This is a genomic window from Serratia sp. LS-1, assembly GCF_003719595.1.
GTDB lineage: Bacteria > Pseudomonadota > Gammaproteobacteria > Enterobacterales > Enterobacteriaceae > Serratia > Serratia ureilytica.
Genome location: NZ_CP033504.1, coordinates 340,281 through 454,287, shown reverse-complemented (window position 1 = coordinate 454,287; position 114,007 = coordinate 340,281). Strand labels below are relative to the sequence as shown.

The following is a 114,007-nucleotide window of genomic DNA, read 5'->3' as shown; positions in this document are numbered from 1 at the left end:
GCCACCGCGCTGGCGGCGCTGGATATCGTCAAACGGGATTATCAGGAAAAGCTGCAGCGCGCCGGCGTCACCTCTCCCTATCTGCCTGCCGGACAGTAACCGGGGACAGCGCCGCTGTCCCTTTCGCCTCTCATTGCTTATCCGCCGCCGTCTGGCCGCCGTCGTCCGGCGACAGCGTTCTTTTCACTTCCTGCACTTCATTGCCCTGCTGGTTATGCAGATACACCTCCAGCTGGTTGAAGGCGATGTCGATGCCGTTTTCCCGGCACAAGCGGTCGATTGAGCGATTCAGTTCGTCCACCGTGTAGCTGCGATCGCGCAGTTCCCGCACATAGAGCCGCAGTTCGTGATCCAGCGTGCTGGCGCCGAAGTTGAGGAAGAACACCTGCGGTTCGGGATCGGTCATCACCCGCGGGTTGTCGTGCGCCGCCTGCAGCAGCACCTTTTTCACCTTGTCGAGATCGGAGCCGTAGGCCACGCCGACCTTGATCAGCACGCGGGTGATGGTATCGGACAGCGACCAGTTGATCAGACGCTCGGTGACGAACGCCTTGTTCGGAATGATCACCTCTTTGCGATCGAAGTCGGTAATGGTGGTGGCGCGAATGCGGATCTTGCTGACCGAACCGGAGAAGGTGCCGATGGTGATGGTATCGCCGATGCGGATCGGGCGTTCGAACAGAATGATCAGGCCGGAGACGAAGTTGGCGAAGATCTCTTGCAGGCCGAAGCCCAGCCCGACCGTCAGACCGGCGGCCAGCCATTGCAGTTTGTCCCAGGATACGCCGAGCGATCCCAGCGCAACCACGGCACCCACGGCGGTAATCAGGTAAGTGAGCACGGTGGTGATGGCGTAAGACGCCCCCTGCCGCAGTTGCAGCCGCGACAGCACCACCACCTCCAGCAAACCGGGCAAGTTGCGGGTGAGCACGTAGGCGACAATCACTGCGGCGATCGCCACCATCATGTTGCCCAGCGTCACCGCCTGCGACACGCTGCTGCCCGCCACGGTGCTGGTGTAATGCCACAGCGTGATGCTGTCCAGATAAGCGATGACCGTCACCAGATCCGACCAAATGGCGTAGAAGGCGCTGGCGAAGATGGCGAACAGCACCAGGGTGGTCAGGCGCAGCGACTGCTGGTTGATCTGATCGAGCGCCAGCGGCGGCTCTTCCACCACCGGTTCGCCGCCTTCGGCTCCTTCTTTCGCCACGTTTTGCCGCCGCGCCAACGCGCGCCGGTAAGCCAGACGCCGCGCCGCCACGCTCAGGCCGCGCAGCGCGGTCAGGTATACGATATTCCACAGGAAAAACAGATACAGGCTGTCTATCCAGCGGCTGGCCAGCCGCAGCGTGGTATAGAAGTAGCCGGCGAACATCAGCCCCAGCAGGATCAGCGGCGTGGCGGCCAGCGCGGTGACCACCACCAGCCGCACGGCATGCGAGCCTTTTTCACGCCAGCTGTCGCGGCACAGCGGAAACACCAGCACCGTGAGCAGCGCCAGCGTCAACATCACCACGATCTGGCCGATCACGTCTTCCACCAGACGCAGCGGCGCTTTCTCGCCCAATACCGACCAGAAGATCAACGGCTGCAGCGCCAACCCCAGCCGCAGCGTCTGACGGCGGTAATGCGCGCACAGGTTGGCGCCGAAGTTGAAATGCCGCTCGGCGATGCCGCCCGGTTTCAGCATGCGATAGCTGAAGCCGAACACCAGCCACGACAGCGCCAGCTGCTGCGACAATGCCCATATAAAGTCGCTGATGCCGAAATCCGCGCGATACATCCAGAAACCGACGCCGAGGAGTAACGCGGCGCCGGGCAACACTTTCAGCAAGGTCAGCGCGATGGCCTTCGGCGTGTGCAGTTGGCCGTCGCGCTTAAGTTGCCCCACGTCGTTGGCCAGCTTTTGCAAATGGCCGTCGATCAGCCGGTAGCGCCAGCGCAATACCCCGATCGCCAACAGCATCGGGATCAGGAACACCAGCGCATTCAGCCCGCCCTGCACCAGCTTGCCGCCGTCGAATTTGAGATCGAGACCGGCGAGCTGATCGCGCACCGCCTCGGGCATCGCCTTCAGCCACGCCAGATCGACCGGCTTGTTGCTGTTGACCCAGAAAATCTGCTGGGTCAGCGTATCTTGCAGCGAACCGTAAACGCTGGTCAGCTGCTGCTGATTGATCTGCAGGTTGATCGACAGCGACAGCTGGTTGCTGAGCTGCTTGTTCAGCTGATCCAGCAGCTCGCGGCGCATATCGACGATCTCGTTTAACGCGTCGATCACCTCCGGGCCGGCCTTTTCCTTGCTTTCGGCCACCAGCTGGTTGATGTAATCCTCTCCCTTGAACAGATCGTCGCGTTGCTGATTGATATCGAACTGCTCCAGCCGCAAATCGGCGATGCGCGTGTCCATATCCGCCAACAGCGTGCCCTGCGGCAGGCTCTGCTGCTGCTGATACAGGATGCGCGACAGCACCAGGCTGCCCTTCAGCACCTGGATCTGTTCTTTCAGGTTACGCTCCGCCTGCAGCCCGCGGTCGAGCCAGTTTTTGACCCGAATGTTCTGCTGGAACAGGGTGTTGCTCTCTTCGGTGGCGGCGATCAGCCGCTGGCTCAGCTGGCGGTTGACGTCCAGTTGCTTGCTGACCAGTTGATCGTGCTGAATATCGGTGGCGTCTTCCGGGTTCTGCGCCTCTTTGGCGGTCTTTTCAGACAGCGTCAAACGTTTGCTGTTGACGATCTCCTGCAGCAACTGCACCGAGCGATCCAGCGCGTCGATATGCGCCGTGGTGTAATCACGCTGTTTTTGCAGCAGATCCTGCAGCGTGGTATTGGCTTCCAGACTTTTGCGCTGCAGCTCAAGCTGTGCGTTGAGCAACGCCTGCTCGGTGGTCAGCATCACCTGCTGGCTGTTGCGCAGCGAATCTTGCCCCGGCGTCTGGCCGCTGAGCTGGCTGCGGATCTCCTGCAGGCGCTGCGAAGCGGCGTACATGGTGCTTTGTACTCGTTCAGGCTGGGTTTGCAGCGACACCAGTTGGCTGTTGTAAGTAGAGAGGCTCTCCTGCGCGCTTTGCAGCTCGTCGAGCGTTTGATACAGCCGGCTTTCCAGCTGACGCAGCGACAGCGGCAACAGCGCGGCGCGCGCCGCCGCATTGTCTACCGACTGCTTCAGCGCATCCAGTTCGGCGGTCACCTGATTGAGCTTCGCCGGCGCCTGCTGCACCTGCTGTTTAAGCTGTGCGGCGTCTTGCCGGTTGCGCTCGATGGCGTCCAGCAGCTCCAGCGTGCGGGTTAAATCCTGTTGGGACAGCTTTTCGACCGGCGTCAGGGCTTTTTGCTTGTTCAGCGCTTCCAGCTGGCTTTGCACTTCGCTGCGCTGCGGCAAATCGCCGTTCAGCGCCGCCTGCACCGGCGAGCTCAGCGCGCAAATCAGGAAAAGGAGTGTCGCGGCGGCGATGCGCCGCCGGCATGCGCCGACAAACGAGCGCGGCGTCAGAGAGGGCAGAGTCAACCAGCGATGCATGATTTAGCTTCGGATCGGTTAAGAAGCCTGAAGATTATCACGATCGCCGGTGGGCAAAGAACAACAAAAACGTTGCCGATGATGTCCCGTTGTCGCGAAATCAGAAAGTGAGCACTTTCTCCGCCGCCAGCGTCCACTGCGCCAGTTCGACCAGCGTGCCGATCTCCACGCCGTCCGCCAGCGGCAAGCGGCTGACGCCGCGCGCGTCGGCGCAGGTCTTGCACAGCTTGACCGGCACCTGCTGCGCGGTGAGGATCTCCAGCATCTGCTGCAGATGGTATCCTTCGTGCGGCTGCTGTCCTGCCAGCCCGGCCACCACCGCGTCGGACATCAGAAACAGCCGCAGGTCGAGATTGCTTTGCTGCTCTTTCAGCGCGATGGCCAACCGCAGCGCATTGAACAAGGATTCATGGCCATAGGCGGCGCCGTTGGCGATGAGAACAACTGATGACATGAAATCTCTCCTTATAAAGGAAGGCGGTCGACGTCGGGGTTGAGGCGCAAGGTGGGGCAAAACTGCAGCATCTCCAAAAACGCATCGACCAGCGCTTCGGCTTCGGCCCGCAGATCGAAACTTTCCGGCATAAACAGCCAGTTTTCCATCAGGCCGGTGATATAACCGCGCAGGATGATCGCCGCACGGCGGGTATGCAAATCGGCGGGCAATTGCTCGTGGTGAATGCAGTTATACAGCACCGCTTCGATGCGTTCGTAGCCGGCGAGGTACAACACCTTGCGCGAATCCAGCAGCGGCATCATTTCACCGACAAACTCGCATTTGTGGAATATAATCTCCATCAACGCCCGCCTGCGGCCGTCTTCAACCGTAGACGTCAGAATGTAAATCAGAATTTCCCGGATAACCCGCAGTGGATTATCGGGAAACTTTGCCTGATACTCTGTTTCGAGCTGGTCAATTTTCGGCTCGGTAGATTCCCAAACTTCATTAAACAGGTCTACCTTATTTTTGAAGTGCCAGTAAATGGCTCCACGCGTAACCCCGGCAGCGGTGGCAATATCTGTCAGTGACGTTGCAGCAACGCCACGTTCAGAGAACTCTCTCACCGCAGCATCGAGGATTTGCTGTCGGGTTTCTTGCGCCTGCTGTTTGGTTTTTCGTGCCATGGCATTGTTATTTAGGGGGAGTGTGATTTACATACATTCGCGAATGTATGTACCATAGCACGCACATATAATTAACGCAGCAATGGGTTTTAAAGCTTGTGATCCATTGATCATTTTGAAATCGGACACTTGAGGTTTTTCTATGAACAAAAACAGAGGGTTAACGCCTCTGGCGGCCGTTCTGATGCTTTCAGGCAGCTTAGTGCTAACAGGATGTAACGATAAAGAAACCCAACAGCAAGGCGCCCAACAGCAGGCTCCTGAAGTGGGCGTAGTCACTTTGAAGGCCGAGCCTCTCAATATCACTACCGATCTTCCTGGCCGCACCGCTGCGTATCGCATCGCCGAAGTTCGCCCTCAGGTCAGCGGCATCATCCTGAAGCGTAACTTCGTTGAAGGCAGCGATATCAAGGCCGGGACGTCTCTGTACCAAATCGATCCCGCGACCTATCAGGCCAGCTACGACAGCGCGAAAGGCGATTTGGCCAAAGCGCAGGCCAGCGCTTCCATCGCACGCGTGACGGTAAACCGCTACAAGCCATTGCTGGGCACCAGCTACATCAGCAAGCAGGACTATGACAACGCCGTGTCCACGCTGCAGCAAGCGGATGCCGCCGTGGTGGCCGCCAAGGCCGCCGTGGAAACCGCGCGCATCAACCTGGCGTACACCAAGGTGACCTCTCCGATCTCCGGCCGCATCGGCAAATCCGCCGTGACCGAAGGCGCGCTGGTCAGCAACGGCCAGGCAACCGCCCTGTCCACCGTGCAGCAGTTGGATCCGATGTATGTCGACGTCACCCAGTCGAGCACCGACTTCCTGCGCCTGAAACAAGAACTGGCCAGCGGCGCGCTGAAGCAGGAAAACGGCAAGGCCAAAGTGAAACTGATGCTGGAAAACGGCACCGAATACGCGCAGGAAGGCACGCTGGAGTTCTCCGACGTCACCGTCGATGAGACCACCGGCTCCATCACCATTCGCGCCCTGTTCCCTAACCCGAACGATACGCTGTTGCCAGGCATGTTCGTGCGCGCCCGTCTGGACGAAGGCGTACGCAGCGATGCGTTGCTGGTGCCTCAACAGGGCGTCACCCGCAACCCGCGCGGCGACGCGACGGCGTTAGTGGTAGGGGCAGACAACAAAGTTGAGCTGCGCACGCTGAAGGCGGACCAGGCGATTGGCGACAAATGGCTGGTTACCGATGGCCTGAAAGCCGGCGATCGCGTCATCGTCACCGGCCTGATGAAAGTGCATCCGGGCGCGCAGGTAAAAGTGCAGGAAGTTGACACTCAGGCGCAAAAACAGCCGCAGTCTGAAGCGCAGAAGTCATAAAAAGGAGCCTGTAATACATGGCTAAGTTCTTTATAGACCGCCCAATTTTCGCCTGGGTAATCGCCATCATCGTCATGTTGGCGGGGGTGCTTGCAATAATGAAACTGCCAATCGCGCAGTATCCCACTATTGCACCGCCGGCGGTGAGTATTTCCGCCAACTACCCGGGCGCAGATGCCAAAACGGTGCAGGATACCGTCACACAGATTATCGAACAGAACATGAACGGTATCGATAACCTGATGTACATGTCCTCCACCAGTGATTCCTCTGGTAGCGTCACCATTACCCTGACGTTTGAGTCCGGCACCGATCCTGACATCGCGCAGGTTCAGGTCCAGAACAAACTGTCGTTGGCCACCCCGCTGCTGCCGCAAGAAGTTCAGCAGCAGGGCCTGAAAGTAGAAAAATCCAGCAGCAGCTTCCTGATGGTGGCCGGCTTCGTTTCCGACGATCCGAACATGACTCAGGACGATATTGCGGACTACGTGGCGTCCAACATCAAGGACCCGATCAGCCGTTCGTCCGGCGTGGGTGAAGTGCAGCTGTTCGGTGCCCAGTACGCGATGCGCATCTGGCTGGATCCGAACAAGCTGAATAACTACCAGCTGACGACCACGGACGTGACCTCCGCCATCACCGAGCAGAACAACCAGATCGCCGCAGGCCAGCTGGGCGGCCTGCCGCCGGTGCCGGGGCAGCAGTTGAACGCCTCGATCATCGCGCAGACCCGTCTGACTTCGCCGGAAGAGTTCGGCAAGATCCTGCTGAAGGTCAATACCGACGGTTCCCAGGTGCGCCTGCGCGACGTCGCTCACATCGAGCGCGGCGCGGAAAGCTATGCCGTTACCGCGCGTTATAACGGCAAGCCTGCCGCCGGCCTGGGTATCAAACTGGCGACCGGCGCCAACGCCTTGAACACCGCTAAAGGTGTGAAAGACGAGCTGGCCAAGATGGCGCCCTTCTTCCCGCAAGGGATGAAAGTGGTTTATCCGTACGACACCACCCCATTCGTTAAGATCTCCATCAACGAAGTGGTGAAAACGCTGATCGAAGCCATCATCCTGGTATTCCTGGTGATGTATCTGTTCCTGCAGAACTTCCGCGCGACGCTGATCCCAACCATCGCGGTGCCGGTGGTGTTGCTGGGGACCTTTGCGATACTCGCGGCGTTCGGCTTCTCGATAAACACCCTGACGATGTTCGGCATGGTGTTGGCGATCGGCCTGCTGGTGGATGACGCCATCGTGGTGGTGGAAAACGTCGAGCGCGTCATGTCCGAAGAGGGGCTGCCGCCGAAAGAAGCTACCCGTAAATCGATGGGCCAGATCCAGGGCGCGCTGGTGGGTATCGCCATGGTGCTGTCGGCAGTATTCGTGCCGATGGCGTTCTTCGGCGGTTCAACCGGTGCCATCTATCGTCAGTTCTCGATCACCATCGTGTCCGCGATGGCGCTGTCGGTGCTGGTGGCCTTGATCCTGACGCCGGCGCTGTGCGCCACCCTGCTCAAACCGATCCCGAAAGGCGATCACGGGGTTAAAACGGGCTTCTTCGGCTGGTTTAACCGCATGTTCGAGAAGAGCACGCATCACTATACCGACAGCGTGGGCAACATCCTGCGCAGCACCGGCCGCTACCTGATCATCTACCTGCTGATCGTAGTTGGCATGGGCCTGCTGTTCCTGCGCCTGCCCTCTTCGTTCCTGCCGGACGAAGATCAGGGCATCCTGTTGACCATGGTGCAGTTGCCTGCCGGCGCCACCGAATCCCGCACCAACAAGGTGTTGGAAGAAGTCTCCGACTACTTCCTGAACAAGGAAAAGGACAACGTGGTTTCGGTGTTTACCGTCGCGGGCTTCGGCTTCAACGGTAACGGCCAGAACAACGGCCTGGCATTCGTCAGCCTGAAAGACTGGGGTGAGCGTCCAGGGGCCGGGAACAAGGTGGAAGCGATCGCGGGTCGCGCCATGGGCGCCTTCTCGCAGATTAAAGAAGGCCTGGTGTTCCCGTTCAACCTGCCGGCGATCATCGAACTCGGTACCGCAACCGGCTTCGACTTCGAGCTGATTGACCAGGGCGGCCTGGGGCACGAAAAACTGACCGAAGCGCGTAACCAGCTGTTGGGCATGGTTGCTCAGCATCCGGACGTGCTGGTGGGCGTGCGCCCGAACGGCCTGGAAGATACGCCGCAGTTCAAACTGATCGTCGATCAGGAGAAAGCCAAGGCGCTGGGCGTGAGCATCACCACCATCAACAGCACGCTGAGCACCGCACTGGGCGGTTCGTACGTCAACGACTTCATCGACCGCGGTCGTGTGAAGAAGGTGTATGTACAGGCCGAAGCGCCGTTCCGTATGCTGCCGGAAGACATCAACAAGTGGTACGTGCGCGGTACCAGCGGCCAGATGGTGCCATTCTCCGCCTTCTCTTCGGCGAAATGGGAATACGGCTCACCGCGTCTGGAACGCTATAACGGCTTGCCGTCGATGGAAATTCTGGGCCAGGCTGCACCGGGCAAGAGTACCGGTGAAGCGATGAACCTGATGGAACAGCTGGCGTCCAAACTGCCAAGCGGCATCGGTTACGACTGGACCGGCATGTCCTATCAGGAACGTCTGTCGGGCAACCAAGCGCCGGCGCTGTACGCCATCTCGATTCTGGTGGTGTTCCTGTGTCTGGCGGCGCTGTATGAAAGCTGGTCCGTGCCATTCTCGGTCATGCTGGTATTGCCGCTGGGGGTTATCGGTGCGTTGTTGGCCGCGACGATGCGTGGCATGAATAACGACGTGTACTTCCAGGTGGGGCTGTTGACCACCATCGGTCTATCGGCGAAGAACGCCATCCTGATCGTGGAATTCGCCAAGGATCTGATGGAGAAAGAAGGCAAAGGTCTGATCGAAGCGACGTTGGAAGCGGTGCGTATGCGTCTGCGTCCAATCCTGATGACGTCCCTGGCCTTCATCCTCGGGGTTCTGCCGCTGGTTATCAGCAGCGGCGCAGGCTCCGGCGCACAGAACGCGGTAGGTACCGGCGTAATGGGCGGGATGATCACCGCGACCGTATTGGCGATCTTCTTCGTACCGGTGTTCTTCGTGGTGGTTCGCCGCCGCTTCAGCAAGAAGAACGAAGACCTGGAACACAGCCACCCGGTAGAGCATCACTGATCGTTCAGTGAAGAGATTTCTACCCGATAATCGAAAAGGCCGCGCATGCGGCCTTTTTCTTTTGCTTCAGTTGATTAATGCAAACCGTTCTCATTAATTCACTCGTGTGTGCAATTTACGCTTGATCGTGATGCCCGGTCGGCGCATAATTGTTGTTATAGTATAACATTACACGAGAGAGCCATTATGAAACCCGGCATCCATCCCGATTATCGCACCGTGGTGTTCCACGACGTCAGCGCCAACACCTACTTCAAAGTGGGATCGACCATCAAAACCGATCGCACCATCGAGCTGGACGGCGAAAGCTGGCCGTATGTCACCCTCGACGTCTCTTCCGCTTCGCATCCGTATTACACCGGCAAGCAGAAAGACTATTCCAAAGAAGGCAGCACGGCGCGCTTCCAGCAGCGCTTTGGCCGCTTTATCGGCAATAAGTAACAAGGAACCCCCATGCAGGTATTGAGTTCATTGCGTTCGGCGAAAAATCGCCACCCGGATTGCAAAGTCGTGCGTCGTCGTGGCCGCATCTATGTGATCTGTAAAAGCAATCCGCGATTCAAAGCGGTACAGGGACGTAAGAAAAAGCGTTAACTCCAAAGTGTCATCTGTCGCAAAGCCCCGTTGCTGCTCAACGGGGCTTTTTTTATGGCGAGAAAGTGCCTGCAAGCTGCCCCCGCCGGCAAGCGGGGGCGGAGATTACTTCATGCTGCTCAGCAGCGCGTCGACATTGTGCTTGAACGCCTGCTCATAGGTGGCCGCCGGGCCGCCCACGCGCGAGAGCGCTTCAGGGTACAGCTCGCCGCCCGCCTTGGCGCCGGTGGCGGCGGCAATCTGTTTCACCAGCCGCGGATCGGTCTGGTTTTCGATAAAGTAAGCGTTAACTTTTTCCTGTTTGATTTGCTTGATCAGGACGGCCACATCGCTGGCGCTGGCTTCGGCCTCGGTGGAAAATCCGACCGGCGCAAGGAAGGTGACGCCATACTCTTGCCCAAAGTAACCAAAGGCATCATGGCTGGTGAGCACCTTACGTTTCTGCGGCGGCACAGCGGCGAACTGGGTTTTGGCCCACAGATCCAGCTTTTGCAACTGCTGAATGTATTCGGCGCCGCGCTGGCGAAAATAGTTGGCATCCTCGGGATCGGCGGCGATCAGGGCGTTCATCACGTTAGTGGCGTACTGCACGCCGTTTTTCATGCTGTTCCAGGCGTGGGGATCGGTAATCGGTTTGCCGTCCTCCTCCATTTGGCGGGTGTTGATGCCCTGTGACGCGGTAATCACCTGTCCTTTATAACCCGAAGCGCTGACCAGGCGATCGATCCACCCTTCCAGCCCCAGGCCGCTGACGAACACCACGTCGGCCTGCGCCAACGTCTTGCCGTCCTGCGGTGAAGGCTCGAAGCTGTGCGGATCGCCATCCGGTCCCACCAGCGTGCTGACCTTGACGTGATCGCCCCCTACCTGTTTAACGATATCTCCCAGAATGGAAAAGCTGGCGACGGCGTCGACGGTCTTCGCCATCGCCAATGGGCTGGCCAGCAGAGCAGCGACCGCCAGCGATATAGGTAAACGTTTCATATTTTCTCCTTGCAAATGGCACTTCTCAACGGCGCGCAAAGGCGTAAATGCCTCCACGCGTTCCAAACAGGATCGAGACAAAGAAGATGACGCTGGCGCTGAGCACGATCGCCGGACCGGCAGGCAGCGAAGCGTAGTAGGACCACACCAGCCCAATCAGGCTGGACAGCGCGCCGATGCCCATCGCCACCGCCAGCGTCTGCGGCAGATTGCGCGCCCAGAAGCGTGCGCTGGCGGCGGGCAGCATCATCAGCCCCACCGACATCAGGGTGCCGAGGATCTGGAACCCCGCCACCAGATTGACCACCACCAGCGCCAAAAACAGGCCGTGGATCAGCGCCAACCGGCGCGGCGCGTTAACGCGCAGGAAAGTGACGTCGAAGGACTCGATCACCAACGCGCGGTACAGCGCCGCCAGCGCCAGCAGCGACACCGTGGCGATCGCACCGACCATCAGCATCGCCTGCGCATCCACCGCCAGAATCGAACCGAACAGCACGTGCAGCAGATCCACGCTGGAACCGCGCAGCGAGACCAACGTGACCCCGAGCGCCAGCGACCCCAGATAGAATCCGGCGAAGCTGGCGTCCTCTTTCAGCGGCGTGCGGCGGCTCACCAGGCCGGACAACATCGCCACCGCCAGCCCGGCGATAAAGCCGCCCACGCCCATGGCCACCAGCGACATGCCGGAAATCAGATAACCGATTGCCGCGCCGGGCAACACCGCGTGGGACAACGCATCCCCCACCAGGCTCATGCGGCGCAGCAACAGAAACACCCCCAGCGGGGCGGCGCTGAGCGACAGCGCCAGACACGCCATCAATGCGCGTCGCATAAAACCGAAAGAGAGAAAAGGGTCGATAAGCCCATGCAACAGCATCATGGCGCCACCACCCGCAGGCCCGGCTGCCGTTCGGCGGCGAGATACCGCGGCACCTGTTCCAGCACGCGATCGGCCGCGCCCCAATGACACGCCTGCGGGGTCAGCAACAGCACCTGCGGAAAATGCTCGGCGACCATCGACATGTCATGCAGGACGGCGATCACCGTTCTCCCCTGCTGGTGCAGCTGCGCGATCACCTGCAGCAGGATCTGCGTAGTGGCGCTGTCGATGCCGGTGAAGGGTTCATCCAGCAGGATCAACGGCGCCTGTTGGACCAGCAGGCGCGCAAACAGCACCCGCTGCAGCTGGCCGCCGGAGAGCTCGCCTACCGGACTGTGCGCCAGCGCGCTCATGCCGACGCTCGCCAGCGCCTCATTAACCTGGCTCGCCGCACGCTGGTTCATACCGCCGAACATGCCGCTTTGCGGCCAACATCCCATCGCCACCAGATCGCTCACCGCGATCGGGAATTGCCGATCCAGCTCCGCCTGCTGCGGTAAATAAGCCTTGCGCGGCGGCTTTTCACCGCTAAAGTCCAGGCGACCCGCCACAGGCGGCAACAAACCGGCGAGCGTTTTCAGCAACGTCGATTTCCCTGCCCCGTTGACGCCCACCACCGCGGTTAACGAACCGGCGCTAAACTGCCCGCTCAGCGGCGGGAAAAGCGGCGTGGCGCCATAGCCTATCGCCAGCTGACGTAATGAAATCATGGCAGCGACACCGCCCAAAAAATGCCGAGCCACAGCAGAGTCAACAAAACGATAGCGCCCGCACAGCGCACGGCCGCGGAGGTGGTGAACAACGAGTTCAGTGACGACGCGGCGTCATTTTGCGAAGTGGGAATCAAGGGAATAACCAAAGCAGCAGATTTATAGTTACAATATAACATCACAATAAATGGTATGTCTCAAGCGTTGCCGGACTCATTAATGCAACGGAACGTAACAGCTCGTCGCGCAGCAGGTCCCCCCCTCGCCCCCTTATCAAACTCAGGGATATTCCCGTTCGACGCAAATGTTGGCGGAAGGTAAAAAAACAGCGGTAAATCGAAAAATTTACCGGCGCGAGTGGAAAAGGAGTAAGATGAGCAGATAACATTGTTGTTGGCCGAGATTAATGCTTGTTACCCTTGCCTGTAACCAGGACGTCAACGCACTTTCTGTTAAAAAATTAAAGAAAGTGATTAATGACAATATTGCGGAGTTAGTGCCGGCGCTGACCAGCGGACTCAGTTTTTATTCTGAAAGCGCACGCTATGCCGAAGATTCATTAGAAATACTTGATATAGTGCAACAAGGTGACAGCGATTATTCAATGAGTTATCGCTATAAGTGGGGCATTTTTAATGCTTGCCTGGATATCAACAGCGAAGACACGATCAGCGATAGCGTCCGGTTCCGTGTGGCGCAACGGGGTTTAATCTTCGACATCATTGATAACTCACGCCCATCAACCGCGGATGAATTGTAAGTTTACGTAATAACTGCAGGCCAAACGCGAAAAAATGATTTATATTCATTTTACGGGAAGTTTATTTAACCACCGTTAAGCTGCCTCCGTTCATGATGTAAATCAGCTTGCTCACATAGTGTTATCAACACCGCCATTAAGACTTACGGAGGGGATGATATGGATGAGTATTCGCCTAAGCGACACGACATTGCTCAACTCAAATTCTTGTGCGAAAATTTGTATGATGAAGGTATCGCCACCCTGGGAGACAGCCACCACGGGTGGGTCAACGATCCGACATCCTCCGTCAACCTTCAGCTTAATGAGTTGATCGAACATATCGCTTCGTTTGTGATGAGTTATAAAATTAAATACATGGACGAATCCGATTTGTCGGAGTTAGTCGAGGAATATCTCGACGATACCTATACGCTGTTCAGCAGCTACGGTATCAATGATTCCGACCTGCGCCGCTGGCAAAAAACCAAGGCGAGATTATTCAGAATGTTCTCAGGAGAGGACATCTGTACGACAATGAAAACTTAGGGGATAATTATTCCCGAGCTATTTTACGGTTATTAAACTAAAAGGCCACCATGACTAAAACCGACTATCTGATGCGTTTACGTAAATGCACCACGATTGATACTCTCGAACGTGTTATTGAAAAAAATAAGTACGAGCTTTCCGATGATGAACTGGAGCTGTTTTACTCAGCCGCCGATCATCGTTTGGCGGAGCTGACCATGAACAAGCTGTATGACAAAATCCCCACCTCCGTTTGGAAATATGTCAGATAATCAGCCCCCAACGCGTTGAGCCGATGCTTTTATCGGCTTCAATGTTCAAGTTGAATAGGTCATTTTCCTATTGACAACGAAATGTTAATTACACTCATCTTTGCCGTTAATAATAAATAGCAACAATTCTCGGTTAATGTCCGGGGTATTACGCCTTAACGCTATTCACGCGTGAAGATGCTCGCCTCACATTGCCTGTGTGGTGCAAATCGCGGCGAATATCCCTGAGGCCATCGCTGCCACGCCGCCGCGCCGGGCGGCGTGAACCATCACCGCCAGGCTCAGAGCATACGGCGCAAAATCGCCCGCCGGGCGAAACAGTGATGCTTAATCACCGCCGCGATGTGCAGTACAATCATGGCCGACAGCGCGATGCATGAATAACGGTGCACGGCGAAAAAGAAACGATTAACCTCAAGATTCGCAATCGGACGGGGGAAATCGATCGCGCCGAAAACCGCAAAGCCGTGCTCCAGCATAAGAAAGCCGCTCAGCAACACCACGAAAATCAGCAGGTAGAATATTTCGTGCAGCAGATGCACCAACCCCTTCTCGCGCCCTTGCAGCATATCGCCATAAGGCACTTTAGGCCGGAAAAAACGCCAGATAAAGCGCGCCGCCATCAGCGGTGTCAGCACCAAGGCCAACGACATATTGGTCACGGAGAAAAAGGCGAAGATGCGCGCATCCGTCATAAAATGCAGTGAATAACCCACGATCATGACGTAGATCATCACGGCGGCAATGCCCCAATGCAGTAACCGACTGAAAAGATCGTAACGGGCAGGTTCGTGTGACATAAAGCTCCTTTAAAAGCGGCCATCATTGGCCGCTTGACTATCCGATGCGCACTTACTTTTTCACGACCCAGGCGTCCTGCCAGTTGGATCCCACGCCCGGCTCAAACTGAGTCGCGCCGCTGTTCCACTGCATGCAGTAACCGCTGTAAGGGAAAGGTTTGCACTGATAAACCTTGCCGTCTTTCGGTTGCAGCACCGTGGTGCCGGCGGTGTATTTACTCAGCGCGTTCGGGAAGACGAAGTTGTAGTCGCCATTGCCGCCACCGCCGGTGGATTCAGCTTCCAGATTGAAGTTTTCGATATCCGGCTGAATGCTCTGCCCATTGTCGTTGCTGGCGATCACTTTCAGCATGTGATGGCCCTCGCTGACGTTGTTCAGCGCGACGGTCAGCGGCTGGCTGGCGTCTTCCAGCGTCTCTTTCACGTAGCCTTTTTCCGTCTGGCCGTGATCGTAAACGCGCGCTTCAACGGTCAATTTGCCTTTAACCTCGGCATTGAAGGTCAGCTGAGCTTTACCGTCCTTGATCTTGGTGCTGGACAGGTTGCCGATGCGGATCTCTTCGGTGATAGTCGGCGTTTCTTCCTCATAGGAGATCACCACGCTCTTCATCGTGCTGCCTTGTTTGGCAAAGACCGCATTATTGCCAAACACCGGATTGACGTTGCCTTTACCGTCTTTCACCCCGGCACGCACCGCTTTCTGTTCGGCGTTGATCTTGCTGGCCAGCGCGTGGCTCCAGCGGTTTTTGTCGGTCAGCGCCTCACTGTCAATCGCCAGCTCGGTTTTCATCGTCAGCACTTCACCGTCCGCATCAAAGAAACGGGCGATCACCTTGTCGCCAACCTGCAGGTTTTTGCCGGTGAGAGAGCCTTGCAGCTGCTTGCGCCATTCGGACACGACGCCGTCGTCCTCGAAGTTGACGTCAACCACCTGATAGAAGCTGTTCACCGTGTCATTGATTTCCCACACGCCATAAATCACCTGATAGCCGGTTCTCTCCGGCACCACGCACTGGTGCACTTCGCGATCTTTTGGCGCCTGAGCATGGCCATCGACTTCACAGAACGGCTCTTTTTCGAAAGCCTCGCGCGACAGCGGCTTATTCACGTCCCAGTCTTGTTTGGTGATGTAATAACGCCAGTTATTGGTTTTGTGCTTGGCGGTGTGGTACCAGGTGAACGTCTGCGGTCCCGGTTTCATGGTGTTCAACGCCCAGACGTTGACGCCCTGACGATCCAGCGGCTCGAAACCGCCCACCCCGCCGCTGGCCAGCTGGCCGTCGCGCGGCGTCGCGCCGCCAGGGAAGCCGGAAACCTGCTCGACGCTCTGCGGTTCCCACTGCGCTCGGCCGCAGTCGGTGTTGCTGCCCAGCTTGCACTTGTAGGCGCGGCTCTCGGGCACTTCGATATAACCGTGCGACCAGGCGGCCGAGGAGGCAGTGAGCGCTGCCATCATCAGGGCGATTTTGGATAATTTCATTACGACTCCAGTTAAATTTATTGGATTCCAACTGAGTGAGAAGAAACTCAAAGAGATGCGGCGATACCGCGAGAGGAATAATAAGTAGAAGCCCTGAACGCCCGGCACTTAGAATGCATTAAAATAATAAAACCTAATGCCGTCAGAATATTAAACCGCATGATAAAGGGTTAACATATTCCTGACCTCGTAAAGCGCCGCCATGCGGCGCAAGAAAATACCGACACCGCGCCAATTAATTCCACAGGGAAAATAACGTGACATTGAAAAACATCGCCACGGCGTTCATGGCATGCCTGCTGTTATCCGGCTGTCAGCACGCCGCCAAATCGGCCCCTGACGCCGCCATCCAGCGCGACCAGCTGTCATCGCTGGTCGGCGCCGGCCAGTTTCTGAGAGAACGCTGCAACCGCGCCGATATCCCGGCCAACGGCCCACTCGCGGCGGCGGCGTTGCAGGCGGCGGAGAGAAAAGGCTGGGCGCCGGCGCTTAATCGCACCCAGTTACTTGACGCAGGCAAAAACGTCGCCGCGCAGCTGGAGGCCGACGCTACGCCGTTGCAAGAGAAGTGCAGCGGACTCAACCGAACGCTGGCGCCGTTTTTAGCCCAGCTCCGTTAACCCGCCAGCGGTAGCGCAAGCCACTGGCAGGCTACCGCGCCGGCGCCCGCCACCGCCAAACCCGGGCCAAAAGGCAGGGGCTGCGCCCCATCGCCGCCGCGCCACACCCGCAGCAGCAGCCACAGCAGGCTGCCGGTGGCGGCAAACAGCAGAATCGACGGCAAAACGGCATAGCCGCCCCAGGCGCCGAGCGCCGCCAGCAGTTTAAAATCGCCGTATCCCAGCCCCTCGCGGCCGGTCGCGAGACGAAATCCCCAATACAGCAGCCACAGCGTCAAATACCCCGCCAGCGCGCCGATGACCGCCGTCGGCAAAAATGCCGGGTGCGCCAGGCAATGCCACAACAGCCCGGCCCACAGCAGCGACAGCGTCAGGCAATCCGGCAACAGCTGACGCTCGCTGTCGATCGCCGCCAAGGCCAGCAGCAATGCAGCAAACGCCAACATGAAAAACCAATCCACACCCATGCCGACGCGCCAGGCCAGCGTTATTCCCATTAGCATCAGCAATAACTCCACCAGTGGATAACGGATGGAAATAGGCGTGCGACAATAACGACAGCGACCGCGCAACAGCAGCCAACTTAATAAAGGAATATTATCGAGCGCCGATATTTTCATTGTGCAACACGGGCCGAATGAACGCGGCAAAAAGAGATTAAATCGTTCGGCCTGCGCCATTTCCATTTCGCGCTCAAGCATGACAGGCAGCCGATAAACGACCACATTGATAAAACTGCCGATGCACAGGCTCAACACGGCGCTAAATAGCAGCCAGTGTTCATCGGCTACTGCATTTATTGCGGATAGCATGGTTCTCTGGATCCTCTATTGTCGTCGCGTGGGTGACATCGCCGGTTGCGCCGTTACCCGCAGTTGGCTGATTTGCACCACGCCCGGCGCCTGCCCCGCACGTTCTGCGGCGAGTGAGAGCACGCGGATCCCGTGCTCGCGTTGCAGGGCGGCCAGCCACGGCAACAGGCGTTCAAACGGCACGGGCGGCAGCGTGACCCGCACATCCGCTTCACTTTCCGTCAGTTCGGCGATGGCGATGCGATATGCCAGCGCACTCTGTCGCAGTCGTTCCGGCAGTTGCTCGCGCGCGGCGGCGCTCTGCGGCAAACGCGCCTGCAATTGTTGGATGACGCGCGCCTGCTCTCGCAGCGCCGCCAGCCGTTGTGCGTTTTTTTGCGCCTGCGAAAACTGATACAGGCAGTAGCCGCAGGCCATCAGCATCAACAGGCTTAACAGCACTGCCCGCCGCAGCGCCTTATCGCGCCAACCGATGTTCATCGCTCACCTCTCACCGTCAGGATCGCCTGGTTAGGCGCGCTTCCCTCGCTGAACGTCATGCTGACGCCGCCGTCGTTGACCGGCGCCGGCAGCGGCGCGTCGTTTCTGTTTACCGTCACCACCAAACGATCGTCGGCGGCGTCGAAAGCCAGCGCCTGCAACTGCGGAGGTTCCCAGACAGCAAGCGCCTCGGCCGCGTAGGGCAACAGCCTGAACAGCTGCGGCGCATTCAGGGTGTCTTGCATACGCCGTGCCCACGTTTGCGCCGCCCGTTCGGCGAACGCCGGCGCGGTCTCGCCACTCGGCAGCAGGCGCTGAGTCAGCGCCGTTATCTGGCTTTCGCTCTGTCTGGCCATTAATTGGTGATGCAAGCCCCCAACCAGCAGCGAACCGCTGAGCAACAGCATCGCGCAGGCGGTCTTATCGGGCAGACGGCGCGGCCAGCGCACGCCCGGTTTGAAACGCCCCTGCAACAGCGTGGATGTGCTGTTCCAGGCCTCTTCCGCCAATCGCCACAGCGGATCCTCATCGATACGCGCCGTTTCCCAGCCCGCCGGCACCTCTCCGCCACTGTGCAGACACCAATCCGGCGTCGGCCACGGGACGCTGTCCCCCCAGGCATCGGGCAACTGCATGCCCTGCATGCCCCCCGTTCGGAGCAGCCAGTGTCCGCGCCAGCGCAGTGCGCTGCATTGGTTCGGCAACGGCAACGCCAGCACGTCGGGCAGCAGGGCATCGACGCGAATGCCGCAGGCGTTGAGGCTATCAACCCACCCTTGCATCTGCGCCAGCGCAACGCCGGCGATAGTGAAATCGCGCTGCACCTTGCCCAGCACCGCCCAATGCATCTGCTCGACATCGTTCAACAACCCGGTCTCATGGGAGTACGCCAGCGCCAGCGGCGTCGCCTGCCGGGCCTTGCCCTGGAATGTCGTTTGTCTCAGCACCACATGACGGGCAGGCACCAGCACCACGACCCGGCTGCCCTGCGCCATGGCCGCCAACTCACTACCGCCTTCGGCCAGATCGAGGCGGGCGGCAAAGCGGCAGCGCGTCTCGCCGACGCGGCCCCAGCGCACATCGGCCATCGCATCCTCGTCCAGCGCGATAAGCAGGATGGTGTTCGCCATCGTTTACCCTTCCCCTCTGTCGAACCGACGTCCGCTGACCGTGACGCCTGACGGGCCCGGCTGCAACGCGCTGACCAGCCGATAGCGTCCGTCGTTCAGCCTAAGCTGCAGCTGCGCAATCCAGCGGTTATCGTCGAAAATAAGTCGCTCGCCAAGGCCATCCTCGCCCAGCGCCTGCAGCGCTTTTTCCTGCGACAAAAACGCCAGCGTCTGCCAGCCCTGCGGCGGACGGGCCGCCAGCAGCGCCCGCAGCCGCTCATCGCTCAGCGCGTTCATCAACATCGCCCGCAGCAGCGGCAGCTGAGCGTCGTTCACGGCGTCCGGATTGAGGCGCAGCTCGGCATCCGGCGCCGCACAAAGCAGCGGCGCCAGACGCAGATAAAGCTCGCGGTCGATGCCGGCCAGCTCCCGCAGCTCGCTGACATCCCCCATCAGATATCCTTCGCCATAGGCTCTGGCGACGATCGCATCGGCAATCGCGCCCGCCTGGGCAGCGGCGATCCCCTGATTGTTCAATAGCAGCATGAATATTCGCCTCTCCTTATTGGGGTGGCCCCCCTCGCTATCGCCGACATCCGCCGGGCCGGCGGCGCGGATCAGGGCGTTGAGGTTGAAACAGGCGTCAACGCGGCGCAGACGTATCGCCACTTCCCCCTCTTCGGTGCGCATGCTGAAGGTCACCCCTGATGCCCCCCACGCCTTCCGCTGCTCTCCCGCCTGCTGCAGCCGCTGCCGGGCGTAGCTCTCGCCGCCCAGCAGCAACCATTTCGCCCTCAGTCGATCCTGCTGAGACTGGGTGCGCACCAGCGAACGCTGCCAGTTATCGTTGATATTGACCGCCACGATCGCCATCAGCGACATCATCAACAACACCATCAACAGCGCCATACCGCGTTGTTTATTCATAGTGGCCTCGCAGCGGGCAACGTGACGATGCGCCGGACTTCCCCCAGCGCGGGGGTGTCGATGGCGATTTCCACCGCCTGCGGCAGCAGCCCGCCGGCGCGCCAGGCCGTCAACCATTCGCCCTGCCGGTAAAAACGCAATTGGAACCGCGTCACCTCAGACAGCAGCAGCACGCTGCGCGCCGCCGCCTGCGGGCTGCTCAAATTCGGGTAACTGAGGCGTTCGAGCCGCCCCTGCCGGTAGCGATACGCCACCCGCTCCTGCGTGGCGCGCGGCAATCGGGCCTGGGGGTTCGGCCAGCCGTTTCGGATCAGCAACAGCTGAAAATCGCCGCCTTCCTCTCCCGCCGTCTGCAGCACCGCAAACTCCGGCGCCGCCGGCCAGCGTTTATCGCCGGTCGGCGCGCGCGCCTGCGCCTGCGTCAAATCGCGCTCGACGATCGCCAGCGCCCGTTGCAGCTGGGTCAACTGCGTCGATTTGCGCTGGGTGATTTCGTCGTTTTTCAGCACGCCTCTGAAGACCGTCAATGCGGTGAGCGACAGCATGGCGAACAGGGCGATGGCCAACAGCATTTCCACCAGCGTAAAACCCCGTTGCAAAGCGCGCTTCACAACAACGCCCTGTAGGTGAGCATCTCCACCAGCGCATTGCGATCCTGCGGGTCGCGCCTGACTTCAATCGCGATCGCCCGCATCCCGGCGTCGCTGGTCTCCCGCCCGCGATAGCGCCAGTGCCAGGTTTCACCGGCCATTACCGTGGTGCCCGAATGCCAGGCGAGCGTCGGTGGGCGGGGCTCGAGCTGCAGCAGCGTCAGCTGGTTGTCCGCCACCCACAGCGCCACGGTCTTGGCTTCGATCGCGCTCAGGCTACGCACCTGGCCGCCGGTGCTGTTGATCAGCGCCAGACAGCCGATGGCGAAGATCATCATGGCCACCATCACTTCCAGCAGCGTCATGCCTTGCTGGCGTCTCATTTTCCGCGTCATCGCAACGAATGTCCGTCGTTTCAAATACAAAGTAACCGGGCGCCTGCAATCGCCACAGACACTTGCCCTGGGATAGCTCCACGCTGAACGCCGTGGTTTCGCCCCCCGGATACAGCCACACCTGTGGCAGCGCCGCCTCTGCGGCGAGCGCGACGGTTTGCCCTTCAACGCTCAGCCGCAGCGCGACGCCGTCCGGCAGAGCGTACTGCTCCCGGCTCTCCCGCCCCGCTTCGGCGACGCTGCGCCAACCGCCGTCATCGAACGCCACGCCATACCTCACCCCTTCGCGCTCGGCCCGCTCGGCGAGGGCATTCAGCCAATGGCTCAATCGCTCTCCCTGCTGCGCCAACGGCTTCTCATCCGCCGGAAAACTCAGCATCACCAGGCCGCTGGTCACCCCCAGCAGCAGCAATACCAACATGGTCTCCAGCAGCGTAAAACCGCGTATGCGCCTCATGGCGCGTCGGCCACCCAGTTACCGATGTCATCATCGGTATCGGCGACACCGTCCGGCCCCAGCGTGAACACATCCAGCTTGCCATGGCGCCCCGGGTTGCGCAGACGATACGCTTGCCCCCAGGGGTCTTGCGGCAAGCGGCGGATATAACCGTCTTCGGGATAATTCCTTGGGATCGGTGCCAGCGTCGGCCGGGTCACCAGCGCCGCCAGCCCCTGCTCCGCGCTGGGATAACGGCCGTTATCCAGCTTGTACATATCCAGCGCGTTCTCCAGCGCGACGATATCGCTGGCGGCCTTTTGCCGATCGGCCTTCTCCTTGTTACCCATCAGGCTTGGGATGGTCAGGCTGGCCAACAGCCCCAGAATGACGATCACCACCATGATTTCCAGCAGCGTGAACCCACGCTGCCGGGACCTGCGCATATTGCTGATATGACTCACTTTACTCTCCATTAATGGCATGATTAGCCGACCATATTATTGAGCTGCAATATCGGCTGCAGGATGGCCAGAATGATAAACAGCACCGAACCGGCCATCGCGATCACCAATAAAGGCTCAAACAGCCCCAGCGCCAGCGTGATTTGCCGGCTGAAGGCCTCCTGCTGCATCGCCGCCGCCCGTTCGAGCATCATGTCCAGTTCGCCGCTGCGCTCGCCGGACATGATCATGTGTCGCATCATCGGCGAGAACAGCGCGGTGCCTTCAAGCGACGGCGACAATCCTTCCCCCTCTCGCACCCGCTCCATCGCCGCCAGCAGGCGCTCACGGGCAGCCTCGTTACCCAACACGCCGGCGCTGATGCGCATCGCCTCCAGCAACGGCACGGCGCTGGCGTTCAAAATGCTCAGCGTTTTGGCGTAGCGCGCGGTATTCACCGCCAGCGACAGTTTGCCGACCACCGGCAGCCGCAGGATGAACGCATGCCAGCGTGCGCGCCGCGCCGGATCCCGCAGGCGATAACGGAAAGCGCCAAGTCCCGCCAGCGCCGCCATCAACACCGCCGCCCCCCATTGGCGCAATCCGTCGCTGGCGCCGAGCAGCATCCGGGTCGACAGCGGCAAGGTCTGCTTCATATGCACAAACTGTTCGATCACCTTCGGCACCACCGCCGTCAACAGGATCGCCACCACGCCAATCGCCACCGCCGTCAGCACCATCGGGTACACCAACGCCTGCACGATCTTGTTCTTCATGTGCTGGCGCTGTTCGACATAGTCAGCCAGCCGTTCCAGCACCGGCCCCAGATGGCCGGCAATCTCACCGGCCGCCACCATGGCGCAATAGAGACGGTCAAAAATCTGCGGATACTGCCCCAGCGCCTGCGCCAGCGGGAAACCCTCCAGAATGCGCTGCCTCACCTGAGTCAACGCCGCCTGCAGGCCTTTTTTCTCCGTTTGCCGCGCCACCGCCATCAGCGCCTCTTCCAGCGGCAGCGCGGCAGACAGCAGCGTCGCCAGTTGCCGGGTGAGCAGCGCCAGATCGCCGCTGCTCACGCCGCCCATCCAACGGCCGGCGAGCAGGCCGGCAAGAGCGGATCGCCTGCGCGCCTGCACCGCCAGCACCTGCCACCCCTTCTCACGCAGCCGATCGCGGGCCTGGCGCAGAGAATCCGCCTCCAACACGCCACGCCGGGCGCGCCCCTCACGATCGCAGGCGCGATAATCAAACTTCATCGCCATCCCCTTCGCGCGTCACCCGTAACACTTCTTCCAGGCTGGTCTCTCCGGCGCACATTTTGGCGATCCCATCCTGGCGCAGCGGCTGATAGCGCTCCCCGGCCAGCCTGGCGATGTCCAGCTCACCGTCGCTACGGTGGATTGCCCTGCGCATCGGTTCATCCAGCACCAACAGTTCATGCAAACCGATTCGGCCGCGATAGCCCTGCCCGCCGCAGGCCTCACATCCTATCGGGCGCCAGCAAGTCAGCGCCCGCGTCGACGCCAGCCCCAGTTGGCGCCGCTGCGCGTCAGGCAGCGCATAAGGCTCGCGACAGTGCGGACAAAGCCGGCGCACCAGGCGCTGCGCCAACACGCCGCTCAGCGAGCTGGAAAGCAAAAACGGTTCAACGCCCATGTCCCGCAGCCGGGTCACGGCGCCGATCGCCGTGTTGGTATGCAGGGTCGACAGCACCAGATGTCCGGTCAATGAGGCCTGCACCGCGATCTGCGCCGTTTCACCGTCGCGGATCTCGCCGATCAACACCACATCGGGATCCTGACGCAGCAGCGCGCGCAGCCCGCGCGCGAAGGTCATGTCCACCTTGGGGTTCACCTGCGTCTGCGCGATGCCGGCCAGTTCATACTCGACGGGATCTTCGATCGTCATGATGTTGCGCTGTTCGTCATTGATCTGGTTCAGCAAGGTATAGAGCGTGGTGCTCTTGCCCGAACCGGTCGGGCCGGTGACCAGAATAATGCCGTGCGGCTGGCGGATCAGGCGCAGCAACGCCTGTTGGTGCGCCGCCGCCATGCCCAGGCTGGGCAGTTCGAGCCGCACGCCCTGTTTATCCAACAGGCGCATGACCACGCGTTCGCCGTGGCTGGCCGGCATCACCGACACCCGCACGTCGATCGCCCGCCCGCCAACCTTCAGCGCCATGCGCCCATCCTGCGGCACGCGCTTCTCGGCGATATCCAGCTTCGACATGACCTTGATGCGCGACACCAGCAGCGCCGCCAGCTTGCGCTGCGGCGCCAGAATGCGGCGCAGCGCGCCGTCGATGCGAAAACGGATCACCAGCTCGCTCTCGTAGGTTTCGATGTGAATATCGGAGGCGCGCTCTTTGATCGCCTCACTCAGCAAGGCGTTAATCAGGCGGATAATCGGCGCATCGTCCTGTTCGTCCAACAGGTCTTGCTGCTGCGGCAGCTCTTCCGCCAACGCATAGAAATCCAGTTCGCCACCCAGATCGTCGATCATTTTCTGCGCCTGACCGCTTTCCCGCTGATAGTGCGCCACCAACCGTTGTTCAAAGGCCTCCGTGTCCAGCCGGGCCAGCGTCGGCTCACCGGGCAGGCAGCGGTACGCCTCCATCAACGCGGCGTGGCGGGTCTCGGGATGACAATACAGTTGAATGCCGCTCTGCCCGTCGATGGCCAGCACGCCATGCTGCCGCGCCCAGCCAAAAGGCAGCCGCGGCCCCGCAGAACGGGGCTTCACGGGCGCGCTCCGCGCGAATAAAACGCCTCGATACGCGCGACGGTGGCGAGGAACGCCCGATTGTCGATCGCCTTCTTATCGCCGGCGATCTCGCTGCGCAGTGCGTTATTCAGCTCACGATCGTCCTGCTGCTCGGCGTCGAACTTGCCTAACTTGCGCTGGCTCTGCCGGGAATACCCCTCGGTGCTGCGAATGATGGTCGGGCGGATAAACAGCATCAAATTACGCTTGCTCGCTTTGGTGGCGTTCGAGCGAAACAGCGCCCCCACCAGCGGGATCTTGCCCAGGATCGGCACGCTGCTCTCCAGCTCCGAGTTGGACTTGTCCAGCAGCCCGCCCACCACCACGGTCTCACCGCTGTCCACCAGCACCGTATTGTTGACCGTGCGGATATTGAAGGTCGCCCCCAGCGAATCCGGCGTAGCGCCGGCGCTGTCGGCAACGCTGGAGACCTCCTGCTCGATCTGCATCAGCACGGACTGGCCCTGATTGATCTGCGGTTTGACCTTGAGCTTGATGCCCACCGTTTTGCGCGACACGGTATTGAAGACGTTATCGCTGTTGGTGGTTTGCGAACCGGTGAGGATCGGTACATCCTGGCCGACGCTGAACTCCGCCTCGGCGTTATCGAGCGTAACGATGCTCGGCGTAGCCAGGATATTGTTTTGGTTGTTGCTGGCGATGGCGGACAGCAATACGCCCCAGTTGCCGCTGTAGAAACCGGTCATCAGGCCGTTGGCCTTGCCGAACACATCGCTCATGCCGTTTTCGAACCCCGCCGAGATGCCGGGCGCCTGGCCGGCGAACTGCGTGCCGCCGCCGTATTTGTTGGCCCACTGCACGCCGATGTTCAGCCCCTGACCATCCTGCACTTCGACGATCACCGCTTCGACCAGCACCTGCGCGCGCCGTACATCCAGCTTGGCGACCACCGCCTCCAGATCGCGCATCACGTCCGGCGCGGCGGTGATGATCAGCGCATTGGTCTGCTCATCGGCCTTGATCACCACATTTTTCAACAGCGCCACGTTGGCGGCGGCGCTCTCTTTCTCGTTTTGCAGGCCCGCGCTCACGCCGGTCAGCACCTCGACCAGGCTCTGCGCCTTGGCGTATTTGAGCGGAATGACCTGGGTATTGCCTTGGGTGACACTCTTGTTATCCAACTGCTCAATCAGTTCTTTGGCGTGTTCGCGGGCCCGATCGTCCCCGGCGATCATCACGCTGTTGGTGCGCTCATCCGCCACCAGCCGCAGCGAGCCTGCCCCGGCCATACGCCGTTTGCCCTCTTCGCGAAACAGTTCGTTCACCATCCGCGCGATCTCCGGCGCCGCCGCATGCTTCAGCGCGAAGGTCTCAACCTGATTGCCGTCGTCCTGATCCATCTCCCTGACAAGGTCGAGCAGGCCGTTGACTACCCCGGCTCGGCCGGTGATCAACAGCGCATTGCCCTGCTCGTAATGCGCCACGCTGCCCACGCCGATGCTGTCGTTAAGCTGGCGCAAGATCGGCGAAACGTCTTTGGCCGCGATATTGCGCAGCGGCACCACGCGCATCACCACTTCATCCCCTTCAGCAATCGCCTCGCCGCCGCTTTGCGACAGCGCGGCTCTTTTTCCCTCTTTGGCGGCGATCACCTTCAGGACATTGTTGGGCATGCCGATGACCGTATAGCCGTAGACGTCCAGCACATTGAGAAAGAACTGGTAATATTGCTTCTCGTCGAGCTGTTCGTAGCTGCGCACCGTAACCTTACCTTTCACCGCCGGATCGATAATGATGGTCTTGCTCAGGTTTTTACTGACCGTATTGATAAATTCCTGAATGTCCGTGCCTTTGAAATTGGCGGAGAATTGCTCCGCATGCGCCAGGCCCCCCAGGGCAATCATGACGGCCACCGCCGCTAACGCGCGCCATAAACCGGCGCTCCAGCCTGCGCGGGAACGAAAAATAAAATGCGTCATCACAGTGTTGCCTTATGCTGTAAAACACCCCACGCCGAAGCGGCGCGCCGGCTACTCTTTAAACGTCAGCGCGGCGTAATAACCGTTTTCATCGAGCAGTATTTTGTTTTTTAATATCCGCACGATAACGGCATTGCTGCCGACCAGCCGGTCGCCAACGCCATACCCGGTTTGCTTACCGCCATGTTCCACGATAACCAGGCTTTTTTCGGCGTTATCACTGAACAGCAGACCGGTTATCTTGCCGAGCGTCGCGGCCTCCGGCGCGTTAGCCAGCAGCTCGGCGCCGATCGTCCACTCGCCGACCTTATACCCGCGCGCCTTTTCGCCGCTTTTCGCCGCCTGATAGCGGCCAAACCAGTGTGCGTCGTTAATTTTCTCGATGTCATCTTCCTGGGGAAAGACGCCATGGCGCACTTGCTCACGCCCACTTTCAAGGTGCGGCTCAACGGGTTCGTTATTCACGGTTATCATTCGCCACACCTGAGAAAGCATGAACGTCAAATTAGCCAGGAAGAAAAGTAGAATAAAAAAGTCTATCAACCGCTTGCTCACTGGCCCCCCGGTTATTCAACGGCGCCAACGCTAAGCGGAAATGCCCAACACCATCGCCACGGAAAACAGCAGCGTGATGGCCAGCGCCACTTTATAATTCACGGCGTCCAGCCACGTTCGCCGCTGTTTATTAGCCGCCGGTGCCAAGCATTGCTCCCGCGTATTCGCGCGTTCGCAGGCCTGGAAACTCAGCATCACGCCAAATCGGGGAATGGTTTTGATCACCTCGCCCGGAATACCGTGGCGGGAGAGCAAAGCGCGGCATTGGAATATCATTTGATAATAGTTATTGTCGCTGATGGTCTCATGGTTGCAGAACCAGACTGCGCGTATAATGTCATTTTTCTTATAGATGCCACTCAACAGGCACAGCATGAAACGCCGCTGCAATTCGGTCATTTCGATGAGCACATTCTCTTTTTTAAATAACAGCGTCTTTTCATTGTTGTTTAAGATCACCAACTCATTTTCCAACAGAGTCTCGTTCAGGGCAATGCTATGTATGTCCATCTCTCGCCTATCAGTTTAATGAAGTCCAAAGGCTCCCTGTGCCATTACCTTTGCACGCATGCGGCAGATGCATTTTCAACGCAAATAAGTGATTCGCCGTGTTAAGAGCTGGCTCAATTAATCATGTTAAAAATATTCATGCAACTTATTTATTTAAAATAAACAATATAAAATTAATCTAACAAAACAACACAAACCTAAAGCCATTAAGTCATTTAAAAACATGGTGATAGAAGAATTTATAAAATAAGTGAACCGCCATTAAATTCGATTAGTGATGCGAAAAATAGACAATGACCGATAATAACTCATGTTATTAGTTGTGCGCTAAAAAGACGGCGGAACGCTATAAACGGCAAATAAAATACATCTTTATCGGAGGGGCAATAAAGTAAACGTCAGGATTCAATATTGCATAAGAACATCGGCGAATAGGCATTGCTAAACATCAACGTGTTTTTATCAATGCTGCGAATATGATAAAACGTCGACTCATTGCTGAAAAAGTAGGTATAAATCTCTTCCGGTAAGGTATCACGCGGCGAATAGTTGACCTCGCCGTACTGAAATCGATAAAAACTCCCCTGCGAAACATAGCTGAAGTTAACCCGCCGATTGACGAAGTATTTCTTTTCACCGTCGTTGGCTAACCCCGACAGGACCATCACGCCCTTATCGCCGGACAAAAAGATGTAGTTTATTTTCAGCGACAGCTGAATGTCGTTATGGGCCGCCTGCGCGTCCAGTGAATTGAAATAATTGAACGTGGCGTTCGCTTCACAGGAAAAATCACTGAAGTCATGATAGCTGCGTATCAGGGAATACATCACGCTGCCGGTCAACACGCACAGGCCGACCAGCGTGGCTGACAGAATATTTAACTTTTTTTCCATGCCCGAATGTACTCGCTCTCACAGTTATGCAAAACAGCCGCACTGTCCTTCGTGCATTTGGCGATAAACTGGCGTCCGCTGTCTTCATTGGCATTTTGAGAACGGTTAACCTTGGTAATGACGACCTCGCCGGATCGGCAATGCCGGCCATACAAATCTTTCCTGACCAGAAACTGCAAGTAGCCGTCCTGGTGATTCGCCAAAAAATGGCCGGCATAGTAGATCGGGCAACCGTTCACCGTGCCGACGTAGGACAATACCTGCTTCTTTTCACTGTCGCGATGGTGCTTGTAATAGATGAAGCACAGCGCCAGAAAAGATAAGGGTACGACGATCGATAAACTGCGCAGCAGAATAAAAAAATAGTGATGGGTGTTTTTTGTCGTTGCGGCAGGTGACGCCAACGTCACTGAGGCATCGGCAAGCTGAGGAGGCTCGGGTAAATCAATCCGCAGTCGGTCGACAGGTATTATTCGATTAAGTCTATACCCCTTTTTGGATAGGGTAACGATGAGGCGCTCGTTGAAACCGACAGACGTCAATGCGCGTCGGGTCAGGCTGATATATTGATTTAACGTCGCGGAAGAGGCGCTCAAGCCGTGATCGGTCCAAACCTGCTGCAACAGCGTCTCGCGACTCACCGTCTCATGGCCGTGTTCAAGCAAGCATTTGAATACTCTGGCATTGACGCTGGATAAGAAAACTTCCCGCCCCTTCTTTAAACTTTTCAATGAACCGTTTTCAGTATTAAATGTAATATCTTTATCAATGATATAAATCATGTTTAGCCTGACAGCGCACACGGGTTATTATTTAAACTTATTGAGCCAGTTCGACGACCGCCGCTAAGCGCGGATAGTTTTTTCGCACAGAGAAAAAACAATACTAACGTCATCCCAACAGGTGCGCAACTTTAAGAATTTTCCCCATCTCTCCATCCTTATTTGTCCCACAAATGGCGGTATACGCGTTATTTTTTCGCCGTCATCGGATCTGTTGGCAACAATACATTTCTATCAGGGGGATAAAGGCTAAAACGGTGCAGATGACACGCTTCGCGATCGCGACGTGAAAGTAACGCCTGTTCAGCGTATCGACTTGATGAATAACGGGGAAGAGCGTTTTGCGGGACGCAAATGGGTGGGGACCCTGCCAGCTACATCCCGGCACACACGTCACCTGCTGCGGCTGCTTCCTTCCGGACCTGACCGAGTTCACAAGTTAGTGTTGCGGGAGAACCAACAGGGCCCCCATTGACGGCTTCTGTACTCCGAAGCGGTGGGCATTATCGGCGATGCCCCATCAAATAGCAAGCCAACCCGGGCCAACCGCTGTTTTCTTGCCCACCTGCATTGTGGCACACTCTCCGCCTGGGTTTTGACTCGCGCAGGAACTGCAACATGCAACCAGAAGACGCCTCTTTCAGCCAGCGGGTATTCCATATCGTGGCCGCTATTCCGTACGGCAAAGTCACCACCTACGGTGAAGTCGCCCGTCTGGCCGGTTCGCCGCGCGCCGCGCGTCAGGTCGGCGGCGTGCTGCGGCGTTTGCCGGAAGGCAGCACGCTGCCGTGGCACCGCGTAATCAACCGGCACGGGCAAATCTCGCAACAGGGGGAGGATTTTCAACGGCAACGGCAGGCATTGCTGGCGGAGGGGATTATTTTCGGCCCGCACAGCACGGTCGATTTCGATCGCTACGGCTGGCGCTGGTAAAACAAAACAGCCTTTGGCCGAAGCGCAAAGGCTGTTGATTGGGTCTTGCCGTACCGCAGCAGAATTACTGCATCGCGCTTGGCGCAGCCTGCATCGGCACGCCCTGCACCGGAACCAGCAGCAGATCGGCGCGGGTGCCGTTGCGGTTAACCACTTCCTGGATCGTGTCGGTAATGAACATCAGTCGCCCGTTGACCGTCACCGCCGCGCTCAGAATGATGCGCGCATTCGGTTGGATATCAGACGGGTTGTACGGCAGCGTAAAGTTGAACGGCGCTTGTTGCCCTTCGGTACGTATCGCGCGCTGTGCAATCACTTTGGACGGCGCATCCGCCAGCGAGGCATCAGAGAGGGTGACAGTCAGTACGGCGTCCGGCGGCAGCGCAATGCGCTGACGTATATTAACCGAACCTGTCACCGCCGGCCCCTGAATCTGCGTTTGCGCAGCCGCCGGGTTGCCGGCCGCCGGTGTAGGCACATCAGCACTCTTTTGCGCGCATCCTGCCAGCGTGATCGTCAGTGCTGCGGCACCGCCTACGATTTGCCAGAGTTTCATGGATCGGTCTCCTTTTTTATTATCAACACGTTGGTGGCTTTCACCACCTCACTCATTAAACTTAGCACAAAACACTGATAAATCCACTTTGCCCCGCCTATTAATCACTTAGCCAGCCCAATGCGCTCACTATTAAGAGCATTCTCATCGGCCCTTTAACGCAAGATATTGACGCCGCGCCGTGATATTCCGCACACTGCGCAAAATGATTATTAGAAAGGTAACAATTTTATGAGCCAGGCATTGCAAAACCTCCTCGATCTGTTGGATCTGGAGAAAATCGAAGAAGGGCTGTTCCGCGGCCAAAGCGAAGATCTGGGGCTGCGTCAGGTGTTCGGCGGGCAAGTGGTCGGCCAGGCGCTGTACGCCGCCAAACAGACGGTGCCGGACGAGCGCAGCGTGCACTCGTTCCACAGCTACTTCCTGCGTCCGGGCGACAGCAGCAAGCCGATCGTCTACGACGTAGAAACCCTGCGCGACGGCAACAGCTTCAGCGCCCGTCGCGTCAGCGCCATCCAGCACGGCAAACCTATCTTCTATATGACCGCCTCCTTCCAGAGCCCGGAAGAAGGTTTCGAGCACCAGAACCAGATGCCGGACGTGCCGCCGCCGGAAGGGCTGCTGTCCGAATCAGAGATTGCTCAGAAGCTGGCGCCGATGTTGCCGACCAAAGTACGCGAAAAATTTATCGGTCAGAAGCCGATCGAAATGCGCCCGGTGAAATTCCACAACCCGTTGAAGGGCAGCGTGGAAGAACCGCATCGCTACGTGTGGTTCCGCGCCAACGGCAGCATGCCGGACGATGCGCGCATCCACCAATATCTGCTGGGCTACGCATCGGACTTTAACTTCCTGCCGACGGCGCTGCAGCCGCACGGCGTCGGCTTCCTCGAGCCGGGCATGCAGGTGGCCACCATCGACCATTCGATGTGGTTCCACCGCCCGTTCCGCATGGATGATTGGCTGCTGTACGCGGTGGAAAGCTCCTCCGCCTCCGGCGCACGCGGCTTTGTGCGCGGCCAGATCTACACCCGCGACGGCGTGCTGGTCGCCACCACCGTACAGGAAGGGGTGATTCGCCAACGCGACGCCTGATTTGCGGCATAAAGAAAGGGGCGATGTTTCCATCGCCCCTTTTTGCTTCATCATTATTTTCGTATTTAGCGCACTGCCCTGCTTCGAGTCTTACTGGTTGTAGGCGCTCTCGCCGTGGCTGTTGACGTCCAACCCTTCGCGCTCCTGCTCTTCCGGCACTCTCAGCCCCACCATCGCGCCCGCGATCTTGAAGGCGATAAAGGCGGCGACGCTTGACCACACCAGCGTAATCACGACGCTCAGCAGCTGGATCCACACCTGATGCCCCATCGTCACCCCTTCGGCATAGCCGGTGCCGCCGAGGGAAGAAGCGGTGAACACACCGGTCAGCAGACAGCCGACGATGCCGCACACGCCGTGCACGCCGAACACGTCGCAGGTGTCGTCCACTTTCAGCCATTTCTTCAACGTCACTACGCCCCACAGGCCGGCGACGCCCCCCACCAGGCCGATGATCAACGCGCCGCCCACGCCCACGGTGCCCGCCGCCGGCGTAACGGCAACCAGCCCGGCGATCATGCCGGAGCAGGCGCCCAGCAACGAAGGCTTGCCGCGCAGCACCCACTCGGCAAAGGTCCAGGACAGAATGGCGCCCGCAGTAGCCACCACAGTGTTCAGGAATGCCAAGGCCGCGATGCCGTTAGCCGCGCTGGCGGAACCGGCGTTAAAGCCGAACCAGCCGATATACAAGATGGACGCGCCGGTAAACACCATCGGCAGGTTATGCGGTTTGAACGCCTCTTTACCGAAGCCGGCGCGTTTGCCGAGCAGATAGGCGCCGATCAGCCCGGCGCTGGCGGCGTTGATGTGCACCACGGTGCCGCCGGCGAAGTCCAGCGCGCCGTCGGTGGCCAGATAGCCACCGCCCCACACCATGTGTGCGATCGGCAGGTAAGACAGGGTGAACCACAGGATCGCGAAGATCAGCACCGCCGAGAAGCGAATGCGTTCGGCGAAGCCCCCCACCACCAGCGCCACGGTAATGCAGGCGAAGGAGGCCTGGAAAGCGACGTGGATCATCTGGCTGATGCTGCCGGTGACGCTGTCGATGCCGATGCCTTTCAGCATCGCCGTCTGGAATCCGCCGAACACCGCATTGCCTTCGCTGAACGCCAGGCTGTAGCCATACAGCACCCACAGCACGCAGACCAGCGCGAAGGTGACGGTGACCTGCGTCAGCATCGACAGCACGTTTTTGCCGCGCAGCAGGCCGCCGTAAAACAGCGCGATGCCGGGCAGCGTCATGAACAGCACCAACGCGGTGCAGATCATCATAAAGGCGTTGTCGGCCTTATCGGCGACCGCCGGGGCGGCCAGGGCCAAAGAAGGAACCAGGGTTACCGAACTCAGGCCCAACATGGATAACAGTCTTTTCATTATCAATCATCCCCATCACTTAACTGAGTTCGTGGTTACAGTGCCGATTCGTCGGTTTCGCCGGTGCGAATACGGATCACGCGTTGCAATTCGGCAACGAAAATTTTGCCGTCGCCGATTTTGCCGGTGTAGGCAGCTTTGCTAATGACATCAACCACTTCATCCAACTGATCGTCGGCAATGGCGATATCGATTTTGACCTTGGGCAGGAAGTTGACGTTATATTCGGCGCCGCGATACAGCTCGGCGTGCCCCTTCTGGCGGCCAAAGCCCTTCACTTCGGTTACGGTCAACCCCTGAATGCCCACGGAGGACAAGGCCTCGCGCACGTCCTCCAGCTTGAACGGTTTGATTACCACGGTCACCAGCTTCATATTGCCTCTCCACGAATTAAGCCCAAACTCACCCCGGTACGCCTCATATGTAGCAAGGGCTGTGCCAAATTTTATTTTGCATGGCGATTCAGCGGATTAGCGGGCACGCGGGCGCCGCCGCGGCGCGGCGCAGTACCGATACCTTGAATGGGTTAAATAATGCGCACTGATTTGGTGCGCGTCGCGTCGAAAAAGTGCAGAAAGGGGGCGTAGCCTGGCGGAGTTGCCTGCTTGTGGTGCGTTGGGAAAAATAAGGGCCGCGATCGCGGCCCGTGGGATCAGGCGGGTTGGCTCTCGTCGCGCACCGCTTCCGCCAACTGCTCGCCCGCCAGCTGCAGCTGATACATCTGGTAGTAGCGCCCCTGCTGCGCCAGCAGCTGTTGATGGTTGCCCTGCTCCACCGCCCGGCCGCGATGCAGCACCAGAATGGAATCGGCATCGACGATCGTCGAGAGGCGGTGAGCGATCACCACCAGCGTGGTGTGCTCGCGGATCACGCGCAGCGCCCGCTGGATAGCCTGCTCGGTGCCCGAGTCGATATTGGCGGTCGCCTCATCGAGGATCAGGATCTGCGGCGCCTGCACCAATACCCGCGCCATCGCCAGCAGCTGTTTCTGCCCGACCGACAGGTTATTGCCCTGCTCCCCCAGCCGGGTATGGATACCCTGTGGGAAGCCGCGCACCAGACTCGCCAGCTGCACCGTTTCCAGCGCCCGCCAGACGGCTTCTTCATCGATGTTGCGCCCCAGCGTCACGTTGGCCAGCACCGAATCGGCGATCACCACCGGATCCTGTTGCACCATCGCCACGCCCTGGCGCAGCGTGCGGTGCGACAGGCTGGAGAGCGGACGGCCGTCGAGACGCACTTCCCCTTCGCTGACCGGGTAATAGCCCATCAGCAGGTTAGCCAGCGTGCTCTTGCCGCTGCCGGTATGGCCGACCAGCGCCACGAAGCCGCGTGAGGGCACCGCCAGCGAAATATGCTGCAGCACCTTTTTATCCGCACGGTAGGCGAAGCTCAGATCGGTGATGTCGATGCTGCCGCTGGCCAACGGACGATCGTCTGCGCCGTAGCTTTGCTGGCTGCGATCCATCAGTTCGAAAATACGTTCGCCGGCCACCACCGCCTGCTGCAGGATCGACTGTTGTGACGTCAACTCGATCAGCGGTTCGTTCAAACGCCCCAGGTAGTTGATGAAGGCATAGAGCACGCCGACGCCAATCACGCCTTCGCCGCTGAAGCCGAACAACATCAGCAAACCGCACAGCACCAGCGCCGAAAACAGACTGAGCAGCGGCCGCAGCAGAAAACCGTCGAGCCGCAGCGTCTGCATGCGCGCGAGATAGTGCGATTGGCTGGCGGCGCTCATGCGTTCGCCGAAGCGCACCTGCTGGCGGAATTGCTGGATCACGCCCATGCCGTTGATCACTTCGTTGAAACCGTCGTTGATGTCCGCCAGATAACTGCGCACCCGGCGCACAATCGGCGTGCTGTAATATTGATAGATGCCCATCACCACGAACACCGCCGGGAAGATGCAGATAGCCACTAACGCCATGCGCCAGTCGAGGCTGAACATCGCCACCAGCATGGCGCCGATCAGCGCGGCGCTTTTCAGCACCGTGGAGACCACCATCACGTACAGGTCCTTGATCACTTCGGTGTCGTTGGTGACGCGCGAGATCAATTGCCCGACCGGTTGCGTGTCGAAGGCGCTGAGCGGCTGGCGCAGCGCGGCGTCCATCACGTCGGTACGCAGCCGCTGCACCACGCCTACCGCCGCCTGGTTGAACAGCAGCGCCTGGAAGTAGTGCAGCGCCGCCGCCAGCAGCTCCAGCAGAATGTAGGCCGCCGCCAGCCCGCCGACAATCATCAGCGGCAGTTGCCCTTTGGCGACGTAATTATCGATAAAATAGCTGACCAGGATCGGCCCGGCGACTTCCGCCGCCGCCGCCACCCACAGCATCAGCACCGCCACCCCCAGCGGTTTGCGGTACGGCGAGCCGTAGGCCAGTAGCCGCTTCAGCGTCGGCCACAGCTTTTGCACTTTATTCATCGGCCAACGCCTCCTCGCCGTTTTCCGGCGCTTCGTCCAGCGCCGCTTCCAGCTGCTGATAACGGTACATATCGCGATACCAGCCCGGCTGCGCTGCCAGCGCCGCCGGATCGCCGCGCTGCGCCACGCCGCCGTGCTGCATCACCAGGATTTCGCTGGCCTCGGTCAATGCCGACAGCCGGTGCGCGCTGATGATCACCGTGCGATCTTGCCCCCAGCTGCGCAGGTTGTGCAGGATCTGGTGCTCGGTACGGCCGTCCACCGCCGACAACGCATCGTCGAGGATCAGGATCTCCGCATCCAGCAGCAACGCGCGCGCGATGGAGATGCGCTGTTTCTGGCCGCCCGACAGCATCACGCCGCGTTCGCCCACTTCGGTGTCATAGCCCTGCGGCAGCCGCAGAATGTCCTCATGGACGCTGGCCAGCCGCGCCGCCTGTTCAATCTGCGCCTGCGTCGCCCCCGGCTGGCCCAGCGCGATGTTGTTCGCCACGGTATCGGAGAACAGGAACGGCGTCTGGCTCACCACCGACAGGCGCGAACGCCAGTCGTCGAGCCTGACCTGCGGAAGCGGCAGGCCGTGATAGCAGATCTGCCCTTGGTCGACGTCGAACTGACGCTGGATCAGCGACAGTAATGTCGACTTACCGGCCCCGGTCGGCCCGCACAGCCCCAGCATCTGCCCCGGCTTCAACGTCAGCGCCACGTCATGCAGCGCCGGGTGCGGGTTTTCCGGGTAGTGGAACGCGCGGATATCCACCTCCAGCACGCCGCGCCCGGCCGGCAACGCCTGCGGGCCGTCCTGCACCGCCGGCGCCTCGTCGAGCAGGCTGCGGATACGGCTGTAGGCCGCGCTGCCGCGCTCGACGATGTTGAACATCCAGGCCAGCGCCAGCATCGGCCAGATCATCAGGCCGAGGTACATCACAAAGCTGGTCAGTTGCCCGAGCGTCAGCGAACCGTTCACCACCATCCAGCTGCCGCCGCCGATGGCCAGCAGGTTAGAGGCGCCGATGGCGATATAAATGGTCGGATCGAAGCGCGCATCCACCCGCGCCACGTGCATGTTCTTGGCGCCGGTCTGCGCCGCGACGTCGGCGAAGCGGTTGGATTGGTGATCTTCCAGCCCGAAGGCCTTGATCATGCGGATGCTGGTCATGCTTTCCTGCGCCTGATCGTTGAGGCTGGAAAACGCCGCCTGCGCCGATTTAAAGCGCTGGTGCAGCTGATCGCCGTAATATTTGATGGCGATCGCCATCAGCGGCATCGGGATTAACGCCAACACCGTCAGCTGCCAGCTGATTTGGGTGCTCATCACCACCAGCACCACCAACCCCATCACCAGCGAATCCACCAGCGTCAGCACGCCTTCACCGGCGGCGAACACCACGCGATCCACGTCGTTGGTGGCGCGCGCCATCAGATCGCCGGTGCGGTGGCGCAGGTAGAACGCCGGGTTCTGCCGACTGAGCTGACGGTAAAAGTTTTCGCGCAGCTCGACCGCCAGCTGGTAGGAAGCGCCGAACAGCAGCACCCGCCACACATAGCGCAGCAGGTAAACGACGATCGCGGTGCCGATCATCAGCCCGAGCCAGGCCAACAGCACGCCGGTAGACATCTGTTTTTCGGTGACGCCGTCCACGATGATGCCGACCAGCTTAGGCGGCAGCAATTGCAGGATGGCGATGACGATCAGCAGCACCACCGCCCCGAGGTAGCGGCGCCACTCCCGGCGGAAGTACCAGCCGATTTGAGCAAATAATCTCACGCAGTTTGATTCCAGGGTTTTATGGGATTTGTCTCTTTTTCTGCTTCAGCAGAGCAGGATACCACCGTTGAGCCGCCCGTCCGGTGAACTTTTCACTCCGGCACCGGCAGCGCGGTGGTGTATTTGATTTTTTCCATGGCAAAGCTTGAGGTGACGTCGATAAGGCCCGGCACGCCGTTCACCAGGCGCTTATAAAAGCCGTCGTAGCTTTTCATGTCCGCCACTTCGACCTGCATCAGGTAGTCGTACTCCCCCGCCATGCGGTAGAACGCCAGCACCTCGGGCATCTGGCTAGTCAGCTGCACAAACGCCTGATACCACTCGCTGCTGTGCTGCTGGGTCTTGATCAGTACGAACGCCGTCAGCCCCAGGCCAAGCTTTTCGTTATCCAACAAGGCCACCCGGCCGCGGATATAGCCTTCGTCTTCCAGACGCTTCAGGCGCTTCCAGCACGGCGTAGAGGTCAAATTAACCGCATCGGCCAGCGCCTGCAGCGACTGGGTGCAATCTTGCTGCAGCATGCACAGCAGCTTACGGTCTGTTTTATCTAACATAGCGGCCACCTGGAGAAAAATTTTCTCCCATTAGGCGATTAAACAGGGAAAATGGCAATCCTTTTTTCCTGCCGACAGGCTATGCTACGCCATAAATCAGCCCCCTATTCTGAGGCCAAATCATGACAAACTCTTGGGTAAAATATGCTATCGGTGAAATAGAAGCGGATTTTCAACGCTCCGCCGATACGCACCTGATTCGCCTGAACCTGCCGGCGTTTCCCGGCATCTGCCTGTACCTGAAAGATGAGAGCACCCACCCGACCGGCAGCCTGAAACACCGCCTGGCGCGCTCGCTGTTCCTTTACGGCCTGTGCAACGGCTGGATCACCGAGAACACCACCATCATCGAGGCCTCTTCCGGCAGCACGGCGGTGTCCGAAGCCTACTTCGCGCGGCTGATCGGTCTGCCGTTCATCGCGGTGATGCCGTCCTGCACCGCACGCCGCAAGGTAGAACAGATCGCCTTTTACGGCGGCCGCTGTCACTTCGTCGATCACGCCGCCCAGATCTACGCCGCTTCCGAACAGCTGGCGAAAGAGCTGAACGGCCACTATATGGATCAGTTCACCTACGCCGAGCGCGCCACTGACTGGCGCGGCAACAACAATATCGCCGACAGCATCTTCCGCCAGATGGCGCGCGAACCCTTCCCGGTGCCGAAACACATCGTGATGAGCGCCGGCACCGGCGGCACCTCCGCCACGCTGGGGCGCTATATCCGTTATCAGGGGCACGACACCCGGTTGACGGTGGTCGATCCGGAAAACTCGGTGTTCTATGACTGCTTCCACCACGGTGATCGCACCCTGATCGGCAGCTGCGGCAGCCGTATCGAAGGCATCGGCCGCCCACGCGCCGAGCCGTCGTTCATCCCTTCGGTGGTCGATAACATGTTGCGGGTGCCGGACGCCGCCAGCGTCGCCACCATTCACTGGCTGGAGGCCGTGCTCGGCCGCAAGGTCGGTGCCTCCACCGGTACCAACGTCTGGGGCGCGCTGCAATTGGCGAAGCAGATGCGGGAAAACGGCGAGCAAGGGGCGATCGTCACTCTGCTGTGCGACAGCGGCGAGCGCTACCTCGATACCTATTACAACCCGGAGTGGGTCAGCAACAACATTGGCGATCTGCAACCGTATCTGACGCAGCTGGCGGATTTGTAACGCCGGGCGCAACGTAAAAAAAAGCCGGGTAGTCATACCCGGCCGGCTGTAAGGAGAACCTCATTATTCGGGGGAATAGGTGAGGCAAGGTGAACGCAGCCAATGTTGTAAATAATGAGCCACCGCCTGTTGTTGGCAGTGGCCGATAACCGGCAGCTGCGGCAGCAGGGATTTCAGCTGCGGCAGGGCGTTCCCCATCACCACGCCGTGTCCCACCGCGCCCAGCATCTCTTTGTCGTTCATCGCATCGCCGAACGCCATGCAGTCGGCCATCGTCAATCCCAGGTGACGGCTCAGCCGGTCCAGCGCCGCGCCCTTGTTGCAACCGAGCGGCAGCACCTCCAGGCAATCGTAAGCGGAGAAACACAGATCGGCCTCGCCGCCCAGCTGCGCCCGCAGCTGCACCTGCAATTCCAGCAACTCCTCATGCGGTGCGACAAAGCACACCTTGCTGTTGCCGAAGGCCGGTAAGCGGCGCACGTCAGCCAGTTGGAAACGAAAGCCGCTCAGGTGGTGCGCCTGCAGCATCTCTTCCGGCGCGGGGAACTCGGTCAGCCAACCTTCGTCGCGGAACACGTGCATGCTGGCGCGGGTGCGCCAATGATGATGCAGCACCTCTTCGGCGATCTCCGCCGGCAGATCGGTGGCGTGCAGCTGTTGGCCACGGTTGTCATACACCCGCGTGCCGTTGCCGGTGATCAGATAGCCCTGCAGCCCCAGCTGCGCCATGATCGGTTGCGCATCAAGGTAGTGCCGCCCGGTGGCGAACGTCACCACCATCTCCCGCTCCACCAGCTGGTTCAGCACCGCCAGCGTTTCCGGGCCAACCCGGTGATCCGGCATCAACAGCGTGCCGTCCATATCGAAAGCCGCCAGGCGATACATAAAGACCTCATGAATGTGAACGCGATTACAATCAGTGCAGTATGGGATGGTATTTGCGGAAGTAATAGTGAACAATTTGGGAAAACTGTTCCGGATTTCTGCTCATGCGCCTGGTTCACCGTCTCAGCCAATATCAACGCCTGTATCAACAGCTCGGCAACGCGCCGGTCGCCGTGACCATCGGCGAGCTGGCGGCAATGTTCTACTGCAGCGAACGCCATGCCCGCACGCTGGTGCAGCAGCTGCAGGATCAGGGCTGGCTGAGCTGGCATTCGCAGCCCGGCCGCGGCAAACGCGCCAGCCTGCGCTGCCTGAAAACACCGGATGAGCTGCGCGCGCAGCTGTTGCAGCAGCTGTTGCAACAAGGCAATCATCAGGGGGCGCTGGAGATGGCGCAGCTCGATCCGCAACACCTGCAGGATCTGCTCAACCCGCACCTCGGCGGGCAATGGCAGGCCGGCAGCCCGACGCTGCGCATTCCCTATTACCGTACGCTGGAGGCGCTCGATCCGCTCACGCTGACCGGCCGCGCCGAGCAACATCTGGTGTCGACCCTGCACGCCGGGCTGACGCGCCTGATGACCGGTAACCCGGAGCCGCAGCCCGATCTGGCGCACCACTGGCAGATAAGCGATGGCGGCCTGCGCTGGCGATTCTTTTTGCGTAGCCAGCTGCGCTGGCACAACGGCGAACCGTTGACCGGCCAGCAACTGCTGCAAACGCTGGAAAAACTGCTGGGCCATCCGCGCAGCCAACCCAGCCTGAGCAGCGTCGCGAACGTCAGCCTGCCGCATCCGCTGTGCATTCAGTTCGACCTGCACCTGCCGGACTATTGGCTGGCACACCGGCTGGCGGAGCTGCCTTGTCTGATGACACACCCCGAACTGCCGGCCATCGGCGCCGGCCCATTTAAACTGGCGTTGAATGAACCGCAGTTGGTGAGGCTGGAACAGCATGCCGGTTACCATCTGCAGCATCCGTATCTGGACACCATCGAATACTGGATCACGCCCGATCTGCCCATCACCGGCGCCGACGCCAGCTGCCGGCATCCGGTGCGCATCACCATCGGTCAGCAAGACGATTTGGCGCAGGCCCGGCCGGTGCAGCGCAGCATGAGCCTGGGCTGGTGTTATCTGGCGCTGAACCTGCGCCACGGCGTGCTGAGCGAAGCCCAGGGGCAAAAGCTGCTGATGCTGATCCAGCAGTCCGGCCTGCTCAGCCATCTGCCGATCCCCAACAGCGTGATCACCCCCAGCCATGAAATGCTGCCCGGCTGGCGCATCCCCAGCCAACGGATTGAAGAAGATGTCCCGCTGCCCGCTCGGCTAACATTGCTGTATCGGCCGCCGGTCGAGCTGCAAACGGTGACGGTCGCGCTACAGCGGCTGCTAGCGCAGCACGGCTGCGAGCTGGAAGTGCGTTACTACGCCGGCAAACGCTGGCAAAGCGAGGCGCAGATCGCCCAGGCCGACCTGCTGCTGGCGGACAATCTGATCGGCGAGGCGCCTGAGGCGACGCTGGAGAGCTGGCTGCGGCAGGATTCGCTGTGGCGCGGCATCCTGACGGCAAGCCGCTGGCAGCAGCAGCAGGAGACGTTGCGGGAGATCCAGCAGCTGCAGGCGCAGCCACTGCGCTTCGAACGGCTGCAGGCCTATTATCAACAGCTGATGGCCGCCGCCATCATCACGCCGCTGTTCCACTACCAGTATCAGATCAGCGCGCCGCCGCGTATGCATGGCGTGACGCTGACCGCCCATGGCTGGTTCGATTTTTGCCAGGCGTGGCTGCCGCCGCCGGTGGATGAGGCACCGACCGGAGCCGAACCGCCCTGCGCCTGACGGCCCTTTCTGCTACTATTGTCGCCGCAACGCAATTTTTATCCTGCCGCCCGAATGTGTATCGGGAATGGCCAAAGCCCAAAAAGGTGATTTTATGAAGCGCGCGGTTGTCGTTTTCAGCGGTGGACAAGACTCCACGACCTGCTTGATCCAGGCATTGCAACAGTATGACGAAGTTCACTGCGTCACGTTCGATTACGGCCAGCGCCATCGCGCCGAAATTGAAGTCGCTCAGGAGCTGTCGGAGGCCCTCGGCGCCAAGGCGCACAAGGTGCTGGACGTGACGTTGCTCAATGAGCTGGCCATCAGCAGCCTGACTCGCGACAATATTCCGGTTCCCGCCTACGATCCCAACCAGAAAAACGCGCTGCCGAGCACCTTCGTGCCGGGCCGTAACATCCTGTTCCTGACGCTGGCGGCGATCTACGCCTACCAGGTGGAAGCGGAGGCGGTGATCACCGGCGTGTGTGAAACCGACTTCTCCGGCTACCCGGATTGCCGCGACGAGTTCGTCAAAGCGCTGAACCAGGCGGTGGTGTTGGGCATCGCCCGCGATATCCGCTTCGAAACGCCGTTGATGTGGCTGAACAAGGCCGAAACCTGGGCACTGGCGGACTATTACCAGCAGCTGGATCGGGTGCGTCAGGATACGCTGACCTGCTACAACGGCATCAAGGGTGACGGCTGCGGCGAATGCGCCGCCTGCAACCTGCGCGCCAATGGCCTGACGCAATATCGCGCCAACCAGGCGGAAGTGATGGCGGCGTTGAAACAGAAGGCCAGTCTGGCCTGAGGCAGCGACGGCGGCAGCCGCCGCCGGTGAGCTGACTGCGAATGTTATTTGGGCGTGAGCGCTTCCAAGTGCTCGCGCAATTCCCCTTCAATCGGCAGCGCCCGCTGCGTTTTCAGATCGACGCACACGAAAGTCAGCAGCGCGTCGGCCACCGGCGTCCCCGCCGGATCCTGCGTCACCTTCTGGCTCAGTACCCCGCTTTTGCCGTTGAGCTGCACCATCTGGCTGTCGATGCGCAGTTTATCCCCCAATACCGCCGGGCTGCGGTAATTGATATTGATGTTCACCACGATGAAAGCGATGTTGTTTTCCGTCATCCAGCGGAACCCTGCCTCGTTTTCCAGCCACTCCCAGCGCGCCTCCTCCAGAAACTCCAGATAGCGGGCATTGTTAACGTGCTGGTAGACATCAAGGTGATAACCGCGAACTTTGATAAAGGTTTGCATAGGGAACGATCGCTCCTGCCTGGTGATTACAGAAAGAGGGAGCCGCGTGGGCTCCCTCGCCCGTTTGGTCAACGCGCCAAACTGGTAAGACCTGTAAAATGTAGCAGAGTCGCCATTGCCTCAGCGGCATTTTGCCGCGCAGCCGCGACCGGGATCACATTTTCAGCCGAGTGCGGTTCTTCTCGAACAGCGCCGGTCCGATGCCCGGCACCTCCTGCAGTTGCTCAACCTGGGTGAATGGCCCGTTCTGTTCGCGATAGCGCACAATGCCTTCCGCCTTCTTCAGACCGACACCGCTCAAAGCCGCTGCGAGCTGTTCGGCGGTGGCCTGATTGATGCTGACCGCCGTCTCTTCGGCCGCCTTGGTCATCGCCTGTTGCCCGCCATTGCTCGTCGGGGTTGAGAGCATCGGCGCCGGCGCATCGGCTTTATCCGCCGCGGCGGCCGGCACCGCCAGGCATAACAACAGCGCGGCCAGCGCGGCTTTAACGTGATGACGGTAACCTGATAACGTTTTTTTCTCTGTATGTTGCATGCTGTATCCTCCTTGTGTGTGACAGCACGGCTACCTTGCCGCGGCGGCAGATATTCAGCAATCGGCGGATATCAGATGTGGAAAAGGCCGCGAAAGCGGCCTTTGTTTGTTGCACTGCGTTGCAGAAAAATGCGGCGATTACTGCGGCTGTTGCTCAGCGGCGCCCATTTTAATTTTGGCTTCTTTACGCAGGCTCGCCAGCAGCGAATCGAAGGAAACGCCGGTCGCGCCCTCTTCCATCTTGCCGACGAAGGTTTTCATTTCGTCTTCCGGCAGCGTGCCTGGCTTCACCGCATCGAGTGCGATCAGCACCACGTTGTCCTGGCGATCCTGCGACATGCCGTACACCGGTTTGCCGTCCTGCGGGTGCGGCAGCGCGAACACGCTCTCCACCAGCTGGCTGTCTTCCGGCGCGCGCGCCATCTTCTGCACGGCGCCAAAGCTCAGGCCGGCGGCTTTCATCGCCTCGTCGCCCTTGCCCTGCTTCAGCTCAACCAGCAGCTTCTCACCCTGCAGTTTCGCTTCCTGCACCGCCTTGTTGCGTTTCACCAGATCCGCCACGCGGTCTTTTACCTGGTCGAACGGCTCGATGCCTTCCGGCTTGTGGCCGCTCACGCGCACCACGAAGGCGCGGTCGCCGTCTACGGTGATCACGTCGGAGTTACTGCCCGGCGCGCCGTTCTCGCCGATCAGCGAACCGTCGAAGATCGCCTGCACCACCGGCTTGAAGTTCAGCGCCGCAGGGATATTGTCGCGGGTGAACCAGTCGGTTTGCGCCGCTTTCACGCCCGCCGCTTCTTCAGCCGAGGCCAGGGATTCGTTGTCGCTGGTTGCCGCTTCGCTCACCTTCTGCTGCAGCGCGTAATACGCATCTACCGCTTTCTCCTGCTTCACCTGCTTGGCGATAGCGTCATGCACTTCGCTCAGCGGCTTCAGTTTCTCTGGTTCGATGTCGTTCAAACGCACGATCAGGTAGCCGACGGAAGATTTCACCACGCCGGACAGCTGCCCTTTTTCAGTCAGGTTAGCCTGCTTCAGCTCGTCGGCGGTGGTTTCCGGCTCCAGCCAACCCAGTTCGCCGCCGGTACGGCGTGAAATGATGTCGGTGGATTTTTCTTTCGCCAGCGTGGCGAAATCGGCGCCCTTCTTCAGCTCATCCAGCGCCGCATTGGCTTCCGCCTCGGTTTTCAGCTGGATCACGCTGTAGTTTTTACGCTCCGGCTGGCCGTAGCTGCTCTTGTGCTGGTCGTAGTAAGCGCTGATGTCCTCTTCGCTCACTTTCACCTTATCCTGCATGGACGCGGCGTCCAGCGGGATATAGCTCACCTTCACCTGCTCCGGGGCGATGAAGCTGTTCTTGTTCTGATCGTAATACGCCTTCAGTTCGTCGTCGCCGGCGCTCTGTTTCGCCTGCAGCGCCTTCAGATCGATAGTCGCCAGACGCACGTCGCGCTCCTGCAGCACCAACGCCGCCATGGCTTGCGATTCGGACGGCAGCACGAAGCCGGATTCGCCGAAGGCCTGGATCAGCTGCTGATTGACCAGCTGCTGACGCATCGACTGCGCGAAGTTGTCGGCGGTGTAGCCCATACGGCCGATCAGGTCGAGGTACTTGGCGTTATCGAACTGGCCGTTGGTTTGGAAATAAGGCGCCTTGCGGATGGCGTCCTTGATCTGATCGTCGCTGACCGCCAGGCCCAGCTTCTTGGCGTATTGGTCGAGCAGCATGTTGTCGATCAACTGGGACAACACCTGACGGCGCATCTGCTGCATGTAGCCTTCGTTGCCGGCCAGCGCAGAGAACTGGTCACCCAGCTGCTGCTGCATGCGGCTACGCTCGCTTTGGAAAGCCTGTTCCAGCTGAGCGCGTTCGATCGTCTGACCATTTACTTTCGCAGCATAATCGCCGGAGCCGCCGATCAGGTAGTTACCCACCCCGGTCAGGACGAATGACAGGATGATCAGGGCCAGGATGATTTTGAGCACGACGTGATTGGCAGCCGCGCGTAAATTGTCCATCATAGTGTGACAACACTCCGCTGTGATGTGGATTAACAACCCTTGTGCAGGCGCGTTCCCTGCGACAAAAATAAAAAAAGCGCATCAGTCCGATGCGCCTTGTATCTTACCTTACCAGCACCGCTGCGTCAGGTGATTGTTTATTACAAAACCCTGTTACGCTAAACGGTTAGACGCCAAATCAGTTTACAGCGTCTTTCAGCGCTTTCCCTGCACGGAAGGCCGGCACTTTGGCTGCCGCGATCTTGATTTCTTTACCGGTTTGCGGGTTACGGCCGGTACGAGCCGAACGTTCACGCACGGTGAAGGAACCGAAACCAACCAGAGCCACGTCATCCCCAGCTTTCAGAGAGTCGGTAACGGAAGCGATTACTGCGTCTAAAGCACGTCCAGCTGCCGCTTTGGAAATATCAGCACCTGCGGCAATCTTGTCGATCAGTTGTGACTTATTCACTCTATCATCCCCTCTAGAATTCTATCGTCGCACCGAAAAATCCCTACGGTTGCGACAGCGCAGCTGTTATATCAATCCCATCGAACCTTGGCAAGCCACCGACTGCGTGGCAAAACGTGGGCCGACAGAGATCTAACTTAGCGGTACAAAAAAATACTGGCAAGTCCGAAATGGCTTGCCAGTATAAGTTTTATCAATGGTTTTTGCGATTCGTCACTATTTTGCCGCTACCGGCAGTGCGCCGAAGGCCGGGTTTTGCAACGCAATGTTCAAAACTTCATCGATTCGCTGCACCGGATGAATCTCCAGATCGGCGATGACATTATCCGGGATCTCTTCCAGATCGCGCTTGTTCTCGTAAGGGATCAGCACGGTTTTGATGCCGCCGCGATGCGCCGCCAACAGTTTCTCTTTCAGGCCGCCGATCGGCAACACCTGGCCGCGCAGCGTGATCTCGCCGGTCATCGCCACATCGGCGCGTACCGGGTTGCCGGTCAGGCAGGAGACCAGCGCGGTGCACATCGCGATACCGGCGCTCGGGCCGTCTTTCGGCGTCGCCCCTTCCGGCACGTGCACGTGGATGTCGCGTTTCTCGTAGAAATCGGCGTTGATGCCCAATTTCTCCGCGCGCGCGCGCACCACGGTCAGCGCCGCCTGAATCGATTCCTGCATCACTTCACCCAGAGAGCCGGTGTAAGTCAGCTTGCCTTTGCCCGGCACGCAGGCGGTTTCGATGGTCAGCAGATCGCCGCCCACTTCCGTCCACGCCAACCCGGTGACTTCGCCCACGCGGTTTTCGGTATCCGCACGGCCGTAATCGACGCGCTGCACGCCCAGGTAGTCCTTCAGGTTGTCGCCGTTGATCTCGATGTGCTTGCGCTTCTTATCCATCAGCAGCGTTTTCACCGCTTTACGGCACAGTTTAGAGATTTCACGCTCCAGGCTGCGCACCCCGGCTTCGCGGGTGTAGAAGCGAATGATGCCGATGATGGCGCTGTCGTCGACCGTCAGCTCGCCTTTTTTCAGCGCGTTGCGCTCAAGCTGCTTCGGCAGCAGGTGCTGTTTGGCGATGTTGAGCTTTTCGTCCTCGGTATAACCCGACAGACGGATCACTTCCATACGGTCCAGCAGCGGCGCAGGGATGTTCATCGAGTTGGAGGTGGCGACGAACATCACGTCGGACAGATCGTAATCCACTTCCAGGTAGTGGTCGTTGAACGCCACGTTCTGTTCCGGATCCAGCACCTCCAGCAGAGCGGAAGCCGGATCGCCGCGCATGTCGGAAGACATCTTGTCGATCTCATCCAGCAGGAACAGCGGGTTCTTCACCCCAACCTTGGCCATTTTCTGGATCAGTTTGCCCGGCATCGATCCGATGTAGGTACGGCGGTGACCGCGGATTTCCGCTTCGTCACGCACGCCGCCTAACGCCATGCGCACGTACTGGCGCCCGGTCGCTTTGGCGATCGACTGCCCCAGCGAGGTTTTACCCACGCCCGGCGGCCCAACCAGACACAGGATAGGCCCTTTGATTTTGCTGACGCGGCTCTGCACCGCGAGGTACTCGAGGATGCGATCCTTGACGCGCTCCAGGCCGTAGTGATCGGTATCGAGCACTTCCTGCGCCTTGACCAGGTCTTTTTTCACCTTGCTGCGCGCGTTCCACGGCACCTGAAGCATCCAGTCGATGTAGCCGCGTACCACGGTCGCTTCCGCCGACATCGGCGACATCATCTTCAGCTTTTGCAGTTCCGCTTCGGTTTTCTCGCGCGCCTCTTTCGGCATTTTCGCCGCATCGATCTTGCGCTTCAGCGCTTCGTGCTCGTCCGGCGCGTCGTCCATCTCGCCCAGTTCTTTCTGAATCGCCTTCATCTGCTCATTCAGATAGTACTCGCGCTGGCTCTTCTCCATCTGCTTCTTGACGCGGTTGCGGATGCGTTTCTCAACCTGCAGCAGGTCGATCTCCGACTCCATCATCGCCATCAGGTATTCCAGACGCTCGGTGATGTCGGACATCTCGAGCACCGACTGTTTGTCGCTGAGTTTCAGCGGCATGTGGGCGGCGATGGTGTCCGCCAGGCGCGCGGCGTCGTCGATGCTGTTCAGTGACGTCAGCACCTCCGGCGGGATTTTTTTGTTCAGTTTGATATAGCCTTCAAACTGATTGATCGCGGTGCGCACCAGCACTTCCTGCTCGCGCTCGTCGATAGCCGGCGATTCAAGGTATTCCGCCTGCGCGGCAAAATGCTCACCGCTGTCGGACAGCGTAGTGATGCGTGCGCGCTGCAGCCCCTCGACCAGCACTTTTACCGTGCCGTCCGGCAGCTTCAGCATCTGCAGGATCGACGCTACGGTGCCAACCGAGAACAAGTCGTTAATGCCAGGTTCATCCGTTGAGGCCTCTTTCTGTGCCACCAGCATGATCTTCTTATCGTGATCCATTGCGGCTTCGAGGCACCGAATCGATTTTTCCCGGCCAACAAATAACGGGATCACCATGTGCGGATAAACCACCACGTCGCGCAATGGCAAAACGGGGATTTCAATGCGTTCGGAACGCTCAGGGTTCATAGAGCTCTCTCTTAGTTTAATTTCCGCCAGGTTGAGGGGGAATCTCATGAGACGCAAGCATCTAACGTTTCATAAAATCTGGTTAATGAGTATATGGGGATGAATCTCTTACATTCAACGGCAAGAATGCAGGAAAAAGAAATGGGGGATGAAATCCCCCATTTTGCTGATAACGCGCTGGTTTAACTGGCTAATTATTCGCCAGACGCCTGGGCTTCCGGCTTGCCGTAAATCAGCAGCGGTTTGGATTGACCGGCGATCACCGACTCGTCGATCACCACTTTGTCCACGCTGTCCATCGACGGCAGATCGTACATGGTATCGAGCAGCGCGCCTTCCACGATGGAACGCAGGCCGCGGGCGCCGGTTTTGCGCGCCATGGCTTTCTTGGCGATGGCGTTCAGCGCTTCGTCACGGAACTCCAGCTCCACGCCTTCCAGGTTGAACAGCGCCTGATACTGCTTGGTCAGAGCGTTCTTCGGCTCTTTCAGGATCTGAATCAGCGCGTCTTCGCTCAGCTCGCTCAGGGTCGCCACCACCGGCAGACGGCCGATGAACTCAGGGATCAGACCGAACTTGATCAGGTCTTCCGGTTCGGCCTGCAGCAACAGTTCGCCTTCGGTGGCCTTCTCGGACTCGCCCTTGACGGTCGCGCCGAAGCCGATGCCGGAGCCGGTGTTGACGCGCTGGCCGATCACCTTATCCAGGCCGGCAAATGCGCCGCCGCAGATAAACAGGATCTTGGAGGTATCGACCTGCAGGAACTCCTGCTGCGGATGCTTGCGCCCGCCCTGCGGCGGAACCGCGGCGATGGTGCCTTCAATCAGCTTCAGCAGCGCCTGCTGCACGCCTTCACCCGAAACGTCACGCGTGATAGACGGGTTGTCGGACTTGCGGGAAATCTTATCGATTTCATCGATATAAACGATGCCGCGCTGCGCTTTCTGCACGTCATAGTCACATTTTTGCAACAGCTTCTGGATAATATTTTCCACGTCCTCGCCCACGTAACCGGCTTCGGTCAGCGTGGTGGCGTCGGCCATGGTGAACGGCACGTCCAGGAAGCGCGCCAGCGTTTCCGCCAGCAGAGTCTTGCCGCTACCGGTTGGGCCAATCAGCAAGATGTTGCTCTTGCCCAACTCGATACCGTTGCTGGTATCGCCGTTGCGCAGGCGTTTGTAGTGGTTGTACACCGCAACCGCCAGCACTTTCTTCGCCTGCTCCTGACCGATGACATAGTCATCCAGGTGGTGGCGGATTTCGTGCGGCGTCGGCAGCGCACTGCGCTCACGATGCGGGGCAACTTCTTTAATCTCTTCGCGAATAATGTCGTTACACAGATCGACACATTCATCGCAGATATACACTGACGGCCCGGCAATCAGCTTACGCACTTCATGCTGGCTTTTGCCGCAAAAAGAGCAGTACAGCAGCTTTCCTGAACCGTCTTTGCGCTTATCTGTCATCAGTCAAACCTCTTCTTTAGTCTTGTCCCGCAGGAAAATCACGGCGGCAGTGCGCCCAAACTCATATCGGGAACGCCGGGGGGCTACAACAGAGCGAGCCCCTGCCCACTCTGATTACTATAGTCCATCGGCGCCGCGTGGTTCTAGCTGCGGTGTGTCAGAATGCTGTCAACCAGGCCGTATTCCACGGCTTCTTCCGCGGTCATAAAGCGATCGCGCTCGGTATCGCGCTCGATCTGCTCCAGCGGCTGGCCGGTATGCTCGGCCATCAGTTCATTCATGCGCGCTTTCACCTTGAGGATTTCACGCGCGTGGATTTCGATGTCCGTCGCCTGGCCCTGGTAGCCGCCCAGCGGCTGGTGAATCATCACGCGCGAGTTCGGCAGGCAGAAACGTTTGCCTTTGGCGCCCGCGGTCAGCAGGAAGGAGCCCATCGAGCACGCCTGCCCCATACAGATGGTGCTGACGTCCGGCTTGATGAACTTCATGGTGTCGTAAATCGACATGCCCGCGGTGATCACCCCGCCCGGCGAGTTGATGTAGAGGAAAATGTCTTTTTCCGGGCTTTCCGCTTCGAGGAACAGCATTTGCGCCACGATCAGGTTGGCCATGTGATCTTCCACCTGGCCGGTCAGGAAAATGATGCGCTCTTTCAGCAGGCGGGAATAGATGTCGTAAGAACGCTCCCCGCGTGAAGTCTGCTCTACCACCATCGGCACCAGCGCCATGTTCGGTGCAAATTGATCTCGTTCGCCACTGTATGACATTACCGTCTCCTAATAGAAATTGCCTTGGCGGCCAGGGTGTCACCCTAATACGCCGATTCTACTTGAGAACGGCCATGATGACTATGCTCAAGCATTCGACCCGCGCCACACGTACCCGACGGTTATTTCATCCCGCGCACTTTGGCAAACAGCCCCAGAATTATTCTTTACAGATTGGGGGAGCCCGGCGCGATTTCAAGCCCAGAGGCCGATTTTCTCCGCGCGCCGGAAACGATGCCGTTATTCTGACCGTTATCATGCCAGCCAGTTCCCCAGGCAACAGGGTAAATATAGTGCATATTGCCCCGCTTAACCTGAGATTAATCAGCAACGTGGCAAAAAGAAAAGCCCGCAACCTGAGGTTGCGGGCTTTTTCATCGTGCGCCGGTTCGCCAGGCGAAACCGGGGGCGCCGTTCATCGCGCCCGGCACGCAGGCATTACGCCTGTTGAGTTTGGTTCATCAGCTCGCTGAAGGTAGTGGCTTTTTCAGTCACTTTCGCTTTTGCCAGCAGGGCTTCAACCGCTTGCTCTTCCAGAGCCACGTTGCGCATGTTGTTCATCAGCTCTTTGTTTTTGCTGTAGAACTCAATGACTTCGCTCGGATCTTCGTAGGCGGAGGCCATTTCTTCGATCAGCGTCTTCACGCGGTCTTCGTCAGCTTTCAGATCGTTGGTGCTGATCACTTCGCCCAGCAGCAGGCCAACCACTACGCGGCGTTTGGCTTGCTCTTCGAACAGCTCGCGTGGCAGTTCCAGCGCTTGCTTCTCGTTGCCGCCGAAACGCTGTGCAGCCTGACGACGCAGCACGTCGATTTCGCCGTCGATCAGCGCAGCAGGCACGTCGATTTCGTTCGCGCTCACCAGGCCTTCGATCGCCTGAGACTTGATGCGGTTACGCACGGCGCCTTTCAGCTCGCGCTCCATGTTCTTGCGAACTTCGGTGCGCAGACCGGCAACGGAACCGTCCGCCACGCCGAAACGCTTGATGAACTCTTCGGTCAGTTCAGGCAGCTCGCGCTCTTCAACTTTCTTCAGCACGATAGCGAATTTGGCCGCTTTGCCCTTCAGGTTTTCCGCGTGGTAGTCTTCCGGGAAGTTCACGTCGATGGAGAACTCTTCGCCCGCTTTGTGACCGACCAGACCTTCTTCGAAGCCTGGGATCATGCGGCCCTGGCCCATTGCCAGCACGAAGTCGGACGCTTTGCCGCCTTCGAACTCTTCACCGTCGATAGAACCGGTGAAGTCAACGGTCACGCGATCTTCAGCTTCCGCCGCGCGATCGGTTTCTTTCCAGGTCGCCTGCTGCTTGCGCAGAGTGTCCAGCATCGCGTCGACGTCTTCGTCGTTCACTTCCACTACTGGTTTTTCAACTTCGATGTTTTCCAGGCCTTTCAGCTCAACTTCTGGATACACTTCGAATTCAACGGCGAAAGTGAAGTCTTCACCTTCTTTGTACTCGCCCGGCACGTAGTTTGGTGCGCCGGCCGGATTAATCTTTTCTTTGATGATCGCGTCAACGAAGCTGCGCTGCATCGCTTCGCCCAGCACGTCCTGACGAACAGAGGCGCCGTAACGCTGTTCCACGATGTTCATCGGCACTTTGCCTTTGCGGAAGCCGTCGATACGCACGCTTTTCGCTGCGTTGATCAGCTCTTTCTTCACCGCCTGCTTGATAGTATCAGCCGGTACAGTAATAGAGAGACGGCGCCCAAGGCCTTGAGTGGTTTCTACTGAAACTTGCATCTTGTTACCTCAAAAAAATCACAGTGCTCGGTCAACTCCGTTCCAAGAACCAGGACGGCTACAAATAAGAACCGAGTTCCCTGATGACAGAAGCGTCCCGAAACCATTCCGGAAAAATAAGACGCGACATTATAGCGGCGCATGCATGGCGAGTCGAGGAAAGCTAGGCGGCGCAGGCGCGCTAAAAATCACACTTTTGTCGATTCGATCGCCAAAAGGCCGCCAAAACAGACCGAACGTTGGCCATATTGCGCATCGGCCGTGTCGTCGTCAAAAACAGAAACGGCCCGCAGGCCGTTTCAAAATTCGTCAGTAGTAATACCCTAATTCGAGGGCAAAGTTCCACTGATACCTGAAAATTTCCCCCTCAGGCCAGCGTCCCGGCGCCGCGGCACGGCGGCGAGGCCGGCACGGTATCCTGCAACCCTTCCCACTCTTTGAGCGTATAGGTGTGCAGCGCCAGCGCGTGTACGCCATCGGCCAACTCTTCCGACAATACCCCGTAGATGGAGCGGTGACGCGTCAAAAACCGTTCGCCGACGAAGCGATCGCTGACCAATACCACTTTGAAATGACTTTCTGAACCCGCCGGAACGTTATGACGATAGCTTTCATCAACGACTTCCAGATACGCGGGCTCAAACGCCGCCCTTAACTTTGCTTCTATTTGCTCGCGAATCATAGGATCTCCTTACAACACCGGCAGAGGACCGTGCCCATCTAGTTCAATATTAGCCGGTTTTCCCCCGTTTAGACCATCGCCTGGACAAATTTCTCTTTTCTGCGGTCAGAGGATGAGCGTCATCCCCGCCGCTTGGGGGATTATCCGATTGAGCGGGCCAAAAAAGCGTGTTTTTATCAACGGCAGGTAAAAATTTGTCACTCAGGCGCCTTCCGCGCTTCCACCGCACGGCGGCGATGCTATGATGTCGGCAATTCGTTGTCGGCTATCCCGCTCTGATTATTGCTAAATCCATCGAGAATGAGACAGAAAACATGTTAAAGAAACTTTGTCTTCCTTTGCTGACCGCCCTGCTGCTGGCCGGCTGCGCGACCAGCAGCAACACCCTGAACGTCACGCCGAAAATCGTTCTGCCGCAGCAGGATCCGACCCTGCAGGGCATCACCATCAGCATCAACGGCGCGGATCAGCGCACCGATCAGGCGCTGGCCAAGGTGAACCGCGACGGCCAACTGGTCACGCTGACGCCGTCGCGCGATCTGCGTTTCCTGCTGCAGGAAGTGCTGGAGAAACAAATGGGCGCCCGCGGTTACATGATTGGCGCCGACGGCCCGGTCGCGCTGCAGGTGGTCGTCAATAATCTGTACGCGGACGTATCCGAAGGCAACCTGCGCTACAACATCACCACCAAAGCCGACATCTCGATCATCGCCCAGGCGAAGAACGGCAACAAGCAGGTGAAAAACTACCGCTCGACCTATAACGTGCAGGGCGCCTTCACGGCGACCAACGACAAGATCACCGACGCCGTCAACTCCGTGCTGGGCGACGTGATCGCCGACATGGCGCAGGACACCAGCGTCAACGACTTTATCAAGCAAAACGCGCGCTAATCGGCGCGCCTGGCGCCGCCCGGCGGATCGGGCGGCGCAGACAGGGAACTCATGTCGAAACACTATCTGAACATCTTCACCCAGCGTAACTCCGCCATTCTGCTGCTGCTGGGCTTCGCGTCGGGTCTGCCGCTGGCATTGACCTCCGGCACGCTGCAAGCCTGGATGACCGTCGAAAACATCGATCTGAAAACCATCGGCATCTTCTCGCTGGTGGGTCAGGCCTACGTCTTCAAATTCCTCTGGTCGCCCTTCATGGACCGCTATACCCCGCCGTTCCTCGGGCGGCGGCGCGGTTGGCTGCTGATCAGCCAGCTGCTGCTGGTGGCGGCGATAGTCGCGATGGGCTTTATGCAACCCGCGCAGCACCTGTGGTGGCTGGCGGCGTTGGCGGTGCTGGTGGCGTTCTGCTCCGCCTCGCAAGATATCGTGTTCGACGCCTATAAAACCGACCTGCTGAAAGCCGAAGAACGCGGCGCGGGCGCGGCGATATCGGTGCTGGGTTATCGGCTGGCGATGCTGGTTTCCGGCGGCCTGGCGCTGTGGCTGGCGGATCGCTATTTCGGCTGGCAAGCCACCTACTGGCTGATGGCCGGATTGATGCTGATCGGCGTGGCCGCCACGCTGATGGCGCCGGAGCCGGATGAAAGCATCCCGGCGCCGCGCACCATGGAACAGGCGGTCGTCGCGCCGCTGCGCGATTTCTTCGGCCGCAACAACGCCTGGCTGATCCTGCTGCTGATCGTGATGTACAAAATGGGCGACGCCTTCGCCGGCAGCCTGAGCACCACCTTCCTGATCCGCGGCGTGGGATTCGACGCCGGCGAAGTGGGGCTGGTGAACAAAACCCTCGGGCTGTTCGCCACCATCGTCGGCGCTCTGTTCGGCGGCGTGCTGATGCAGCGTCTCACCCTGTTCCGCGCCCTGATGCTGTTCGGCGTCCTGCAGGCGGTCTCCAATCTCGGCTATTGGATCCTGGCGGTGACCGACAAGAACCTGCTCACCATGGGCAGCGCCATCTTCCTTGAAAACCTGTGCGGCGGCATGGGCACCGCGGCCTTCGTCGCACTGCTGATGACGCTGTGCAACCGTTCGTTCTCCGCCACCCAGTTCGCGCTGCTGTCGGCGCTGTCCGCCGTGGGCCGCGTTTATGTCGGCCCGATCGCCGGCTGGTTCGTCGAAGCCCATGGCTGGCCGCTGTTCTATCTGTTCTCGATCGCCGCCGCGCTGCCGGGCTTGCTGTTGCTCGGCGTCTGCCGCCAGACGCTGGAACACACCCAGCAGCATGGCGACTTTATGCCGCGCACCGCGTTTACCCAGGCTTACCGCTGGGCGCTGCGCCTGCTGACGCTGGGCTGCTCGCTGCTGGGGCTGTGGTTGCTGCTGCTGATCGCCAATGCGCTCGACTGGACGCAGGCGCCGCTGTTGGCCGACCGGCTGCTGCAGATCGGCGCCGCATTGAGCCTGCTCGGCGTCGCGATGGGCAGCATGCTGGATTATCTGGCGCTGCGCCGCGCTCGTTTGGCGTAACCCGACCGGCCGGCGATTTTGCCGGCCGAAAAAAAAGCGATCCGGGGGTGTATTTATTTCGTTAAAAAAAGATAATCAGCGAGAAAATTATTTTTTTATCCGACTGCGGCGCTCGGAAATAAAATTAAATTCACCTTTAAGACACAATTATTTTACATTAAATAAACCTTTTCTGCGTATTTCCCCGCCGCGCATTTCTTCGCCAGATTCATCATACCTTTAGTTTTCCTTAACATACGGACTGCTCGTCACGATTCAGCGTGCCAACGCGTTGTTGTCATTGGTAAATTGTCACGCAGGGTTACATCTGTGACCCCCTTAACAGAAAGTGTCAACAAGCCGCTGACACTCCCTTAAGCATGTTTACAGTACTGCAACCTTCCCGTAAAATGCCCGCACACATGAAACGACAATTGAGCCTTTGTTATTGAGGTCGTTAGATGAGACTTAAGAAATACAATAAAAGTATTGGGATGCTGTCATTAATTGCAGGCACTGTATTGCTCAGTGGCTGCGATATGGTTTTGATGAATCCCAAAGGAGCAATTGGTGTTGAGCAACGGACACTGATTATCACTGCAATCGCGTTGATGTTGATCGTGGTGGTGCCAGTTATCTTCATGGCGTTCGCCTTTGCCTGGAAGTATCGCGCTTCCAACAAAGACGCCAAGTACAGTCCGAACTGGGCCCACTCCAACAAGATCGAAGCGGTCGTCTGGACCATTCCTATCATTATCATCGCCATCCTTGGCACCATTACCTGGAAGACTACCCACGAACTCGATCCGTTCAAGCCGATTGTCACCGACAAGAAGCCGATGACAATCGAAGTGGTGTCGCTCGACTGGAAATGGCTGTTCATCTATCCGGAACAAGGCATTGCGACCGTTAATGAGCTGGCTTTCCCGAAAGATGTTCCAGTCGAATTCAAGATCACCTCTAACTCGGTAATGAACTCGTTCTTTATCCCGCAGTTGGGTGGACAGATTTATGCGATGGCCGGCATGCAGACCAAACTGCACCTGATCGGCAACGAAGCCGGTGCCTACAAGGGCATCTCCAGCAGCTACAGCGGCGCAGGCTTCTCCGGTATGAAATTCACCGCGATCGTTACCCCGACCGAAGGCGACTTCGATCAGTGGGTGGCCAAGGTGAAGGCATCGCCTAAAAACCTGAACACCACCGACGACTTTAACAAACTGGCAGAGCCGAGTGAAAACAACCCGGTCGAGTACTTTGCCGCTGTCAAACCGAATTTGTTCAAAGAAACAATTGCCAAATTCATGGGCGACATGGATATGCACAAGGGCGCTGGCGCGCACGAAGGCATGGACATGAGCCAAGGTATGGACATGGGTGAACATGCTGCTCACGCCGGAGCCGAGGAATAACTGATGTTGGGAAAATTAACACTTGATGCGGTTCCGTACCACGAACCGATCATCATGGTCACCGTAGCCGCAATTATCGTCGGGGGCCTGGCAGTGCTGGCGCTGCTGACCTATTTCGGCAAATGGAAGTGGCTGTGGAGCGAATGGCTGACTTCGGTCGACCATAAAAAAATTGGTATCATGTATATCGTCGTGGCGATGGTCATGCTGCTGCGCGGCTTCGCCGACGCCATCATGATGCGTAGCCAGCAGGCGTTGGCGTCCGCCGGCGAAGCCGGATTCCTGCCGCCGCACCACTACGACCAGATCTTCACCGCGCACGGCGTCATCATGATCTTCTTCATGGCGATGCCTTTCGTGGTCGGCCTGATGAACGTCGTGGTGCCGCTGCAAATCGGCGCGCGCGACGTCGCCTTCCCGTTCCTGAACTCCCTGAGCTTCTGGTTCTTCGTGGTGGGCGTTGTGCTGATCAACATCTCCCTGGGGGTCGGTGAATTCGCTCAGACCGGTTGGCTGGCGTATCCGCCGCTGTCGGGTAAAGAGTACAGTCCTGGCGTCGGGGTCGATTACTGGATCTGGAGTCTGCAGATTTCCGGTCTGGGTACCCTGCTGACCGGCGTGAACTTCTTCGCCACCATTCTGAAGATGCGTGCCCCTGGCATGCCTATGATGAAGATGCCGGTGTTCACCTGGGCGGCGCTGTGTACCAACGTCCTGATCATCGTTTCTTTCCCAATTCTGACCGTCACCATCGCGCTGCTGACCCTGGATCGCTATCTGGGCACCCATTTCTTCACCAATGATATGGGCGGCAACATGATGATGTACATCAACCTGATTTGGGCCTGGGGTCACCCAGAGGTGTACATTCTGGTTCTGCCGGTGTTCGGCGTGTTCTCCGAAGTCACCGCGACCTTCTCCAGAAAACGCCTGTTCGGCTATACCTCACTGGTATGGGCAACTATCGCGATCACCGTTCTGTCGTTCATCGTCTGGCTGCACCACTTCTTCACCATGGGGTCCGGCGCGAACGTTAACGCCTTCTTCGGTATCGCCACCATGATCATTTCCATCCCGACCGGGGTGAAAATCTTCAACTGGCTGTTCACCATGTATCAGGGCCGCATCAAGCTCAACTCCGCAATGCTGTGGACCGTTGGCTTCATCATCACCTTCTCCGTGGGTGGTATGACCGGCGTTCTGCTGGCTGTGCCGGGCGCGAACTTCGTGCTGCACAACAGCCTGTTCCTGATCGCGCACTTCCACAACGTCATCATCGGCGGCGTGGTGTTCGGTTGCTTCGCGGGCCTGACCTACTGGTTCCCGAAATCCTTCGGCTTCACGCTGAACGAAAAATGGGGCATCCGCGCGTTCTGGTTCTGGATCATCGGCTTCTTCACCGCCTTCATGCCGCTGTACGCATTGGGCTTTATGGGCATGACCCGTCGTATCAGCCAGAACATTAACCCTGAGTTCCACCCTCTGCTGCTGGTTGCAGCCGGCGGTGCGGCGCTGATCGCCTGCGGCATCTTGTGCCAGCTGACCCAGATCTTCGTCAGTATCCGTGACCGCGAACAGAACCGCGATCTGACCGGTGACCCATGGGGCGCTCGTACTCTGGAGTGGTCAACGTCTTCTCCACCGCCGTTCTATAACTTTGCCGTAGTGCCGCAGATTCATGACCGTGATGAGTTCTGGGACATGAAAGAAAAAGGCGAAGCCTATAAGAAACCGGCTAAGTACGAACCGATTCATATGCCTAAGAACACCGGCGCCGGCGTTATCATCGCCTTCTTCAGCCTGGTATTCGGTTTCGCAATGATTTGGGAAATCTGGTGGATGGCTCTGGCCGGTTTCATCGGTATGATCGTCGTCTGGATCGGCAAGAGCTTCGATCACGATGTTGACTACTATGTGCAGGTTGATGAAATCGAGCGCATTGAGAACCAACACTACGAACAAATCCGTAAAGCAGGCGTGAACCATGTCAACTGAAACTCTGACCAATCATAACGCAGCCCATGCAGAGCATGGGCACCACGATGCGGGTGAGACCAAGGTCTTCGGATTCTGGATCTACCTGATGAGCGACTGTATTTTGTTTGCGAGCTTGTTCGCGACTTATGCAGTCCTGGTGAACGGGACCGCCGGCGGTCCCTCTGGCAAAGACATCTTCGACCTGAAGTTTGTCTTGGTCGAAACTTTCCTGCTGTTATTCAGCTCCATCACCTACGGCATGGCGATGATCGCCATGAACAAGGGTAAAGTTGGCGGTGTAAACACCTGGCTGTTCCTGACCTTCCTGTTCGGTCTGGGCTTCGTGGCGATGGAAATCTATGAATTCCATCACCTGATCGCCGAAGGCTTCGGTCCGGATCGCAGCGCGTTCCTGTCCAGCTTCTTCGCGCTGGTCGGCACCCACGGTCTGCACGTGACTTCCGGCCTGATTTGGATCATCGTGCTGATGATTCAGGTGAGCAAGTTCGGCCTGACCGCGACCAACAAAACCCGCCTGATGTGCCTGAGCCTGTTCTGGCACTTCCTGGACGTGGTCTGGATCTGCGTATTTACCGTTGTCTACCTGCTGGGGGTTATGTAATGAGCCATTCATCCCATGAAACCTCTCACGGCGGCGCAAGCCACGGCAGCGTGAAGTCATACCTGATCGGCTTTATCCTGTCGATCATCCTGACGGTAATTCCATTTGCGATGGTAATGAACGGCACTGCCTCTCATTCCACCATCCTGGCGGTTGTTGTCGGTATGGCGGTTATCCAGGTGATTGTTCACCTGGTTTACTTCCTGCACATGAACACCTCATCGGAAGAGCGCTGGAACCTGGTGGCATTGCTGTTCACCGCTATGATCATCGGTATCGTTGTTGTAGGTTCACTCTGGATTATGTACAACCTCAACATCAATATGATGGTCGATTAAGAGCTGAGCTGCACGTGATGATTAAGCAATACCTGCAAGTCACTAAACCAGGAATTATTTTCGGCAATTTAATTTCTGTCGTTGGGGGATTCCTGCTCGCTTCCAAAGGGAGCATCGACTATCCCCTGTTTCTCGCCACCCTGGTGGGTGTCTCGTTGGTGGTCGCGTCGGGCTGTGTGTTTAACAACTACATCGACCGCGACATCGACAAGAAGATGGAGAGAACGAAGAATCGGGTGCTGGTAAAAGGCCTGATCGCGCCGAGTGTCACCCTGGTTTATGCGACCGCGTTGGGTATTGTGGGCTTCGCGTTGCTGTATATCGCGGCCAACCCGCTGGCCATGTGGCTGGCGGTGATGGGCTTCGTGGTTTATGTCGGCGTTTATAGCCTGTACATGAAGCGCCACTCGGTCTACGGCACGCTGATCGGCAGCTTGTCGGGCGCCGCGCCGCCGGTTATCGGTTACTGCGCGGTCACCAACGAGTTCGACGCCGGTGCGTTGATCCTGCTGGCTATCTTTAGCCTGTGGCAGATGCCGCATTCTTATGCGATCGCTATCTTCCGCTTTAAAGATTACCAGGCGGCCAACATTCCGGTGCTGCCGGTGGTGAAAGGCATTTCCGTCGCCAAGAACCACATCACGGTCTACATCCTGGCGTTTATGATCGCCACGCTGATGCTGACCCTGGTGGGCTACGCCGGCTACAAATACCTGATCGTCGCTGCGGCGGTGAGCGTATGGTGGCTGGGCATGGCGCTGCGCGGTTACAAAACCGAAAACGACAGCGTCTGGGCGCGTAAACTGTTCGTGTTCTCCATCGTCGCCATCACCTCGCTGAGCGTGATGATGTCGATCGACTTCAGCGCCACGGCGGCGCCTGAAGCGCTGGTGACCTACGTTTGGTAAGCCAAATCATCTGTCAATGGGCCGCGTATGCGGCCCATTTTATTTGTCACGCCGAAAAGCGGCCAAACTGTAATATCTGTTAAACAACATTCGATTTACCCCCCCTGCCCTGCACACTAAAATGACGCAGCTTTACAGAAATCATGCCATCAGGCGCTGTCTCAACGTCTGATGGCATGGTTTTTACCGAGGTTTGACGTGAACGATAATTCAATGACCCCGCAGGAGCGCCGCGCCACCTGGGGATTGGGCACCGTGTTCTCCCTGCGCATGCTCGGCATGTTTATGGTATTGCCGGTGTTGACCACCTACGGCATGGCGCTCAACGGCGCCAGCGAAGCGCTGATCGGCATCGCCATCGGCATTTACGGCCTGGCGCAGGCGGTGTTCCAGATCCCGTTCGGCCTGGTGTCCGATCGCATCGGCCGCAAGCCGCTGATCGTCGGCGGCCTGCTGATCTTTGCCCTCGGCAGCGTGATCGCCGCCGTCACTGACTCTATCTGGGGCGTGATCCTCGGCCGCGCGTTGCAAGGCTCCGGCGCCATCGCCGCCGCGGTAATGGCGCTGCTCTCCGATCTGACCCGCGAGCAGAACCGCACCAAAGCGATGGCGTTTATCGGCGTCAGCTTCGGCATCACCTTCGCCATCGCCATGGTTCTGGGCCCTATCATCACTCACGCCTTGGGCTTGCACGCGCTGTTCTGGATGATCGCCGTGCTGGCGCTGGCCGGCATCGTCATCACCCTGGCAATGGTGCCTTCCGCCGACACCCATCTGCTGAACCGCGAGTCCAGCATCGTGCGCGGCAGCTTCCGCAAAGTGCTGAGCAACTCGCGCCTGTTGAAACTCAACTTCGGCATTATGTGTCTGCACATTCTGCTGATGTCGAGCTTCGTGGCGCTGCCGCTGGCGATGGAAAAAGCCGGGCTGGCGGCCAGCGAACACTGGATCGTCTACTTGGTGACCATGCTGGTGTCGTTCGCCGCCGTGGTGCCGTTCATTATCTATGCCGAGAAATATCGCCGCATGAAGCAGGTGTTTATGGGCTGCGTGGCGGTGCTGTTCTGCGCCGAAGTGCTGCTGTGGCTCTCCGGCGCTCATCTATGGGGCATCATCGCCGGCGTGCAGCTGTTCTTTATGGCCTTCAACGTGATGGAAGCCATCCTGCCTTCGCTGATCAGCAAAGAATCGCCGGCCGGCTACAAGGGCACCGCGATGGGGGTGTACTCCACCAGCCAGTTTATCGGCGTGGCGATCGGCGGCAGCCTCGGCGGCTGGCTGTACGGTTTGCAGGGGGCAGGCTTGGTGTTTATCGCCGGCGCGGTATTGGCCGCCGTCTGGTTCCTGGTCAGCAGCACCATGAAAGAGCCGCCGTATGTCAGCAGCCTGCGCATTACGCTGTCGGAACTGGCGGTGAAGGATTCAGCGCTGGAAAGCCGCCTGAAGGCGCAGCCCGGCGTGGCCGAGGCGATCGTCGTGCCGGAAGAGCGCAGCGCCTACGTCAAGGTGGATACCAAGCAGACCAATCGCGGTCAGTTGGAAGCGCTGGTCAATTCGCTGTAAAAAATCAGGGCCGGCAATGCCGGCCCCGTCGAGATTAATCGCGGAAGTTCTTGAACTGGAACGGCTGGCCCAGATCGCCGCCGCGCACCAGCGCCATCACGCTCTGCAAGTCGTCGCGTGACTTGCCGGTCACCCGCACTTCTTCGCCCTGGATCTGCGCCTGCACCTTCAGCTTGCTGTCTTTGATCAGCTTGACGATTTTCTTCGCCACGCTGGTTTCAATCCCCTGCTTCAGCTTGGCTTCCACGCTGTAGGTTTTACCGCTGTGGGTAAACTCTTCCGGGATCTCCAGCGCGGCGCCGTCGATGCTGCGCTTGCTCAGCTTTTCGCGCAGAATGTCGAGCAGCTGCTGCACCTGAAAATCAGACTCGGTGGCAACCTTGATGCTTTGATTCTTCTCGTTTAGCTCAAAGCTGGCCGGCACGTTGCGAAAATCCCAGCGGGTGCCGAGATCGCGGGTGGCGTTCTCAACGGCGTTACGCACTTCCTGCATATCAATTTCGGAAACGATGTCGAAAGATGGCATACTTCTTCCTCCTGAATGAGTGCCTAATAGCTTAGGCGATTTTGATGCCGAGCATGATAACCGCTTTGCCGCCTCAGACAAAATCTGCTGAACGCACGCAGGGATAGCGCTTCAGGCTGCCATAAAGCCTATAGTTAGATCACGGTAATTGAGCGGTATTCCCGTGTTTCCAAGGAGACTGAATGAAAATAACCATTCTTGGTTGCGGCGCGCTCGGACAACTGTGGCTCTCCCGGCTGTATCAGCAGGGCCACGATGTACAGGGATGGCTAAGAGTGCCGCAGCCTTTTTGCGCCGTGAACGTGATAGAGCCGGAAGGCGTCTCGTTTAATCGCAATTTGCCCACCAACGATCCGGAGCACCTCGCGCAAAGCGAGCTGCTGCTGGTGACGCTGAAAGCCTGGCAGGTATCCAGCGCGGTCAGCGCGCTGTTGCCGAAGCTGAGCCCCCGCTGCGCCATCTTGCTGCTGCACAACGGCATGGGCACTCAGGAAGAGCTGCCGCCGAACGGCCAGCCCATCTTGCAGGGCACCACCACCCACGCCGCGCGCCACGAAGGCAGCACCATTATCCACGTCGCCACCGGCATCACCCACATCGGCCCCACCTCACCGGCCGCCCAGCACCTCAGCCACCTGGCGGAAGTACTGCATCAGGCGCTGCCCGACGTCGCCTGGCACAACAACATCGCCTCGGCCAACTGGCGCAAGCTGGCGGTCAACTGCGTGATCAACCCGCTGACGGCGCTGTACGGCTGCCGCAACGGCGATCTGCAGCGCTACCCGGAGCAGATCGAAGCGCTGTGTCGTGAAGTCGCCAGCGTGATGGTCATGGAGGGTTACCACACCTCCTGCGAAGGCCTGATGCAATACGTGATGGACGTGATCCACAGCACCGCCGACAACGTTTCGTCGATGCTGCAGGATATCCGCAGCCAGCGGCATACCGAGATCGACTACATCACCGGCTACCTGCTGCGCCGCGCGCGCAGCCACGGCCTCACGCTGCCGGAGAATGCGCGGCTGTTTGAATTGATTAAACGAAAGGAAAATGAATATGAGCGTATCGGCGCTGGTCTGCCTGGCACCTGGTAGCGAAGAAACCGAAGCCGTCACCACCATCGATCTGCTGGTGCGGGCGGGCGTTAAAGTCACTACCGCCAGCGTCGCCGGCGACGGCGAGCTGACTATCGTTTGTTCGCGCGGCGTCAAGCTGCTGGCCGACGCGCCGCTGGTGGCGATCGTCGATGAGCCTTTCGACGCCATCGTGCTGCCCGGCGGCCTGCAGGGGGCGGAATGCTTCCGCGACAGTCCGCTGCTGGTGGAAAAAGTGCGGCAGATGCATCTGCAGGGCCACATCGTTGCCGCCATCTGCGCGGCCCCGGCGCTGGTGTTGCAGCACCACGATCTGTTCCCGATCGGCAACATGACCGGTTTCCCAGGTTTGAAAGATCGGATACCGGCGGATAAATGGATGGAGCGCCGCGTGGTGTACGACGCGCGCGTCAACCTGCTCACCAGCCAGGGGCCGGGCACCGCGATGGAGTTTGCACTGAAGCTGATAGACCTGCTGCTCGGCAAGGCCAAAGCGGCGGAGATCGCCGCGCAGCTGGTGCTGATCCCTGGGATGTACGATTTCCGCGACTGAGCGGCTTGCCGATAAAAAAAGGGCTGAACACCGGTTCAGCCCCTCTCATTTACGCCGCTGCCCGCGTTACGGGCGATAAACCTTCACGTTGCTGAAGCCCTGCTCCAGCAGGTACAGCGCCTGCAGGCGGCTCATTACGCCGCGCTCGCAGTACAGCAGATAGGTTTTGCTCTGATCCAGATCGCCGAACTGGGTGCTCAGCTTGTAGAACGGCAGCGCTTTCACTTCAACCTGTTCCAGCTGCAACGGCTTCTCTTCCTGCTCGTCGTTGGAACGGATATCCAGGATCACCTCGTCGGCGCCGAAGGCCGCGACGGTTTCCACTTCGGTCACCTGCTCCTGCGCCTGCTCGGCGATGGAGCGAATATCGACGTTCTTCGCCTCGCTCACCACCCGATCGAGAATGCTGAAATCGAAGTGGCTTTCTTCCTCTTCAATCTTGGCCTTGACGGCTTTTACCGTCGGGCTCTTCGAAATCACGCCGCAGTATTCCGGCATGGTTTTGGCGAAGTCTTCGGTGCCGATTTCACGCGCCAGTTTGATGATGTGCTCTTTATCGTGCGAGATCAGCGGACGCAGGATCAGCGTATCGGACGCATTGTCGATCAAGCGCAGGTTGGTCAGCGTCTGGCTGGACACCTGCCCCAGCGCTTCACCGGTTACCAGCGCCTGCACGCCGTAGCGTTCGGCCACTTGCGAAGCGGCGCGCACCATCATGCGCTTGAGCACCACGCCCATCTGGCCGTCGTCGACTTTCTCCAGGATCTCGCCCACCACCGGCTCGAAGTCGATAGCGACGAAGCGCACCTTGTGCGAGCTGGCGAAACGGTTCCACAGGTAGTGCGCCACCTGCTTCACGCCAATCTCATGCGCGGCGCCGCCCAGGTTAAAGAAGCAGAAGTGCACGCGGCAGCCGCGACGCATCAGCATATAGCTGGACACGCCCGAGTCGAAACCGCCGGAAATCAGCGACATCACGTCTTCCTGAGTGCCGACCGGGTAACCGCCGATGCCTTCGAGGCGGCGTTTAACCAGCATCAGCTTGTCGTCTTCGATCTCAAGGTTTACCGTGACCTGCGGGCGGGTCAGGTTAACGCGCGCGCTGTCGATATGCTGGTTCAGACCGCCGCCGACGTAGCGCTCCACGTCCTGCGAGTTGAACGCCTGCTTGCCGCGGCGCTTGACGCGCACGCAGAAGGTTTTGCCTTCCAGCTGAGCGCGGTAGGCTTCCAGCGTCTGCTCGAAGATGTGGTGGATATCGGTATAAGCGCGATCTTCCACTTCCAGAATATGGTGGATGCCGGGAATCCGCGTCAGCGCGTCGGCGATGACCGGCCGCTGGTTTTCATCTTTGGCGCGAACTTCGATATGATCCCAGTGACGGACGACCGCCAGCGTTTCATCATACTGCTTCAGGACGTTGCGAATATTGGTCGAGAGAATCTTGATAAAGCGCAAGCGCACAGATTGGCTCTTGATGGTGATTTCCGGGAACAATTTAATGATAAACTTCATGGCGGTCTTTGTTGTCAGATAAGAATTACGGCGCGGAGTATATCACCATATCGCCGTGCTCTGCGCACAAAACCACACATGAGCGCCATGATTTGCTAATCAAGATCCGCTAGGATAGGCTCTGGCGCCACGGTTCACATGATGACGTAAAAAGAAAATTATGCCGAAAAAACCAGCACAATCAGCCAGTACAGAGCAAACAGCCAGCTTTGAAAGCGCCCTCGGCGAGCTGGAAAGCATCGTGACGCGTCTGGAGTCGGGCGAACTGCCGCTGGAAGACGCGCTGAACGAATTCGAACGCGGCGTGCAGCTGGCGCGTCAAGGCCAGCAGAAACTGCAACAGGCGGAACAGCGTGTGCAGATCCTCCTTAACGACAGCGCCGACGACGCGGCGTTGGCGCCTTTCACACCGGATACCGAGTAACCGACATGTCTGAGATCGTCCCATCGGCCGCTTTTGCCGATCAACTGCAGATTTTCCGCCGGCGCGCCGATCGCGCGCTGCTGGATTTCATCGCCCCGCTGCCGTTCAACGACGGCAACATGGTGGCGGCGATGCGTCATGGCGCCTTACTGGGCGGCAAGCGCCTGCGCCCGTTCCTGGTGTACACCACCGGCCAGATGTTCGGCGTATCGCTGACCAACCTGGACGCGCCGGCGGCGGCGGTGGAATGCATTCACGCCTACTCGCTGATCCACGACGATCTGCCGGCGATGGACGACGACGATCTGCGCCGCGGCCAGCCGACCTGCCACATTAAATTCGGCGAAGCCAACGCGATCCTGGCCGGCGATGCGCTGCAAACGCTGGCGTTTTCGATCCTGGCCGATGCCGAAATGCCCGACGTGGCGCTGCGCGATCGGCTGGCGATGGTCTCCGAACTGGCGGCAGCCAGCGGCGTCGCCGGCATGTGCGGCGGCCAATCGCTGGATCTGGAGGCCGAAGGCAAGCGTGTCGATCTGCAGGCGCTGGAGCAGATCCACCGCCACAAAACCGGTGCGTTGATCCGTGCCGCGGTGCGTCTGGGCGCGCTGAGCGCCGGCGAAGCAGGACGAGCGGCGCTGCCGCAGTTGGATCGTTACGCCGCTGCGGTCGGCCTGGCGTTCCAGGTGCAGGATGACATTTTGGACGTTGTCGGCGAGACTGAAAAGATCGGCAAGCGCCAGGGAGCGGACCAACAACACGGAAAGAGTACCTACCCGGCGTTACTCGGGCTTGACAGCGCGAAAGCAAAAGCGTGGGATCTCTATCAGGAAGCATTAGCTGCATTAGACACTTTGGCAGCGCAATCTTATAACACAGCGCCATTGCGAGCGTTAGCCAGCTTCATTATTGAACGCGACAATTAACGTGTGACGTTAACTCCTCTGATATGAGTATCGAATGAGTCTTGATATAGCCAAATACCCAACCCTGGCGCTAGCGGAAAACCCCGAGGAACTCCGCTCACTGCCCAAAGAGAGCTTGCCGAAGCTGTGCGATGAGCTGCGGCAATATCTGCTGAACAGCGTCAGTCGCTCCAGCGGCCACTTTGCCTCCGGGCTGGGTACCGTCGAACTGACGGTGGCGTTGCATTTCGTCTACAACACGCCGTTCGATCATCTGGTGTGGGACGTCGGCCACCAGGCCTACCCGCACAAAATCCTGACCGGCCGCCGCGACCGGATCGCCACTATCCGGCAAAAGAACGGGTTGCACCCCTTCCCGTGGCGCGCCGAAAGCGAATACGACGTGCTGTCGGTCGGCCATTCGTCAACCTCGATCAGCGCCGGCCTCGGTATGGCGGTGGCGGCAGAGCGTGAAGGCAAAGGCCGCCGCACGGTGTGCGTGATCGGCGATGGCGCCATCACCGCCGGCATGGCGTTCGAAGCGATGAACCACGCCGGCGACATCAATCCGGACATGCTGGTGGTGCTGAACGACAACGAGATGTCGATCTCGGAAAACGTCGGCGCGCTGAACAACCATCTGGCACAGCTGCTGTCCGGCAAGCTTTACTCCACCCTGCGCGAAGGCGGCAAAAAAGTGCTGGCCGGCGTGCCGCCGATCAAGGAGCTGGTGAAACGCACCGAAGAGCACCTGAAAGGCATGGTGGTGCCGGGTACGCTGTTCGAAGAGCTGGGCTTCAACTACATCGGCCCGGTAGACGGGCACGACGTACAAGGCCTGGTCGCCACGTTGAAAAACATGCGCGATCTGAAAGGCCCGCAGCTGTTGCACATCATGACCAAGAAAGGCCGCGGTTACGCGCCGGCGGAGAAGGATCCGATCAGCTTCCACGCGGTGCCGAAGTTCGATCCCGCCAGCGGCACGCTGCCGAAAAGCGCCGGCGGTCTGCCGACCTATTCGAAAATCTTCGGCGACTGGCTGTGTGAAACCGCCGCCAAAGACAGCTCACTGATGGCGATCACGCCGGCGATGCGCGAAGGTTCCGGCATGGTGCAGTTCTCGCGCGACTATCCGCAGCAATATTTCGATGTGGCGATCGCCGAGCAGCACGCGGTCACCTTCGCCGCCGGGCTGGCGATCGGCGGCTACAAGCCGGTGGTGGCGATCTATTCCACCTTCCTGCAACGCGCCTACGATCAGCTGATCCATGACGTGGCGATCCAAAACCTGCCGGTGATGTTCGCCATCGATCGCGGCGGCATCGTCGGCGCCGACGGCCAGACCCACCAGGGGGCGTTCGATCTGTCGTTCATGCGCTGCATCCCGACCATGGTGATCATGACGCCGAGCGACGAAAATGAATGCCGCCAGATGCTGTATACCGGCTATCACTACAACGACGGCCCGAGCGCCGTGCGCTATCCGCGCGGCACCGGCACCGGCGCTGCGCTGGAGCCGCTCAGCCTGCTGCCGATCGGCAAAGGCGTGGTGCGCCGCCAGGGGGAAAAGATCGCCATTCTCAACTTCGGCACCCTGCTGCCGGAGGCCGCTGCGGCGGCGGAAGCGCTCAACGCCACGCTGGTCGACATGCGCTTCGTCAAACCGCTGGACGAGCAGCTGGTGCTCGAACTGGCCGCCAGCCATGAAACGCTGGTCACGCTGGAAGAGAACGCCATCATGGGCGGCGCCGGCAGCGGCGTCAACGAACTGCTGATGGCCAAACGCCGTCCGGTGCCGGTGCTGAACCTCGGCCTGCCGGACAGCTTCGTCTCACAGGGCACCCAGGAAGAACTGCGCGCCGATCTGGGACTGGACGCCGCCGGCATTCAGCGCCAAATCGAAACCTGGCTGGCGCAGTAATTCGCCACTCGCGCCTGATAAAACGCCTCCGCCTTCGGGGGCGTTTTCATTTCCGCCCTCCGGGATCCGCGCTACAGTTACTGTCTGAGCTGTGAATGGGAGGCAAGCATGAAATATCTCAAACTGGGCAACACCGATCTGAACGTCTCGCGCATCTGCCTGGGTTGCATGACCTACGGCGAACCGAGCCGCGGCAATCACGCCTGGACGCTGCCGGAAGAAAGCAGCCGCCCACTGTTGAAACAGGCGCTGGAAGCCGGCATCAACTTTTTCGACACCGCCAACAGCTATTCCGACGGCAGCAGCGAGGAGATCCTCGGCCGGGCGCTGCGCGACTATGCACGCCGCGAGGAGGTGGTGATCGCCACCAAGGTTTATTTCCCGCTGAGCAACCTGGAGCGCGGTTTGTCGCGCGCCAAGATCATGCAGTCCATCGACGACAGCCTGCGCCGTCTCGGCACCGACTATGTCGATTTGCTGCAAATCCATCGCTGGGATTACGAAACGCCACTGGAAGAGACGCTGGAAGCGCTGCACGACGTGGTGAAAGCCGGTAAGGCGCGTTACATCGGCGCCTCTTCCATGTACGCCTGGCAGTTCGCCAAGGCGCTGTATACCGCCGATCTGCACGGCTGGACGCGCTTCGTCAGCATGCAGGATCAATACAACCTGATCCAGCGCGAAGAAGAGCGTGAGATGCACCCGCTGTGCGCCGCCGAAGGCATCGCCGTACTGCCGTGGAGCCCGCTGGCGCGCGGCCGCCTGACCCGCCCCTGGGGCGAAACCACCGCCCGCCTGGTCTCGGACCAGTTCGGCAAGAGTCTGTACGATGAAACCGAAGGCATCGACGCCATTATCGCCGAGCGCGTCGCCAGCCTGGCGGAGGAACGCGGCGTGCCACGCGCGCAGATCGCGCTGGCCTGGCTGCTGAACAAGCCGGCGGTCAGCGCGCCGATCGTTGGCGCGTCACGCAGCGAGCAGTTGGACGACGCCATTGCCGCGGTCGATTTGAGTTTGTCGCCGCAAGAGGTGGCGGAGTTGGAAACGGCTTACGTGCCGCATCGGGTGACGGGATTTGAATAAGAAAAGCGGGCGCGAAGAACCGCGCCCGGCTGTCAGAACAGCCCGATCGGCCAGTGGTGCCCAATCAGGTAGATGATGCCCGCAGACAGCACGCCGGCGATGATATCGTCGACCATGATGCCCATGCCGCCATGCACGTTGCGGTCAAACCAGCGGATCGGCCACGGCTTCCACATATCCAGAATGCGGAAGATGACGAAACCGGCGGCGACCCAGCGCCAATCGTTGACCGGCAGCGCCATCAGCGTGATCCACATGCCGACGAACTCATCCCAGACGATGCTGCCGTGATCGTGCACCTTCATGTCTTTTGCCGTGCGGTGGCAAATATAGACGCCGATGCAAATGCTGAACATCACCGTCAGCGAGTAGAGCTGCCACGGCAGTTGGATCAGCAGCAGCCAGAACGGGATCGCCGCCAGCGATCCCATGGTGCCCGGCATCACCGGTGACAAACCGCTGCCGAAACCGGTGGCCAGCAGGTGCCACGGATTGCTCATCCGCAGCCGACGCTTGGCTTCATCCATGGGTGCCCGGCTCCGCGTTGAAATGATCGAACCCGGCCCAGTCCAGCACCACCGCCTCGTCGTTGCGGTAATAGCGAATGCCTTCAGACAGCGGGCCAATCTGGCCGATACAGGTGTAATCGGCCCCGAGGTGGCTCAGCGCCACGTCCAGCGCGCCGCGGTTGATCTCCGGCACCGTGAAGCACAGCTCGTAGTCTTCGCCGCCCGCCAGCGCCCAACGCAGCGCCTGTTCGGCATCGGCATGGCTGCTCAGCGCCTGCGACATCGGCAGCTCGTCCAGCACGATGCGCGCGCCGCAGTCGCTGGCCTTCAGGATGTGCTTCAGATCGGAAATCAGGCCGTCGGAAAGATCGATTGCCGAGCTGGCCAGATCGCGCAGCGCCTGCCCCTGCAGCACCCGCGGCTGCGGACGCAGATGGCGAGCGACCAGATAATCGCGCGCCGCGCTATCCGTCACCGCCAGGCGATCCTGCAGGATCGCCAAACCGGCGGCGCTGTCGCCCAGCGTGCCGGTCACATAGATCCAGTCGCCGATGCGCGCACCGCTGCGGGTCAACGCCCGGCCGGCCGGGATCAGCCCCTGAATGGTCAAGGTCATGCTCAGCGGGCCGCGCGTGGTATCGCCGCCGATCAGCTGCATGCCGTAATAATTGAGTTGATCGAACAGGCTGTCGCTGAACGCCTTCAGCCAGGGTTCGTTCACCTCCGGCAGCGTCAGGGCCAACGAGAGCCACGCCGGATCGGCGCCCATCGCCGCCAGATCGCTCAGATTGACCGCCAGCGCTTTATACCCGAGATCGGCCGGATCGATGTCCGGCAGGAAGTGAATGCCCGCGACCAACGTATCGGTACTGACGGCCACCAGCTGTTTTTCCGGCACTGCCAGCAGTGCGCAGTCATCTCCAATGCCCAACTGTACATCCCGGCGCACGCGCTTAAACCGGTCAAAATAGCGGGCAATGAGGTCAAATTCGCCGCATGCCATATCGATATTCCACTAGAAGAAATTAAGGCCGGGAATGCCGGCCTTAATGTTTTTACTTTTTCTTGCGAAGGGTTGGCGCCACTTTATCCAGCACCCCGTTCACAAACTTGTGGCTGTCTTCCGCGCCGAAGGTTTTCGCCAGCTCGATCGCTTCGTTGATCGCCACCTTGTAAGGGACATCCTCGCGCATTTTCAGTTCAAACAGCGCGACGCGCAGCACCGCGCGTTCCACCTGGCCCAGCTCTTCGAGCTGACGCGACAGGTAAGGTGCCATCAGCTCGTCCAGCATACCTGCATTCACTGCCGCGCCGGACAGCAACTCGCGAAAATAGGCGACGTCAACATCTTTGACATCCTGCTCCGTCAGGAACTGGTGTTCAACATCGGCAAGGTCGTTTTTAGACAACTGCCAAGAGTAAAGCGCTTGAACAGCGCACTCACGAGCGCGGCGACGAGCAGCAGGTTTCACGGAATTCCCCTTAACTAAATTCAGGCTTTAATAGCTTTGATAACATTAATCATTTCAAGTGCGGTCAACGCGGCTTCAGCGCCCTTGTTGCCCGCTTTGGTGCCGGCGCGTTCGATCGCTTGTTCGATGCTTTCGGTAGTCAGCACGCCAAAGGCAACCGGGATTTCGGCATTCATCGCAACGTTGCCGATGCCGGAGCTGGCTTCGCCCGCCACATATTCGAAGTGCGCGGTGCCCCCACGGATAACGGTGCCCAGCGCGATAACCGCGTCGTATTTGCCGGTTTTGGCCAATACGCTCGCCGTCAGCGGCAGCTCGTAAGCGCCCGGGACCCAGACAACGGTGATGTTGTCGTCAGCAACCTGACCAATGCGTTTCAGCGCGTCGATGGCGCCTTCCAGCAGGCTGTCGTTGATGAAATTGTTAAAACGTGCAATTGCGATCGCCACACGGGCATTTGGAGTAGCAACAACACCTTCGATAACTTTCATGGGCTTTCCTTAAAAATGGGTTCAATACCCCGCAGGGGGGCGGATTCTATCATATTCTTTCATCGCCTGCGCGGCGCTTTTGTAAAACCGGCGCGCGGGCGCGAGATTCAGTGTTTCGCCCGCAGGCGCAAACGCAGATCGGGGCCAACCTGGCGCACGTCGCTAAAGACGAATTCCGGTGCGTCGGCCAGACGCTCAAGGCCCGGCAAATGACACAGGCCGCGGCCATTATCGCCCAACAGTTTTGGCGCGATGTACAAAATGAGCTCATCCACCAGGCCGGCCTGCAGCAGCGCGCCGGCCAGCGTCGCCCCCGCCTCCACCCAGATTGAATTCACCTGGCGCTTGGCCAACAGCATCATCATCACCACCAGATCGACGCCGCCGCCGTGCGCCGGGCAGATAAACTGCTCAACGTCTTGCGGCCAGGCCTGTTCATCCGCCTGCAGCCGCGCCAGCCAGGTAGCGCCCGGTTGCTGCACCACGCGATGCTGTGGGGTGATGCGATTTTGGCTGTCGAGCAGGATGCGCAGCGGCTGGCGCAGATTTTCGCGCGGATAGAGGCGCTGCGTCTCGGCATCCAGCTCATCCCATCGCACGGTCAGCGACGGATCGTCCGCCAGCACGGTGGCGCTGGTGCTGAGAATGGCGGCGCTCTGCGCGCGCAGGCGCTGCACGTCCTGACGCGCTTCGGGTGACGTGATCCACTGGCTTTCGCCGGAGGCCATCGCCGTGCGGCCGTCCAGCGACGCGCCCAGCTTCAGTTGCACATAGGGAAAACCGGTGCGCATGCGTTTGAGGAAGCCCAGGTTGACCGCTTCGGCCTCGGCCAGCATCAGGCCATGACGTACTTCGACGCCGGCTTGCTGCAGCTTGTACAAGCCGCGCCCCGCCACCTGAGGATTGGGATCTTGCATCGCCGCGACCACCCGTGTCACGCCAGCGGCCACCAGCGCATCGGCGCAGGGAGGCGTGCGGCCGTGATGGCTGCACGGCTCGAGCGTCACATAGGCGGTGGCGCCGCGCGCCTTGTCGCCCGCCATGCGCAGCGCGTGCACTTCCGCATGCGGCTCGCCGGCGCGCAGATGATAGCCTTCACCGACAATTTCGCCGTCGCGCACGATAACGCAGCCGACGTTCGGATTGGGCGCGGTGGTGAAACGCCCCAGCCGCGCCAGTTCGAAGGCGCGCGCCATGTAAAATTCGTCGTGATGCATGAAAGATCCTTTAGTCTTGCAGGCGGGCAATCTCTTCGCCGAACTCGCGCACGTCTTCGAAGCTGCGGTACACCGACGCAAAGCGAATATAGGCGACCTTATCCAGCTTCTTCAGCGCGTCCATCACCAGATTGCCCACCAGTTTGGTCGGCACTTCGCGTTCGCCGGTGGCGCGCAGTTGGGATTTGATATGGTTAAGGGCGTTTTCCACGTCGTCCGAGCTGACCGGGCGCTTTTCCAGCGCTTTCAGCATGCCGCGGCGCAGTTTGTCTTCGTTGAACGGCTCGCGCACCTCATCGCTTTTAATCACTCGCGGCATCACCAGCTCGGCCACCTCGAAGGTGGTGAAGCGTTCATTGCACACCAGACACTGGCGGCGGCGGCGCACTTGCGAACCGTCCCCCACCAGGCGGGAATCAATGACTTTGGTATCAACGGCGGCGCAGAAAGGGCAATGCATAACACGTCCTGATAAACGTTTTTTATAGATAAATGCAGTTTAACCCGAAGTGAAGCCACAACAAAGGGCGTCGGCCATTTGTTGCGATAAGCGGCGGGCAGGCGGCGCCGATATGACTTTCACCGCCATGCGGGCTAAGCTTGATAGCAGGAGATTCAGCATAGGAAATCGCCGTCATGACAACCCGTTATCCCAAAATCGCCCTGCTCGCCGCCGCCGTGTTGCTCACTGGCTGCGCGCACAACGCCGCCGTGCCTCAGCTGCGCCATCAGGTCGCCGCACTGAACCAAAAAGTGAGCGTATTGACCGATCAGGCCACCGCGCTGGAGCGGCAAAACCAGCTCAATCAGCACTCCGACAACGGCGTCTACCTGCTGCCGGCGGCGCGGAGCGCCGCCCGTTTGCAGAGCGGCATCGGCGAACTGAGCGTTTCGCTGAGCCACATCAAGAGCGAAGCCAACGGTGCCCAGGCGCAGCTGCATGTGCGCATCCTCTCACAGGCCACGCTGCCGCCGTTTAAAGCGGTGGTGGAATGGGGCCAACTGGACGCGGCCACCGGCCGGCCGCTGACCGCCGAGGCGCTGTCGCAACCGATCGCCAGCGCCGACTCGCTGCTGCCGAAACCTGGGCAGGACTTCGAGCTGCGCTTCAGCGGCCTGACGCCGGAACAGCTGGGCTATATCCGTCTGCACAGCCTGGTAGCCACCGCCCAGCCGGCGGTGGTGCAGCAACACTGAAATCCGAGGCAAAAAAAAGGAGCGCCGATAGGCGCTCCTTCTCATTTCGCTGAATACTGCGGCGGTTAAGGCAGAATCGAAGGCTGATCCGCGCCCTCTTTTTCCACTTTTTGCTGCAGCATGTGTTCGCGTTTCATCCCCAGCTTCAACGCCAGCGCGGACGCGACGTAGATAGAGGAAACGGTACCGATCGACACGCCGATCAGCATCGCCAGCGAGAAGCCTTGCAGCATCGCGCCACCGAAGATGTACAGCATCAGCACCACCATCAGGGTGGTCCCGGAAGTCATCAGCGTACGGCTCAGCGTCTGGGTCAACGACACGTTCATGATCTCGTAAGGCGTGCCGCGGCGGATCTTGCGGAAGTTCTCACGAATACGGTCGGAGACCACGATGCTGTCGTTCAGCGAGTAACCGATAACCGACATCAGGGACGCGACGATGGTCAGGTCAATCTCGATGTGGAACAGCGACAGCACGCCCAGCGTGATGATCACGTCGTGCGCCAGCGCGATAACCGCCCCCAGCGCCAGGCGCCATTCGAAGCGGAAGCCGACGTAGATCAGGATACAGATCAACGCCACCAGCAGCGCCATGCCGCCGGTTTGCGCCAGCTCGCTGCCCACGCTCGGGCCGACGAACTCAATGCGCTTCACGGTGGCGTTTTTATCCACCGAGTCGTTGATCACGCCGATCACCTTATTGCCCAGTTCCTGGCCTGCGGTGCCGGTCGCCGGTGGCATGCGCACCATCACGTCGCGGCTGCTGCCGAAGTTCTGGATAATCGGATCCTGGAACCCGGCCTTCTCCAGCGTATCGCGCATCAGGTCGAGGTTAGCCGGCTTCTCCAGGTTGATTTCAATCACCGTACCGCCGGTGAAATCCAGACCCCAGTTAAAGCCGCGCACCGACATGGTGGCGATCGACGCGACCAACAGCACCAACGAGATGCCGAAAGCCACGTAGTCCCAGCGCATAAAGTCGTAGACTTTACGGCCGTAGTTGAGTTGCTCAACAGTATAATCCTGTGCCACAACGCACTCCTCAGATAGACAGCTTGTTAATGCGTTTGCCGCCGTAAAGCAGGTTGACGATGGCACGGGTACCGACAATCGCGGTGAACATGGACGTCGCCACACCGATAGCGGTGGTGATCGCAAAGCCCTTGATCGAACCGGTGCCGACTGCGTACAGGATGACCGCGGTGATCAGGGTGGTGATGTTGGCGTCGACGATACTGGAGAACGCGCCTTTATAGCCCTCATGGATCGCCTGCTGAACGGATCGGCCGTTCTTCAGCTCTTCCTTGATACGTTCGTTAATCAGTACGTTGGCGTCGACCGCCACCGCCAGCGTCAACACGATCCCGGCAATGCCCGGCATGGTCAGCGTCGCCCCCGGCAACAGGGACATCACGCCGACGATCAACACCAGGTTAGCGACCAGCGCCGTGGTGGCGATCACGCCGAACTTACGGTACCAGACCACCATGAAGACGATGGACGCCACCAGGCCCCACAGACAGGCTTCCAGACCTTGGGTGATGTTCTGCTGACCCAAGGTTGGACCGATGGTGCGCTCTTCAACGATCTGAATCGGCGCAATCAGCGCACCCGCACGCAGCAGCAGCGAAAGCTGACGCGCTTCGTTCGGGTTGCCGATGCCGGTGATGCGGAAGCTGTTGCCCAGACGCGACTGAATGTTCGCCACGTTGATCACTTCTTCCTGTTTCACCAGCACCGCACGGCCGTTGGCGTCTTTCTTGCCGCTGTCCTTGTACTCCACGAACAGGGTCGCCATCGGTTTGCCGATGTTGTCCTTGGTGAAGTTGGACATCGACGTGCCGCCGGCGCTGTCCAGCGAGATGTTAACCTGCGGCTGGTTGTATTCGTCGGTGCTCGAGGTGGAGTCGGTGATGTGGTCACCGGTCAGGATCACGCGCTTGTACAACACGATCGGCTGGCCGTCGCGGGTGTATTTCACCTCGGAATCGCCCGGCACGCGGCCGTTGGCCGCCGCGGTGGCGTCCGCATTGGTGTTCACCAGACGGAATTCCAGCGTCGCGGTGGCGCCCAGAATTTCTTTGGCGCGCGCGGTGTCCTGAATGCCCGGCAACTCAACCACGATGCGGTCGGATCCCTGGCGCTGCACCAGCGGTTCGGCGACGCCGAGCTGGTTGACGCGGTTACGCAGGATAGTGATGTTCTGCTGTACGGCGTATTCGCGCGCTTCGCTCAGACGGGCGTCCGTCAGGCTGGCTTTCATGGTGTTGGCGCCATTGGCGGACAGCACCAGATCGCGCTGACGCGGGCCGATATAGCTGATGGCCTGGTCACGGGCCACATCGTCGCGGAAGCGAACTTCCACGCCGTTGTTGTCCAGCTTGCGGATAGACGCGTAAGGAATGCCCTTCTCGCGCAGCTCGCTGCGCAGGGTATCCATGGTCTGTTCCTGCAGCTTGCTCAACGCGGTGTCCATGTCCACTTCCATCAGGAAGTGCACGCCGCCGCGCAGGTCCAGACCGAGTTTCATCGGCTCTGCGCCCAGCATGGCCAGCCAGGTCGGCGTAGCCGGCGCCAGGTTCAGCGCCACGACGAATTTGTCACCCAGCTCGGTCACCAGCGCTTCGCGGGCGCGCAGCTGAACGTCAGGATCTTTAAAGCGAGCCAGGATGGCGCCATTTTCCAGCGCAATCGACTTGCTCGCGATGTTGTCTTTTTCTAATACGGTACGGACCTGGTCCAGCGTAGTTTCACTGGCGGCGACGCCGCGCGCGCCAGTGATTTGTACGGCCGGATCCTCACCGTAGATGTTGGGAAGCGCATAAAGCAGACCGACGAGGATCACGACGATCAACATCAGATACTTCCACAAAGGATAACGGTTTAGCACGGCAATTCCCTTCGGGAAAAAAGATTACAGGGCCTTCATGGTACCTTTCGGCAGAACGGCCGCCACGAAGTCACGCTTGATCATCACTTCCGTGGTGTCGTTCAGCGCGATGGCGATGATGCCGGTGTCGGCCACTTTGGTCACGCGACCGATCAGGCCGCCGGTGGTCAGCACTTCGTCGCCCTTACCGATGGAGTCCATCAGCTTCTTGTGATCTTTCGCGCGCTTCTGCTGTGGGCGCAGGATCATGAAGTAGAAGATCAGGCCGAACACCACCAGCATAATGATCAGAGAGTACGGGCTTCCCTGAGCCGGAGCCCCTGCGGATGCGACGGCGTCAGAAATGAAAAAGCTCATTGAAATTCCCTCATTAAGTTATCAATTATTAGATCAAGCGTTTAAAGGCGGAATCGGCTTGCCGATCCGACCATAGAAATCCGCAACAAACTGCTCTAATTTACCCTCTTCGATAGCCTGGCGTAAACCCGCCATCAGGCGCTGGTAGTGACGCAGGTTATGAATTGTGTTCAGTCGAGCACCCAATATTTCGTTGCAACGGTCGAGATGGTGCAAGTAGGCGCGGCTGTAATGGCGACACGTGTAGCAATCACAGTCTTTATCCAGCGGAGAAGTATCATCCTTGTGCTTGGCATTACGGATTTTTACCACACCGTCAGTCACGAACAAATGGCCGTTGCGGGCGTTGCGGGTCGGCATGACGCAGTCGAACATGTCGATGCCGCGGCGCACGCCTTCCACCAAATCTTCCGGCTTGCCGACGCCCATCAAATAGCGTGGCTTATCTTCCGGAATTTGCGGGCAAACGTGTTCAAGAATGCGATGCATATCCTCTTTCGGCTCGCCTACAGCCAAGCCGCCCACAGCGTACCCATCAAAGCCGATATCCACCAGCCCTTTTACTGAAACATCACGTAAATCTTCGTAAACGCCGCCCTGAATGATGCCGAACAGCGCATTTTTATTTTCCAGCTCGTCGAAACGCTGGCGGCTGCGCTGCGCCCAACGCAGCGACATTTCCATCGAACGCTTGGCGTAGTCCCAGTCGGCCGGGTACGGCGTACATTCATCGAAGATCATCACGATGTCGGAACCCAGGTCATACTGGATTTCCATCGATTTTTCCGGGCTCAGGAACACCTTGTCGCCGTTGATCGGGTTGCGGAAGTACACGCCTTCCTCTTTGATCTTGCGCATCGCCCCCAGGCTGAACACCTGGAAACCGCCGGAGTCGGTGAGGATCGGGCCCGGCCACTGCATGAAATCGTGCAGATCGCCGTGCAGCTTCATGATCTCCTGGCCAGGGCGCAGCCACAGGTGGAAGGTGTTGCCCAGCAGGATCTGCGCGCCGGTCTCTTTCACTTCTTCCGGCGTCATGCCCTTGACCGTGCCGTAGGTACCGACCGGCATAAAGGCCGGGGTTTCCACTACGCCGCGGTCGAAAATCAGGCGGCCGCGGCGTGCGCGGCCATCGGTAGTTTGTAGTTCGTACTTCACAAAGCCTCCAGCATCAGAGAAACAGTCTGATGTCGTTGAAACGGGGCCGCGCCGTGGGCGCAGCCCGGGAAATTAACCGCCGACGGACTCGTTTTCCGCCTGCGGATTACGGCTGATGAACATCGCATCGCCGTAGCTGAAAAAGCGATACTGCTCGGCCACCGCCTGCTGATAGGCGTTCATGGTATTTTTGTAGCCGGCGAAAGCCGACACCAGCATGATCAGGGTGGACTCCGGCAGGTGGAAGTTGGTCACCAGCGCGTCGATCACCTGATAGTGGTAACCCGGATAGATAAAGATGCTGGTGTCGCCGAAGAACGGCGCAATCAGCGCCTCTTTGCTGGCCGCCGCGGCGCTTTCCAGCGAACGCACCGAGGTGGTGCCCACCGCCACCACGCGCTTGCCGCGCGCTTTGCAGGCCAGCACCGCATCTACCACCTCCTGCGGCACTTCGGCGTATTCGGCGTGCATCACGTGATCTTCGATGGTTTCCACGCGCACCGGCTGGAAGGTGCCGGCGCCGACGTGCAGCGTCACGAACGCCATTTCCACGCCCTTGGCGCGCAACGCCGCCAGCAGCGGTTCGTCGAAGTGCAGGCCGGCGGTCGGTGCGGCGACCGCGCCCGGCTTCTCGCTGTAGACCGTCTGATACAGCTCGCGGTCGGCGTCCTCATCCGGGCGAGCGATATAAGGCGGCAGCGGCATATGGCCGGCCGCGTTGAGAATGGTGAAGACATCGCGTTCGTCGTTGAAGCGCAGCTCGAACAGCGTCTCGTGGCGCGCCACCATGGTGGCGGCGATGCTCTCGTCATCACCCAGCAGCAGCTCGGCGCCCGGCTTGGGCGCTTTCGACGCGCGCACGTGCGCCAGCACGCGATGGTCGTCCAGCACGCGCTCCACCAGCACTTCAATCTTGCCGCCGCTGACCTTGCGGCCGAACATGCGCGCCGGGATCACGCGGGTATTGTTGAACACCAGCAGGTCGCCGGCTTCCAGCTTGTCCAGCAGATCGGTGAATACGCCGTGCGTCAGCGCCCCGCTCGGCCCGTCCAGCTGCAGCAGGCGGCATGCGCTGCGCTCGGCCTGGGGATAGTGGGCAATCAGGGATTCGGGAAGTTCAAACGAAAAATCAGCGACGCGCATGGGTATTCACTTCTTCAATTTAGGGCTGGTTGGTAAAAAACAGGCGGCCTAGTCTAAAGCCGGGGGCGGTCAGCGGCAAGAAATAAGGAGGATTTGCCTGACTTCGGGTATAGTTGAGGGATGAATTTTCTCGCTCATCTTCACCTGGCCATGCTGGCGGACAGCTCGCTGCTGGGCAACCTGCTGGCCGATTTCGTGCGCGGCAACCCCGCCGCCGACTACCAGCCCGACGTGGTGGCCGGCATCATGATGCACCGCCGCGTCGACGTGCTGACCGACAGCCTGCCGCAGGTCAAAGCCAGCCGCGACTATTTCAGCGCCCCCTACCGCCGCGTGGCGCCGATCACCCTCGACGTGGTGTGGGACCATTTTCTGGCGCGCCACTGGCAGCAGTTGGAGCCTTCACGCGACCTGCACCAGTTTACCCAGGAAGCCCGCAGCCAGATCGAACCTTTTCTGCCGCTCACGCCGCCGCGCTTTCAGAACCTGAACGGCTACCTGTGGCCGGAACGCTGGCTGGAGCGCTACGCCGAATTGCCGTTCATCGCCCGGGTGCTGCAGGGCATGGCCAGCCGCCGCCCGCGCCTCGATGCGCTGGCCGGCTCGTTCGCCGACGTCGAGCAACATTATCATCAGCTTGAAACACAGTTCTGGCAGTTTTACCCGCAAATGATGCGACAGGCGAAGGACAAAGCGCTCTGAGGTCAAGCCCAAGTCATTGAAATTTCAACGCCTTGCAAGAATTTACGTTTTGCCGCTTGCCCTTTTGTGGGAAAAGGTTATTTTTAAAGCTCGCTAAATTATATCAACGACTTTGATAGGTGAAAGCTATCTCATCGATTGGTCTTTTACCCTTTATTCACCAAGTCGCGGCCCCTATACTGGCCCTTGTTTTTACATCCACCCTTTAACACCTATTACAGGAGTAATTATGGTCCTGGTAACTCGTCAAGCCCCTGACTTCACTGCAGCTGCCGTACTGGGTAGCGGCGAAATCGTTGAAAACTTCAACCTGAAGAAGCACCTGAACGGCAAACCGGCCGTCCTGTTCTTCTGGCCAATGGACTTCACCTTCGTATGCCCTTCCGAGCTGATCGCTTTCGATCACCGCTATGAAGAGTTCCAGAAGCGTGGCGTTGAAGTGGTTGGCGTTTCCTTCGACTCAGAGTTCGTCCACAACGCATGGCGTAAAACCCCTGTCGACAAAGGCGGCATCGGTGAAGTGAAATACGCAATGGTTGCTGACGTTAAGCGTGAAATCCAGAAAGCTTACGGCATCGAACACCCGGAAGCCGGCGTTGCGCTGCGCGGCTCTTTCCTGATCGACAAAGACGGCATCGTGCGTGCTCAGGTTGTTAACGACCTGCCAATCGGCCGTAACATCGACGAAATGATCCGTACCGTCGACGCGCTGCAATTCCACGAAGAGCACGGTGAAGTGTGCCCGGCTCAGTGGGAAAAAGGCAAAGCAGGTATGGGCGCTTCCCCAGACGGCGTTGCAAAATACCTGTCTGAAAACGCTGCCAAGCTGTAATTTCAGCCTGATAGTGAATCAACCGGCCCACGCGGCCGGTTTTTTTATGCCCCTTTATGGGGCAGACCGCCCACCTTCAGTGCTTTATTTCCCTGTTTCCGCTCACATTTCCTACCCTGCTCGCCGCGCGCACGCCCATCTGCGGCTACTATCAATAACGCTGGCTCGCGCTTTGCAAGTGAACAGCGGCAAGCAAACACAACACAATAAAAAACTGACAGGGTAGGAATAACTATGTTTTTACAGAAATGGAGCAAACCCCTGACCATGGCGGCGCTGCTGGTCAGCGGCAGCCTGTATGCGGCATCCAACCCGGCGGTGGAAGCCAAAAACGGCATGGTGGTCACCTCGCAACACCTGGCCTCGCAGGTCGGCGTGGATATCCTGAAGATGGGCGGCAACGCCATCGATGCCGCCGTGGCGGTGGGCTATGCGCAGGCGGTGGTTAACCCTTGCTGCGGCAACATCGGCGGCGGCGGCTTTATGACCGTCCACCTGGCGGACGGCACCGACACCTTCATCAACTTCCGTGAAACTGCGCCGGCGGCGGCCAGCGCCAACATGTATCTGGACGCCGACGGCAAGGTGAAGAAAGACGCCAGCCTGTACGGCTATCTGGCGGCCGGCGTACCGGGCACCGTGCTGGGAATGGAAACCGCGCGTGAGAAGTACGGCAAACTGAGCCGCGAACAGGTGCTGGCGCCGGCGATCAAGCTGGCGCGCGAAGGCTTTGTGCTGACCCGCGCTGATACCGATATTCTCGACACCACCGTTGCACGCTTCAAACAGGATCCCGAGTCGGCCAAAATCTTCCTGCGCCCGGACGGCAGCCCGCTGCAGCCGGGGGACAAACTGGTGCAAACCGATCTGGCCAATACGCTGGAAGCCATCGCCAAAGGGGGAACCGACGCCTTCTACAAAGGCAAGATCCCGCAGGCGGTAGAGGCGGCGGCCAAACAGGGCGGCGGCATTTTGACGGCGGCCGACTTCGCCAACTATAAAGTCACCGAAACCCCACCGATCACCTGCAGCTACCGCGGCTACAAGTTCGTGTCGGCGCCGCCTCCCAGCTCCGGCGGCGTGACGCTGTGCGAAATCCTCAACGTGGTGGAAGGCTATGACCTGAAAAGCATGGGCTTCAACTCGGCGGCGGCCATTCACACCATGACCGAGGCGATGCGCCATGCCTACATGGACCGCAACACCTACCTCGGCGACCCGGAATTCATCAAGAACCCGATCGACCGGCTGGTGAGCAAGAGCTACGCCGAGCAGATCCGCAAGAAAATCGTCGCGGACAAGGCCACGCCGTCGGAAAACGTGCAGCCCGGTATGGAACCGCATGAGAAGCCGGAAACCACCCACTATTCGATCGTCGACCATGACGGCAACGCGGTCTCCACCACCTATACCGTCAACGGCCGCTTCGGCGCCGTGGTGATCGCACCGGGCACCGGCTTCTTCCTCAACGACGAGATGGACGATTTTACGGTCAAAGTGGGCGAGAAAAACCTGTACGGGCTGGTGCAGGGCACCGCCAACAGCATTGCCCCCGGTAAGCGCCCACTATCGTCAATGAGCCCGACGCTGGTGACCAAGGACAACAAGATCTTTATGGTGCTGGGCTCGCCTGGCGGTTCGCGCATCATCACCATCACCCTGCAGACCGCGTTGAACGTGATCGACCACGGCATGGCGCCGCAGGAAGCGGTGGACGCGCCGCGCATCCATCACCAATGGCTGCCGGATGAGGTGTACTACGAACAGCGCGGCGTTTCCGCCGATACGCTAAAACTGCTGAGCGGCATGGGCTATAAGATGGTCGAACAAACGCCGTGGGGCGCCGCCGAACTGATTCTGGTCGGTTTGCCGGGCGCGGCGGGCGTCAGCCCGGCCAACTCCGGCAACGATTCGGCGGTTTCCGGCAAAGTGCGCGAAGGTTACCTGTACGGCGCCAACGACGTGCGTCGCCCGGCAGGCTCCGCGGTCGGTTACTGATGTAAACGCCCACTCACCTTAATCGCGGGGGCCCTTCGGCCCCCGCAGTTCCCTTAGCCTTCACAGCGCCACACGGTGGCCGATTCTTCCGCCAGCTGCAGGCGCAGCCCGCCGACCGTTTCGCTCAACTCTCCCCGCCCTTCCACACGCCGCCACGGGCCGCGGGCCAACAGCGGGTTGTGCGGCAGCTGCGCCTGGCCGCTGCCGTCACGCTGCAGCGCCACCAGCACCTGCTCCTGCTGATACAGGCGCACGAACACCAGCGTTTCTCCGCTGGCGTACAGCACCTGACAGCCGCCGCGACGCAGCGCCAGGCTCTGTTTACGCAGCACCGCCATGCGCTGGAACAGCGCCAGCAGCGGCCGATCCCAGTCGCCGACGTCCCACGGGAACGGCTTGCGGCAGAACGGATCGTTGCCGCCGTCCAACCCAATCTCATCGCCATAATAGAGGCAAGGCACACCGATCCAGCTCAGCAGCCACACCGCCGCCATCTGCATGCGCGCCGCGTTCCCCTGCAACAGCGTGAGGAAACGCGCGGTATCGTGGCTGTCCAGCTGGTTGAACTGGATCAGCTGGCGGCTGTGCGGCAGCCCGGCGCGGTAACCGTCCATCCACTGCGCGCACCCGGCGGCGTCCAGCCGCACCGGGTGGTAGGCCACGTCCAGCCCCGCTAAAAACGCCCGCACCGGCAGCGCGAATCCCATGTAGTTCATCGCCGCATCCTCCACTCCGGCGTGCAGCCAGCGGCGCGCGTCGCCGAAGTGCTCGCCCAAGACATAGGCCTGCGGATTCTCCTGCTTCACCGCCTGATAGATGCCCGCCAGGTGGCGCAGATTGCCGGCAGCGCCGCCGTTCTCCCCCAGCATATGCACCACGTCCAGCCGCCAGCCGTCGATGCTGTACGGCGGGCGCAGCCAGTGACGCACCACGCTGCCTTCCCCCTGATAAATCGCTTCCGCCACCTGCGGCTCGGCGAAGTTGAGCTTCGGCAGGCTGGCGTTGCCCTTCCAATCGAGCGCGCGGCCGTCCGGGTAGAAGTTGAACCAGCCGCGATACGGCGAATCGGGGTGGTGACAGGCGCCGTTTTCGCCCTGACGATGGCGGTCAAACCACGGGTGCGAATCGCCGGTGTGGTTGAATACCCCATCCAGCACCAGTTTCATGCCTACCTTGTGAGTGCTTACTCGCAAACGCTGCAGCGCCGCGTTGCCGCCGAAGTGCGGATCGACCTGGTAATAGTCCTCGGTATCGTACTTATGCACGCTCGGCGCGGTAAAAATCGGGTTCAGGTACAACGCCGTCACGCCCAACTGCTGCAGGTACGGCAGTTTGCCGCTGATGCCGTCCAGATCGCCGCCGTAAAAGGTCGAGGCGGCGTGGCTGTCCTCCAGCGGATGCTGCCAGTCGCGCCGAATCACCTCGGCGCCGGCCGCATGATGGCGATAGCTGCCGCTCTGGATGCCGTGCTCGCCGCCGCTGCTGGCGAAGCGATCGGGGAAAATCTGGTAGAACAGCTGATCCGCCACCCACTCAGGGCCGTTGTCAGGCTCGTCGACGGCGAATTGCGCCAGTTGGCCCGGCGGCGTTGGCGACCAGCCCTGCGGCCCGAACCACTGCTGGCGATCGGCCCACAGCAGCTTGAAGCAGTATCGCCGCGTCGGCTCGCCCTCATTCAGCGTCAGGCTGGCCTGGTAGCGCCGCATCCCCTCGTGACGCTGCGCTTTCATCACCAGCAGCCACTCTTCGTTGTCCGGTTCGGCGCGCAAAAACACCCGTTCCGGCAGTTCATCCCCTTGTAACCACAGCGTGATATCCAAACGTTGCCCTTGCTTCACCACAAAAGGCGGAACCGGTTGATGCCAGGCGTTAAGCATACTGTTCTCCTGCTGTACCAAACGAAATCGACGGCGTTCTTCAAGAAGCGAACAATGCCACGTTAAGTGCAACTCCCCCTCCTCTCTGACCGCAAAACCCGGGGATGAGCCGGGGGGCGGAGACCGAAAAATAACGCTAACCCGATGTAAAAAAAGGTAAACAGGCACAAATCCTGCACGTTACCCCTTAGGCTAACGCGTTTTGAGCATACAGGATATTTTTTGCGCATTTTTTAAGGAGCGGTAATGCAACAACAGATAACGCGCTGGCTGGAACAATTTGGGTTGGAATTCGGCGGAGTGATGTCGCTGTTGATGGTATTGGGGTTGATTGTTCTGATCTCGGTGGTGATCCACCTGGTGCTGCACCGGGTAGTGTTGGCTGCCCTTCAGCGCCGAGGCCAGCAATCGCAGCGCGTCTGGCAACAGGCCATCACCCAATACAAACTGTTCCAGCGCGTGGCGCTGCTGCTGCAAGGGGTGATCATCAGCATCCAGGCGACGCTGTGGCTGCAGAGCGGCAGCCAGACCCAGGCGGTGATCGTTACCGCCGCGCAGGTGTGGATCCTCGCCTTCACCCTGCTGTCGCTGTTCTCGTTGCTGGATACGCTGCTGGCGCTGCTGCGCCAAAGCCCGATTTCCAATCAGCTGCCGCTGCGCGGCATTTTCCAGGGCCTGAAACTGGTGGCGGCGATCCTGATCGGCATCATGATCGTCTCGCTGCTGATGGGCAAATCGCCGCTGTTGCTGCTCAGCGGCCTGGGCGCCATGACGGCGGTCTTGATGTTGGTGTTCAAGGATCCGATCCTCGGGCTGGTGGCCGGCATTCAGCTCTCCGCCAACGACATGCTGAAGATCGGCGACTGGCTGGAAATGCCGAAATACGGCGCCGACGGCGCGGTCACTGACATCGGCCTGACCACGGTCAAAGTGCGTAACTGGGACAACACCGTCACCACCATACCGACCTACGCGCTGATCTCCGACTCGTTCAAAAACTGGCGTTCGATGTCGGAATCCGGCGGGCGTCGCATCAAACGCAGCCTGAATATCGACACCGGCAGCGTGCACTTCCTGTCGGAAGAGGAACAGCGCCGCCTGCAGCGCAACCCTCTGCTGCACAGCTACCTGAACGTCAAGACCCAGGAGCTGAGCCAGCATAACCAGGAGATCGCCGTCGATCTGGCCTCGCCGCTCAACGGCCGCCGCCTGACCAACCTCGGCACGCTGCGCGCCTATCTGGAAGCCTATCTGCGTGCTCACCCGCGCATTCACCAGAACATGACGCTGATGGTGCGCCAGCTGGCGCCGACGCCGGAAGGCCTGCCGCTGGAAATCTACGCCTTCACCAACACCACGGTCTGGGCGGAGTACGAAAGCATTCAGGCGGATATTTTCGACCATATCCTGGCGGTGATCGACGAGTTCGGCCTGCGCGTGCATCAGACGCCGACCGGCAACGACATGCGCGGCATGCTGCGACAAAGCGCGAACGCTTCCTGACGTCGGCTGACGTAACTGTGTCTGCTGGTAATTATTCGCTTTCAATTGCCAGCAGATATCTCCATCCCCTTCTTTTCCCCGGCGAAAACGGCGTTAATGCGCCCTCACCTTCACCACCGAGAGGGAAAGCCCTTGCTGAAACGGATACGTCATCGGCTGTTTACCCTGATGGCCACCCTGCTGTTTATCGGCTGCCTGCACAACGCTTTGCTGGATGAAAGCCACATGCCCCGCAATCTGCAACCTTCGCTGAGCGCCCTCAGCAGCAACCTGCAGGACATTCGCGAAGTGCTGGCGCGCTGCGCCGGCGAGGAAGAGGAGGATCGCCTGAACGACGGCGGCATACGCATCGAAGCGCGCGCCGCCGGGGATGAGGAAGCGGAAGACAAACGCCAGACATAGTGGGTTAAAAAACGCCCCAATTTGTTGCGTGATACGCAACACCCTACTATGATGCGTATAGCGCAACACTCATGGAGCCATCAGGATGATAAGAAGCTTCAAGCATAAGGGACTCAAAAAGTTTTTCGAAACCGGTTCAACAGCAGGTATCGACGCCAAACAGGCGAAAAAAAATCGCGCTGCGGCTGAGCGTGCTGGATTTAGCGAAAGTGATTGATGACGTAGATCTGCCCGGCTTCTTCTTGCATCCGCTAACGGGCGCTCGCAATGGGCAATGGTCCGTCACCGTGACCGGTAACTGGCGCATCACGTTTGAACTGGTCGAGGGTGATGTTTATATCGTGAATTATGAGGACTATCACTAATGAACCGCATGCATAATCCTCCTCATCCTGGCGAGTTGATCAAAGAAACCATGGAAACGCTGAATCTCAGCGCGCGCGCGCTGGCCAAAGCATTGGACGTCGCGCCGTCTACGGTTCAACGCCTGATCAGCGGAAAATCCGATATCTCGCCGGAAATGGCCATCCGCCTGTCCATCGTAATAGGCAGTTCCGAACAGGTCTGGATGGGAATGCAAGATGCTTACGATCTGTGGCAGGCCAGGCAGTCCATCGACGTTTCCAAACTGCGCAAGCTGGACTTCGCTTGACGCCTGCCCCTAAAAAAACACCGGCCTCAGCCGGTGTTTTTCCATTTAGTCTTGCTGCGTCGCCAGCAGCGCGCGTTTTTTCTGGCGGTTGACCTTGAACCAGTACCCCGCCAACAGCAACACCACCCAGACCAGGCCGGCGTACAGCGAGACGCGCGTGGTCGGGAAGTAGCCGATCAGGCCGATGATGAACACCAGGAACACGATCGCCAGCACCGAGGTAAACACCCCGCCGCGCAGCGGGAACGCCAGCTGCTTCACCTGCTCTTTGCTCAGGCTGCGGCGGAAGGCGATTTGCGAGAACAGGATCATGATCCACACCCACACGGTGGCGAAAGTCGCCAGGGACGCGATCACCAGGAACACGCTCTCCGGCATGATGTAGTTGAGGTATACCGCCAGCAGCAGCGCCAGCATCATCACCACCACCGTCACCCAGGGAATGCCGCGCTTCGACACCTTGCTGAACATTTTCGGCGCGTGGCCCTGCTCAGCCATGCCGTGCAGCATGCGGCCGACGCCGAACACGTCGCTGTTGATCGCCGACAGCGACGCGGTAATCACCACGAAGTTGAGAATGCCCGCCGCCACGGTGATGCCCATATGCTGGAAGGTCAGCACGAACGGGCTGCCGTTGGTGCCCACCTGGTTCCACGGGTAGATAGACATAATGACGAACAGCGTGCCGACGTAGAACACCAGAATGCGCCACGGCACCGAGTTGATGGCTTTGGGAATCGATTTTTTCGGATCTTTGGCTTCGCCGGCGGTGATGCCGATGATTTCGATGCCGCCGTAAGCGAACATCACCAACTGCAGCGACAGGATCATGCCGATAAAGCCGTTGCTGAAGAAGCCGCCGTTCGACCACAGGTTATGAATGCCGGTCGGTTGCCCGCCGTTGCCGATACCCCAGATGATGATGCCGATACCGGCCGCGATCATGATGATGATGGTGGCGACCTTGAAGAACGAGAACCAGAACTCCAGCTCGCCGAATACCTTGACGCTCATCAGGTTGATGGCGCCGATGATCAGCACCACGCTCAGCACCCAGATCCAGTGCGGCACTTCCGGGAACCAGACCCCCATATAGATGCCGAAAGCGGTCACGTCGGCGATAGCGACGATCAGGATTTCAAAGCAGTAAGTCCAGCCGGTGATGTAACCCGCCATCGGGCCGAGGTAGTCCTGCGCGTAGCGGGAAAACGAGCTGGCCTGTGGGTTGTTGACCGACATCTCCCCCAGTGCACGCATGATGATGAAGGCCACGATGCCGCCGATCAGGTAAGCCAGCAGCACGCTCGGACCGGCCATTTTGATAGCGTCCGCCGAGCCGTAGAACAACCCGGTGCCGATGGCCGACCCCAACGCCATAAAGCGGATATGACGCGTACTGAGGCCGCGTTTCAGCTTATTGTCGGGGACAGTGGTGGGTGACTGTTGTTGCATGAAAATGACCCATAGTTTTAAACGTAAAAAAGCCACGGACATGTCCGTGGCCCTAGATTAAGCCGGGGGATTATCAGTGCGCGGTCACTTGGGAACGCGTGCACACCCGATCATAAATCGCGACCAGCGCCAGCATCAGCAGCGAAGGCGGCAACCATGCCAACCCCTGCTCCGCCAGCGGCAGGTGAGTGGTCCAGGCCGGCAGCAGCTGCTGGAAGCTGGACGCTTTCACCGCGTCAAGGATACCAAACAACAGGCTGACAAGCATCACCGGCGCGATGATGCGCGGCGCGCTGTGCCACCAACGCAGGGTGAAGCTCAGCACCACCAGCACGATGCACGGCGGGTAAATCGCGGTCAGCACCGGAATGGAGATCTGGATCAGGTGGCTCAGGCCGAGGTTGGACACCACCATCGAGAACAGGCCCAGAATAAACACCAGCGTCTTGTAAGAGAACGGCAGGTATTGCGCGAAGAACTCGGCGCAGGCACAGGTCAGGCCCACCGCGGTCACCATGCAGGCGATGAAGATCAGCGCCGCCAGGAAGAAGCTGCCGAGGCCGCCAAAGGTGTTCTGAACGTAAGCGTGCAGGATCACCGCGCCGTTGGTGGCGTCCGGCACCAGCGCGCCGCTGCCGGAACCCAGTTTGAACAGGCTCAGGTACACCAGCGTCAGGCCCACGCCGGCGATCAAACCGGCCAGAATGGTGTAGCGGGTCAACAAACCGGCGTCTTTCACGCCGCGCGAACGCGCCGCGTTGACGATAACGATGCCGAACACCAGCGCGCCCAGCGTATCCATGGTCAGATAGCCGTTAACGAAGCCGGAGGAGAAAGGCACGCTCTGATAAGCCGTCGTCGCCGGAATCGGCGCACCGGCAGGCCACAGCAGCGCGGCGATGCCCAGTACGGCCAGCGCGACGATCTTCAGCGGCGCCAGCACATGGCCGACGGTATCGAGCAGGCGGCCCGGATACAGAGAGATGCCGATCACCAGCGCGAAGTACACCAGGCTGTAGATGAACAGCGGCATGGCGCCGTCGCCGGTCAGCGGGGCGATGCCCACTTCGAAGGACACGGTGGCGGTGCGCGGCGTGGCGAACAGCGGGCCGACGGCCAGGTAGCAGACGGTCGCCAGCAGCAAGCCGGCGCCGCGGCCGATTGGCGAACTGAGGGCGTCGATGCCGCCGCCGACGCGCGCCAGCGCGATGACGGTGATGACCGGCAGACCGACGGCGGTGATCAGGAAGCCCAGCGCCGCAGTCCAGACGTGTTCACCGGACTGCAAGCCGACCATCGGCGGGAAGATGATGTTCCCGGCCCCGACGAATAAGGCAAAGGTCATAAAGCCCAGTGCCAGGATATCTTTTGACGTTAAACGATGACTCATACGATGTCGTGTTGCCTGTTCAAATGAAAAATAGTGTCCGATTGCGTGGTGGCGTGACGCCCCACCCGGTTGCCGGCATGCCCGATCGTTGCAGCGCCAAATAAGCACCCTAAACGCAGTTGATCCGGCGTTTATGTCCCTATTCGAAAGTGGCCGCTCATGAAGATGGGCAAAATTTTAGGAGTTATAAAAATGGAGGTTTAATCCGACAACGAGGGCTAAGGTAAACGTTTATAGCGCTTCAAGGCAAGACGCACGGCGAAAAGCAGAGCTATCAACCATATAAACTTTAGCCACCAGTCGATCATATTGGCTATCAATAAATATACACTACATGATTTGTATCATTTTTGAACAGCAAATTCACGAAACGTGAAGCATATATCGCTTTACCGCTCGAAATCGCCAATAAAAAGCCGATTTTCGCGTGGTATGAGCTTCGTTTCGCCATAAAAAAAGGTGAAAATTGCGCCGTTTTTTGTCGCTTATTGCGCCATGGCCGGCGCGAGCAGTGGCAACCCCAGCGCCTGACGGGTCTTCTGCAGGGTGGCCGGCGGCAGCGGCAGATAGCCGTCGTGGTTGACCAGGCTTTGGCCTGGTGTCGACAGCACGCGATCGAGGAACGCGGCGGTCAGCGGCTCCAGCGGTTGATGGGGGGCTTTGTTGATGTAGATATACAGATAGCGCGACAGCGGGTAGCGATCGTTGCGCACGTTGGCGGCGGTAGGCGCGACATAGTCCTCTCCCGACTCCGCCAATGGCAGCAGCCGCACGCCGCTGGCGCGAAAGCCAATGCTGGCGTAGCCGATGCCGTTGAGCGAACCGGCCACCGCCTGCACCACCGAGGCCGAGCCGGGCAGCTCATTGACGCGCGGCATAAAATCGCCGCCGCACAGCGCGCGCAGTTTGAAGTAGCCATAGGTGCCGGACGCCGAGTTGCGGCCAAAGCGCTGCAGCGAACGCGACGCCCAGTCGCCGCGCAGACCCAGCTCGCCCCAGCGCGTCAGCGGCTGGCTTTCGCCGCAGCGCCGGGTGGCGGAGAAAATGCGGTCGAGCTGCTGCAGATTGAGGCCGCGCAGCGGATTATCCTGATGCACCAATACCACCAGCGCATCCACCGCTACCGGCACCGCCAGCGGCGCATAGCCGTAACGGTGTTCGAATGCCGAGATCTCGGCCGCCTTCATCGGCCGGCTCATCGGGCCGAGCTGCGCGGCGCCCGCGGCCAACGCGGTCGGCGCGGTCGAGGAGCCGGCGGCCTGGATCTGCAGGTTGACGTTGGGATAATGCTGGCTGAAATCCTGCGCCCACAGCGCCATCAGATTCGCCAGCGTGTCGGAACCGACGCTGGACAGGTTGCCCGCCAACATGCCGTCAGGCTGCGCCAGCGCGCCGCGTCCGGCCAGCAGCGCCAGGCAAAGCAACAGCCCTCGGGTTATTCGGGTCATACCGGTGTCTCGCGTTAATTTTTCACCGCATTCTCTGATAAAGCGGCGGGAACAATCAACCGATTGGGCAAGGTAAAGATAAAGCGGGTGCCGATCCCCGGTTCGCTGAGGATCTCCAGCCGCGCGTCGTGATGGCTGAGCGCGTGCTTGACGATCGCCAGCCCCAGCCCGCTGCCGCCGGTCTGGCGCGAGCGAGCCTTGTCGACGCGGTAAAAACGCTCGGTCAGGCGCGGAAGGTGTTCGGCGGCGATGCCCGGCCCGTTGTCGCTGACCTGGAACTGCGCGCCATGCGCCGTCTGTTGCCAGCTCACTTCGATATGGGTGCCCTTTGGCGTGTGGTTGACCGCGTTGTACACCAGGTTAGACACCGCGCTGCGCAACTGGTCTTCATTGCCGAACACGTTGAGCTGTTCGTTCACCCGGAAGGTGATCTCATGATTGCCGCCGCTCAGCGATTGCGCCTCGCGCTGCAACACCCGCAGCATCAGCGGGATATCCACCCGCTCGTTCATGTCGACATTGGGCGCTGCCTCGATGCGCGACAGCGTCAGCAGTTGCTTGACCAGCCCGTCCATCCGGCGGGTCTGCTCTTGCATGGTGCTGAGCGCCTTGCTGCGCAGCGAACCGTCCTGCTCTTCGTCGCCCATCATCTCCAGGTAGCCCTGCAGCACCGTCAGCGGCGTGCGCAGCTCATGGCTGACGTTGGCGAAGAAGTTGCGCCGCGCGCCCTCCAGCTGGCGCATCTGGGTGACGTCGCGCGCCACCATCAGCAACTGCCCTTCGGAATACGGCATCACGCGGAATTCGACGTAGTGTTCGTTGTTCAACTGCAGCGTCAGCGGACGCGAAAACTCCTGCTGTTGCAGATAGTGGCTGAATTCCGGATAACGCAGCAGGTTAAGGATGTGCTGGCCGTTGTCTTCCGGCCAGCGAAAGCCGAGCAGATGCTGCGCCAGCCCGTTGCACCAGAAGATGTTGCCCTCGACGGTGGTCATCACCACCGCGTCAGGCAGCGATTCGGCCCCGCTGCGAAAACGCTTGATAAGCAGCGCCAGCTCGCGCCGGCGGCGGCGGTTGCGCTGCTGCATCTGATACAGGCCATAAAACAGCGGCTCCCAGCTCCAGCGGCCGGGCGGCGGCGTCATGCTGCGGTCGATCCACAGCCAATGGGAGAGTTTGAGCTGGTTGTAGAAATTCCACACCAGCGCAGCCAGCGCGGAGGCCAGCAGGAACCAGGGCAGATAACCGAAAATCAGCCCCAGCAGTAAGGCGGGCAAACAAAAAAGAGCCAGCTCCAGAGCCAGCCTCTTCCACGACAGACGTTCTAACACGGCATATTCTCCAGCGCAGCGCGATCAGTAGCGCGTTGAGAACCGGTAGCCGGTGCCCCGAACGGTTTGAACCATTTTATCATGCCCACTGGTTTCTAACGCCTTGCGGAGCCGACGGATATGCACGTCAACGGTACGGTCTTCCACATAAACGTTAGTGCCCCAGACGTGATTAAGCAACTGCTCACGGCTATAAACCCGCTCCGGGTGGGTCATAAAGAAGTGCAGCAGCTTGAACTCGGTCGGCCCCATGTCCAGCGCCTGATCGTTCGCCATCACGCGGTGGGAGGACGGGTCCAGGCTCAGCCCTTGCATTTCAATCACCTCCTCCACCGCCATCGGTGAAATGCGGCGCATGACCGCCTTGATGCGCGCCACCAGCTCCTTGGGCGAGAACGGCTTGGTGATGTAATCATCCGCCCCCACTTCCAGGCCGCGCACCCGGTCTTCTTCTTCGCCGCGCGCGGTCAACATCATCACCGGGATATCGCGGGTCAGCGCTTCGCGCTTCATATGTTTGATAAACTGAATGCCGGAACCCCCGGGCAACATCCAGTCAAGCAACACCAAATCAGGGAACGGCTCAGACAGACGCGTCACGGCGCTGTCATAATCCTCGGCTTCCAACGGTTGGTAACCATTTTGTTCCAACACAAAGCACACCATCTCACGGATCGGCGCTTCGTCTTCCACCACCAGTATGCGTCTTGCCATCGTCAATCCTGCCAATGTGTTAGCGACTTTTCGGGCGCCATTATGCGTCAGTTTTGTGACACTTTTATGAAAAAAACCGGCTGTTATAGGCAGTAAGCATAGCGATTATTTCCCGCAGTAAAGAAAAATCATCCGGTTGTCATCATCATTGCGCCAGGACAGCCGCCGCCGCGGCCTTTATAATCATCGCCATTATCTTTGCATCCGGGAGTGTCATGCGCCTGATCCACACCTCTGACTGGCACCTTGGCCAGTACTTTTTCACCAAAAGCCGCGCCGCCGAGCACCAGGCTTTTCTGAACTGGCTGATCGAACAGATCGAACAGCAACAGGTGGATGCGCTGATCGTCGCCGGGGATCTGTTCGATACCGGCTCACCGCCCAGCTATGCCCGCGAGCTGTACAACCGCTTCGTGGTGGAACTGCAGCGCACCGGCTGCCAGTTGGTGGTGCTGGGCGGCAACCACGACTCGGTGGCGACGCTGAACGAATCGCGGCAGCTGCTCTCCTGCCTGAACACCACGGTGATCGCCAGCGCGCAGGGCGCCCCGGAACAGCAAATCGTGGTGCTGAACCGGCGCGACGGCCAGCCGGGCGCGGTGCTGTGCGCCATTCCGTTCCTACGGCCGCGCGATCTGCTCACCAGCCGCGCCGGCGAATCCGGCGCACAGAAACAGCAGGCGCTGCAGGAAGCCATCGCCGAGCATTATCAGACGCTGTATCAGGCGGCCTGCGAGCGCCGCGACCAGCTGGGCCTGCCGCTGCCGATCGTCGCCACCGGCCACCTGACCACCGTCGGCGTCACCACCTCCGACTCGGTGCGCGACATCTATATCGGCACCCTCGACGCCTTCCCGGCGCAGGCCTTCCCGCCCGCCGACTATATCGCGCTGGGCCACATTCACCGCGCGCAGAACGTCGCCAAATCGGAGCATATTCGCTATAGCGGCTCGCCGATCCCGCTCAGCTTCGATGAGCTGGGCAAAGCCAAAAGCGTCTTCCTGGTGGATTTCGCCGACGGCACCCTGCAGCGGGTTGACGCGTTAACGATCCCGCAATTCCAGCCCATGCAGCTGATCAAAGGCGATCTGGCCGAGATCGAACGGCAGCTGCGGCAATTTGCCGACTATGCCGGCGAGCGGCCGGTGTGGCTGGATATCGAAGTGGCGACGCAGGACTACCTCAGCGACATCCAGCGCCGCATCCAGCTGCTGGCGGATGAGCTGCCAGTGGAAGTGGTGCTGCTACGGCGCAGCAAAGAGCAGCGCCGCCAGGCGATTGCGCAGCAGGATAAGGAAACGCTGAACGAGCTGAGCGTCAACGAAGTGTTCGAACGGCGCCTGGCGCAGGAGGCTGAGATGCCCGAAACGCGTCAACAGCGGATGCGCCAGATGTTCCGCCAGGTGGTCGAGGCGGTGCAGCATAACGCCGAGGAGACGAATTCATGAAGATCCTCAGCCTGCGGTTAAAAAACCTCAACTCGCTGCAGGGCGAATGGAAAATTGACTTCACCGCCGAGCCTTTCGCCAGCAACGGCCTGTTCGCCATTACCGGCCCGACCGGCGCGGGCAAAACCACCCTGCTGGACGCCATTTGCCTGGCGCTGTATCACCAAACGCCGCGCCTCAACGTCACGCCGAGCCAGAATGAGCTGATGACCCGCCACACCGCCGAGTCGCTGGCGGAGGTCGAATTCGAGGTCAAGGGCATCGGCTATCGCGCCTTTTGGAGCCAGCGCCGCGCCAAAAATGCGCCGGACGGCAATCTGCAGGCGCCGAAGGTCGAACTGGCGCGCCGCGAGGACGGCAAGATCCTGGCGGATAAGGTACGCGACAAGCTGGAGATCACCGCCGCCATCACCGGGCTGGACTTCGGCCGCTTCACCAAATCGATGATGCTGTCTCAAGGGCAGTTTGCCGCGTTCCTCAACGCCGACGCCAACGATCGCGCCGAGCTGCTGGAAGAGCTGACCGGCACCGAAATCTACGGGCGGTTGTCCGAACAGGTGTTCGAGTCGCACAAGCAGGCCAAAACCGACCTGGATGCGTTGCACCAGCGCGCCAGCGGCATCGAGTTGCTGAATGATGAACAGCGCCACTCCCTGACTGAACAGCTGACGGCGCTGAGCGCGCAGGAAAGTGCTCTCGGCGAGCAAACTCAGCAACAGCAACAGGCGCTGAGCTGGCTGCAGCAATGGCAACGCCTCCGGCAACAGCAAAACGAGGGGCAACGGCGGCTGGAAACCGCCCAGCGCGAGCAGGCCGAGGCCGCCCCGCAGTTGCAGCGGCTGGCGCTCAGCGAACCGGCCGAGAAATTGCGGCCGCTGCGCGGCGAACGCGATCGCTGCCGCACCGAGCTACAAACGATACAACAGCAGGCTGCCCAGCTGACGCAGCAACAGGAACAGCACTCGGCGCAGCTGGCACCGCTGCAGCAGGCGGTGGAAAAAGCCCGCCTGGCGCAGCAAACCCATGCCGAGCATATGCGGCAGCAGCAACAGCTGATCGATGAGCAAGTCGCTCCGCTTGACCACCAAATAGCCCAACTGCAGTCGACACAGGCCGAACGGCGACAGGCCGTCGATGCCGCCGCGCAGCAGTGCGCCCAGCAGCAAACGACGCTGGAGCAGCTCACCGCTCAGCGCAGTTTGCTGACGACGCAGGCCGCACAGCATCAGCAGCAGTTGAATGCGCTGAGTGAAGCGCTGGCCGCTCAACAGCAACAGCAGCAGGCGTTGGAGGCGCAAACGCCGCTGGCCCCGCTGCGCCAGCGCCTGAGCACCCTGGCAGACCTGCGCCCGACGCGCCAGCAGTTATTTACGCTCGCTTCCCTTTACCGTCAGACCCGCGAGCGTCTGGCCCGGCAACAGGCGGAGCACGCCGAGCGGCAAACGCAGCTCGCCGGGCTGCAACACCAGCTGGAGAACGCGCGTCAGCAATTCAAACAGCACAAGGCGCAGCTGCAGGAAGTGGAGCGGATCCACGAGCTGGAAAAACGCATCGTCAGTCTGGAAGCGGAGCGCGCCCTGTTGCAGAGCGGCGCCCCCTGCCCGCTGTGCGGCTCCACCAGCCATCCGGCGGTCGAGCAATATCAGGCAGTGCAGCCTTCGGCGACGGAACAACGCTTGGTTGAGATGCGCACCCTCGCCGAGAAACTGCAAACCCAGGGCACCGAGTTGCGCACCCGCTGTGAAGGCCTGCGAGAGCAGCAGCAACGCCAGCAGCAGGCTATCGCGCAGGATGAACAGCAGCTGGCTGCCCAACAGCAGCAGTGGCAGCAGCTCAGCGCACCGCTGGCGTTCGACTTTACGCTGGCGGAGAGCGAGCGACTCAGCGCCTGGCTGAGCGGCTGCGACGACGAAGAGCGGTGCGGGCAACACGCGCTGCAGCAGCATGAACAGGCGGCGCAGGCGGTACAGCAGGCAAAAGACGCGCTCGCCGCTCTGCAAACGCAGCAGCAGCAGGCGCAGCAACAGCTGGCGCTGCTCGAAGAGCGCTTTACGCTGCTGCAGAAAACCCATGCCGACAGCCTGCAACAGCAGCAAGACCTGCAACAACGCTGGCAGGAAGGCGAGAAAACCCTCGCCGAGCGGCGTACGCAGCGGTTGGCGCTGTTCGGCGAACAGCGGGTCGCCGAGGTGCGGGAACAGCTGCGCGCCAAACAAACCGCCTGTGAACAGGCTTGCTTGCAGGCCGCCGAGCAGTGGCAAAAGGCGCAGGAGCTGCGCGAACGCCTGGCCGGCCAACAGGCCGGGTTACAACAACAGCACACCCAAATGCAGGAACGGCTGCAGCAGGCGCAGCAGCAATGGCAGCAGGCGCTGGCCGACAGCGAATTCGCCGATGAAACCGCCTTCGCCGCCGCGCTGCTGGACGACGCCCTGCGCCGCGAATTGCAGCAGCGCAAAGAGCAACTGCAACAGCGGCAGGTAGAGGCTGCGGCCCTGCTGACTCAGGCGACGCAAACGCTGGAGCAGCATCGGCTGAACCGCCCTGAAGGGGTGGATGAAGCCAACGCGGATCTCGACGCGCTCACCCAATCGCTGGCCGCGCTGGCACAGCAGTTGAAGGCGCTGCAGCTGAGCCAGGGCGAACTGCGCAACCAGCTGGAAAGCGACGCCGCCCGTCGTCTCAATCAACAGGCGCTGTTCGAGCAAATCGCCCGCAGCCAGCAAGACTACGACGACTGGAGCTACCTCAACCAGCTGATCGGCTCGAAAGAAGGCGACAAGTTCCGCCGTTTCGCTCAGGGGCTGACGCTCGATCACCTAGTCTACCTGGCCAACCTTCAGCTCGGCCGGCTGCACGGGCGCTACCTGCTGCAGCGCAAAACCAGCGACGCGCTGGAGCTGCAGGTGGTGGACACCTGGCAGGCCGATGCGCTGCGCGATACCCGCACCCTGTCCGGCGGCGAGAGCTTCCTGGTCAGCCTGGCGCTGGCGCTGGCGTTGTCCGATCTGGTTAGCCACAAAACCAGCATCGACTCGCTGTTCCTCGACGAAGGCTTCGGCACGCTGGACGCCGAAACCCTCGATACCGCGCTGGACGCGCTGGACAGCCTGAATGCTTCCGGTAAAACCATTGGCGTGATCAGCCACGTCGAGGCGATGAAAGAGCGTATTCCGGTGCAAATCAAGGTGAAAAAGGTCAACGGGCTTGGCGTCAGCCGGCTGGAGGCGCACTTCAGGCTGGAATGATCCCGCGGCTCGCGGCGCAGAAGTGTGACCGCGGCGGCACTCCGCGGTGAAAAGCGTTGAGCCGCGGCGGGCACGGGTTATTATGCCAGCATAACAGGATTGTTACTGTATCCCCTCCGCCGCTCAGGCCGCAGGGCAGAAAGATAAAATACAGGCAAAACCTGACGCCCGGGATCGCTTCCGGGCGTCAGGTTTTTTCGTTTTCAGGATGCTGAAACACCGGGAAAAACCATGAAAATCGCTAAAATACTCAATAATAACGTGGTGATTACGCTGGACGACCGTCAGGCAGAGACGGTGGTGATGGGAAAAGGAATCGGCTTTAAAAAGAAGCCCGGCGATACGCTGGACGAAAGCCTGATCGAAAAGGTCTTCACCCATAACGGCGGAGAAATCGCCGAGCGCTATAAAGAGCTGCTCGCCGAGATCCCATTGGCCTGCGTCACCACCGCCGACAGAATCATCACCCTCGCCCGCGAACGCCTGCCGGGCAAGCTACATAACATCGTCTACATCACGCTGACCGATCACATCCACTTCGCCCTGCAGCGCCATGCGCAAGGGCTGGATATCAAAAATGCGCTGCTGTGGGAGATTAAAAAACTCTATCCGGCCGAATTCGCCGTCGGGCTGGAGGCGCTGGCCCTGATCGCACAGCGGCTGGATACCGCGTTGCCGGAGGACGAAGCCGGATTTATCGCCCTGCATCTGGTCAACGCTCAGCTTAACGACGAGATGCACAACACGCTGCACATTACCCGCGTGATGCAAGAGATCCTCAACCTGGTCAAGTACCATTTCCGCTTTGATTACAACGAGGAATCCCTGAGCTACCACCGGTTCGTGACCCACTTGAAATTTTTCGCCCAACGGCTGCTGGGGAAAAACTACGTCGACAGCGACGATGATTCGCTGTATCAGGTGGTGAAAGAGAAGTACCGCGAGTCATTCGCCTGCGCCGGTAAGATCAACCGCCACATCGAAAAACACTATCAGCATCAGCTCACCACGGAAGAGATGATGTTTCTGACCATTCATATCGAACGGGTGCGCAGCGAAAGCGAGGAAAAGCCGGCTTAACGGCGGGCGTCCGCCACCCGCACGCCGTACTGCGGAAACACCGCGTCGGCGGAGATCAGCGTCAGCCCCTCGGCCTGCGCCTGTGCGATCAGCATGCGATCGAAAGGATCCTGATGATAGGGCGGCAGCTGCCCGGCCTGTTGGCAGTGAAAGGCGTCCATCGGCAAAGACAGAAAATCCTCGGCCTCGATGATCGCAAAGATGTCTTCCGGCAGCGCCAGTTTGCCCAGCGCCTGCTTGATCGAGATCTCCCAAATGCTGGCCGCGCTGACGTACACCGCATTGCCCGGATCGGCGATCTGCCTTTTTGCGTTCACGCCCAGGCAGGCGTCGTCGATCAGCCACCACAGCAACGCGTGGGTATCCAGCAACAGGCGCTTCATTCATCGCCCTCAAACAACGCCGCAATGGCCGCATCCCCGGCGTTGAAATCCGCCGGCACGGTGAACCTGCCCTTGGCGGCGCCAGGGCGGCGCGCTTCCCCCTTGATGGCGACCAGCTGTACGTACGGCTTCCCTGCTTTTGCAATAATCACGGTTTCTCCCTCCGCGGCTCTGTCCGCCAACTGGCTCAGATTGGATTTGGCTTCGTGCATATTGGCCTGAATCGGCATACGCGTCCTCCTTAGCTAAGTTAGCTAAAGCATAAAGCGCCGTCCAGTTTTTGTACAGTGAAGGGTTTAAAGCGCGAGCAGCCTCGCGCTTTGTTGCAACGCTTAGCCCTGCTGTTGCGGCCACAGCCAGGCCGCACCGCGCACGCCGCTGGAGTCGCCGTGAACGGCCTTGCGGATCGGCGTTTCACACTCGCCGCCGAACACCCAGCCTTTCACCAGTTGCGGCACCGTGCGATACAGACGATCCACGTTGCTCATACCGCCGCCGAGCACCACCACATCCGGATCCAGCATGTTGATCACGTGCGCCAGCGATTTCGCCAGCCGCATTTCGTAGCGGCCAATCGCCTGCTCCGCCAACGCATCGCCCCGCTCGCTCAGCGCCATGATCTCATGCCCTTGCAGCGCATTGCCGCTCAGGCGCGCATAGTCGGTGGCGAAACCGGTGCCGGAAACAAAGGTTTCGATGCAACCCGGCTTGCCGCAGTAACACGGCACTTCGCGGGCGTAACGCAGCTCATCGTCATCCTGCCACGGCAGCGGATTGTGCCCCCATTCACCGGCGATGCCGTTGCCGCCGGCATGCGCCTGGCCGTTCAGCGCCACGCCGGCGCCGCAGCCGGTGCCGATGATAACCGCAAACACGGTTTTCGCGCCGGCGCCGGCGCCATCGGTGGCTTCCGACACCGCCAGACAGTTGGCATCGTTGGCGATGCGCACCTCTCGCGTCAGCAGCGCAGAAAGATCCTCGTCCAGCGGTTGGCCGTTGAGCCACACCGAGTTGGCGTTTTTCACCCGCCCGGTAAACGGCGACAGCGTGCCGGGAATGCCGATCCCGACCGATCCCCGTTCGCCGGTATGATCCTCGGCCAGTTTCACCAGCCCGGCGATCGCCGCCAGAGTTTGCCGGTAGTCATGGCGCGGCGTGGCGATACGATGGCGAAACAGCTCCCGCCCGTCGTCCGCCAACGCAATCACTTCAATTTTCGTTCCACCCAAATCGATGCCAATGCGCACGTATTTTTCTCCTCGATGCCGCGCAGCGTTGCCACAGCCTAATGTAAGCGCGCGAATGAATCACCTGTTTCCCACCCTCCGTCCCGTCCTTTCTCGCTGCGTAAAGCGACGCAATTCAGAGAGAATGGGGCGATTTTTCAGCGTCAATTCGTTATCATGCCGCCCTGCTTTTGACGAATCAGCGTGCCGAACGCACGCCCAGCCTGGGATAACATTATGCTGTGGTTTAAGAATTTGATGGTTTACCGTTTGAGCCGCGAAGTGGCGCTAAACGCGGATGAAATGGAAAAACAACTCAGCGCGTTCGCCTTCACGCCGTGCGGCAGCCAGGACATGGCGAAGACCGGCTGGGTCTCCCCGATGGGTTCGCACAGCGATGCATTGACGCACGCGGTCAACGGCCAAATCGTCATCTGCGCGCGCAAGGAAGAGAAAATCCTGCCGTCGCCGGTCATCAAGCAAGAGCTGCAGGCCAAGATTGAGCGCCTGGAGGCGGAACAACACCGCAAACTGAAGAAAACCGAGAAGGACGCGCTGAAGGATGAAGTGCTGCACAGCCTGCTGCCGCGCGCATTCAGCCGCTTCAACCAGACTTTCATGTGGATCGACACCGTCAACGATCTGATCATGGTCGATGCCGCCAGCGCCAAACGCGCCGAAGATACGCTGGCGCTGCTGCGCAAGAGCCTCGGCTCGCTGCCGGTGGTGCCGCTGACCATGGAAAGCCCGATCGAACTGACGCTGACCGAATGGGTGCGTTCCGGCGAGATGCCGGCCGGCTTCGCCATTCAGGATGAAGCGGAACTGAAAGCGATTCTGGAAGAAGGCGGCGTGATCCGCTGCAAGAAACAGAATCTGATCAGCGACGAAATCGCGGTGCACATCGAAGCCGGCAAGCTGGTAACCAAGCTGGCGGTGGATTGGCAGGAGCGCATTCAGCTGATGCTGTCGGACGACGGCTCGCTCAAGCGCCTGAAGTTCGCCGACACGCTGCGCGAGCAGAACGACGATATCGATCGCGATGACTTCGCCCAGCGCTTTGACGCCGACTTTATCCTGATGACCAGCGAGCTGGCGGCGTTGATCAAAAACACCATCGAAGCGCTCGGCGGCGAAGCCCAGCGTTAATCCCGCCTCAGAAACGACCAGGGCCCAGCATCCGCTGAGCCCTGCGTTCCCCTAACGAACAAAATTTATTTGCTCAGATAGCGGCACAGATAGGCGGTCGCGTCGGCCACCTGCAGGTTGAACTCGCTGTGCCCCGGCACGAAGAACTTCTCGCCCGGCGTAAACACCTGCCAGTCCGGCGCCCCCGGCAGCAGCACTTTCAGCGCCCCGGTGATCACCGTCATTTCTTCCGGCTGCGCGGTGGAGAAGGTGTATTCGCCCTCTTCCATCACGCCCACGCTGGTAAGACCGATGCTGCTACTGTCAAAACCGATAGACTTCACTTTTCCGGCAAAATACTCATTCACTTTCAGCATAGACTGGCACCCGCGTAATCATCTTGATGGAAAATCCATATTGGGGGATTGCGGTTGATCTGTCACTGGTTTTTCACGCGAAATGCGATCGCGGCGCAGAGGCAAAGGTTTCCGTGCGTCACGCTCAGGCCATCGCCATGAAACCACCGCGTCAAAAACCCACGCCGCGTAAACTGAAATCGATCGGCAACGTCAACTCCACCGTGCCGTTGACGTAAGCGTCCGCCGGCGGCGTCGGCAGCGGCGAAGCGCGCTTGACCAGCGCCTGGATTTCACGATCCAGCGACGGCAGCCCGGCGCTGCTGACCAGCGTTACCGCCAGCACATGGCCCTGCCTGTCCAACGTAAAACGCACCTGCCCGACGCCCTGGCGCTTCAGCCGCAATGCGTCTTTGGGGTAACGCTTAAAGCGATTAAGGCGGCTGTTGATGCGGCTGCGCCAGCTATCCTCTCCTGTCTGCGCATAGGGCATCAGGCGGGTTTGCGGCGCGGCCGTTTTATCCGCCCGGCCCGGCGGCGGCGCGCCGGCGCTTTGCTCCTGAACCTTCGGCGGCGCGATCGTTTTCTCCTGCGGCGGCGTGCGCGACAGGTTTTTTTTCTTCACCGGCTTGGGCGGTTTTTTCTGCTTCGGCGGTACGGCGATGTTCGGCCGTACGGCTTCAGGCACCTTCACCGTCGGCAAGGGTTCCGGCGGTGCCGGCGGTTCAACCTGAGGCGGCGGCGTCCTTTGTCCCGGCGGTTGTTTTACCTCGGCCGGGGCCTGCGGTGCGGCGGCCATCAGCACCATGACCGCCGGCGGTGGCACCCACGGCGGCGCGGCCTTGTCTCGCCAGGGCCAGAGCAGCGCCGCGGCCAGCAGATGCAGCGTCAGCACCAGCACCAGGCAGCGGCGCCAGGGCATGGCGGCACCGGGTGCGGCGAAAGGCAGCGACGAAACCGACATGCTCACTCTTCCGTCAGCGCCAGATGAAGGCGATCGGTCAGCGGTTTGAACAGGTAGTTCATCATCGAACGCTCGCCGGTGCGGATGAAGCCTTCGACCGGCATCCCCGGGCGGATCTCCAACCCGTTCAGGCGTTGCAGCCCCGCTTCGCTGACCTTGGCGCGCACGCTGTAATAGGGCGCGCCGCTTTTCTCGTCGGTCAGGCGATCGGCCCCGACCAGCGTCACCTCGCCCTCGACGCGCGGCGTGGTGCTTTGGTTAAACGCCGAGAACAACAGCTCGACCGGCAATCCCACCTGCACCTTGTCGATCAGCTCGACCGGGATACGCGCCTCCACCTGCAGCCCCCGATCGCTGGGCACGATCTCCATCAGCTGCTGACCGGCGCCGATCACGCCGCCTTCGGTGAACACGCTCAGCCCCACCACGGTGCCCGCCACCGGCGCTTTCACCTGCGTATGGCCCAGATCGGCCTCCGCCTTGGCCAGGCGGTTATCCAGTTCGTCCAGCTTCATCCGCACCTCGGCCAGCTGGCTGCTGACCTCTTTCTGATACTCTTCCCGCCGCTGGATCGCCCGCAGCTTCAGCTCCAGGATCTGGCGCCCCAGGCGGCCGATATTGCCGGTATCCTCGGATGCCTGGCCGTCAATCTGCGCATACTGTCCTTCCAGATCCAACAGCCGGTTGCGCGCCACATACCCCTGCGCCGCCAGCTTGCGCATGCCGCCCAGCTGCTCCTGCAACATGGCCTTTTGCCGCTGTTTGCTGGCGTAAGACTGCCGGATCCCCTCCAGCATCGCCTGCGATCCGGCGATGCTCTCCGCGATCGCCGCCAGCTCGCTCTGCAACGCCGCACGGCGGCTGGTGAACAGCTGCTGTTGCAACAGCATCAACGACATCACCTCCGGCTCCTCCCGCCGCGCTTGCAGCAATGCCGGGAAAGCGATCGCCTGCAGGCCGTCGCGCTCGGCCTGCAGCCGCGCCCGCTGCGCGGCGTTGCTCAACTGCTGGCTGCGCAGCGCATCGCGCTGAGTGCGGCTGTCGACGGTATCCATCAGCAGCAGCACCTGCCCGGCGCGAACCCGGTCGCCTTCATGCACCTGAATTTGCGACACCACGCCGCCGCTCGGGTGCTGTACCGCCTTGCGGTTACCGGCCACCACCACGCTGCCGGAGACCGGTACGCCTTTGTCCAGCGGCGCCAACAGCCCCCACAGCAGGAAACCGCCAAACCCCAACAGCACCAGCCAGCCGCCGAGCCGCAGATGGCGCCCTTCGTCGAACTGCCGGGAAAGGGCGTCGATATCGCCGGGGATCACACTCTGATTGCTCATACTTTTCGTTCACCGCTGGCCGTTTTGGCAAAGTTGGCGTAGTTGACGTTGAAGCCACCGCTGCTGCGGCCGACGTTGGCCGGTACGGCAGCGGGCGCAAAACCAGGCAACTTTTTCAGGATGGCGTCACTGGGGCCGAAGTGCTGCACCTGGCCAGCGGCCAGCACCAGCAATTTGTCGGTGGTCGCCAGGATCGCCGGTTTGTGAGTCACTAACACGATGGTGGTGCCGCGCGCCTTCAACGCTTCGATCGCCCGCTGCAGCGCCTCTTCCCCTTCACGATCGAGGTTGGCATTCGGTTCATCCAGCACTACCAACGCCGGAGAACCGTACAGCGCGCGCGCCAGCGCCACGCGCTGACGCTGGCCGCCGGACAGGCCGCTGCCGCCCTCACCCAGCTCAGTTTCATACCCTTTGGGCAAATGCAGTATCAATTGGTGCACGCCGGCCAGCGCGGCGGCGGCCACCACCTTCTCGGCGTCAACCTGGCCAAAGCGGGCGATGTTTTCCGTCAGGGTACCGGCGAACAGCTGGATATCCTGTGGCAAATAGCCGATATGCGGCCCCAGCTGCTGTTTATCCCACTGCCGGATATCCGCGCCGTCCAGCCGCACGTCGCCGCTGAGCGGCGTCAACGCGCCGACCAGTTGGCGCATCAGCAGCGTTTTGCCGGAGCCGGATGCGCCAATGACGCCCAGTACCTCACCGGCCTCCAGACGAAAACTGACGCCGTGCAATACCGGTGCGCTCCCGCCGGGCGCGCTGGCGGCCAGCTGATTCACGGTCAAGGTGCCATTGGGGGCCGGCAGCGGCAGGCTCGCCGCCTGCGGCGGGTTGGCGGCCAGCATCACCTCCAGCCGCTGCAGGGACTGGCGCGCCGACGACCACTGCTTCCAGGCGCCGATCAGCTGATCGATCGGCCCCAGCACCCTGCCGATCAGGATCGATCCGGCGATCATCATGCCCGGCGTAATGTCGCCGTTGACCGCCAGCAGCGCGCCGCAGCCCAACATCAGCGACTGCAGCGCCAGCCGCACGGTTTTCGACCAGGCGGTGACGGCGGCGATTTTCTCGCTGGCGCGGTTCTGCAACAGCAGGAACTGCTGATGCTGCCGCAACCAACGCAGGCGCAAGTCGGTCAGCATCCCCATGGCGGCAATGGCTTCGGCGTTGCGCAGGTTGCCGTTGGCCTGCTGCGTGGCGCTCAGCGCGACCCGGCCGGCCTCTGCGAGCGGCGCCTGCGACACCCGCTGGTTGAGCCAGGCCAGCAGCACCAGCACGATTACCCCGGCGCTGGCCAACGCGCCAAGCCAGGGGTGGAGCAGAAACACCACCAGCAGATAAACCGGGAACCAGGGCGCATCGAAGAACGCAAACAGCGCATTGCCGGTGGCGAACTGGCGCAGGTTGGTCAGATCGTTCAGCGCCTGTCCCGCCAGCGGGTTGCCGGTTTTCAGATTGGTTTCGAAGGCGGCGTCGTAGACCCGCTGATTCAGGCGCATATCCATCTGGGCGCCGAGGCGGATCACCACCTGACTGCGGACCCACTCCAGCAGCCCCATAAACAGGTAAAGGCCGACCACCATCAGGGTCAGCATCGCCAGCGTCATGCGGTTGCCCGACGGCAACACGCGATCGTAGACCTGCAGCATGTACAGCGCCGGGGCCAGCATCAGCAGGTTGATCACCGCGGTAAACAGCGCGATGCCCCAAAATCCGCGCCGGTATGCGGCCAGCACGCACATCACTTCTCCGCGCCTGACGGCGTTTTTCATGGCGTTTTCCATCGGCTAAAAACGAGAAAATGCCCGCCGGGGCGCGCGGCGCCGGCGGGCAAACGGCCGCGATCAGGCCGCCAGCAGTTCCGGGCTGTCGGCATGCTGCACGCCCACCGCCGTCGCCGCCGCCACCTGATCGAAGGTGGAATTGACGCTCAGGCCGTAGTCGTCGAGGATGCCGTTCAGCGCGGTTTCCAGCGCGCCGGTATCGCCGGACATCAGGCCGTACACCACCTGGTGCACCACGCCATCGTGGCCCTGCGCCTGCAGGCTGCTGAGGTTCAGGCCGCCGAAGCTGACGTCAGGCACCTGGATGTTGTACGGCGTGGAGCCGCCGCCGTTCAGGCCGTCGCCGAACGACAGCGAATCCAGCTGGCCGTACAGGGTGTGCGCCGGGGCATTGAACAAGGTGTAGGTCAGGTTGCCGCCCGCCACGAACGAGGTAACGTTGTTGGCGGTGCTGGTCACGGCGTATTGGCTGCCGGACAGGCTGCCGCCATAGAAGCCGCCGCTGTTGGAGTCGGTGACGTTACCGTTGGTGTGGTTGATATCGCCAAATGACGACGCCCACTCGTTCAGATAGTTATGGATGCTGTAGCTGCCGAAGCTGCTGTCATAGTTGACTGAAAATGCCATTTCTCTATCTCCATTGATGAATGGCGCCCCTTGCGAGGCCGCCCTTGTGCTCAAGAATGAGCAACGCCCTTTTACTGCTTAAAAACGGTATTCCACCCCGCCCTGCACGGTGCGGCCGCGCCCCAGCGTGTTGGCCAGCGTCTCGCCGTAGCTGACGACGTAGGCGCGGTTGGTCAGGTTCTCCACCGAGCCGCGCAGCGTCAGGCTGTCGGTCAGCTTGTAGCTGGCATACAGATCGAACAGGGTGTACTTCGGCCAGTCGGCCAGGTACGGGTAGTTGGACGGCACCGAACTGTCCTGATAGCCCGGCGCGAAGCGCACGGTCACCCCGGCGTCCAGCTTGCGATCGAAAGCGCGGCCGCCCAGCGTGACCGAGCCGCGATCGCCCGGCAGATAGGCGGCAGTGCCGAACTGCGAGCCCCCGTCGCACGTGACGGCATCATTGGACGCGGCATCCGGTTCAACATAGAAGTTGCCGCGGCGCGAACCGTCGCCATAGCGCAGGCGTCCTCCCAGCCAGGCTTTGTTCGAGCAGAACTCGTTTTTGCCGATCATGTGGGTGTAGGTCAGATCGGCGTAGAACACCCCGGCGTCATAGTTGAGCTGGTACTCCAGCCCGCGGAAGCGGGTTTTCGACAGGTTGTTGACGTAAGCGGCATTGCCGATGCTCGGCTGCACCAGCCCCGGTTTATTGCGGTCTATCGCCAGGTTGATGTAGTTATCCACTTTGGTGTCGAAGTAGGCCACCTTGGCCACCAGCCGATCGCCCTCAAACCACAGATCCGGCTGCTGCACGTTGAACCCGACTTCCCAGGCGCGCGAGCGCTCGGGCTGCAGAAACGGGTTGGGGTATTGCGTGGAGGAGCCGTGCGCACTGCCGTTGGTCAGCGTTTCGGTGATCGCCGGCGGCCGCCAGGATTTGCCGTAGGTGGAATACAGCTCCAGCCACTCCACGCCGGGACGCACCGCCACCGCCAGCGTCGGCGACAGCTTGCCCTGATCGCGATCCACGTCCCAATCTTCGCGGGTGGTGGTTGAACAGCCGGTCAGACGCAGCGCTTTGCAAGGATTGTCAATCGTGTAGCGTTGCCCATCCTTGGCCAAATCCGGATAGCTCAGGCCGGTCTGGCCGCGCAGGCGATAGCGGTCGTAACGCAGCCCGCCCTCCAACGTCAGCCAGCCGTCGTAGTCGTAGGTCAGGTTGGCGAACAGGCTGGCGACCGAACGGTTGCCGGCCGGCGTCACCCCTTCCATGCCCTGACGAGAAGAGTCGCTGGTCGCCTTGTCGTAATAGAACTCCAACCCGTAGTTGGCGCGGAAGTCATGCCCCGGCGCCAGGCTGAAGCGCGAGGTGTTTTGCGCCTGCGCGCCATAGGTACGCAGCCGGGTACGCGTCGCGTAGCCGTTGTCCAGCAGCGAGCTGGTGCTGTAGGTGTCGCTGTCGTCCTGAGTATCGACGTAATACAGCTTGGCCTGAAAATCGAGCCAGTCGACGCCTTCCGGCGCCAGGCTGTAATCAAACGCCGCGTTGCGCGCCATCACGTCGCTGTAACCGGTGCGCTTCCAGCCCAGTTCATAGGGTGGGCGAGTGCCCAGGTTGGTCAGCGTGCCGGCGATCGGCGACGCAGTCTGGGTCTGCAGATAGCTCAGCTGCAGGCGCTGATTGGCGGGCAGATTCCAGCCCACCTTGGCCAGCCGCGAGTGCATGCGGTAATTTGTGTCGGGGATTTTGTTGTTCTTGATGCTCTCGGCGTAGCGATCGTAATTGCCGGTGTCATTATTGATACGAATGTTACCGATATCGCCCTTGTTGCCGGGCCAATAGTCGCCGAGGTGGCGTTCGCTGGCGGCCAGCAGGATATCGCCGGTTTCGTTGCCCAATGCCAGTATGCTGCTGCCGATGAAGTGGGTGCCGTTATCGCCGGTGCTGGCGTGCAGCTTGCCGCCCAGCTCTTTGCCCGGCGCCAGGAAATCGCTCGCGCTGACGGTATTGAAGGTGGCGATGCCGCCGAGCGTGCCGGCGCTGCCCATGCCGCCGGTGGTGCCCTTGTCGATGGTCACGCCGGACAGCAGTTCGGAATCGATGTACATGGTGCCATTACGCTGGCCATGGCCGCTCTTTTGAAAATTCTGCCGCATGCCGTCGATGTTCATGTTCACCCGGCCATAGTCTTGTATGCCGCGGATGTTGACCGACAGCGCCGGATCTTGCTGGCTGACGCTGGAATAGGCCCCCGTAGTCTGCTCCAGAATATCGGCCGCGTGCCGCGCCGGGCGGTTGTCCATCTGTTCGCGGCTGATGACGCTGACCGAGCGCGGTTCGTCGTAAACCCAATCGTTGGCGTTGATGCCGCCGGCGCCCAGCACCGTCAGGCTGTCCAGCGCCAGCGCGCCACCGTCGCCGTTTGCCGCTGGCAACCGGCTCAATACGATCTGCCCCTGCGGCTGCAGGCGGAAAGCCACCGGATTGTTGCCAATCAAGCGCCGCAGGCCCTGTTCAACGCTCATGCTGCCGTTCAGCGCCGCCGCCTGCATGCCGTCGAGCTTCACCTCGTCGAAAAATACCTGCATATCGGCCTGCTCGGCGAAGCGCAACATGGCGCTCTGCAGCGGCTGCGCCGCAATGTTGAAATTCTTTTGCTGTGCGGCCTGCGCGCTGCTCGCATCAGCCTGGGCGGCGAGCGCTACCGCCGGCTGAGTCAGCATCATCGCCGCCAGCGCGGCGCGTACCGCCGTGGCCAATCGGCCGGCCGGCGTGGTTCCCTTGTGAATAAACATGCGTGTGTGTTCCACCCGAAAGAATGCCAAACTAAGTGATAATGGAAATCAATCTCGTTTAAACATAAGGACGTTCCGGGAGGCAAAAACCCGTAAAGATTTTTTACAGAAAGTGAAAATAGCGGCGAAACGGGCATCCCGGCCCGCCTTTAGCCGCTCAGTAAAGCAATGTGATGCCGGGGAGATTCAGTTGGCGGGCGGAGAGTTCCTGACGAATGGCGCCGACGCCGTCGTCGAGTTTATTGAGCGCGAACACGCCGCTCACCGTGCGCGCTCTTAGCGCGGGATTGACCGCCACGATGCGGGTTTCGCGATAGCGATTGAGCTGCGCGAGCGCCTGCGTCAGCGGTTGGCGGTCGATCACCAGCCAGCCGCGCCGCCAGGCGTCATCGCCGGCCGTTTGCCTCGTCAGCCACAGCAGGCCGCTGCGGTAATGCGCCGCCTGACGTTGCGCGACCACCAGCGAGCGCTCGCCGCGCTCGAGCGTCACCCGCACGCTGTGCTGATGCACGCTGACGTCTACGCCCTGCCCGGTGCGCGCCACGCTGAACTCGGTGCCCAGCGCCTGCGTAACGCCGTTTTCCGCCTCCACCCTGAACGGGCGACGTTCCGACCCGCCCAGCGGCGCGACGATAAAATAGGCGGTACCGCGCAGCAGCCGCACCTTGCGCTCGTCTGCAGAATACGCCAGCGCGATCGCGCTGCCGCTGTCCAGCGCCACCCGGCTGCCGTCCGGTAGCGCGACTTCGCGCACCTCGCCGCGAACGGTTTGATAATCCGCCTGCAGGCCGCTCCACAGATCCGGCCCGCGATAAACGCCGAAGGAAACGGCGATCGCCACCGCAGCCGCCACCGCCCAGCGGGGCCATCGATGGCGAGAGGGCGTTTTCAGCGCCGCCACCTGCGGCTGTAGCGCCTGCCGCTGCTCTGGCGGCAGCTGCCCCAGCGTCGCCCAAAGCAGGCGAGCCTGACGCAGCGCCGCCGGATGCTGCGGATCATCGGCCAGCCAGGCGTCCAGCGCTTGCCGCCGATCGGCTGGCAGCGTCTCTTCGGCCAGGCGCACGGCCCAGGCGGCCGCCTGCTGTCGCGCCTGTGCGGTTAGCGGTTTCATAATGGCATAGACCTCTGTTTTTTCTGGTTATAGGTTAAGACGTCTGAGGGCGGATAAACCCGTAAAAAAATTGCCATTATTGTTCTTCCATCCGCGCCATCAGTTGCTCCAGCGCGCTGGCCAGGTGTTTTTCCACCGTGCTGAGCGACACCCCCAGCTGCGCCGCCACCTGCGCCTGGGTCAGCCCGTCGAGCCGGTTAAGGCGGAAAATCTGCTGCGTGCGCGGCGGCATGCCCGCCAGCGCCTGCTGCAACAGCTGCAACAGTTGGCTATCGATCGCCAGTTGTTCAAGCGCCGGTTCACCGGAGGGATACTGTGCCAGAATGTCGTCTTCGACCGCTTCGGTCTGCCGCCGCTGCTGCTGGCGCAGATGGTCGAGCATCAGATTCTTGGCGGTTTTATACAGGTAAGCCTCGATATCGAGAATGTTACCCTGCGGATACTGCTCGGTAAGACGGGTAAAACTTTCCTGCGCCAAATCCGCGGCCAGCTGAGGGTCGCGCAGTTTGGCATTCAAATAGGCTTGCAGCGGCCGCATGTGGCGCAGAAATAGCGCCTGCAACTCGGAATTGGACATCTCTTTTCCCAGAAGTGAAACACCCAATAGGGGCGATAAAAATCACATAAATGATTATCATTATCAATATTGTTCTGGGAAATATGTGCTAAGGCGGGAATAACAGGAAACCGGCCTGACGCCGGTTTCCGCTGGGCTGCAGGTCAGAGCTCTAACGCCTCGTCCTCATAGCGGTGCTTGGCGTCGAGCGCTTCCTGCTCGGTTTCATGTTCACTGAGCAACGTATTCGGCTCAATGTCGTCGGTGCGCACTTCAAAACGGCGCAGATGCAGACTCGGGTCGCCCCGAAACACCTCTACGACGCGGGCGCTTCGTGGATAAGCAGGTTGATCATTTTCGCGCATGCCGTTCTCCCGTGTGTTTCACACAGTAGCAAGTATAGCAGTCGCCCTCATTCCGGCACGCGCGAGCCGAGATCGCGATCGCCGGGGGCGCCCGTCAACAGCTCGGTCAGTTCATCGCAGGCGCAAATGCGGCCTTCACGCACGGTGAAGTGCGCCAGCACCCGCAC

At 60.0% G+C, this 114,007-nt stretch carries 110 protein-coding genes, 1 other RNA gene and 1 pseudogene (2 of these 112 only partly in view); 40 read left to right on the top strand and 72 right to left on the bottom strand.

What is annotated here, in order from left to right; genetic code table 11:
- On the top strand, positions 1 to 99 hold the 3' portion of the coding sequence (gene rsmS / locus EDY99_RS02225) for a pleiotropic regulatory protein RsmS (protein ID WP_016928837.1). The gene continues 81 nt to the left of window position 1, outside the view; only the last 99 of its 180 coding nucleotides appear in the window; its start codon lies off the left edge, out of view; the stop codon is at positions 97 to 99.
- Between the two features lie 31 nt (positions 100 to 130).
- Here the strand turns inward: rsmS and mscK are convergent, their stop codons facing one another.
- The 3 genes from mscK to acrR form a co-directional block, all read right to left on the bottom strand.
- Positions 131 to 3,523, bottom strand: a complete 3,393-nt coding sequence (gene mscK / locus EDY99_RS02220; RefSeq protein ID WP_123061425.1) for a mechanosensitive channel MscK — start codon at positions 3,521 to 3,523, stop codon at positions 131 to 133.
- A gap of 100 nt (positions 3,524 to 3,623) precedes the next feature.
- Complete coding sequence (locus EDY99_RS02215) at positions 3,624 to 3,977, bottom strand: DsrE/DsrF/TusD sulfur relay family protein (RefSeq protein ID WP_033642110.1); 354 nt, start codon at positions 3,975 to 3,977, stop codon at positions 3,624 to 3,626.
- An 11-nt stretch (positions 3,978 to 3,988) separates the two neighbouring features.
- Entirely contained in the window at positions 3,989 to 4,648 is a 660-nt protein-coding gene (gene acrR, locus EDY99_RS02210) for a multidrug efflux transporter transcriptional repressor AcrR (protein WP_033642109.1), read from the bottom strand.
- 142 nt (positions 4,649 to 4,790) lie between these two features.
- Between acrR and sdeX the strand changes: the two genes are divergently transcribed.
- The 4 genes from sdeX to ykgO all read left to right on the top strand — a co-directional run bounded on the left by sdeX (position 4,791) and on the right by ykgO (position 9,736).
- Entirely contained in the window at positions 4,791 to 5,978 is a 1,188-nt protein-coding gene (gene sdeX, locus EDY99_RS02205; protein ID WP_033642108.1) for a multidrug efflux RND transporter periplasmic adaptor subunit SdeX, read from the top strand.
- 17 nt (positions 5,979 to 5,995) lie between these two features.
- Complete coding sequence (gene sdeY / locus EDY99_RS02200; RefSeq protein ID WP_033651107.1) at positions 5,996 to 9,142, top strand: multidrug efflux RND transporter permease subunit SdeY; 3,147 nt, start codon at positions 5,996 to 5,998, stop codon at positions 9,140 to 9,142.
- A 186-nt stretch (positions 9,143 to 9,328) separates the two neighbouring features.
- Entirely contained in the window at positions 9,329 to 9,583 is a 255-nt protein-coding gene (locus tag EDY99_RS02195; protein WP_123061424.1) for a type B 50S ribosomal protein L31, read from the top strand.
- 12 nt (positions 9,584 to 9,595) lie between these two features.
- Entirely contained in the window at positions 9,596 to 9,736 is a 141-nt protein-coding gene (gene ykgO / locus EDY99_RS02190) for a type B 50S ribosomal protein L36 (protein ID WP_004940304.1), read from the top strand.
- Positions 9,737 to 9,841: 105 nt separating this feature from the next.
- On the opposite strand, the gene EDY99_RS02185 is transcribed toward ykgO, so the two are convergent.
- Genes EDY99_RS02185 through EDY99_RS02175 form a run of 3 tightly spaced genes read right to left on the bottom strand, consistent with a single transcriptional unit; the run spans position 9,842 to position 12,313 of the window.
- The gene (locus tag EDY99_RS02185) at positions 9,842 to 10,720 is read right to left on the bottom strand and encodes a metal ABC transporter solute-binding protein, Zn/Mn family (protein ID WP_123061423.1); all 879 of its coding nucleotides are present in this window, start codon (positions 10,718 to 10,720) and stop codon (positions 9,842 to 9,844) included.
- Positions 10,721 to 10,745: 25 nt separating this feature from the next.
- Positions 10,746 to 11,603, bottom strand: a complete 858-nt coding sequence (locus EDY99_RS02180; RefSeq protein WP_033651105.1) for a metal ABC transporter permease — start codon at positions 11,601 to 11,603, stop codon at positions 10,746 to 10,748.
- Positions 11,600 to 12,313 carry a metal ABC transporter ATP-binding protein gene (locus EDY99_RS02175; protein WP_123061422.1) on the bottom strand — a complete coding sequence of 238 codons (714 nt, stop codon included), beginning with the start codon at positions 12,311 to 12,313 and terminating at the stop codon, positions 11,600 to 11,602. Before EDY99_RS02175 ends, EDY99_RS02180 begins: the two co-directional genes overlap by 4 nt.
- A 406-nt stretch (positions 12,314 to 12,719) precedes the next feature.
- Here EDY99_RS02175 and EDY99_RS02165 point away from each other — a divergent pair, with 406 nt between their 5' ends.
- The 3 genes from EDY99_RS02165 (at position 12,720) to EDY99_RS02155 (ending at position 13,855) form a co-directional block, all read left to right on the top strand.
- Complete coding sequence (locus tag EDY99_RS02165; RefSeq protein WP_123061421.1) at positions 12,720 to 13,073, top strand: hypothetical protein; 354 nt, start codon at positions 12,720 to 12,722, stop codon at positions 13,071 to 13,073.
- A 159-nt stretch (positions 13,074 to 13,232) separates the two neighbouring features.
- Positions 13,233 to 13,601, top strand: coding sequence for an Hha toxicity modulator TomB (gene tomB / locus EDY99_RS02160; protein ID WP_004940312.1), 369 nt, complete (start codon positions 13,233 to 13,235; stop codon positions 13,599 to 13,601).
- Between the two features lie 50 nt (positions 13,602 to 13,651).
- On the top strand, positions 13,652 to 13,855 hold the full coding sequence (locus EDY99_RS02155) for an HHA domain-containing protein (protein ID WP_004940313.1): 204 nt from the start codon (positions 13,652 to 13,654) through the stop codon (positions 13,853 to 13,855).
- Between the two features lie 281 nt (positions 13,856 to 14,136).
- On the opposite strand, the gene EDY99_RS02150 is transcribed toward EDY99_RS02155, so the two are convergent.
- Together EDY99_RS02150 and gbpA are read right to left on the bottom strand one after the other, a co-directional pair.
- Entirely contained in the window at positions 14,137 to 14,655 is a 519-nt protein-coding gene (locus tag EDY99_RS02150; protein ID WP_033651103.1) for a cytochrome b, read from the bottom strand.
- 52 nt (positions 14,656 to 14,707) lie between these two features.
- Positions 14,708 to 16,135, bottom strand: coding sequence for an N-acetylglucosamine-binding protein GbpA (gene gbpA / locus EDY99_RS02145; protein WP_046688371.1), 1,428 nt, complete (start codon positions 16,133 to 16,135; stop codon positions 14,708 to 14,710).
- Positions 16,136 to 16,392: 257 nt separating this feature from the next.
- Between gbpA and gspS the strand changes: the two genes are divergently transcribed.
- Positions 16,393 to 16,755, top strand: a complete 363-nt coding sequence (gene gspS, locus EDY99_RS02140; RefSeq protein WP_047572433.1) for a type II secretion system pilot lipoprotein GspS — start codon at positions 16,393 to 16,395, stop codon at positions 16,753 to 16,755.
- On the opposite strand, the gene EDY99_RS02135 is transcribed toward gspS, so the two are convergent.
- The 16 genes from EDY99_RS02135 to ffs all read right to left on the bottom strand — a co-directional run bounded on the left by EDY99_RS02135 (position 16,752) and on the right by ffs (position 29,852).
- A complete protein-coding gene (locus EDY99_RS02135; RefSeq protein ID WP_052133745.1) occupies positions 16,752 to 17,567 on the bottom strand; it encodes an A24 family peptidase in 816 nt (271 codons plus the stop codon). The two genes, gspS and EDY99_RS02135, sit on opposite strands and share 4 nt — an antisense overlap.
- A gap of 15 nt (positions 17,568 to 17,582) precedes the next feature.
- A complete protein-coding gene (gspM, locus tag EDY99_RS02130; protein ID WP_033651100.1) occupies positions 17,583 to 18,047 on the bottom strand; it encodes a type II secretion system protein GspM in 465 nt (154 codons plus the stop codon).
- Positions 18,044 to 19,177 carry a type II secretion system protein GspL gene (gene gspL / locus EDY99_RS02125; RefSeq protein ID WP_047572436.1) on the bottom strand — a complete coding sequence of 378 codons (1,134 nt, stop codon included), beginning with the start codon at positions 19,175 to 19,177 and terminating at the stop codon, positions 18,044 to 18,046. The genes gspM and gspL overlap by 4 nt, the downstream gene beginning before the upstream one ends.
- Before the next feature lie 3 nt (positions 19,178 to 19,180).
- A complete protein-coding gene (gene gspK / locus EDY99_RS02120; protein WP_047572438.1) occupies positions 19,181 to 20,083 on the bottom strand; it encodes a type II secretion system minor pseudopilin GspK in 903 nt (300 codons plus the stop codon).
- A complete protein-coding gene (gene gspJ / locus EDY99_RS02115; RefSeq protein ID WP_042783795.1) occupies positions 20,080 to 20,694 on the bottom strand; it encodes a type II secretion system minor pseudopilin GspJ in 615 nt (204 codons plus the stop codon). Before gspJ ends, gspK begins: the two co-directional genes overlap by 4 nt.
- Positions 20,691 to 21,038: a type II secretion system minor pseudopilin GspI gene (gspI, locus tag EDY99_RS02110; RefSeq protein ID WP_046688366.1), complete on the bottom strand. Its 348-nt coding sequence runs from the start codon at positions 21,036 to 21,038 to the stop codon at positions 20,691 to 20,693. Before gspI ends, gspJ begins: the two co-directional genes overlap by 4 nt.
- Complete coding sequence (locus EDY99_RS02105; protein ID WP_072022490.1) at positions 20,950 to 21,525, bottom strand: prepilin-type N-terminal cleavage/methylation domain-containing protein; 576 nt, start codon at positions 21,523 to 21,525, stop codon at positions 20,950 to 20,952. The genes gspI and EDY99_RS02105 overlap by 89 nt, the downstream gene beginning before the upstream one ends.
- Complete coding sequence (gspG, locus tag EDY99_RS02100) at positions 21,522 to 21,950, bottom strand: type II secretion system major pseudopilin GspG (RefSeq protein WP_033644207.1); 429 nt, start codon at positions 21,948 to 21,950, stop codon at positions 21,522 to 21,524. Before gspG ends, EDY99_RS02105 begins: the two co-directional genes overlap by 4 nt.
- Positions 21,951 to 21,991: 41 nt before the next feature.
- The gene (gspF, locus tag EDY99_RS02095) at positions 21,992 to 23,203 is read right to left on the bottom strand and encodes a type II secretion system inner membrane protein GspF (RefSeq protein WP_080301926.1); all 1,212 of its coding nucleotides are present in this window, start codon (positions 23,201 to 23,203) and stop codon (positions 21,992 to 21,994) included.
- The gene (gene gspE / locus EDY99_RS02090; RefSeq protein ID WP_047572441.1) at positions 23,193 to 24,689 is read right to left on the bottom strand and encodes a type II secretion system ATPase GspE; all 1,497 of its coding nucleotides are present in this window, start codon (positions 24,687 to 24,689) and stop codon (positions 23,193 to 23,195) included. Before gspE ends, gspF begins: the two co-directional genes overlap by 11 nt.
- Entirely contained in the window at positions 24,686 to 26,650 is a 1,965-nt protein-coding gene (gene gspD / locus EDY99_RS02085; RefSeq protein WP_080301893.1) for a type II secretion system secretin GspD, read from the bottom strand. Before gspD ends, gspE begins: the two co-directional genes overlap by 4 nt.
- 51 nt (positions 26,651 to 26,701) lie before the next feature.
- On the bottom strand, positions 26,702 to 27,205 hold the full coding sequence (locus EDY99_RS02080) for a type II secretion system protein N (protein ID WP_046688363.1): 504 nt from the start codon (positions 27,203 to 27,205) through the stop codon (positions 26,702 to 26,704).
- A 30-nt stretch (positions 27,206 to 27,235) separates the two neighbouring features.
- Complete coding sequence (locus EDY99_RS02075; RefSeq protein WP_226772955.1) at positions 27,236 to 27,679, bottom strand: CadC family transcriptional regulator; 444 nt, start codon at positions 27,677 to 27,679, stop codon at positions 27,236 to 27,238.
- A gap of 434 nt (positions 27,680 to 28,113) precedes the next feature.
- A complete protein-coding gene (locus EDY99_RS02070; protein WP_123061420.1) occupies positions 28,114 to 28,608 on the bottom strand; it encodes a FidL-like protein in 495 nt (164 codons plus the stop codon).
- Positions 28,593 to 29,390, bottom strand: a complete 798-nt coding sequence (locus tag EDY99_RS02065; protein ID WP_046688362.1) for a winged helix-turn-helix domain-containing protein — start codon at positions 29,388 to 29,390, stop codon at positions 28,593 to 28,595. Before EDY99_RS02065 ends, EDY99_RS02070 begins: the two co-directional genes overlap by 16 nt.
- A gap of 365 nt (positions 29,391 to 29,755) precedes the next feature.
- An RNA gene (gene ffs / locus EDY99_RS02060) (signal recognition particle sRNA small type) lies at positions 29,756 to 29,852 on the bottom strand.
- Between the two features lie 156 nt (positions 29,853 to 30,008).
- On the opposite strand from ffs, the gene EDY99_RS02055 reads away from it, so the two are divergent.
- The gene (locus tag EDY99_RS02055) at positions 30,009 to 30,323 is read left to right on the top strand and encodes an MGMT family protein (protein WP_033642088.1); all 315 of its coding nucleotides are present in this window, start codon (positions 30,009 to 30,011) and stop codon (positions 30,321 to 30,323) included.
- A gap of 64 nt (positions 30,324 to 30,387) precedes the next feature.
- Here the strand turns inward: EDY99_RS02055 and EDY99_RS02050 are convergent, their stop codons facing one another.
- Positions 30,388 to 30,879 carry a YbaY family lipoprotein gene (locus EDY99_RS02050; RefSeq protein ID WP_033642087.1) on the bottom strand — a complete coding sequence of 164 codons (492 nt, stop codon included), beginning with the start codon at positions 30,877 to 30,879 and terminating at the stop codon, positions 30,388 to 30,390.
- A gap of 231 nt (positions 30,880 to 31,110) precedes the next feature.
- On the opposite strand from EDY99_RS02050, the gene tesB reads away from it, so the two are divergent.
- Positions 31,111 to 31,974 (top strand): acyl-CoA thioesterase II, encoded by an 864-nt coding sequence (tesB, locus tag EDY99_RS02045; RefSeq protein ID WP_033642086.1) that lies wholly within the window; start codon positions 31,111 to 31,113, stop codon positions 31,972 to 31,974.
- 90 nt (positions 31,975 to 32,064) lie between these two features.
- Here the strand turns inward: tesB and amtB are convergent, their stop codons facing one another.
- The 5 genes from amtB to EDY99_RS02020 form a co-directional block, all read right to left on the bottom strand.
- Positions 32,065 to 33,351 carry an ammonium transporter AmtB gene (gene amtB, locus EDY99_RS02040; protein WP_033651092.1) on the bottom strand — a complete coding sequence of 429 codons (1,287 nt, stop codon included), beginning with the start codon at positions 33,349 to 33,351 and terminating at the stop codon, positions 32,065 to 32,067.
- Positions 33,352 to 33,386: 35 nt separating this feature from the next.
- Complete coding sequence (gene glnK / locus EDY99_RS02035) at positions 33,387 to 33,725, bottom strand: P-II family nitrogen regulator (protein ID WP_004940327.1); 339 nt, start codon at positions 33,723 to 33,725, stop codon at positions 33,387 to 33,389.
- Positions 33,726 to 34,003: 278 nt separating this feature from the next.
- On the bottom strand, positions 34,004 to 35,782 hold the full coding sequence (gene smdB, locus EDY99_RS02030) for a multidrug efflux ABC transporter permease/ATP-binding subunit SmdB (RefSeq protein WP_123061419.1): 1,779 nt from the start codon (positions 35,780 to 35,782) through the stop codon (positions 34,004 to 34,006).
- Complete coding sequence (smdA, locus tag EDY99_RS02025; protein WP_122004315.1) at positions 35,775 to 37,550, bottom strand: multidrug efflux ABC transporter permease/ATP-binding subunit SmdA; 1,776 nt, start codon at positions 37,548 to 37,550, stop codon at positions 35,775 to 35,777. Before smdA ends, smdB begins: the two co-directional genes overlap by 8 nt.
- Positions 37,551 to 37,642: 92 nt before the next feature.
- Positions 37,643 to 38,104, bottom strand: a complete 462-nt coding sequence (locus EDY99_RS02020; RefSeq protein ID WP_004940330.1) for an Lrp/AsnC family transcriptional regulator — start codon at positions 38,102 to 38,104, stop codon at positions 37,643 to 37,645.
- 122 nt (positions 38,105 to 38,226) lie between these two features.
- Between EDY99_RS02020 and EDY99_RS02015 the strand changes: the two genes are divergently transcribed.
- Positions 38,227 to 39,267 (top strand): PLP-dependent cysteine synthase family protein, encoded by a 1,041-nt coding sequence (locus EDY99_RS02015; protein ID WP_123061418.1) that lies wholly within the window; start codon positions 38,227 to 38,229, stop codon positions 39,265 to 39,267.
- A gap of 63 nt (positions 39,268 to 39,330) precedes the next feature.
- On the opposite strand, the gene cof is transcribed toward EDY99_RS02015, so the two are convergent.
- A complete protein-coding gene (gene cof, locus EDY99_RS02010; protein ID WP_123061417.1) occupies positions 39,331 to 40,152 on the bottom strand; it encodes an HMP-PP phosphatase in 822 nt (273 codons plus the stop codon).
- Positions 40,153 to 40,256: 104 nt separating this feature from the next.
- Here cof and EDY99_RS02005 point away from each other — a divergent pair, with 104 nt between their 5' ends.
- Both EDY99_RS02005 and queC read left to right on the top strand, forming a co-directional pair.
- On the top strand, positions 40,257 to 41,993 hold the full coding sequence (locus tag EDY99_RS02005) for an SgrR family transcriptional regulator (protein ID WP_123061416.1): 1,737 nt from the start codon (positions 40,257 to 40,259) through the stop codon (positions 41,991 to 41,993).
- Positions 41,994 to 42,087: 94 nt separating this feature from the next.
- Positions 42,088 to 42,786, top strand: coding sequence for a 7-cyano-7-deazaguanine synthase QueC (gene queC / locus EDY99_RS02000; protein WP_047575348.1), 699 nt, complete (start codon positions 42,088 to 42,090; stop codon positions 42,784 to 42,786).
- Positions 42,787 to 42,830: 44 nt separating this feature from the next.
- Here the strand turns inward: queC and EDY99_RS01995 are convergent, their stop codons facing one another.
- The 9 genes from EDY99_RS01995 to bolA all read right to left on the bottom strand — a co-directional run bounded on the left by EDY99_RS01995 (position 42,831) and on the right by bolA (position 53,469).
- Entirely contained in the window at positions 42,831 to 43,232 is a 402-nt protein-coding gene (locus EDY99_RS01995; protein WP_033642075.1) for a thioesterase family protein, read from the bottom strand.
- Between the two features lie 154 nt (positions 43,233 to 43,386).
- Positions 43,387 to 43,767: a helix-hairpin-helix domain-containing protein gene (locus EDY99_RS01990; protein ID WP_033642074.1), complete on the bottom strand. Its 381-nt coding sequence runs from the start codon at positions 43,765 to 43,767 to the stop codon at positions 43,387 to 43,389.
- 138 nt (positions 43,768 to 43,905) lie between these two features.
- Positions 43,906 to 45,789, bottom strand: a complete 1,884-nt coding sequence (ppiD, locus tag EDY99_RS01985; RefSeq protein ID WP_033642073.1) for a peptidylprolyl isomerase — start codon at positions 45,787 to 45,789, stop codon at positions 43,906 to 43,908.
- 178 nt (positions 45,790 to 45,967) lie between these two features.
- Entirely contained in the window at positions 45,968 to 46,240 is a 273-nt protein-coding gene (hupB, locus tag EDY99_RS01980; protein WP_004940351.1) for a nucleoid-associated protein HU-beta, read from the bottom strand.
- Between the two features lie 216 nt (positions 46,241 to 46,456).
- On the bottom strand, positions 46,457 to 48,811 hold the full coding sequence (lon, locus tag EDY99_RS01975; protein ID WP_019454189.1) for an endopeptidase La: 2,355 nt from the start codon (positions 48,809 to 48,811) through the stop codon (positions 46,457 to 46,459).
- A gap of 194 nt (positions 48,812 to 49,005) precedes the next feature.
- A complete protein-coding gene (clpX, locus tag EDY99_RS01970) occupies positions 49,006 to 50,277 on the bottom strand; it encodes an ATP-dependent protease ATP-binding subunit ClpX (RefSeq protein WP_004940354.1) in 1,272 nt (423 codons plus the stop codon).
- A gap of 143 nt (positions 50,278 to 50,420) precedes the next feature.
- Positions 50,421 to 51,044, bottom strand: coding sequence for an ATP-dependent Clp endopeptidase proteolytic subunit ClpP (clpP, locus tag EDY99_RS01965; protein ID WP_103682133.1), 624 nt, complete (start codon positions 51,042 to 51,044; stop codon positions 50,421 to 50,423).
- Between the two features lie 438 nt (positions 51,045 to 51,482).
- Positions 51,483 to 52,787, bottom strand: coding sequence for a trigger factor (tig, locus tag EDY99_RS01960; RefSeq protein WP_031300019.1), 1,305 nt, complete (start codon positions 52,785 to 52,787; stop codon positions 51,483 to 51,485).
- Positions 52,788 to 53,154: 367 nt separating this feature from the next.
- Positions 53,155 to 53,469: a transcriptional regulator BolA gene (bolA, locus tag EDY99_RS01955; protein WP_004940361.1), complete on the bottom strand. Its 315-nt coding sequence runs from the start codon at positions 53,467 to 53,469 to the stop codon at positions 53,155 to 53,157.
- 314 nt (positions 53,470 to 53,783) lie between these two features.
- Here bolA and EDY99_RS01950 point away from each other — a divergent pair, with 314 nt between their 5' ends.
- The 8 genes from EDY99_RS01950 to EDY99_RS01915 all read left to right on the top strand — a co-directional run bounded on the left by EDY99_RS01950 (position 53,784) and on the right by EDY99_RS01915 (position 62,691).
- Positions 53,784 to 54,362, top strand: coding sequence for a lipoprotein (locus EDY99_RS01950; protein ID WP_033642071.1), 579 nt, complete (start codon positions 53,784 to 53,786; stop codon positions 54,360 to 54,362).
- 51 nt (positions 54,363 to 54,413) lie between these two features.
- Positions 54,414 to 55,892: a muropeptide MFS transporter AmpG gene (ampG, locus tag EDY99_RS01945; RefSeq protein ID WP_033642070.1), complete on the top strand. Its 1,479-nt coding sequence runs from the start codon at positions 54,414 to 54,416 to the stop codon at positions 55,890 to 55,892.
- Between the two features lie 440 nt (positions 55,893 to 56,332).
- Positions 56,333 to 57,283, top strand: a complete 951-nt coding sequence (gene cyoA / locus EDY99_RS01940) for a cytochrome o ubiquinol oxidase subunit II (RefSeq protein WP_033642069.1) — start codon at positions 56,333 to 56,335, stop codon at positions 57,281 to 57,283.
- 3 nt (positions 57,284 to 57,286) lie between these two features.
- Positions 57,287 to 59,278, top strand: a complete 1,992-nt coding sequence (gene cyoB, locus EDY99_RS01935) for a cytochrome o ubiquinol oxidase subunit I (protein WP_033642067.1) — start codon at positions 57,287 to 57,289, stop codon at positions 59,276 to 59,278.
- Entirely contained in the window at positions 59,268 to 59,882 is a 615-nt protein-coding gene (locus tag EDY99_RS01930) for a cytochrome o ubiquinol oxidase subunit III (RefSeq protein WP_004940367.1), read from the top strand. The genes cyoB and EDY99_RS01930 overlap by 11 nt, the downstream gene beginning before the upstream one ends.
- Positions 59,882 to 60,220: a cytochrome o ubiquinol oxidase subunit IV gene (locus tag EDY99_RS01925; protein ID WP_004940369.1), complete on the top strand. Its 339-nt coding sequence runs from the start codon at positions 59,882 to 59,884 to the stop codon at positions 60,218 to 60,220. The genes EDY99_RS01930 and EDY99_RS01925 overlap by 1 nt, the downstream gene beginning before the upstream one ends.
- Before the next feature lie 17 nt (positions 60,221 to 60,237).
- Positions 60,238 to 61,128, top strand: coding sequence for a heme o synthase (gene cyoE, locus EDY99_RS01920; protein WP_025301761.1), 891 nt, complete (start codon positions 60,238 to 60,240; stop codon positions 61,126 to 61,128).
- A 198-nt stretch (positions 61,129 to 61,326) separates the two neighbouring features.
- The gene (locus tag EDY99_RS01915; protein WP_164489251.1) at positions 61,327 to 62,691 is read left to right on the top strand and encodes an MFS transporter; all 1,365 of its coding nucleotides are present in this window, start codon (positions 61,327 to 61,329) and stop codon (positions 62,689 to 62,691) included.
- Positions 62,692 to 62,725: 34 nt separating this feature from the next.
- Here EDY99_RS01915 and EDY99_RS01910 read toward each other — a convergent pair whose 3' ends face one another.
- Positions 62,726 to 63,217 (bottom strand): YajQ family cyclic di-GMP-binding protein, encoded by a 492-nt coding sequence (locus EDY99_RS01910; protein ID WP_004940373.1) that lies wholly within the window; start codon positions 63,215 to 63,217, stop codon positions 62,726 to 62,728.
- Between the two features lie 182 nt (positions 63,218 to 63,399).
- Here EDY99_RS01910 and panE point away from each other — a divergent pair, with 182 nt between their 5' ends.
- Positions 63,400 to 64,311 (top strand): 2-dehydropantoate 2-reductase, encoded by a 912-nt coding sequence (gene panE, locus EDY99_RS01905; protein WP_089194354.1) that lies wholly within the window; start codon positions 63,400 to 63,402, stop codon positions 64,309 to 64,311.
- Positions 64,274 to 64,864, top strand: a complete 591-nt coding sequence (gene yajL / locus EDY99_RS01900; protein ID WP_033642064.1) for a protein deglycase YajL — start codon at positions 64,274 to 64,276, stop codon at positions 64,862 to 64,864. Before panE ends, yajL begins: the two co-directional genes overlap by 38 nt.
- Positions 64,865 to 64,930: 66 nt before the next feature.
- On the opposite strand, the gene thiI is transcribed toward yajL, so the two are convergent.
- On the bottom strand, positions 64,931 to 66,379 hold the full coding sequence (thiI, locus tag EDY99_RS01895; RefSeq protein WP_033642063.1) for a tRNA uracil 4-sulfurtransferase ThiI: 1,449 nt from the start codon (positions 66,377 to 66,379) through the stop codon (positions 64,931 to 64,933).
- A gap of 160 nt (positions 66,380 to 66,539) precedes the next feature.
- Here thiI and xseB point away from each other — a divergent pair, with 160 nt between their 5' ends.
- The 4 genes from xseB to EDY99_RS01875 all read left to right on the top strand — a co-directional run bounded on the left by xseB (position 66,540) and on the right by EDY99_RS01875 (position 70,712).
- Positions 66,540 to 66,803: an exodeoxyribonuclease VII small subunit gene (xseB, locus tag EDY99_RS01890; RefSeq protein ID WP_033642062.1), complete on the top strand. Its 264-nt coding sequence runs from the start codon at positions 66,540 to 66,542 to the stop codon at positions 66,801 to 66,803.
- 5 nt (positions 66,804 to 66,808) lie between these two features.
- Positions 66,809 to 67,729, top strand: coding sequence for a (2E,6E)-farnesyl diphosphate synthase (ispA, locus tag EDY99_RS01885; RefSeq protein ID WP_033651083.1), 921 nt, complete (start codon positions 66,809 to 66,811; stop codon positions 67,727 to 67,729).
- A gap of 34 nt (positions 67,730 to 67,763) precedes the next feature.
- Positions 67,764 to 69,629 (top strand): 1-deoxy-D-xylulose-5-phosphate synthase, encoded by a 1,866-nt coding sequence (gene dxs / locus EDY99_RS01880; RefSeq protein ID WP_033642060.1) that lies wholly within the window; start codon positions 67,764 to 67,766, stop codon positions 69,627 to 69,629.
- Positions 69,630 to 69,737: 108 nt separating this feature from the next.
- Entirely contained in the window at positions 69,738 to 70,712 is a 975-nt protein-coding gene (locus EDY99_RS01875) for an aldo/keto reductase (protein ID WP_033642059.1), read from the top strand.
- 32 nt (positions 70,713 to 70,744) lie between these two features.
- Here the strand turns inward: EDY99_RS01875 and pgpA are convergent, their stop codons facing one another.
- The 6 genes from pgpA to nrdR form a co-directional block, all read right to left on the bottom strand.
- Positions 70,745 to 71,239, bottom strand: a complete 495-nt coding sequence (gene pgpA / locus EDY99_RS01870) for a phosphatidylglycerophosphatase A (protein ID WP_033634010.1) — start codon at positions 71,237 to 71,239, stop codon at positions 70,745 to 70,747.
- On the bottom strand, positions 71,232 to 72,224 hold the full coding sequence (gene thiL, locus EDY99_RS01865) for a thiamine-phosphate kinase (RefSeq protein ID WP_099783810.1): 993 nt from the start codon (positions 72,222 to 72,224) through the stop codon (positions 71,232 to 71,234). The genes pgpA and thiL overlap by 8 nt, the downstream gene beginning before the upstream one ends.
- Positions 72,225 to 72,276: 52 nt before the next feature.
- Positions 72,277 to 72,693 carry a transcription antitermination factor NusB gene (gene nusB / locus EDY99_RS01860; protein WP_004940384.1) on the bottom strand — a complete coding sequence of 139 codons (417 nt, stop codon included), beginning with the start codon at positions 72,691 to 72,693 and terminating at the stop codon, positions 72,277 to 72,279.
- 20 nt (positions 72,694 to 72,713) lie between these two features.
- The gene (gene ribE / locus EDY99_RS01855) at positions 72,714 to 73,184 is read right to left on the bottom strand and encodes a 6,7-dimethyl-8-ribityllumazine synthase (protein WP_004940385.1); all 471 of its coding nucleotides are present in this window, start codon (positions 73,182 to 73,184) and stop codon (positions 72,714 to 72,716) included.
- Between the two features lie 107 nt (positions 73,185 to 73,291).
- Entirely contained in the window at positions 73,292 to 74,401 is a 1,110-nt protein-coding gene (gene ribD / locus EDY99_RS01850; RefSeq protein ID WP_033642057.1) for a bifunctional diaminohydroxyphosphoribosylaminopyrimidine deaminase/5-amino-6-(5-phosphoribosylamino)uracil reductase RibD, read from the bottom strand.
- Positions 74,402 to 74,411: 10 nt separating this feature from the next.
- Positions 74,412 to 74,861, bottom strand: coding sequence for a transcriptional regulator NrdR (gene nrdR / locus EDY99_RS01845; RefSeq protein ID WP_004940387.1), 450 nt, complete (start codon positions 74,859 to 74,861; stop codon positions 74,412 to 74,414).
- Between the two features lie 176 nt (positions 74,862 to 75,037).
- Here nrdR and EDY99_RS01840 point away from each other — a divergent pair, with 176 nt between their 5' ends.
- On the top strand, positions 75,038 to 75,598 hold the full coding sequence (locus EDY99_RS01840; RefSeq protein ID WP_033651081.1) for a DUF3251 domain-containing protein: 561 nt from the start codon (positions 75,038 to 75,040) through the stop codon (positions 75,596 to 75,598).
- A gap of 65 nt (positions 75,599 to 75,663) precedes the next feature.
- Here the strand turns inward: EDY99_RS01840 and secF are convergent, their stop codons facing one another.
- The 5 genes from secF to queA form a co-directional block, all read right to left on the bottom strand.
- Positions 75,664 to 76,632: a protein translocase subunit SecF gene (secF, locus tag EDY99_RS01835; protein WP_019454209.1), complete on the bottom strand. Its 969-nt coding sequence runs from the start codon at positions 76,630 to 76,632 to the stop codon at positions 75,664 to 75,666.
- A gap of 10 nt (positions 76,633 to 76,642) precedes the next feature.
- The gene (secD, locus tag EDY99_RS01830; RefSeq protein WP_071991633.1) at positions 76,643 to 78,490 is read right to left on the bottom strand and encodes a protein translocase subunit SecD; all 1,848 of its coding nucleotides are present in this window, start codon (positions 78,488 to 78,490) and stop codon (positions 76,643 to 76,645) included.
- Between the two features lie 24 nt (positions 78,491 to 78,514).
- A complete protein-coding gene (yajC, locus tag EDY99_RS01825; protein ID WP_004940391.1) occupies positions 78,515 to 78,847 on the bottom strand; it encodes a preprotein translocase subunit YajC in 333 nt (110 codons plus the stop codon).
- Positions 78,848 to 78,880: 33 nt separating this feature from the next.
- Positions 78,881 to 80,005 carry a tRNA guanosine(34) transglycosylase Tgt gene (gene tgt / locus EDY99_RS01820; RefSeq protein WP_016928877.1) on the bottom strand — a complete coding sequence of 375 codons (1,125 nt, stop codon included), beginning with the start codon at positions 80,003 to 80,005 and terminating at the stop codon, positions 78,881 to 78,883.
- A 72-nt stretch (positions 80,006 to 80,077) separates the two neighbouring features.
- Positions 80,078 to 81,148: a tRNA preQ1(34) S-adenosylmethionine ribosyltransferase-isomerase QueA gene (gene queA, locus EDY99_RS01815; protein ID WP_004940394.1), complete on the bottom strand. Its 1,071-nt coding sequence runs from the start codon at positions 81,146 to 81,148 to the stop codon at positions 80,078 to 80,080.
- Between the two features lie 120 nt (positions 81,149 to 81,268).
- On the opposite strand from queA, the gene EDY99_RS01810 reads away from it, so the two are divergent.
- From EDY99_RS01810 to ggt, 3 genes are all read left to right on the top strand, one after another.
- Complete coding sequence (locus tag EDY99_RS01810) at positions 81,269 to 81,850, top strand: ACP phosphodiesterase (RefSeq protein ID WP_046688353.1); 582 nt, start codon at positions 81,269 to 81,271, stop codon at positions 81,848 to 81,850.
- 229 nt (positions 81,851 to 82,079) lie between these two features.
- Entirely contained in the window at positions 82,080 to 82,682 is a 603-nt protein-coding gene (locus EDY99_RS01805) for a peroxiredoxin C (protein WP_004940403.1), read from the top strand.
- A 234-nt stretch (positions 82,683 to 82,916) separates the two neighbouring features.
- Entirely contained in the window at positions 82,917 to 84,680 is a 1,764-nt protein-coding gene (gene ggt, locus EDY99_RS01800; RefSeq protein WP_046688352.1) for a gamma-glutamyltransferase, read from the top strand.
- Positions 84,681 to 84,733: 53 nt separating this feature from the next.
- On the opposite strand, the gene malZ is transcribed toward ggt, so the two are convergent.
- Positions 84,734 to 86,557, bottom strand: coding sequence for a maltodextrin glucosidase (malZ, locus tag EDY99_RS01795; RefSeq protein WP_033642052.1), 1,824 nt, complete (start codon positions 86,555 to 86,557; stop codon positions 84,734 to 84,736).
- Between the two features lie 246 nt (positions 86,558 to 86,803).
- On the opposite strand from malZ, the gene EDY99_RS01790 reads away from it, so the two are divergent.
- From EDY99_RS01790 to EDY99_RS01775, 4 genes and pseudogenes are all read left to right on the top strand, one after another.
- Positions 86,804 to 88,060 carry a mechanosensitive ion channel family protein gene (locus tag EDY99_RS01790; RefSeq protein ID WP_033651075.1) on the top strand — a complete coding sequence of 419 codons (1,257 nt, stop codon included), beginning with the start codon at positions 86,804 to 86,806 and terminating at the stop codon, positions 88,058 to 88,060.
- Between the two features lie 132 nt (positions 88,061 to 88,192).
- Positions 88,193 to 88,462 carry a hypothetical protein gene (locus EDY99_RS01785; protein WP_046688349.1) on the top strand — a complete coding sequence of 90 codons (270 nt, stop codon included), beginning with the start codon at positions 88,193 to 88,195 and terminating at the stop codon, positions 88,460 to 88,462.
- A gap of 85 nt (positions 88,463 to 88,547) precedes the next feature.
- Positions 88,548 to 88,827: pseudogene (locus EDY99_RS01780) on the top strand (type II toxin-antitoxin system RelE/ParE family toxin).
- On the top strand, positions 88,827 to 89,114 hold the full coding sequence (locus EDY99_RS01775; RefSeq protein ID WP_025160069.1) for a HigA family addiction module antitoxin: 288 nt from the start codon (positions 88,827 to 88,829) through the stop codon (positions 89,112 to 89,114). The pseudogene EDY99_RS01780 and the gene EDY99_RS01775 overlap by 1 nt, the downstream one beginning before the upstream one ends.
- 45 nt (positions 89,115 to 89,159) lie before the next feature.
- Here EDY99_RS01775 and proY read toward each other — a convergent pair whose 3' ends face one another.
- From proY to phoB, 5 genes are all read right to left on the bottom strand, one after another.
- Positions 89,160 to 90,566, bottom strand: coding sequence for a proline-specific permease ProY (gene proY / locus EDY99_RS01770; protein WP_033644203.1), 1,407 nt, complete (start codon positions 90,564 to 90,566; stop codon positions 89,160 to 89,162).
- Between the two features lie 73 nt (positions 90,567 to 90,639).
- Positions 90,640 to 91,956 (bottom strand): branched-chain amino acid transport system II carrier protein, encoded by a 1,317-nt coding sequence (gene brnQ / locus EDY99_RS01765; RefSeq protein ID WP_021504688.1) that lies wholly within the window; start codon positions 91,954 to 91,956, stop codon positions 90,640 to 90,642.
- Positions 91,957 to 92,441: 485 nt separating this feature from the next.
- Positions 92,442 to 93,404 (bottom strand): PstS family phosphate ABC transporter substrate-binding protein, encoded by a 963-nt coding sequence (locus tag EDY99_RS01760; RefSeq protein ID WP_047572464.1) that lies wholly within the window; start codon positions 93,402 to 93,404, stop codon positions 92,442 to 92,444.
- Positions 93,405 to 93,418: 14 nt separating this feature from the next.
- Complete coding sequence (gene phoR, locus EDY99_RS01755; protein WP_004940434.1) at positions 93,419 to 94,735, bottom strand: phosphate regulon sensor histidine kinase PhoR; 1,317 nt, start codon at positions 94,733 to 94,735, stop codon at positions 93,419 to 93,421.
- Between the two features lie 24 nt (positions 94,736 to 94,759).
- Positions 94,760 to 95,449 carry a phosphate response regulator transcription factor PhoB gene (phoB, locus tag EDY99_RS01750; RefSeq protein ID WP_004940438.1) on the bottom strand — a complete coding sequence of 230 codons (690 nt, stop codon included), beginning with the start codon at positions 95,447 to 95,449 and terminating at the stop codon, positions 94,760 to 94,762.
- Between the two features lie 215 nt (positions 95,450 to 95,664).
- On the opposite strand from phoB, the gene sbcD reads away from it, so the two are divergent.
- The 3 genes from sbcD to licT all read left to right on the top strand — a co-directional run bounded on the left by sbcD (position 95,665) and on the right by licT (position 101,225).
- Entirely contained in the window at positions 95,665 to 96,897 is a 1,233-nt protein-coding gene (gene sbcD, locus EDY99_RS01745; protein ID WP_089196639.1) for an exonuclease subunit SbcD, read from the top strand.
- On the top strand, positions 96,894 to 100,145 hold the full coding sequence (gene sbcC / locus EDY99_RS01740; RefSeq protein ID WP_123061414.1) for an exonuclease subunit SbcC: 3,252 nt from the start codon (positions 96,894 to 96,896) through the stop codon (positions 100,143 to 100,145). The genes sbcD and sbcC overlap by 4 nt, the downstream gene beginning before the upstream one ends.
- A 231-nt stretch (positions 100,146 to 100,376) precedes the next feature.
- The gene (gene licT / locus EDY99_RS01735; RefSeq protein ID WP_042783774.1) at positions 100,377 to 101,225 is read left to right on the top strand and encodes a BglG family transcription antiterminator LicT; all 849 of its coding nucleotides are present in this window, start codon (positions 100,377 to 100,379) and stop codon (positions 101,223 to 101,225) included.
- Here licT and EDY99_RS01730 read toward each other — a convergent pair.
- The 3 genes from EDY99_RS01730 to mak form a co-directional block, all read right to left on the bottom strand.
- Entirely contained in the window at positions 101,222 to 101,608 is a 387-nt protein-coding gene (locus EDY99_RS01730; protein WP_033642043.1) for a type II toxin-antitoxin system VapC family toxin, read from the bottom strand. The two genes, licT and EDY99_RS01730, sit on opposite strands and share 4 nt — an antisense overlap.
- Positions 101,605 to 101,838: a type II toxin-antitoxin system Phd/YefM family antitoxin gene (locus tag EDY99_RS01725; RefSeq protein WP_004940455.1), complete on the bottom strand. Its 234-nt coding sequence runs from the start codon at positions 101,836 to 101,838 to the stop codon at positions 101,605 to 101,607. The genes EDY99_RS01730 and EDY99_RS01725 overlap by 4 nt, the downstream gene beginning before the upstream one ends.
- A gap of 102 nt (positions 101,839 to 101,940) precedes the next feature.
- A complete protein-coding gene (mak, locus tag EDY99_RS01720; protein ID WP_116286628.1) occupies positions 101,941 to 102,855 on the bottom strand; it encodes a fructokinase in 915 nt (304 codons plus the stop codon).
- Positions 102,856 to 103,071: 216 nt separating this feature from the next.
- Between mak and rdgC the strand changes: the two genes are divergently transcribed.
- On the top strand, positions 103,072 to 103,983 hold the full coding sequence (gene rdgC / locus EDY99_RS01715) for a recombination-associated protein RdgC (protein WP_004940461.1): 912 nt from the start codon (positions 103,072 to 103,074) through the stop codon (positions 103,981 to 103,983).
- 65 nt (positions 103,984 to 104,048) lie between these two features.
- On the opposite strand, the gene ppnP is transcribed toward rdgC, so the two are convergent.
- The 10 genes from ppnP to EDY99_RS01665 all read right to left on the bottom strand — a co-directional run.
- Positions 104,049 to 104,339, bottom strand: a complete 291-nt coding sequence (ppnP, locus tag EDY99_RS01710; RefSeq protein WP_004940463.1) for a pyrimidine/purine nucleoside phosphorylase — start codon at positions 104,337 to 104,339, stop codon at positions 104,049 to 104,051.
- Positions 104,340 to 104,490: 151 nt separating this feature from the next.
- Entirely contained in the window at positions 104,491 to 105,282 is a 792-nt protein-coding gene (locus tag EDY99_RS01705; protein WP_046688345.1) for an energy transducer TonB, read from the bottom strand.
- A gap of 2 nt (positions 105,283 to 105,284) precedes the next feature.
- Positions 105,285 to 106,616, bottom strand: coding sequence for an HlyD family type I secretion periplasmic adaptor subunit (locus tag EDY99_RS01700; RefSeq protein ID WP_060432541.1), 1,332 nt, complete (start codon positions 106,614 to 106,616; stop codon positions 105,285 to 105,287).
- Positions 106,613 to 108,391, bottom strand: a complete 1,779-nt coding sequence (locus EDY99_RS01695; protein WP_096241946.1) for a type I secretion system permease/ATPase — start codon at positions 108,389 to 108,391, stop codon at positions 106,613 to 106,615. Before EDY99_RS01695 ends, EDY99_RS01700 begins: the two co-directional genes overlap by 4 nt.
- Before the next feature lie 72 nt (positions 108,392 to 108,463).
- On the bottom strand, positions 108,464 to 109,030 hold the full coding sequence (locus tag EDY99_RS01690; protein WP_033642038.1) for a heme acquisition protein HasA: 567 nt from the start codon (positions 109,028 to 109,030) through the stop codon (positions 108,464 to 108,466).
- A 78-nt stretch (positions 109,031 to 109,108) separates the two neighbouring features.
- A complete protein-coding gene (locus EDY99_RS01685; protein ID WP_046688343.1) occupies positions 109,109 to 111,808 on the bottom strand; it encodes a TonB-dependent receptor in 2,700 nt (899 codons plus the stop codon).
- A gap of 157 nt (positions 111,809 to 111,965) precedes the next feature.
- A complete protein-coding gene (locus EDY99_RS01680; protein WP_101453489.1) occupies positions 111,966 to 112,919 on the bottom strand; it encodes a FecR family protein in 954 nt (317 codons plus the stop codon).
- Between the two features lie 76 nt (positions 112,920 to 112,995).
- The gene (locus EDY99_RS01675) at positions 112,996 to 113,496 is read right to left on the bottom strand and encodes an RNA polymerase sigma factor (protein ID WP_047572476.1); all 501 of its coding nucleotides are present in this window, start codon (positions 113,494 to 113,496) and stop codon (positions 112,996 to 112,998) included.
- A 143-nt stretch (positions 113,497 to 113,639) separates the two neighbouring features.
- On the bottom strand, positions 113,640 to 113,840 hold the full coding sequence (locus EDY99_RS01670) for a YaiA family protein (protein ID WP_046688340.1): 201 nt from the start codon (positions 113,838 to 113,840) through the stop codon (positions 113,640 to 113,642).
- A gap of 47 nt (positions 113,841 to 113,887) precedes the next feature.
- Positions 113,888 to 114,007: the end of a nuclear transport factor 2 family protein gene (locus EDY99_RS01665; RefSeq protein WP_033651063.1), read on the bottom strand. It continues 285 nt past the right edge of the window; only the last 120 of its 405 coding nucleotides appear in the window; the start codon falls outside the window, past its right edge — the gene reads right to left on this strand; the stop codon is at positions 113,888 to 113,890.

Bases quoted from the DNA above. Each gene is read 5' to 3' on its own strand.
- pgpA (WP_033634010.1), bottom strand. From the start codon at position 71,239: ATGGATGAAGCCAAGCGTCGGCTGCGGATGAGCAATCCGTGGCACCTG.
- cyoB (WP_033642067.1), top strand. From the start codon at position 57,287: ATGTTGGGAAAATTAACACTTGATGCGGTTCCGTACCACGAACCGATC.
- gspG (WP_033644207.1), bottom strand. From the start codon at position 21,950: ATGCGCAGGTCCCGGCAGCGTGGGTTCACGCTGCTGGAAATCATGGTG.
- gspL (WP_047572436.1), bottom strand. From the start codon at position 19,177: ATGGCGAACACCATCCTGCTTATCGCGCTGGACGAGGATGCGATGGCC.
- EDY99_RS02015 (WP_123061418.1), top strand. From the start codon at position 38,227: ATGACAAACTCTTGGGTAAAATATGCTATCGGTGAAATAGAAGCGGAT.
- EDY99_RS01925 (WP_004940369.1), top strand. From the start codon at position 59,882: ATGAGCCATTCATCCCATGAAACCTCTCACGGCGGCGCAAGCCACGGC.
- cyoE (WP_025301761.1), top strand. From the start codon at position 60,238: ATGATTAAGCAATACCTGCAAGTCACTAAACCAGGAATTATTTTCGGC.
- EDY99_RS02065 (WP_046688362.1), bottom strand. From the start codon at position 29,390: ATGATTTATATCATTGATAAAGATATTACATTTAATACTGAAAACGGT.
- gspM (WP_033651100.1), bottom strand. From the start codon at position 18,047: ATGAACATCGGTTGGCGCGATAAGGCGCTGCGGCGGGCAGTGCTGTTA.
- EDY99_RS02195 (WP_123061424.1), top strand. From the start codon at position 9,329: ATGAAACCCGGCATCCATCCCGATTATCGCACCGTGGTGTTCCACGAC.
- gspK (WP_047572438.1), bottom strand. From the start codon at position 20,083: ATGAATAAACAACGCGGTATGGCGCTGTTGATGGTGTTGTTGATGATG.
- ggt (WP_046688352.1), top strand. From the start codon at position 82,917: ATGTTTTTACAGAAATGGAGCAAACCCCTGACCATGGCGGCGCTGCTG.
- EDY99_RS02175 (WP_123061422.1), bottom strand. From the start codon at position 12,313: ATGATTTCATTACGTCAGCTGGCGATAGGCTATGGCGCCACGCCGCTT.
- dxs (WP_033642060.1), top strand. From the start codon at position 67,764: ATGAGTCTTGATATAGCCAAATACCCAACCCTGGCGCTAGCGGAAAAC.
- EDY99_RS02180 (WP_033651105.1), bottom strand. From the start codon at position 11,603: ATGATGCTGTTGCATGGGCTTATCGACCCTTTTCTCTCTTTCGGTTTT.
- brnQ (WP_021504688.1), bottom strand. From the start codon at position 91,956: ATGAGTCATCGTTTAACGTCAAAAGATATCCTGGCACTGGGCTTTATG.
- ppiD (WP_033642073.1), bottom strand. From the start codon at position 45,789: ATGATGGACAATTTACGCGCGGCTGCCAATCACGTCGTGCTCAAAATC.
- EDY99_RS01805 (WP_004940403.1), top strand. From the start codon at position 82,080: ATGGTCCTGGTAACTCGTCAAGCCCCTGACTTCACTGCAGCTGCCGTA.
- lon (WP_019454189.1), bottom strand. From the start codon at position 48,811: ATGAACCCTGAGCGTTCCGAACGCATTGAAATCCCCGTTTTGCCATTG.
- tig (WP_031300019.1), bottom strand. From the start codon at position 52,787: ATGCAAGTTTCAGTAGAAACCACTCAAGGCCTTGGGCGCCGTCTCTCT.
- gbpA (WP_046688371.1), bottom strand. From the start codon at position 16,135: ATGAAATTATCCAAAATCGCCCTGATGATGGCAGCGCTCACTGCCTCC.
- queC (WP_047575348.1), top strand. From the start codon at position 42,088: ATGAAGCGCGCGGTTGTCGTTTTCAGCGGTGGACAAGACTCCACGACC.
- phoB (WP_004940438.1), bottom strand. From the start codon at position 95,449: ATGGCAAGACGCATACTGGTGGTGGAAGACGAAGCGCCGATCCGTGAG.
- ppnP (WP_004940463.1), bottom strand. From the start codon at position 104,339: ATGCTGAAAGTGAATGAGTATTTTGCCGGAAAAGTGAAGTCTATCGGT.
- tesB (WP_033642086.1), top strand. From the start codon at position 31,111: ATGAGCCAGGCATTGCAAAACCTCCTCGATCTGTTGGATCTGGAGAAA.
- EDY99_RS01760 (WP_047572464.1), bottom strand. From the start codon at position 93,404: ATGACCCGAATAACCCGAGGGCTGTTGCTTTGCCTGGCGCTGCTGGCC.
- sbcC (WP_123061414.1), top strand. From the start codon at position 96,894: ATGAAGATCCTCAGCCTGCGGTTAAAAAACCTCAACTCGCTGCAGGGC.
- EDY99_RS02135 (WP_052133745.1), bottom strand. From the start codon at position 17,567: ATGCTATCCGCAATAAATGCAGTAGCCGATGAACACTGGCTGCTATTT.
- EDY99_RS02215 (WP_033642110.1), bottom strand. From the start codon at position 3,977: ATGTCATCAGTTGTTCTCATCGCCAACGGCGCCGCCTATGGCCATGAA.
- ykgO (WP_004940304.1), top strand. From the start codon at position 9,596: ATGCAGGTATTGAGTTCATTGCGTTCGGCGAAAAATCGCCACCCGGAT.
- EDY99_RS01840 (WP_033651081.1), top strand. From the start codon at position 75,038: ATGACAACCCGTTATCCCAAAATCGCCCTGCTCGCCGCCGCCGTGTTG.
- EDY99_RS01990 (WP_033642074.1), bottom strand. From the start codon at position 43,767: ATGCAACATACAGAGAAAAAAACGTTATCAGGTTACCGTCATCACGTT.
- ispA (WP_033651083.1), top strand. From the start codon at position 66,809: ATGTCTGAGATCGTCCCATCGGCCGCTTTTGCCGATCAACTGCAGATT.
- EDY99_RS02105 (WP_072022490.1), bottom strand. From the start codon at position 21,525: ATGAGGCGCATACGCGGTTTTACGCTGCTGGAGACCATGTTGGTATTG.
- ribE (WP_004940385.1), bottom strand. From the start codon at position 73,184: ATGAAAGTTATCGAAGGTGTTGTTGCTACTCCAAATGCCCGTGTGGCG.
- EDY99_RS01680 (WP_101453489.1), bottom strand. From the start codon at position 112,919: ATGAAACCGCTAACCGCACAGGCGCGACAGCAGGCGGCCGCCTGGGCC.
- EDY99_RS01875 (WP_033642059.1), top strand. From the start codon at position 69,738: ATGAAATATCTCAAACTGGGCAACACCGATCTGAACGTCTCGCGCATC.
- EDY99_RS02070 (WP_123061420.1), bottom strand. From the start codon at position 28,608: ATGGAAAAAAAGTTAAATATTCTGTCAGCCACGCTGGTCGGCCTGTGC.
- cyoA (WP_033642069.1), top strand. From the start codon at position 56,333: ATGAGACTTAAGAAATACAATAAAAGTATTGGGATGCTGTCATTAATT.
- proY (WP_033644203.1), bottom strand. From the start codon at position 90,566: ATGCAACAACAGTCACCCACCACTGTCCCCGACAATAAGCTGAAACGC.
- clpX (WP_004940354.1), bottom strand. From the start codon at position 50,277: ATGACAGATAAGCGCAAAGACGGTTCAGGAAAGCTGCTGTACTGCTCT.
- EDY99_RS01705 (WP_046688345.1), bottom strand. From the start codon at position 105,282: ATGTCGGTTTCGTCGCTGCCTTTCGCCGCACCCGGTGCCGCCATGCCC.
- thiI (WP_033642063.1), bottom strand. From the start codon at position 66,379: ATGAAGTTTATCATTAAATTGTTCCCGGAAATCACCATCAAGAGCCAA.
- gspD (WP_080301893.1), bottom strand. From the start codon at position 26,650: ATGACGCATTTTATTTTTCGTTCCCGCGCAGGCTGGAGCGCCGGTTTA.
- licT (WP_042783774.1), top strand. From the start codon at position 100,377: ATGAAAATCGCTAAAATACTCAATAATAACGTGGTGATTACGCTGGAC.
- EDY99_RS02165 (WP_123061421.1), top strand. From the start codon at position 12,720: ATGCTTGTTACCCTTGCCTGTAACCAGGACGTCAACGCACTTTCTGTT.
- glnK (WP_004940327.1), bottom strand. From the start codon at position 33,725: ATGAAGCTGGTGACCGTGGTAATCAAACCGTTCAAGCTGGAGGACGTG.
- EDY99_RS01675 (WP_047572476.1), bottom strand. From the start codon at position 113,496: ATGTCCAATTCCGAGTTGCAGGCGCTATTTCTGCGCCACATGCGGCCG.
- amtB (WP_033651092.1), bottom strand. From the start codon at position 33,351: ATGAAAAGACTGTTATCCATGTTGGGCCTGAGTTCGGTAACCCTGGTT.
- ribD (WP_033642057.1), bottom strand. From the start codon at position 74,401: ATGCATCACGACGAATTTTACATGGCGCGCGCCTTCGAACTGGCGCGG.
- EDY99_RS01670 (WP_046688340.1), bottom strand. From the start codon at position 113,840: ATGCGCGAAAATGATCAACCTGCTTATCCACGAAGCGCCCGCGTCGTA.
- EDY99_RS01695 (WP_096241946.1), bottom strand. From the start codon at position 108,391: ATGAAAAACGCCGTCAGGCGCGGAGAAGTGATGTGCGTGCTGGCCGCA.
- EDY99_RS01930 (WP_004940367.1), top strand. From the start codon at position 59,268: ATGTCAACTGAAACTCTGACCAATCATAACGCAGCCCATGCAGAGCAT.
- gspF (WP_080301926.1), bottom strand. From the start codon at position 23,203: ATGAAGTTTGATTATCGCGCCTGCGATCGTGAGGGGCGCGCCCGGCGT.
- EDY99_RS01790 (WP_033651075.1), top strand. From the start codon at position 86,804: ATGCAACAACAGATAACGCGCTGGCTGGAACAATTTGGGTTGGAATTC.
- nrdR (WP_004940387.1), bottom strand. From the start codon at position 74,861: ATGCATTGCCCTTTCTGCGCCGCCGTTGATACCAAAGTCATTGATTCC.
- gspI (WP_046688366.1), bottom strand. From the start codon at position 21,038: ATGACGCTGCTGGAAGTGATGGTGGCCATGATGATCTTCGCCATCGGC.
- EDY99_RS01725 (WP_004940455.1), bottom strand. From the start codon at position 101,838: ATGCCGATTCAGGCCAATATGCACGAAGCCAAATCCAATCTGAGCCAG.
- clpP (WP_103682133.1), bottom strand. From the start codon at position 51,044: ATGTCATACAGTGGCGAACGAGATCAATTTGCACCGAACATGGCGCTG.
- EDY99_RS01730 (WP_033642043.1), bottom strand. From the start codon at position 101,608: ATGAAGCGCCTGTTGCTGGATACCCACGCGTTGCTGTGGTGGCTGATC.
- sdeX (WP_033642108.1), top strand. From the start codon at position 4,791: ATGAACAAAAACAGAGGGTTAACGCCTCTGGCGGCCGTTCTGATGCTT.
- EDY99_RS02055 (WP_033642088.1), top strand. From the start codon at position 30,009: ATGCAACCAGAAGACGCCTCTTTCAGCCAGCGGGTATTCCATATCGTG.
- EDY99_RS01810 (WP_046688353.1), top strand. From the start codon at position 81,269: ATGAATTTTCTCGCTCATCTTCACCTGGCCATGCTGGCGGACAGCTCG.
- acrR (WP_033642109.1), bottom strand. From the start codon at position 4,648: ATGGCACGAAAAACCAAACAGCAGGCGCAAGAAACCCGACAGCAAATC.
- EDY99_RS01950 (WP_033642071.1), top strand. From the start codon at position 53,784: ATGTTAAAGAAACTTTGTCTTCCTTTGCTGACCGCCCTGCTGCTGGCC.
- EDY99_RS02050 (WP_033642087.1), bottom strand. From the start codon at position 30,879: ATGAAACTCTGGCAAATCGTAGGCGGTGCCGCAGCACTGACGATCACG.
- EDY99_RS02155 (WP_004940313.1), top strand. From the start codon at position 13,652: ATGACTAAAACCGACTATCTGATGCGTTTACGTAAATGCACCACGATT.
- mscK (WP_123061425.1), bottom strand. From the start codon at position 3,523: ATGCATCGCTGGTTGACTCTGCCCTCTCTGACGCCGCGCTCGTTTGTC.
- yajL (WP_033642064.1), top strand. From the start codon at position 64,274: ATGAGCGTATCGGCGCTGGTCTGCCTGGCACCTGGTAGCGAAGAAACC.
- EDY99_RS01685 (WP_046688343.1), bottom strand. From the start codon at position 111,808: ATGTTTATTCACAAGGGAACCACGCCGGCCGGCCGATTGGCCACGGCG.
- tomB (WP_004940312.1), top strand. From the start codon at position 13,233: ATGGATGAGTATTCGCCTAAGCGACACGACATTGCTCAACTCAAATTC.
- EDY99_RS02150 (WP_033651103.1), bottom strand. From the start codon at position 14,655: ATGTCACACGAACCTGCCCGTTACGATCTTTTCAGTCGGTTACTGCAT.
- EDY99_RS01775 (WP_025160069.1), top strand. From the start codon at position 88,827: ATGAACCGCATGCATAATCCTCCTCATCCTGGCGAGTTGATCAAAGAA.
- EDY99_RS01910 (WP_004940373.1), bottom strand. From the start codon at position 63,217: ATGCCATCTTTCGACATCGTTTCCGAAATTGATATGCAGGAAGTGCGT.
- yajC (WP_004940391.1), bottom strand. From the start codon at position 78,847: ATGAGCTTTTTCATTTCTGACGCCGTCGCATCCGCAGGGGCTCCGGCT.
- thiL (WP_099783810.1), bottom strand. From the start codon at position 72,224: ATGGCATGCGGCGAATTTGACCTCATTGCCCGCTATTTTGACCGGTTT.
- rdgC (WP_004940461.1), top strand. From the start codon at position 103,072: ATGCTGTGGTTTAAGAATTTGATGGTTTACCGTTTGAGCCGCGAAGTG.
- EDY99_RS01995 (WP_033642075.1), bottom strand. From the start codon at position 43,232: ATGCAAACCTTTATCAAAGTTCGCGGTTATCACCTTGATGTCTACCAG.
- xseB (WP_033642062.1), top strand. From the start codon at position 66,540: ATGCCGAAAAAACCAGCACAATCAGCCAGTACAGAGCAAACAGCCAGC.
- smdB (WP_123061419.1), bottom strand. From the start codon at position 35,782: ATGAATAAAGTGCAAAAGCTGTGGCCGACGCTGAAGCGGCTACTGGCC.
- EDY99_RS01690 (WP_033642038.1), bottom strand. From the start codon at position 109,030: ATGGCATTTTCAGTCAACTATGACAGCAGCTTCGGCAGCTACAGCATC.
- malZ (WP_033642052.1), bottom strand. From the start codon at position 86,557: ATGCTTAACGCCTGGCATCAACCGGTTCCGCCTTTTGTGGTGAAGCAA.
- queA (WP_004940394.1), bottom strand. From the start codon at position 81,148: ATGCGCGTCGCTGATTTTTCGTTTGAACTTCCCGAATCCCTGATTGCC.
- sbcD (WP_089196639.1), top strand. From the start codon at position 95,665: ATGCGCCTGATCCACACCTCTGACTGGCACCTTGGCCAGTACTTTTTC.
- EDY99_RS01700 (WP_060432541.1), bottom strand. From the start codon at position 106,616: ATGAGCAATCAGAGTGTGATCCCCGGCGATATCGACGCCCTTTCCCGG.
- cof (WP_123061417.1), bottom strand. From the start codon at position 40,152: ATGTATCGCCTGGCGGCTTTCGATATGGACGGCACGCTGTTGATGCCG.
- bolA (WP_004940361.1), bottom strand. From the start codon at position 53,469: ATGATTCGCGAGCAAATAGAAGCAAAGTTAAGGGCGGCGTTTGAGCCC.
- EDY99_RS02005 (WP_123061416.1), top strand. From the start codon at position 40,257: ATGCGCCTGGTTCACCGTCTCAGCCAATATCAACGCCTGTATCAACAG.
- EDY99_RS02185 (WP_123061423.1), bottom strand. From the start codon at position 10,720: ATGAAACGTTTACCTATATCGCTGGCGGTCGCTGCTCTGCTGGCCAGC.
- sdeY (WP_033651107.1), top strand. From the start codon at position 5,996: ATGGCTAAGTTCTTTATAGACCGCCCAATTTTCGCCTGGGTAATCGCC.
- EDY99_RS02020 (WP_004940330.1), bottom strand. From the start codon at position 38,104: ATGTTAGATAAAACAGACCGTAAGCTGCTGTGCATGCTGCAGCAAGAT.
- ampG (WP_033642070.1), top strand. From the start codon at position 54,414: ATGTCGAAACACTATCTGAACATCTTCACCCAGCGTAACTCCGCCATT.
- panE (WP_089194354.1), top strand. From the start codon at position 63,400: ATGAAAATAACCATTCTTGGTTGCGGCGCGCTCGGACAACTGTGGCTC.